We start from the raw sequence: 107,882 nt of genomic DNA, 5'->3' as shown, positions 1-107,882 counted from the left end.
AATCATAATCCAAAACAAAACTACTATAGTTAATAAAGATCAATACACAAAGACTCCCATAAAAAGCGAGATCATGAAGAACAAGCTGAAGAACCTGCTGACCGGTTACAAGACCGAAACCGTTTACGGTGCGGACGACAAACTGGACGACGTGATCCTGGATCGTAAAGAAGCCACCCTGTCCTTCATCAGCGGTGACACCTACACGTTCATGGACACCACTGACTACACCATGTACGAACTGAACGCCGAAGACATCGAAAGCGTTCTGCCTTTCGTTGAAGAAGGCATGACCGACGTTTGCGAAGCCGTGTTCTTCGAAGAGCGTCTGGTTTCCGTAGAGCTGCCGACCACCATCGTGCGCGTAGTTGACTACACCGAAGGTTCGGCTCGCGGCGACACTTCCGGCAAAGTCATGAAGCCAGCCAAGCTGAGCAACGGTACCGAGCTGCAAGTTGCCGACTTCATCGAAATCGGTGACAAGATCGAGATCGACACCCGCGAAGGCGGTTCCTACAAAGGCCGTGCTAAATAAGCACTGCTTTTTGCGGAAAGAAAAAGCCCGACCATTGAGTCGGGCTTTTTTGTGCCTGTAATTTCACCTTTAACACCTATCCCCTGTGGGAGCGAGCCTGCTCGCGAATGCGGTGTGACATTCAATAAAGCGTTGGCTGACAGAACGCCTTCGCGAGCAGGCTCGCTCCCACTGGGTTTTGCATTTATCTCAAACGGTGGTGTGCAGGCGCACGTCAACATTGCCACGGGTGGCGTTGGAGTACGGGCAAACCTGGTGCGCCGCTTCAACCAGGCTCTGTGCATCGGCCTGTTCCAGACCCGGCAGGCTGATGTGCAGGTCGATGTCGAGACCGAAGCCGCCAGGGATTTGGCCGATACCGACGTGTGCGGTGATCGAAGCGTCGTCCGGGATTTTACGTTTGGTCTGACTGGCAACGAATTTCAGTGCGCCAATGAAGCAGGCCGAGTAGCCAGCCGCGAACAGTTGCTCAGGGTTGGTCGCGGCGCCGCCAGCACCGCCGAGTTCTTTCGGGGTGGCCAGTTTGACGTCGAGAATATTGTCGCTGGAGATCGCACGACCGTCACGGCCGCCAGTGGAGGTTGCGATTGCGGTGTAGAGAGTTTGCATGGTGTGGGCCTCGTCGAGCGTGATGTGTTGCGCTAATTGTTTGCGCGCTAAGTAAGTGCGAAATAAATGTAGCTCGCCAATATATTGTGCGCAAGATAAATTTTGGAAGAAAGTGCAAATGCATGACGCGGCGTGGTGCATTACTGCATCGGAAGTATTGATCTAGAGCGTTGGATGGAAAGGAAGCTGACTACAAAAAAATTCAGTCGGACAAGCATTCATCAGCAGATGAGGACTCTGTGGGAGCCGGGCTTGCCCGCGATGACGGTGTGTCAGTCGAAATTATGACGGCTGACAGGACGCCATCGCGGGCAAGCCCGGCTCCCACAGGTTTTTGTAGTGCAATATGAATTGAGGGCTCAGACCAGGCTGTCTTGCAGATGGCTGCGCAGGGCCTGCAGTTCTGATTGCAGATGTTGCAGGCGCTCGATCGTGAAGCCGCTGGCGCCGAGAATGCATTGCGGGATGCTTTGGGCTTTATCTCGCAAGGAGCGGCCCTGTTCAGTCAATTCAACAATCACCACCCGCTCATCCTCGCGGCTACGGGTGCGGCTGAGCAAACCTTCACCTTCCAGGCGCTTGAGCAGTGGCGTCAGCGAGCCCGGATCCGTCAGCAGTCGCGTGCTGATTTCTCCTACCGTCAAACCATCTTTCTCCCACAGCACCATCATCGCCAAATACTGCGGATAGGTTAGACCGATGGCTTGTAGCATCGGTTTGTAGACTTTGGTCATCATCAGCGAAGTGGAATGCAGGGCGAAGCAGGCCTGGTTGTCCAGGAGCAAGTCATCGCAGGTGTCGCGTTCGGAAGTCATGTCAAAGCCTTGATCGGTGATGGGCATGAATCTAGCGCCCGAATGTTTAATGCGCCAGATAATTATCAACCGGCTAGTGCCGGCCAAAGTCCCGTTGTAATGCCAGATCCCATGGCGGAACCGGGCTGAAGCGGGTTTTCAGATATTCCAGCAGCAAGCGACTGCGCGAATTTGTCTGCTGTTCCATCCTCAGCGCATAGATTCCGGTGGTCTCTGGTTTCGGCAGACCGTTCTCGCAAAACAGCGGCAGCAGTTCGCCACGCAGCAGATATTCGCTGGCCAGCCACGTCGGCAGATGCGCAATCCCCAGCCCCGCCAGCGCGCCGCAGACCAGAGCCTCGGCATTATTGGCGCTCATGCGGATGCGGGCCGGACGATGCAGTTGCATTTGACCATCCAGTTCGAAACGCCAGGCGAAGGGCGGGGCGATGCCGTCCCAGTCCAGACCGTCGTGCTCACTCAATTGCGCGGGATGACCGGGTATTCCGCGCTGTTTGAGATAGTCGGGACTCGCGCAGGCGATGCGCACCATGCTCGCCAGTGGCGTCGCAACCAGACGGGTGTCGGCCAATTGACCGGCGCGCAGCACCAGGTCGACTTTGCCCAGATTCGAGCCGTGCATGTCGACAAAGCTGTCGATCAGATGCAACTGCACGTCCAGTCCCGGATACAACAGCAGAAAGTCGGCAATCACCGGGGCCAGGTGCCTGCGTCCGAACGCTGCCGGGGCATCGATGCGAATCAAACCCTCCGGCGCATTGCTCAGGGAAACCGCTTCGGCGCGGGCCAGTTGTAACTCGGCGACAATCCGCCGTGCCCGCTCTGCAAACGCCAGGCCCGCAGGTGTGGCAAGTACCACGTGCGTACTGCGGATGAACAACTGGCTGCCGACGGCGTTTTCCAGGCTGTCGATGCGCCGCGCGACCGCCGAAGGCGTCAGCGGATGACGCCGGGACGCCGCGGAAAAACTGCCACTTTCCAGCACATCAAGAAACAGCCCGAGTTGTTCGGTCAATTGATTGGGATTCATATCGGTTCAACGCTTGTGCGAAATCGGCAAAGCCATTGTGCGTTGCTGTGCGTTTCCCCGCCAGCCTCTACTGCGTAGGATGAATCGCCTGACGTAAGAGGAATTCGGCTGTGATGGAGTTTTTGTTGTACCTGCTGTTCGGCGCCGCTCTGGGCACACTGGGTGGCATCTTCGGCATCGGTGGCGGCTTGATCGCCATTCCACTGCTCGGCGTGTGGTTCGGGCTCGATCAGCAGATTGCCCAAGGCACGGCGCTGGTGATGGTGGTGCCGAACGTGATGCTGGCGCTGTGGCGCTATCACCAACGCAATCGCATTGAGTTGCGTCATGCGTTGCCGTTGGCGGTGATGGGCTTCTGTTTCGCCTGGCTCGGTTCGATCTGGGCGGTGGGCATCGATGCGCAAACCATGCGCATCGGCTTTGTCGCGTTTCTGGTGGCGCTCTCGGCGTACAACCTGCTGAAGATGTTCGGCAAACGCCCGGCGGCAACCTCCGAGATGCGTTATTCGTGGCCGTGGCTGGGTGTTCTCGGTGCGGCCTCGGGAACCATGGGCGGCCTTTTTGGTGTCGGTGGGGCTGTGGTGGCGACGCCAGTCTTGACCAGCCTGTTTGGCACCACGCAAGTGGTCGCCCAAGGCTTGTCGCTGGCACTGGCACTGCCGAGTACCGGCGTCACCTTGGTGACGTACGCGGTGCATCAGGAAGTGGACTGGATGATCGGCTTGCCGCTGGCCATTGGCGGGCTGGCCAGCATCAGTTGGGGCGTGAAAGTCGCCCACGCGCTGCCGGAAAAATTCCTGCGTGGGCTGTTCTGCGGTTTTCTGGTGCTGTGTGCGGTGATGCTCGCGTTTAAAGTTTGAAACCTTCGACGATGTGTTCGGCCAGGCATTCGGTGATCGGCGACGGATTGTTCAGGTTGCGGATCAACATGATGCTGGCCTCGGGCAGCAGCGGCAGATCCTCTTCGGCGCCGAGAATGCGCATGTCCGGGGTGATCAGACTTTCCAGTTGCGCGGTGATCGCCAGGCCCGCGCTCACCACCGCCATCAGTGCCGACAGGCTGGTGCTGTTGTAGGCGATTCGATAATCGCGGCCCATGGCGTCCAGCGCATTGCAGGCCCACAAACGGCAGAAGCAGTCACTGTTGAACATCGCCAAGGGCAACGGCGTCTGCTCGTGGGCGCTGAAATTTTGCGCCTCGGCCCAGACAAACCGCTCTTTGCGCAGCAACTGGCCGATTTCGTTGCCCGGTTCACGGGTGACAATCGACAGGTCCAGATCGGTGCGTTGCAGCAGCTGTTTGGTCGACTCGCAATGCACTTCGATCTGGATCAGCGGATAAAACTGCGCGAATCGCGAGAGGATCCCCGGCAGAAAGCGCATCACGTAATCATCCGGCGTGCCGATTTTCACGGTGCCGACCATGTGTGGCTCGCGCAGGGTGTTGAACACTTCGCTGTGCAGCTTGAGGATGCGTCGCGCATATCCCAGCAGCACCTGGCCTTCAGCGGTCAGGCGCACCTGACGCCCGTCACGTTCAAACAACTGGCGTTGCAACACGTCTTCTTCCAGACGCTTCATCTGCATGCTGACCGCCGATTGCGTGCGGTTGACCATTTCACCGGCGCGGGTGAAACCACCCTGATCGGCAATCGCCACAAAGGTACGCAGGACATCGGTATCGATACTGGGGTAGGCCGACAATTGATGAATCTCCGTGATGAATGCCATCAGAAACATTCGTTGGATTGATCTTAGCGCTGGCGCGAGACTTGATCCATCCAAAACGGAGGGCAACACGATGAAAGGTCAAAGAGAGTATGTAGACGAAGAAAAATTTTCCGGCCATGGCCATATGGTCTCCGACCTGCTGCACAAGTTTAGCCGCTGGTACGAACTTCATCGTGAACGCGAGTTGCTCGCCAGTTTGAGCGACGAAGCGTTGAAGGACATCGGGGTCAGTCGTGCCGACGTCGAACACGAGTCGATCCGGCCATTCTGGGATGATCCGATGCATAAATGATGAGGCCATCGCTACACAAAACCTTCTGGACTGAGGTAGGTTGCGAGCAGACAAGGAGATGCTCATGCCCGCGACACTGTCCTTTTCCCTCAAACAGGCTCGACGTCTGGCACTGGCTGCCCAAGGGTTCAACGGGCGCCAGCCGCCGACCGTCAAGGCAACGCACGTCAACCGGCTGATCGAACGGCTGGGCCTGCTGCAAATCGACTCCGTCAACGCCGTGGTGCGCTCGCACTACCTGCCGCTGTTTTCCCGTCTGGGTGCCTATTCTTCCGACTTGCTCGACCAGGCTGCCTGGAGTTCGGGGCGTCGTCGCACGTTGTTTGAATACTGGGGGCACGAAGCATCGCTGTTGCCGCTGTCGATGTATCCGTTGCTTGGCTGGCGCATGCAGCGGGCCCGACATGGCAGAGACATTTATCAGCAACTGGCGAAGTTTGGTCTGGAGCAGAAGGAGGTCATTCGCCGGGTTTTGACTGCGGTCGAAGAGCGGGGCGCGTTGGGGGCGGGCAGTTTGTCGACTCGCGAAGACAAGCCCGGTCAGTGGTGGGACTGGAGCGCAGAAAAGCATGCGCTGGAGTGGTTGTTTGCCGCCGGTGAAGTGACCGTCGCCGGGCGACGGGGTTTCGAGCGTTTGTATGATTTGCCGGAGCGGGTGATTCCCTCCGCAATCCTGCAACAGGCAGTGCCTGATGAGGCCGAGGCGCAGCGTGGACTGTTATTGCATGCGGCTGAGGCGTTGGGGGTTGGCACGGAAAAGGATCTGCGCGATTACTTTCGTTTGAATCCGACTGACGCGCGTCCGCGTCTGGCCGAGTTGGTAGAGGCTGGACAGTTACTGATGTGCGAGGTCGCCGACTGGCGACAAATCGCCTATTGCCTGCCGGAGCCGAAGGTCCCGCGCAAGGTGACGGCCAGTGCGCTGCTGTCGCCGTTCGACTCGCTGATCTGGGAGCGTAGCCGCACCGAGCGGCTGTTTGATTTTCGCTATCGGCTGGAAATCTACACGCCGCAGGACAAGCGGGTTTACGGCTATTACGTGTTGCCATTTCTGCACAATGAGCGGATTGCGGCGCGGGTCGACTTGCGCGCCGAACGGGCGTCTGGGCGGTTGGCGGTGCATGCGGTGCACGAGGAGGAGTCGGGGCTGGATGATCAGGGGATGTTGGCGTTGGCCATGAATTTGCGGCAGATGGCAGATTGGTTGGGGCTTGAGCGAGTGCAGCTGAATTGTCAGCGCGAGAGTGCGGGGCGGTTGCGGGTGGCATTGGCACAGATCGGCTGTGATTGATCTGACGCCATCGCTGGCAAGCCAGGCTCCCACAATGATCGAGTCGGTCACAAAATCTGTGTACGACGCAAATCCTGTGGAAGCCTGGCTTGCCAGCGATGGCGCCAGTTCAGACGATAAACATATCCAGCCTTAGCGGCGGACTTGCTTCAGCGTCTCGGCAATCAAAAATGCCAGTTCCAGCGACTGATCGGCATTCATTCGCGGATCGCAGTGGGTGTGATAGCGATCCGACAAACCATCTTCAGTAATCGGCCGCGCCCCACCAATGCATTCGGTGACATTCTGCCCGGTCATTTCGATGTGGATCCCGCCGGCATAACTGCCTTCGGCCTCGTGCACCTGGAAGAACTGCTTCACCTCGCCGAGGATCTGCGCAAAGTCGCGAGTCTTGTAGCCGCTGCTGGCCTTGATGGTGTTGCCGTGCATCGGGTCCGAACTCCACAGCACTTGCTTGCCTTCACGCTGCACGGCGCGAATCAGTGCTGGCAAGTGATCGCCAACCTTGTTCGCGCCCATCCGAGCGATCAGGTTCAGGCGGCCTGGATCGTTGCTCGGGTTGAGGACGTCGATCAGGCGGATCAGGTCGTCGGGGTTCATGCTCGGGCCGACTTTGACGCCGATCGGGTTGTTGACCCCGCGCAGGAATTCGACGTGAGCGCCGTCGAGCTGACGGGTGCGGTCGCCGATCCACAGCATGTGCGCCGAGCAATCGTAATAATCGTTGGTCAGGCTGTCGCGGCGCACGAAGGCTTCTTCGTAGTTCAGCAGCAGCGCTTCGTGGGCGGTGAAGAAACTGGTTTCGCGCAGTTGCGGCGAGCTGTCCATGCCACAGGCGCGCATGAATGCCAGGGTTTCATCGATGCGGTCAGCAAGGTGGCTGTACTTCTCGGCCAGCGCCGAGTTGGCGATGAAATCGAGGTTCCACTTGTGCACTTGATGCAGGTCGGCAAAGCCACCCTGGGCAAAGGCGCGCAGCAGGTTCAGCGTCGCGGTGGACTGGTGATAGGACTGCAGCAGGCGCTCGGGATCCGGCACGCGGCTCTTTTCGTCGAAGCCGATGCCGTTGACGATGTCACCACGGTAGGCGGGCAGGGTCACGCCGTTGATGGTCTCGTCATTGGCGGAACGTGGTTTGGCGAACTGACCGGCCATGCGGCCGACCTTGACCACCGGGCAACCGGCAGCGAAGGTCATGACGATCGCCATTTGCAGCAACACTTTAAAGGTGTCGCGAATCTTTGCCGCGGAGAATTCGGCGAAGCTTTCTGCGCAATCGCCGCCCTGCAACAGGAACGCCCGGCCCTGAGTCACTTCGGCAAACTGACGGCGCAGTTCACGCGCCTCGCCGGCAAACACCAGCGGCGGATAACTGGCCAGCGTCTGCTCGACCTGGCGCAGGTGCGCGACGTCGGGGTATTGGGGTTGTTGCTGGATCGGCAGGGCACGCCAGCTGTCAGGGCTCCACGGTTGGCTCATCACGTTCTCTAAGGTTCTACGCACGGAAGGCCATGGTAGCAGCAAATTAGTGCGTGACCTGTTCCTGCTCCTTCGCCGACAATCGCCGCTTTGCCACGGCCCCACAGCGGTGCCATCGCGTCACCGCGCCCGGTGACCATCAGGAGACGAAATGACTGAGGAGCGCGTCGAGCATCTGCTCGCCGAAGTACAGGATGAGTTCGGCGTGATTCGCGTGCTGGAGGTGGCCGATTATCGCTTTCTGGAGTTTGGCGATGCCATCGAGCAGAGCTGTGTGTTCACCGCCGACCCGAGCTGGCTGGAATACGATTACACCCGGGCGATGCTGATTGGTGCGTTGTGTCATGAGCAGCCGGAGAGTGCGCTGTTCCTCGGGCTGGGTGCCGGTACGCTGACTCAGGCCTGCCTCAAGTTCCTGCCGCTGGAGGATGTTGAAGCCATCGAGTTGCGCCCGGACGTACCGCGTCTGGCCATCGAATACCTTGGCCTGGATGATGATCCGCGCTTGTACATTCGCGTCGGCGATGCGCTGGAACTGTTGCCGACTGCCGAGCCTGCGGATCTGATTTTCGTCGACCTTTATACCGACGTCGGGCCGGGTGTCGGTCATTTGGCCTGGAGCTTTCTCGGCGACTGTCAGAAGCGCCTGAATCCGGGTGGCTGGCTGGTGATCAACCAATGGGCCACGGATGACGGCAAGCCGCTCGGTGCGGCGTTGTTGCGCGGGCTCTATCACCGGCATTACTGGGAGCTGCCGGTGAAGGAGGGCAATGTGATTCTGATTGTGCCGGCGGATCTCGATCAGGTGCTGGATCTGCAGGCACTGAGCGCCCGGGCCGCAGCGCTGGCGCCGCAGTTGGGTTATTCGCTGGAGTCGTTGATCAAGGCGATTCGCCCGGCCACTTGAGTCGTCAATGATGGCCTCTTCGCGAGCAGGCTCGCTCCCACTTTGGGATGCATTCCCCTGTGGGAGCGAGCCTGCTCGCGAAGAGGGCCTGATAAACAGCGAATATTTCAGATCCCTTTGAAGACTCCAGGTCGCCGCTCCACCAGCGACCGTACTCCCTCCTTGGCATCCTCACTGCCCAGCAACTTCTTCACCAGCGCCGGCAACGCCTGAGCTGCCGTCGTCTCGCCTTCATAACGCGCCTGCCGCGCCGACATCAACGTTGCCTGTACACCCAGCGGTGCCTGCCGCGCAATCCGCTCGGCCAATTCGATGGCCCGTGGCAACAGGTCTTCGCTGGCCATCACCTCCTGTACCAGGCCCAGTCGCAACGCATCGTGCGCATCGAACTCATCGCCGGTCAGCAGCCAGCGCATCGCATTGCCCCAACCCGCCACCTGATGAAAGCGCAAAGTCGCGCCACCAAAAGGAAAGATCCCACGCTGTACTTCCATTTGCGCGAAGCGAGTGTTGCTGGCGCAAAGGTTGATATCCGCGGCCAGCATCAGCTCGATGCCGATGGTCAGGCAGTAACCCTGCGCCGCGACAATCACCGGTTTGCTCACCCGTGGCCCGACGAAAACGCCCCACGGATCGCAACCGCCGGTCGGAACTTGCCAGCCTTGGGCCGGTGCGGAGCTGGCATTCACCAGATCCAGACCAGCGGTAAAGTGCTCGCCATGCCCGAACACTACGGCTACCCGCGCCTCGCTGTCGGCCTCGAACTCGCCATAGGCCAGGCTCAGGTCATTGAGCAGATCGAGGTCGAAAGCATTGCGTTTGGCCGCTCGGTCCAGGCCGATCAGATGGACATGACCACGACGTTCACGGCTGACGCGGCCGGGGCAGGGCTGACTCATGGATAAATCCTCGGGCGGGAAGGGCGGGGGCAGCAGCGGTATGCCGCACATCGGTGAATCGTTTAAGCGTCATCGCCCGCAGGGCCGGGCCTTTGAAAAATAGCCCTTTGCGTGATTATCCGCAAAACCCCGTTACACAGCGGTGACACACGCATTCAGGCAATAAAAAAAGCTCCCATTTCGGGCAAAATCCGGTATAGTGCGCGCCGGCCTTTAACCGGGCCGCGTTTAGGTAGCGCAATTCCCCGAAGTCAGCTTCGGCTGCACGTCCGCCCTGCGGGCTCTTCCTTGACGATTCTCTTTTTCATTCATACGTTTTCGCAAATCCCCGCCGACAAAGCTGCCAGGGCGACTCTTGAGTCTCAACACGGCATGCGCAGCTTTGGAGCATGGGTCTTTGCGGATGCACTTAGAGGCAGACCCATGACCCAGGAAACCGGCGGATTCGCCGCTTTTAATCTTAACCCGAATATTCTTGCAGCCGTCGCAGCGACCGGCTACGAAGAGCCTTCGGCGATTCAGCAGCAATCGATCCCGATCATCATGGCCGGCCAGGACATGATTGGCCAGGCGCAAACCGGTACTGGTAAAACCGCCGCGTTCGCTCTGCCTATTCTGCACCGCATCGATCCTGCCAAGCGCGAACCGCAAGCCCTGATCCTGGCGCCAACCCGAGAGTTGGCGCTGCAAGTAGCAACCGCTTTTGAAACCTACGCCAAGCAAATGCCGGGCGTAACTGTTGTGGCTGTCTACGGCGGCGCGCCGATGGGCCCACAATTGAAAGCGATCCGTAATGGCGCACAGATCGTTGTCGCTACTCCGGGTCGTCTGTGTGACCACCTGCGTCGCGACGAAAAAGTCCTGTCGACTGTGAACCACCTGGTTCTCGACGAAGCTGACGAAATGCTGAAGCTGGGCTTCATGGATGACCTGGAAGTCATCTTCAAGGCTCTGCCATCGACCCGTCAGACCGTTCTGTTCTCGGCGACCCTGCCGCAGTCGATCCGTGCCATTGCCGAACGCCACCTGCGCGATCCGCAGCACGTGAAGATCCAGACCAAGACCCAGACTGTTACCGCGATCGAACAGGCTCACCTGTTGGTTCACGCTGACCAGAAGACCTCTGCCGTTCTCAGCTTGCTGGAAGTGGAAGACTTCGACGCGCTGATCATGTTCGTGCGCACCAAGCAAGCGACCCTGGATCTGGCCAGTGCCCTCGACGCCAAAGGCTACAAAGCCGCTGCGCTGAACGGTGACATCGCCCAGAACCAGCGTGAGCGCGTGATCGACTCGCTGAAAGATGGCCGTCTGGACATCGTTGTGGCGACCGACGTAGCTGCTCGTGGTCTGGACGTTCCGCGTATCACTCACGTATTCAACGTGGACATGCCGTACGATCCTGAGTCCTACGTGCACCGTATCGGCCGTACTGGCCGTGCCGGTCGCGAAGGCCGTGCGCTGCTGCTGGTGACTCCGCGTGAGCGCCGCATGCTGCAAGTGATCGAGCGTGTAACCGGTCAGAAGGTTGCTGAAGTTCGCCTGCCGGACGCTCAAGCCGTTCTCGATGCGCGCATCAAGAAACTGACCAACAGCCTGTCGCCGCTGGTCGCTGATGCCGAATCGACTCACGGTGAACTGCTGGATCGTCTGACCGCTGACATCGGCTGCTCGCCGCGTGCTCTGGCTGCTGCGCTGCTGCGCAAGGCTACCAACGGTCAAGCGCTGAACCTGGCAGCGATCGAGAAGGAACGTCCACTGGTGCCGAACAACGCACCGCGTGGCGACCGTCCTGAGCGTTCCGGTGATCGTCCTGATCGTGGTGATCGCGAGCGTCGCGCGCCAATGCCTTTGGGCGAAGGCCGTGCTCGTTGCCGTACCGCGCTGGGTGCGCGTGACGGTATCGCCGCGAAAAACCTGCTGGGCGCCATCCTCAACGAAGGCGGTCTGGCCCGTGAAGCGATCGGTCGCATCCAGGTGCGTGACAGCTTCAGCCTCGTCGAGCTGCCGGAAGATGGTCTGGACAAACTCCTGACCAAGCTGAAGGACACTCGCGTTGCTGGCAAGCAGTTGAAGCTGCGTCGCTATCGCGAAGATTGATCCGCCCCTGGGCTGATTGATCGAACATAAAAAATCCCCGACTGGTTCGGGGATTTTTTTTGCCTGCTTTTTGGATTCACGCAAATCCCAGTGGGGGCTGGCTTGCCAGCGATGACGTCAGCCGAAGCGATAGATATCCATCCCTAAGGCACCCATCGTGAATCCCTTGTGCGCGACGCTGAACTCACCCCCGGCACCCCGCGCAAAATACAACGGCAACAAATGCTCGTCACTCGGGTGGCTGCGCACCGCGCTCGGTGCTTGCTGACGGTAATCGTGCAAGGCCGCTTCGTCATCGGCCGCGAGCTTCTCGATCACCCAGTCACGGAAGTCCCGCGCCCACGGCTCGACGCTCTCCGGACCGGCGTGCCAGTCCAGCTCGCGCAGGTTATGGGTGATGCTGCCGGAACCGATCAGCAAAATCCCTCGTTCGCGCAGGCCTGCCAACGCACGGCCAACCCGGGTTTGCAGTGCCGGGCCGCTGCGGCTCGGCAGTGAAACCTGTACCACCGGTATATCCGCCTGCGGGTACATCAGTGACAACGGCACCCACACGCCGTGATCGAACGGTCGTTGCGGATCAAGACGCGCGGGCAAGTTGCTGGCGGTCAGTAAATCGGCGACTTCAGCAGCCAGTTGTGGATCACCCGGCGCCGGGTACTGCACTTCGAACAGGGCGCGGGGAAAACCGCCGAAATCGTGCCAGGTCTCGGGTTGCGGATGGCTGCTGATCAACAGTTCGTGACTCTCCCAGTGTGCGGAGACAATCACTATGGCTTTCGGCCTCGGCAGTTCGGCAGCCAGTCGCGCCAATGCCGGGCCGCTGGCGCCGGGTTCCAGTGCAAGCATGGGTGAACCATGAGAAATAAACAGGCTGGGAAACATGATGGGTTCCTGAGCGGTAAGATGGCCCATCTTCAGTCAGATCATTGATCTAAATCTAATATAAGTTTTAACGCTTTTTGATCGATTTTTTGGGAGTGATACATGCAGCCTGAGTTTTGGCACAAGAAGTGGGAATCGAACCAGATCGGCTTTCACCAACCCGAGGTCAACGCGTATTTGCAGCGGCACTGGCCCGCTCTGGCCATTCCTGCGCAGGCTCGCGTGCTGGTGCCGTTGTGTGGGAAAAGTCTGGATTTGCTGTGGCTGGCCGGGCAGGGCCATCAGGTGCTGGGCATCGAATTGTCGGAAAAGGCTGTCGAGGATTTTTTTGGCGAGCAGCATTTGCAGCCGGAAGTCAGCAAAGAAGGCGCGTTCAAGGTCTATCGCGCGGGAGCTATCGAGGTGTGGTGCGGTGATGTCTTTGCGTTAAAGGCCGACGATGTCGCTGATTGCACCGCGCTGTACGACCGCGCCGCGTTGATCGCGCTGCCACCAGCGATGCGTGAGCAATACGCGGCGCATTTGCTGAGTATCTTGCCGAAGGGCTCGCAGGGCTTGCTGATCACACTGGATTACGATCAGGCGCAGATGCCCGGGCCACCGTTTGCCGTGCCGGATGCCGAGGTACAGCGCTTGCTTGGGAATGACTGGCAGATCGAGAAGCTGGACCAGCAGGATGTGCTGGGTGAGAGCTGGAAGTTCTTGCAGGCGGGTGTGACGCGGCTGGAGGAGCGGGTTTACCGGGTTTCTTCCAGATAAATTTAATTGTCTGTGGCGGCCTCTTCGCGAGCAGGCTCGCTCCTACATTGCTTTGTGCTGAATCGTAGATTGCGTGAGCGCCACAGAACCCTGTAGGAGTGAGCCTGCTCGCGATGAGGCCAGCAAGAACAGCCCACTCTTTAAGGCAACAAAAAAGGCCCGCGTCACTGCGGGCCTTTTTCGTTGTTACATCGGTTGAATCAACCGCGACGACGCAAGGCGTCAATACGCTCTTCCAGCGGTGGGTGGCTCATGAACATGCGGGCGAAGCCCTGTTTGATGCCACCGTTGATGCCAAACGCGTTCAGCGTGTCCGGCATGTGCACCGGCAGGCCCTGTTCGGCACGCAGACGTTGCAGAGCGCCAATCATTGCGCTGGTCCCGGCCAGTCGAGCACCGGCTTCGTCGGCGCGGAATTCGCGTTTGCGCGAGAACCACATGACGATCGCGCTGGCCAGGATGCCCAAGACCAGTTCAGCGAAGATGGTTGCCACGTAGTAGGCAATGCCCTGACCTTCTTCATTCTTGAAGATCACCTTGTCGACGAAGTTGCCGATGATCCGTGCAAAGAACATCACGAAGGTATTTACCACACCCTGGATCAGCGCCAGAGTGACCATGTCACCGTTGGCCACGTGACCGATTTCGTGGGCCAGCACGGCTTTCACTTCGTCCGGCGAGAAGCGCTCGAGCAGGCCCTGGCTGACCGCGACCAGTGCGTCGTTCTTGTTCCAGCCGGTCGCGAAGGCGTTTGCTTCGTAGGCCGGGAAAATACCGACTTCGGGCATCTTGATCCCGGCTTCGCGGGACAGTTGCTCGACAGTTTGCAGCAGCCATTGCTCATGCCGGGTACGTGGCTGGCTGATGATCTGGGTGCCGGTGCTCATCTTCGCCATCCACTTGGAGATGAACAGCGAGAACAGCGAACCGGCGAAACCAAAGACCGCACAGAAAACCAGCAGCTGACTGAGGTCGAGATCAACCCCGTTGGCCGCCATGAACCCGTTGAAGCCGAACAGGCTCAGGGTGATGCTGGCTATCAGCACGACCGCCAGGTTAGTGGCCAAAAACAGCAGGATGCGCATCATGGTTGTAGAAATCTCCTCAAGCTAAAGATGTAGCGTACTGCGGGGTATATAAGGTGCTGCACCGGGCTATTCAACCGAGTGACTATTTCAAACTGTGTCCTACAGCGGATTCCGCGGCGCACGACCCATTTCCCACGACAGACTCCGATACGGACGACGCACAGCCGCGACCCGTCGCCATTGCGTCAGACGCGGGTGACGGGTACGAATCGCAAGTGTAGAAGGCGCACGTAAGCGAGGAACGCAGAATTGTTGCTGAATCAGACAGTGCGCAACGTTCGAGCCGTTGCGCACTGATGGCCAGTTACTGGCGGTAGGACTTGAGGAAGTTGCCGATTCGACCGATAGCCATTTCCAGGTCATCGACGCGGGGCAGGGTGACGACGCGGAAGTGGTCCGGCCACGGCCAGTTGAACGCGGTGCCTTGCACTACCAGCAGCTTCTCGGAGAGCAGCAGGTCGAGGACGAATTTCTCGTCGTTGTGGATCGGGCAGACCTTGGGGTCGATTTTAGGGAACGCGTACAGCGCGCCCATTGGCTTGACGCAGCTCACGCCCGGAATGTCGTTGAGCAACTCCCAGGTGCGGTTGCGCTGTTCCAGCAGGCGGCCCTGCGGCAACACCAGATCGTTGATGCTCTGATAGCCGCCCAGTGCGGTCTGGATCGCATGCTGGCTCGGCACGTTGGCACACAGACGCATGTTGGCCAGCATGTCGATGCCTTCGATGTAGCTCTGGGCATTGTGTTTCGGTCCGGAGATGGCGATCCAGCCGGAGCGGAAACCGGCCACGCGATAGGACTTCGACAGGCCGTTGAAAGTCAGGCACAGCAGGTCCGGGGCCAGCGAAGCGGTGCAGATATGCACGGCGTCGTCGTACAGGATCTTGTCGTAGATCTCGTCGGAGAACACCACCAGATTGTGCTGGCGGGCCAGTTCCAGCATGCCCAGCAACACTTCCTTCGAATACACCGCACCGGTCGGGTTGTTCGGGTTGATGATCACCATCGCCTTGGTATTCGGGGTGATCTTGGCCTTGATGTCGGCCAGGTCAGGGAACCAGTCGGCGCCTTCGTCGCACAGGTAGTGCACGGCGTTACCACCGGCCAGGCTCACGGCAGCTGTCCACAGCGGATAGTCCGGTGCCGGCACCAGCACTTCGTCACCGTTGTTGAGCAGGGCCTGCAGCGACATCACGATCAGCTCGGACACGCCGTTGCCCAGGTAGATGTCTTCGATGCCGACACCTTCAACATTTTTTTGCTGGTAGTACTGCATCACCGCTTTACGCGCGCTGAACAGGCCTTTGGAGTCGCTGTAACCTTGCGCGGTCGGCAGGTTGCGGATCACATCCTGAAGGATTTCGTCCGGCGCTTCGAAACCAAACGGCGCGGGGTTGCCGATGTTCAGCTTGAGGATGCGCTGACCTTCCTCCTCCAGACGTTTGGCGTGCTTGAGCACCGGGCCGCGAATGTCGTAGCAGACGTTGGCGAGCTTGTTCGATTTGCTGAACTGCATGGCGATGTGATCCCGAAAATGAACGATCCAGGCGGCGGATGGACAACCGTACTGGGATTCCTGCGTCTTCACACAGGCGAAGTCTTGCGCCATGGCGCCGAGAATCCGTTTGAATGCGCCCGGTCTGGCTGCCAGACTGGCGCGTGACGAGGCGCAATCATACGTGCCGCCCGATCCGTGGAAAAGGTACAGATCGGGCTTTTTCAGCCGCTGAGGTGTGATGATGGAAAAGTTGGAAAAAACCCTGGAAGAATGGAAAGCCATGCTCGACCCCGAGCAGTACAACGTGTGCCGTCTGAGCGCCACCGAGCGACCGTTCTCCGGCAAATACAACGACACCAAGACCGACGGTGTCTATCACTGCGTCTGCTGCAACGAAGCGCTGTTCGATTCCAAGACCAAATTCGATTCCGGCTGCGGCTGGCCGAGCTTCTACGCGCCGATTGGCGAAAGTGCCATGACGGAAATCCGCGACATCAGCCACGGCATGATCCGTACCGAAGTGAAATGCGCCCGCTGCGACGCACATTTGGGACACGTGTTCCCGGATGGCCCGCCGCCGACCGGTTTGCGCTACTGCATCAACTCGGTGTGCCTGAACCTCGAACCGCGCTCGTAACGCGTTTCCATTGTAGGAGCTGCCGAAGGCTGCGATCTTTTGATCTTGAACGTCAAAAAATCGCAGCCTTCGGCAGCTCCTGCGCGGGGTTTGATCCTGATTATTAAATTGCACACAATTCAATTGCTCGCTATGTTTGCGCCTTCTTCCTGATTTCAGAGTGCCGACAATGAGCGACAACCTGCTGAATATCCCTTGCACCACCATCAAGGGCGAGCAAAAGACCCTCGCCGACTTCGCCGGTAAAGCCGTGCTGGTGGTCAATACCGCCAGCAAGTGCGGGTTCACTCCGCAATACAAAGGTCTGGAAGAGTTGTGGCAGACCTACAAGGATCAAGGCCTGGTGGTGCTCGGCTTTCCGTGCAACCAGTTCGGCAAGCAAGAGCCGGGCAACGAGGGCGCGATCAGTGAATTCTGCGAACTGAATTTCGGTGTCAGCTTCCCGCTGTTCAAGAAAATCGAAGTCAACGGTTCTGGCGCCCATCCGCTGTTCGTACAACTGAAAAAGCGCGCTCCGGGCCTGCTCGGCTCGCAAGGCATTAAATGGAATTTCACCAAGTTCCTGATCGGCAAGGATGGTCAGTTGGTCAAGCGCTTCGCCCCCGCTACCAAGCCGCAGGATCTGAGCCGCGAGATCGAAGCTCTGCTCAAATGAATAAACTGTCGGTTGATTCGCTGAAGCTCGACAGTCAGTTGTGCTTCAAGTTGTACGCCGCCTCGCGGGCGGTGATTCGTGGTTACAAGCCGATGCTCGATCAGCTCGGCCTGACGTACCCGCAATACCTGGCAATGCTGGTGTTGTGGGAATGGCAGGACAGCGCGCCTGAGCAACCGACGGTCAAGGCTTTGGGTGAGCGTCTGGCGCTGGATTCCGGCACGCTGACGCCGTTGCTCAAGCGTCTGGAGCAGTTGCAACTGGTTCAGCGTCAGCGTTCGGCCCGTGATGAGCGTGAAGTGCATCTGAGCCTGACTCCTGCTGGGCTGGCACTTCGCGAGCAGGTCGGACCGCTAAAGGCGCGATTGCTTTGCGACAGTGGGGTAGACCTGGATCAGCTCAATGCATTGCGTGACGGTCTCGATCAGTTACTCGGGCAGATCAAAGCACTCTCGTAGTCGGAATCCACTGATCCAGCAGGGCTGCCAGCTCTTCACGGCGGAACGGCTTGGCCAGATAGTCGCTCATGCCCGCCGCCCGGCAGCGTTCACGTTCTTCGGACATGGCGTTGGCGGTCAGGGCAACGATCGGCAGATTTGGCCAGCGTCCGCTCTGGCGAATCTGCCGGCTCGCTTCGTAGCCGTCCATCACCGGCATATTGCAGTCCATCAACACCAGGTCGAACTCGTGATACTCCAGTTGATCCAGGGCTTCGGCGCCATGGGCGGCGACGACGACATCACAGCCGAGTTTGCCGAGCATGCCTTTGGCCACCAGTTGATTGACCGGGTTGTCCTCGACCAGCAGCACTTTCCCGCGGCGCACCAATGGCGTGGTTTCAAGCTGCGTATCGTTGATGGTGGCGACCTCGGGATGCAGGGTCCGTCGCAGGTTCTGGTACAGCGCGTTGCGTGCCAAGGGGCGTGCCTGCTGCTGCAAAGGGGCGAGGGCCGCCGCTTCTTCGCTGGGCAGGAAACTGCCATAGGCGGTCACCAGCAGAATGGGCGCGGTGAGGGACGGACGCAGCCCGAACAGGCATTCCGGACAGTCTGTGATCAGCACATCAGGCGTCAGCCCCAGCAGCGAGTCGTCGATCGTGCGTTGTTCGTATTCAAGTCCCCAGACCGGCAGCAAGCTGCGGAGCAACTCTGCCAGACCGCTGCTGGCTGCGGTGATGGCGAGAACTTTGCCACGTAGCGGCGCTAGCGGCAGAGCGCGGGTATGACAGGGCAGTGGCAGTTCGGCGCAGAACTGGCTGCCGAAACCGGTCTCGGAGCTGATGCTCAGGCGCCCCTGCATCGCTTCGCAAAGGTTGTAGGTCAGCGCCAGTCCCAGCCCGGTCCCGCCGTACTGGCGAGTGATGCCGGCGCCTGCCTGGGTGAACGGCTGGAAGATTTTCACCTGTGCGTCCTGCGCGATGCCGATACCGGTGTCGCAGACTTCGATTCGCACGCCATCCTTGTAGGTCGACAAGCGCACATCCACCCGGCCGAAGCGGGTGAATTTCAGTGCGTTGGACAGCAGGTTGCTGACGATCTGCCGAACCCGGGTCGGATCGCCCAGCACCAGTGCCGGAAAATGCGGATCGATCAGGCAAGTCAACTCGACGCTGGGCGCCGCGTTCTGCGACAGCAGGTTGGCGGTGTCTTCAATCAATGAGCCGAGATCGAATGGAATGTGTTCAAGCTCCAGTTGCCCGGCATCGAACTTCGACAGATCGAGAATATCGTTGAGCAACTCCACCAGCACTTTGCCTGAGTCGTGGGCGATCGACAGTTGTTGCTGCTGTTCGGCATTCAACGGTCCGTCGAGCGACAGCGCGATCATCCCCAGCAGACCGTTGAGTGGCGTGCGGATCTCGTGGCTCATGTTGGCGAGAAATGCCGAGCGGGCTTCAGCCATCTCCAGCGCGGTGCTGCGGGCGACTTCGAGTTCCTGATTGGATTGGCTGAGCCGGGCGTTGATCGCCTTGAGTTCAGCGGTTCGCGCCGAAACGATATTTTCCAGTTGGCCGAGGTAGTCGGTCAGACGGTTTTCGGCATTGCGTCGCTGCTGGATCTCGGTGGCGATGTTTTCGAATTGCTGATTGGCGACTTTGACCAGTACGCCGATTTCATCATTGGCGTGGCCGGTCGGGCATTCCAGTGTGGTCGGTTCGGCGCTGCGCGGATCGCGCCCGCTGAGTTCGCGGATCACCCGTACCAGCGGTTTGGTCAGCATTACGTAGAACAGCGCCAACAGGATGCCGGTCAGGATCAAGCTGCGGGCGAAGCCGTTGAGCAGGGTGACTTCGGCCCGACGCAGGAAACGGCTGCCGAACGCATAGGTGTCAACCTCAAGGCTCAGGACCCCCAAGGATTCATTGGGCAGATGGTCCAGATACAGGCGATCTTCGAATTGGCGCTTGGCGCCGAACAAAAAGTCGCTGATCAACCGATAGCCGCTTTGCAGCTCGGGGCGTTTGACGCTGGCCAGCACGGTATTGTTGTTGTCGGTCAGTTGCGCAGAAATGATCGCCGGAGAGCGTAACAGGCCCAATGTCAGTTCCTGAGCCAGTTCGGCATCGATGTTGTAGGCAATGCGTGACGCCGGGTTATGGCTTATTTCCAGCAAAGACAGGATTTCACGGTTGATGGAGGCGTCTTCACTGGCATAATCGATGCCGATTTGCAGCAGGCTGAGCAGCGTGCCCAGAATGAACCCGACCAGCACAGTAAGCCTGGCTTGCTTGTACGACAGCCGGTGGGTGAATTTGATATCCATGGGGTGTTGAACCACTTCCGTTTCCCTTCGCTGCTCAAGCATAGTCGATCATGTGTCGATACCGAGGTTCCCGAATCGCCTTGTAACAAGGCACAGAGCGGGAATTTTTATCTGCGTGTCGTCGCTGGATCGTCATCATTACTGTGAACGTGCCCGAGGAGAAGACGTGGATTCCCGATTGAATGCTTTTCTTGAGCGCGCCGAGTCGGTTCTGGCGCGAATCGAACCGCTGTTGCCGGCACTGCGCCCGGTGATTGACTGGGGCACTTGTCTGGCCGCGCGCTGGCAGCGTGACGGCCGCAGCGGCTACCTGCTGCCACTGGAAGTCAGTCTCGACATGCGCTTGTCCGACCTGATCGGCGTTGATCGGCAACTGGAGCAACTGGGCCGCAACACCCAGCAGTTTCTCGACGGTATGCCGGCCAACCACGCATTGCTCTGGGGTTCACGCGGTACCGGCAAATCCTCGCTGGTACGCGCGTTGCTCGCGGAACATGCCGGCGCAGGCCTGCGCCTGATCGAGATCGAGCGCGATCACCTGGCCGACTTGCCGCGAGTGGTCGAGCAGATCGCCAAGCTGCCGCAACGTTTTGTACTGTTTTGCGATGATCTGTCGTTCGAATCCGGTGAAGGCGATTACCGCGTGCTCAAAAGCGTGCTCGACGGCTCGCTGGAACAGGCCCCGGACAACGTTTTGCTGTACGCCACTTCCAACCGCCGCCATCTGGTGCCGGAAAAGGAAAGCGACAACGAAAACTGGAAGCGCGTCGACGGCGAACTGCACCCCAGCGAAGCGGTGGAAGACAAGATTGCGTTGTCGGACCGGTTTGGTCTGTGGCTGTCGTTTTACCCGTTTACTCAAGAGCATTTCCTGAATGTCGTCGAGCACTGGATCGGCCAGTTGGCCGCCAAGGCAGGCCTGAGCTGGCAGCGTGACGAAGCACTGGACATCCTCGCCGTGCGTTGGGCCACCGGCCGCGGTAATCGCAACGGACGTTGCGCGTACCAATTCGCCCGTTACTGGGTGGGACTGAAATTGTTGGAGCACAAGGCATGATTGATTTGCAACAAAGCGGCCAGGGCCTCGAAGGCTATGGCATGTTGGCCGCGCAACTGGAATCGCTGTTGGCGGACGAGCGCGATTTTATCGCCAACGCCGCGCAGTTTTCGGCATTCCTGTTCAACCAGCTCGATGATCTGAACTGGGCCGGTTTTTACCTCAACCGCAACGAAGAGCTGGTACTGGGTCCGTTCCAGGGCCAGATCGCTTGTGTGCGCATTCCGTTCGGTCGCGGTGTCTGTGGCGCTGCTGCGGCCAGCCTGCAGACGCAACGGGTTGAAGACGTGCATGCGTTTCCCGGTCATATCGCTTGCGACAGTGCCTCGAACAGCGAACTGGTGGTGCCGTTGGTCAAGGAAGGTCGTCTGATCGGCGTGCTCGATCTCGACAGCCCGAAGCTCGCCCGTTTCGGCGCGGACGATCAGGCCGGTATCGAGCAACTGGCGGCGATTTTCCTGCGTCTGACCGATTGCTGATCACGCGACAAGGCCAGCCTTGTGCAACAGGCTGGCCGGGTCTACGGCATCGATTTGCCGGGGATCAAGAAAACGCACCGCGTACTGCATGTACACGCCGTCGTTGATGAACAGTCCGAACAGTTGCGCGTCGATGTGCGCTTCGCGGCACATGGTCGCCATGATCCCCAGCGCTTCGCTCAATGACTTGGCTTTCTTGTAAGGGCGATCGGCCGCGGTCAGTGCCTCGAAAATATCGGCAATCGCCATCATTCGCGCCGGCAGGCTCATTTCTTCGCGCTTGAGGCGCTTCGGGTAACCGGTGCCGTCCATTTTTTCATGATGACCACCGGCGATCTCGGCAATGCTGTCGAGGTGGCCGGGGAAGGGCAGGTGGCTGAGCATCATGATCGTCTGCACCATATGGTGGTTGATGATGTAGCGCTCTTCGCGGGTCAGCGTGCCGCGGGCGATGCTCAGGTTGTACAGCTCGCCGCGGTTGTATTTGTAACGCGGCACGTCCAGCTTGAAACCCCACGGATTGTCTTCCGGGATCAACTCGTTTTCGTCGCGTTCGAGCAGATGCTCGGGCTTGTCCGCGAGCAGCTTTTCGCTGACCGGTAAGGTCGGTGCCGGCGTGCGAGCCTGGCGCCTGTTTTCTTCCCACGACACGCCCAGACGGTCATCCAGCGTGCGCATCCAGGTGCGTCGGGACAGATCGCTCAGGCGTTGCAGATCGGCCTCGGCCATCGCCTCACTGCCCAGGTTGCAGCGGGCGACAAAGGCAAAGTCGTCGTCCAGTGCCGACAAGGTCGTCTCGCGCAGTGCGGCCAATGAGGTTTCGTCTCCACCCAGCGCCAGTGCCTGCCAGTAACTGATCCAGGCATCGCGCTTGAGCACTTCGAAACGGGTGCGGATCTCGTGGATGCGGTCGTTGATGGTTTCCAGTTTGGTGGCCTTGTCGACCACATACTCCGGCGTCGTGACCTTGCCGCAATCGTGCAGCCACGCGGCAATGTGCAGGGCCTCCCACTCGTCTTCGGTGGGCTGATAGGCACTGAAGGCGGGCGCCTGACTCGCTGCGGCAGCCTGGGCGAGCATCAAGGTCAGTTCCGGCACGCGCTGGCAATGTCCGCCGGTATACGGGCTCTTGGCGTCGATGGCGCCGGCGAGCAATTGAATGAAGGCATCGAGCAGTTGCTTTTGTCTGGCTTGCAGGCGCTGGCTCTCGATGCTCACTGCGGCGGCGCCGGATACTGCTTGAAGGAAGGCGATGCGGTCGGGTCGCAATTTTTCCAGGTCGGTCGCGGTACCGCTGTCGTTGATCAGCAGGATGAGCAGGCCGATGGTTTCGTCATGGCGGTTGTGCAGACGAATGCCGATCAGATGTACGCGGGGTGAGGTCATCGCGAACAAGACTTTCTGCAGGTCACCGGCCTGATCAACGCCAAGATTGCTCACCACATTGTTGCTGCCGACCAACTGCTCGAACCATGCCGGGCCTTTGCTGCTTTGCAGATCGTGGCCGTGAATCTCGAACGCCTCCAGTGCCTGCGGTATGCCATCGATCACCAGACCGTAAGGTTCCATGCGCGTGCCGTCGTTTTCTCGCAGATAAATCAGTCCGGCCTGAGCCTGGGCGATTTGCACCGTTTCGAACAGCACCCGTTGCAGTAACGGGGCAAATCGGGTTTCGGCACCGAGGGTGTCCGTGATGCGGAAAAAACTCGCCAGGGTGTCTTTCATGCGCGCCATCGACACGCTCAATTGATCGACTTCCAGCACCGGTGAGCGGCGAGTCAGCGGAAAATTGAAGTCGAAACTGCGGATGGCGTCGGCTTCCTTGACCAGCGCGTGCAGTGGCTTGACCAGAATTCGCGAGATTACCCAGCCCAGTGGCAGGCACAGCAGTAAAGTGGCCAAGGTGATCAGCGCGCCTTGCCAGCGCATGCGATACGCATCGACCAGCAGTTCGTCCTCCGGCACCAGCAACGCCAGTTGCAGACCTTTCGGACCGCCTTCGGCAATGCTGCTGTGAGCCACAATCCACTGCCGGCCATCCGCTTCAAGGCGATTGCCCGTGCGTGCACCGGACAGCAGCGCATGCAGGCTCGGGCTCAAGTCGGCGGCCTTGGCCAGATGTGCGGTGCTGTCATCGACGATCAGACGGCGACTGTCGGGGTAGGCCACGGCATTGCCGTCGGCATCGAACAGGACGATTTCGGTGGACGGCGTCACCACATGTTTGCTCAAGGTGGCAGACAGGGCGGCCAGCGTCAGGTCGGCGCCGATCACCGCATTCTCGCCACTGCGCCGCGCCAGGGTTGTGCCGACATTGTGGGTGGAGAAAAAGACGTAGGGTTCGGTGGTGATCTGTTCGGTGTGCTGACGGGCATTGACGAACCAGGCGCGGCTGCGCGGATCGTAGGGCTCCTCGGGATTATCCTGACGGCTGATCAGCGTCAGTGCCTGGTCGAAGAACAGCGATTGCGAGCGCAGGTTGCCTTGCGGGCCATGCTCGATGCTCCAGACCTGATACACCGCCGCCTCCGGAGCGTTGAGCAGTGTCTTCAAGGCGGCGCTGCGCAATGGGCGGACCATGAAGAAATCGCCGTTGGCATAACCCAGATACAGCGAAGCGAGGTTCGGATTGTCCGTGAGCGACTGGCTGAACGGTCTGAGCAAGGGCAGGCGTTGTTCAAGGTACGCAGCCTGAGTAGCGGGGTTGTCCGCGAGCAGGCTGAGCAGGTGCCGGATCGGTTGATAGGTCGCGGACATATCCAGGCGCACGTCCTGTTCGATCCGGTCGAACAGCTTCTCGCTGCTCGACAGGATGATTTGCGTTGTCTGGTGGTAATTGAACAACCCCAGTACCACGCCCGTGAGCAGCAGGAGAAAAGTGAACATGACGCTGATGTGCACGTGCAGCGGGAATCGGCGTTGTTCCGGGCGCAGTGGGCTGGGCATTTCCGCTTCTCCATGATGGTTTAACTCACTGCTCAGCGCCCAAGCATAGTTAAGGCAAGCTCATTGCGCCTTGATCAGACAAGGCCAATTGTTGCTGCAGGGCTTGCTCCAGTTCGACCATCGCCCGGTTGCTCGCCTCGCAACGGCGAGTAATCTCATCGGTGTCCATTGCCTGTGCACAGGCTTGCTCAAGGGCATCGCAGCATTCGATCACGCGCACTGCCTGAGCGATACGCGCCGCCCCCTTGATCTTGTGGGCGACCACCGCCAACGCGCCGCGATCCTGTTGCGGTGACAGTGCGAGCAGTTCCTGGCGGTCGAGACGGCTACTTTTGAGCAGTTCCTGCAAAAGCCTTTTGGCCTGCGCAGGGCTACCGCCGGTCAACATGTTCAGACTTTGCAGGTTGAAAACAGGGGGACGAGATGCCGGGGTGATGCCATCGACCCACTGGCTGAGCAGGCTCAGGCTCAAGGGTTTGAACAGGCAGTCGTTCATGCCGGCCTGTTTGCAGCGCTGGATCTCCTCGGGTTGTGCATTGGCCGTGAAACCCAGCACGATGCAGGGGGGGCAGCGGTTCTGCAGCTCCTGCTGGCGGATAGCACGAGTCAGTTCATAGCCATTCATCAAGGGCATGTTGCAGTCGACAATCACCAGATCGAAACCACCGTCCTGCCACAGTTTCAGCCCGATACAACCGTTCTCGGCGATGCTGAAGTGATGGCCGAGGAACTCCAGTTGCTGGCACATCAACAAACGATTGGCCGGATGATCGTCCACCACCAGCACGCGCAGGGGCGTCAGGGAAGTCTTGATCGTGGGCTCGTCTCTGGCGGTGCTTGCCTGTGCAGGCAAGGTTTCCAGCGGCAGCGAAACACAGACTTGCGTGCCGATGCCGGGCTGGCTGCTCAACTGCAACTGGCCACCCATCATTTCGCACAGGTTGCGACTGATGACCAGCCCCAGCCCTGCGCCGCTGCGGGCCTGCTGATGGCTGTTTTCCGCCTGAGCGAAAGGTGCGAACAAGCGCTGCTGATCCTCGGCGCCGATACCGATACCGCTGTCCTGAACGCTCAGTTGCATCAGCGCGCGTCCAGGCATGTCCGTGGTCATGAGATCCACCGCAATCCTGATGTGGCCCTGTTCGGTGAATTTGATGGCATTGCTCACCAGGTTCGACAGCACTTGTTTGAAACGCAACGGATCAAAATGTACATCGACCGCCATATCCGGCGGATTGAAGAAGACTTGCAGGGAGAGATTCTTCTGCCGGGCGAGGCCGTCGAAGATCCTCGCGACGGACGTCACCGTGTCGACCAGGTTGACCCGTTCCGGGCAAAGGCTCAGGCGACCGGACTCGATCCGTGCGATGTCGAGAATATCGCCGATCAGGCCGAGCAGATCCTTGGCCGAATGGTAGGCGGTGTCGATCGAGGAGCGATCCGGATGCTGTGGATCAATGCGTCTGAGTGTCAGTTCGAGCATGCCGATCACGGCATTCATCGGGGTACGGATTTCATGGCTCATGGTGGCCAGGAACGTGCTTTTTGCCCGATTGGCCTCGTCTGCCTGCTCCTTGGCCGTGCGCAACTCTTCGAATAGCTGACGGCGTTCGCTGATGTCGATCCAGCCACCAATGATGCCTTGCACATCGCCGCTGGAATCGCGATATGGAAGTATCCAGTGATAGATCGTCAAGCGTCGGTTGCCGATGTGCAGCGGTCGGTCGAGTAGCAGCGGCGTGCCTTCGGCGACGACTCGCTGGTAATCGGCGTGGAAGGCCTGGGCTTCGAAGGCGTTACTCAAAGTGCCCTGAATGACGCTTTTGCCAATGACGTCCTCGCGCTTGGCATTGAACACTTCGAGGTAGCTGTCATTGCAGCTTTGCAGCAGACCCTGGCGGTCGCGGACGTAGATCGGATGCGGCGTCCCGTTGACCAGCGAACGCATGAACTCGAACTGGTCGTTCAAGGCCCGCTCAGCCGCCTTGCGTTGCTTGATCTGGTGCCGCATGTAGGCATTCCAGGCCAGCAGGACCAGCAGGAGCAGGCAAGCGCCGATGATCACTTGATAGAACTGGCGCTGGTAATTGCGCCAGATGTTTTGTGATGCGGTGGAGTAACCGCGCCAGCGCCCATTGATCACGCCCAGTTCTTCCGGAGAAATGCTCAGTAACGCTTTGTTGATGATCGAGCCCAGTTCCGTGTTGTCCCGTGCGGTGACCAGAGAAAATGCAGCCTGGCCGGTGCCGATGGTGGTGGTGATTTGTAGCGCTCGCTCGAAGATCCGCGAAGAAATGAAGTAGTTGGCGATCACCAGTGAATTCACCGCGCCGTCGACATGACCTTCGGCAAGCAGCGAGACGGCGCTGAAGGTGTCTGCGGTTTCGATCAACTGGATCCGTGGAAACTCGCGTTGCAGGTATTCGACCATCGGGTTGCCTTGGGCGATCGCCAGTTTTTTGCCTTTGAGCTGGCCCAGGTTCGTCGGGCTGTCGGCGCTCTTGCGCGTCAGCAGGACATAGGAGTTTTCCAGATAGGGTCGACTGAAATCGAGGGTTTTTTCCCGCTCGCTCGTGGGTAGCAAAGCGGCGATGAGATCGGCCTGATGGCTGTCTATCTGTTTGATCATCTCGGCGTCGTTGCGACTGCGATGGATCTCGAAGCGCAGGCCGGTGCGCAGGCGAACCAGTTCAAGCAGGTCGGCGCTGATCCCGCGAAAATTGCCGCCACTGTCGAAGAACGTCAGCGGCGCATAAGCCTCGTTCACTACCACTTTCACCACGGGGTGCTGTTTGAGCCATGTTTCTTCGCGTTCGGTCAGTTGCAGTTTCTGGTCGGTGAGCAACAGATCGCTGCCGGCGCTCCAGCGTTTGGCGATGTTCTCGCGTTCGCTGCGCGGCACGGCGTTGAGCACGGTGTCGACGATATCCAGCAACTGCGGATTGGTGCGACGTACGGCGAAACTGAATCCGTGAGCTTCCTGCTTGCCGAAATTGGCCATGCGCACGTTATTGAGGTAGCCCTTGTTGATCATGTAGTGGGTGGAAAGGGTGTCGCCGAGAAAGACATCGGCCTGGTCGAATGCTACGGCGTTGATTGCATTCTGGTAGGAGGGGTAGCAGGTAATCAGCGCCTTGGGATACAGCGCCTTGACCTCGTGCAGCGGCAGATAGTGATACACCATGCTCAACCGCAATCCCGCGAGGCCGTCGGTCAGTGATCGGCTATCGTCCTCGCGGGTAACGAGCACGGGCTGATCATTGGCGTAGGGGGCGGATAGCGCGAGGTTGGCGTTACTGGCTTCATAGCCGTTCGCCGTACCGAGCAGGTCAACCTGACCGTCGACCAACGCGCGAATCGCGGCATCCCGCGAGGGAAAGCGTTTAATCCGGATCGGTAAGCCGGTGCTTTGACTGAGCAAGCCGACATAGTCGGCGGTCAGGCCCTCATAATCGTGCCCGCTGACAGTCATGTCGAAGGGCGGATAATCCGGCGCGGAGGTGCCCAGTATCAGTTCGCTACGGGTTTGCAGCCACTGTCGTTGAGACTGTTCGAACGCGACCGGCATTGACTCGCTTGCCGACCGGCTAAGCAAGGCGTAGCCCGGTGTAGCGATGGGCATGGCGAGCGCATTGGCGCTCAGGCACACGCCTGCGCTCAGTGTAATTAAATAGTCCTTAAAACGACTGGGCATGCGGGGTCTCACACGAGTGCGTTGCGTTTGGCCATCTCGATAAGTTCTACAAGGGATTTGGCTTTGAGTTTTTGCATCAGGCGTTTTTTATAGGTGCTGACGGTTTTATTGCTGAGAAACATGCCCTTGGCGATTTCCTTGTTGGTGCGGCCTTGAGCGAACAATTGCAAGACCATCAACTCGCGATCATTAACGGATTTGAAGAGTTCCAGCTCGGTATAACGAATGTCATCGCTGCGAACCGGATTCAATGCCTGGCTCGGGAAATAGTTGTAACCGGAAAGTACCGCTTTTATCGCACTGACCAGTTCGCTCAAGTCTTCCTGTTTACAGACATAACCGGAGGCGCCGGATTGCATGCAGCGAATACCGAACAAGGTCGGGCATTGGGCTGTCAGTACGAGGGTTTTCAGTGGCGAACTCATTGCATTGAAGCGAGCCAGCACTTCCAGACCGTCGAGTTTGGGGATGCTGATATCGAGAATGATCAGGTCTGGCATGCATTCGCGCACCATCTGCATGGCATCGACCCCATTATCGGTTTCACCGACGACCTTGTAACCTTCATGTTCGAGCAACATGCGAACGGCGAGACGGATGACGGGGTGATCGTCGACAATAAAAACGGAGTTCATAATCAAATCCCATACAAGCACGAATAAAGCGCGCACCTTAGCTCAGATGAATGAGTGCTCGCATGAACTGACATCGCTCCAGTCGTGCTATCGGATTATTCCTACAATTAATGAGGAAAGGGACTACGTCTGAACTAGGTTCGACGTAAGGAAGTGCGGGATTTGCAATGGCTTATAGTTAGCTTTGAATGTTTTGCAAATGCTGGCTATAACTGGCTTTTTTGTAGATGTTTAAAAATTGTGGCTGCTGGAAAGTTTGTTGTTTGTATCATGTGGTTACATTGCGTCGCCAAATTGCTGAAAACGCGTGCATCGTCTCCGATATCGGACAGCGCAAGTGATTGTCATGTATTCAACTGGCCGACTTTTCCGGCCAGTTGAACATTACGTGATCAGTGACTGGAGCGACCGGTCATTTCCAGTGCCATGTCGCTGGCGTAGCTGTCGGTCATGCCGGCAATGAAATCGATCATGCGCAAAAACGACGTGTGCAGTGAACCCTGCGGATCCGGTGCGTTATTGCCGAGCAAATCGAGGATACGCCGGCTCTTGAACGATGGGGTGCGCCCGTTGTGTTGTTCCAGAGCAGCGCCGCAGAACGAATTGAGCAGGATCTCCAGCGTCGTGTAGGCGCCGATTTCGTGCAGGGTTTTGCGTTTGTCCTGAAAGATCTTCTTGCGGGCGATGTCCTTGGCGTTGAGCACGCAACGTTTGGCCGGGCCATGCATATGCTCGACCAGGTCCCCTTGCAACGTGCCGGCGAGCAATGCGTCCTGTTGCTCGACGAAGGCCCGCGCCGCGGCATTGGTCAGATGCTCGATGGCCTTGCCGCGCAGGATCGCCAGTTTTCGCCGCCGCGAATCCTGCGGGCCAAGTTGGCGATAGGTTTCCGGCAAGTCATCGCCGACCAGTCCGAGCAGCAGCGATTCGACTTCGGCGTACTCCAGCAACTCCATCTCAAGGCCATCTTCGAGGTCGATCAGCGCATAGCAGATATCGTCGGCGGCCTCCATCAGGTACACCAACGGGTGGCGCGCCCAGCGTTGGTCCTCCAGTTGTGGCAGACCCAGCTTGTGGGCGATCTGCTCAAGTAACGGCAATTCGCTCTGATAGCAGCCGAACTTGTGCTTCTTGTAGCCAAGAGAGTCGGCGTGACGGGCCGTCCACGGGTATTTCAGGTAAGTGCCGAGGGTGGCGTAGGTCAGGCGGGTGCCGCCGTCGAACTGGTGGTACTCAAGCTGAGTGAGCACCCGGAAACCCTGGGCATTGCCTTCGAAATTGAGGAAGTCACCACGCTCGGCTTCGCTCATGCCGTCCAGCCAGCCGCGCCCGGCGGCCTGTTGAAACCAGTGGCGAATGGCGTCTTCACCGGAATGGCCGAACGGTGGGTTGCCGATGTCGTGGGCCAGACAGGCCGATTGCACGACCATGCCCAAATCGCTGGGGTCGCACCATTCCGGCAGGGCGCTACGCAGGGTTTCACCGACGCGCATGCCCAGTGAACGGCCGACACAACTGACTTCCAGCGAATGGGTCAGGCGCGTGTGGATGTGATCGTTGCTGCTGACCGGGTGGACTTGCGTCTTGCGTCCCAGGCGACGGAAAGCGCCGGAGAAAATGATGCGGTCATGGTCTTTGTGAAAAGGGCTGCGGCCGAGTTCTTGCGGGCTGTGCAGCGGCTTTCCGAGGCGTTCGCGGTTGAGCAGGGTCTGCCAATCCAAGGCTGATTCTCTCCGTCTGGTGACTGAATTGCCCTAGCTTCCGGGTTCGGCCTCGCACCTGCAAGCGGAACTACAGTCCCGCCGCATCAATGTCGATCAGCAGCAGGCGTTCGCCATTGTCGAAAAACTGCCCGGCCGTCAGGCAATATTGGTTGCTGGTGGCATCACGGTAGGTGTTGGACAGGGTCAGGCGGCGCTCCTCCCAGCCCTCGGCGAGCAAATGGTAGAAGTACGGCCGCCATGACCAGTTGTGCCCCATATAACGACTATCGGCGACCCAGCCGTTGTGGCGCCATTCCAGGTTAGGCGTCAGTTGCGTGCCGTGGCGGTCGCACTGATAAAACCGCAGCAGCCATGGGAAGGCCTCCAAATGTGGCAATGCGCTGAGCGGCGCACGAGCCTGAGCCCAACTCTGCAGAATCGCCATCAATTCGCTGAGTTGTTGGCGCATTTTCATCAAGCGCCCGCGTTCTGCCAGTTTCTGCTGGACATAGCGTTGGCGCAGCTCAGCAAAGCGTTGCACGAACGCGTCGGTGGGATAAAACGCCTCTTGGGCCCGGGCGAACAGAAAGCCCTGCACGTAACGCGATCCGCATTCCAGAGCGAAATTCAGTTGGGCCTCTGTCTCGACCCCTTCGGCAATGATCCAGCAGCCGGTCTTCTCGGCCATCTGCGCCAGAGCCTTGACCACGTCGCTGCTCGGTCCGCCGAGAGCGGCGGCCTGAAACAGGCGCATGTCGAGCTTGAGGATGTCCGGTTGCAGCGCCAGCACTCGATCCAGTTGCGAATAACCGGCACCAAAGTCATCAATGGCGATTCGCGCGCCGGCCTCGCGATAACGCGCCACCACTTCGGCCAGACGTTGGCTGTTGCCGCCCAGTTCAGTGATTTCGAAGACGATGCGTTGCGGGTCGACACCGTGCCGCGCTATCTGCTTGAGGCTGGGCAGGGCTTGGTCAGAACGCAGGCGACTGATCCAGCGCGGCGACATGTTCAGGCTGAGAAACCAGTCCACGGGGGCTTCATGCAGACGGCTCAGGGCGTTGTCACGGATCTGCCGGTCGAGGCGGCGCAAAGCGATGGCTGGCGTGCGCGGGTCGGCGAACAGTGGTCCGACCGAAGTCAGTTGCCCATCGGCCTGGCGCAGGCGGCCCAATGCTTCGACGCCGGCAATGCGTCCGGTGGCGGTATCGATGAAAGGTTGAAAGCAGGCGAGCGGTTGCCCGTCGATCACGGGGCCTCCTTAGTCGTTCTTGTTCTGATTGAACCCCGTCGACCGGGTAGGCGCACGGGATTGAACCTCCGGATAAAGAGGTTCATCCCGCCGTCATTGCAAGAATGTAGCCAGATGCGTCAGGTCAGCGTTTGCCCGAACTCTGCATGACCAACCGGATCAGCGGCCCGAGGCTGGTGCCGAGACGAACCAGCCTGGTCAGGCTACCGACGCCGCCACTTTTCGCACCCTTGCCGGTGATAAAACCCAGCAGCGTGACCGCGGCCACACCCCACAGCGGAGCATGTTTGATGCCGAAACCACCTTGCAGGTTTTGCGTCATGCCGCGCATGCGCTGCAGGGGTTGCAGAACTTGCCCGGCTTCATGACGGATTTCCTGCCGGTGCATTTCCATGCGCAGGCGAATCAGTGCCTTGCGCATTTCCCGGCGGGAGCTGTTGTGGGGAAGTTCAGGCAGGCTCATGGCAGCAGGCGCTCCCGATCATTGGCCAATTCTTCCAGGGTGCCATGGAAGGGCGAGGATTCATCGAAAACCGCAGCTTTCAAACGCAAACCGCAGAATGCCGCTGCCAGGGTATAGAACACGCACAGGCCGATGATCGCGGGCAGGCGATAGGTGTCCCAGAACACGATGAGTACCAAAGTCGACAAGCCGACCAGCAGCAACAGGGCAAACACCAGGGCCAGACCTGCAAACAGCAATAGGCTGACAGTGCGTGCTTTCTGCTCCTGCAACTCGATGCCGAACAACTCGACATGACTGTGCAGCAAGCCAAGAACGGCGGCGCCCAGACGCCGCGTGGAGGATGCGGTGCCCGCAGTCGGGCCGGATTCACCGATCGACATAATCAGCGCCGAGTAGCCAGCAGGCCAATAAGGAAGCCGACACCGGCCGCGATGCCGACGGACTGCCAAGGGTTGGCCGATACGTAATCTTCGGTTGCGGTGACCGCAGCCTGACCGCGGTCGCGCAGGGTGTCTTCAGTCAGTTTCAGGGTTTCCCGTGCACGCAACAGGCTTTCGTGGATCTGCTCGCGCAGTTCATCCGCTTGATCACCGGCCAGAGTGGCGGTGTGTTCGAGCAACCGTTCGGTGTCGGCGACCAATGTCTGGAAATCATTCATCAGAATGTCTTGAGCAGTCTTTGCCTTGATGCTGGCCATGGGTGGATCTCCGTAAGTGGCGTCTGAAGCGTTCGAGTATGAGCCTTGCGCGAAGGTTCAGTACAAATGACTGGTACAGCTTTTGCTATGTCGTGGTGCGTTGCCCGGTAGCCGTGCGCTGTTGCCGGGCGTGCAAGCCGCAAAACCTTAACTCAAATAATCCCGGTTCGTGTCAGGACATCGACCTCGTGCGCCAAAGCGGTTCATCGGACCTGCGGATCCGTGACCGATCAGTCGCAACTTGGTGCATGAAATGCCCGCATGAACTGTTTTGGTGCTTTTTTACCTTTCAGGTCTGCCTCTTTATGGAAAATCTGCAAAGCGCTGTGGAGACTCTGGTTCACAGCTCCAATACGTTGTTCATTCTGATCGGCGCGGTGATGGTGCTGGCGATGCACGCCGGTTTTGCCTTCCTCGAAGTCGGCACGGTTCGCCAGAAAAATCAGGTCAACGCGTTGTCGAAAATCCTCAGCGATTTTGCCGTCTCGACCTTGGCCTATTTCTTTATAGGCTACTGGATCTCCTACGGCGTGACCTTCATGCAGCCGGCGGCCGTCCTGAGCGCCGATCACGGCTATGGGCTGGTGAAGTTTTTCTTCCTGCTGACTTTTGCCGCAGCGATTCCGGCGATCATTTCCGGCGGCATTGCCGAACGCGCGCGCTTCGTTCCGCAGTTGTGCGCGACGGCACTGATCGTGGCGTTCATCTATCCGTTTTTCGAGGGGATGATCTGGAACGGCAACTACGGCCTGCAAGCCTGGCTGACGGCACAGTTCGGTGCGGCGTTCCATGATTTCGCCGGTTCCGTGGTGGTACACGCCATGGGCGGCTGGCTGGCGCTGGCGGCGGTGTTGTTGCTCGGCCCGCGCAATGGACGTTATCGCGATGGCCGGTTGGTGGCCTTCGCGCCGTCGAGTATTCCTTTTCTGGCGCTGGGCTCGTGGATTCTGATTGTCGGCTGGTTCGGCTTCAACGTGATGAGTGCGCAGACCTTGCAAGGTGTCAGCGGCCTGGTGGCGGTCAATTCGTTGATGGCGATGGTGGGCGGCACGATGGCGGCGTTGATCGTCGGGCGCAACGACCCGGGCTTTCTGCACAACGGCCCCTTGGCCGGGCTGGTGGCGATCTGCGCCGGTTCCGATCTGATGCATCCTGTCGGCGCTCTGGTGACCGGGGGCATCGCCGGTGCTCTGTTTGTCTGGTGTTTTACAGCGGCGCAGGTCAAATGGCGTATCGACGATGTGCTGGGGGTGTGGCCGTTGCACGGTTTGTGCGGCGTGTGGGGCGGGATCGCTTGCGGTATCTTCGGCAAGACCGCACTCGGCGGTCTTGGCGGCGTGAGCCTGATCAGCCAGTTGATCGGCACCGCACTCGGCGTCGCGGTGGCGCTGATCGGTGGTTTTGCGGTTTATGGTGCGATCAAGGCACTGCATGGGCTGCGCCTGAGTCAGGAACAAGAGTATTACGGCGCTGACCTGTCGCTGCACAAGATCGGCGCAGTGAGTCAGGATTAGGTTTCCTCATCGTCGGCCCCGGGATAAAAACCGTGTAGCAGGCGATAGCGATCAATGCGTACCTGATCGACTTTCTCCTGCACTTGATGCGCTGGCAAACCGAGCATGATCAACGCGTGCGACGCGAGCATCAGGCTCGACTCCAACAACTCCGGCACCACTTCGGTGGCGCCGGCGGCTTTCAGTTCGGCCCATTGGCTGTCGTCGCGGGTACGCACCAGAATCGGCACATGCGAATTGAGGCGGCGGGCTTCCTTGAGGATGTGCAAGGCGATATCGCTCTGATCCACGGCGATCACCAGCAAACGCGCGCGCATCAGGCCAACGGCGGTGAGCAGATCGGCGCGTGAAGAATCGCCGTAATGCACATCACTTTCCCCGGCGGCGGCCTCCTGTACGCGCACCGGATCGTTGTCCAGAGCGATGTAAGGCTGCTTCGCGTTGCGCATGAAGCGGCCGATGGATTGACCAACGCGCCCGTATCCGCAAATCACCACGTGTTTGTCGAGGTCGGCGTTGAGCGCGCTGATCTCCTCGATCTGTGCTTCCTGATTGGGCTTGCGGTGCAGGGCCAGAGCAATACGTGGCGCCGCACGCAGCAACAAGGGTGTCAGCAGCATCGAGCAGAACGTCGCCGCGAGCAACATCGCGCCCAACTCTGCAGGCATCAGATTGTTCTGTTGCATCTGCGCCATCAGCGCGAAACAGAATTCGCCGCCCTGAGCCAGGGCCAGACCGCTGCGCCACGCCGTTTCACTGTCACTGCCGCGCCACTTCACCAGCAGCGCCACCACGACGCCTTTGATCACCATCAAACCGAGGGTCAGGCCGAGGATCAAGAGGCTGTGACTGACGAACAACTGCAGGTCGATCAGCATGCCGATGCTGACAAAAAACACCCCGAGCAGAATGTCGCGGAAGGGCCGGATATCGGCTTCGATCTGATGCCGGTAATGGCTTTCGCCCAGCAGCATGCCGGCGAGAAATGCGCCAAGTGCAGGGGACAGGCCGAGCAGATGGGTGAGCCATGCGGTCAGCAGCACAATCACCAGAGCCAACAGCACAAACAGTTCTGCCGAGCGCGAGGCGGCGACTTCATGGAACAGTCGAGGCAACAACCAGCGACTGGCGAGCAGCAGGCCGACAAACAGCACCACGGTTTTCGCCAGGGTCAGTGGCAATGCCCAGTACCAGGCCTGATCGCTGCTCCCGGCGAACACCGGAACCAGGGTCAGCAGCAGTACCGCAACCACGTCCTGAAACAGCAAAACGCCGACAGCATTCTGGCCGTGACTGCTGAACACCTCGCCGAGGCTGCCCAGTTCCTTGGTAACGATCGCCGTGGAGGACAACGACAGTCCGGCACCGAGTAAAAGGGCGGGCGTCATCGGCATTCCCAGCAACATCAACAGCAGACCCAGCAGTGCCGCAGTGATCAGCACTTGCTGGCTGCCCAGGCGAAACACCACCTGGCGCAGCGCAATCATTTTTGACAGGGAAAACTCCAGGCCCAGCGAAAACAGCAGGAACACCACGCCCAGTTCAGCTACGTCGGGCAGATGTTCGCTCTCGTTGACCCAATCGAATGCACTCGGCCCGACCAGCAATCCCACGCACAGGTAACCCAATACCGGTGGCAGTCGCAGGCGACGGAACAGGGCAATCACCACGAGGGACGAGGCGAGGATGATCAACAGGTTGGCAAACACTAGACACTCCGATGTCAGGCTCTGGCTTTTCAAGCGTAGAGGCAAAAAGTCGCGGAGCATCGCGTAATTGGTTTTTCAGCGGACTGATTTGCGTCAGGGTTTTGCCAGTCAAACACAGTCGATTCGCTGAAACCTTTGGGCGGCGCTGGCTCGACGGGTTTTCGGCAGCGGCCTAGAATAGGCGCACTATTTTTGGGTCGAGCAATCATGCCTCCTGAATGTCAGCTGTTCGGCACCTTGGGGTGTCACTTGTGTGAAGTCGCGGAAGCTGAACTGATGCCGTTTGTCGAGCACGGGCTGCTTGTCGAACTGGTGGATATTGCTGATGACGAGTCCTGGTTTGAGGCTTACAGCCTGCGGATTCCCGTGCTGCGCCGAGTCGATACCGGGGCGGAACTGGGTTGGCCGTTCAGTGCCGATGAGGTCGTGGCATTTCTTCGTTGACCCGATTTCCGCGTCATTCCGCTGGTCGCCACCGACAATCCTTCCGTTGGCACTTTTCGGTTTATTCGGTTACTGTATGTCCGTACAGTAATTGGGTCAGAGGGATGAACCGTGGTCAATGTCGAACAGTTGAAGAACAGCGTGAACCGGATGTCGGTTGACGTGGTGCGCGAGGCCGTTCTCGAACTGCGCCTGGACGGGCTGGTCACGGAAGGCAAGACGCCATTCAATAAACTGCATTTCAACACCTGTTTTGCCGAAATCGAAGCCTTGTTTCAGCGCGCCGGGTATCACCGGCAACTGGATGTGGTCGGTTATCAGGGGCTGCTTTACGCCTTGTATGACCCGGGCCGCTGGGAGGCTGTCGACGTGTTGCGCTGGCTCAAGGAGTTCACGGAAGCGGCGGCGCTCAAATCGATTCCTGCCTGAAGACTAGGTTCGTTCCCTGCAGTGTTGGATAATGCCGGCCTGCCTTGAGGGTTCGAATTTCCGTATGTCCACATCAACGTTTTCTGCTGCACAGAATCAGGCCAGTACACTTTATCTGCCGCCGGGGCCGTGGCTGACCGTACTCGACTGTCTGTGCGAGCATTTCAGTGCCATTGGCCGCGAGCAATGGCTGGATCGAATCGCTCGGGGCCGGGTACTGGATGGACAGGGGCAGCCGATTGCGCTGGACCTGGCCTACAAGGAAGGCCTGCGGATTCACTACTTTCGTGAAGTGCCGGATGAAAAATCGATTCCGGTGGTCGAATCGATCCTCTATGCCGATGAGCATCTGGTGGTGGCGGACAAACCGCATTTCCTGCCGGTGACGCCGGCCGGCGAATATGTCGAGCAGACCCTGCTGCGCAGGCTGATCCGCCGCCTGGACAATCCTCATCTGGTGCCCTTGCACCGAATTGACCGGCATACGGCGGGGCTGGTGATTTTCTCGGCCAATCCGCAAACCCGTTCCGCGTATCAGTCGCTGTTTCCGACGCGGCAGATCGACAAGCGCTATGAAGCCATTGCTCCGGCATTGCCTGGACTGGAATTCCCTCTGGTGCACAAAAGTCGTCTGGTCGATGGCGAGCCGTTTTTCCGCATGCAGGAAGGCCCGGGGGTCAGCAACACCGAAACGGCGGTAGAGGTTCGAGAGAAAAACGGCGATCTCTGGCGTTATGGCCTGTATCCGGTGACCGGCAAGAAACATCAGTTGCGTGTGCACATGACCGCGCTGGGGGCGAGTATCTGCAACGACCCGTTTTATCCGGATGTGTTGAAAGACGTCGAGGATGATTACGCCAATCCGCTGAAACTGCTCGCGCAAGGGTTGCGTTTCATCGACCCGGTGACTGGCGAGGAGCGCGAATTCGAAAGCCGCATCACTCTGCAGTGGTGACTTCGCAGCCTTTTCCAGCGCCCATGAAAAAGCCCGCATGAATGCGGGCTTTTCTGTATCCGGTGTCGACCCAGAGCTTAAAGCTCTTTAACGGTACGAACCTGATCCTTGTTGATGCGAGTTTCTTTGCCGTCCAGCTGTTTGAACTCGTAGAAACCCGAATCGTCATCGTATTTCGGGGTGTCGACGGCCTGGATTTCGCGACCGTCATTCAAGGTGATCACTGTCGGCGAGGAGCAACCGGCGAGGGTAGCCAGGCCCAGTGCGAGCATGAAAGTGGCGAGGGTCCGTTGAGTCATGAGTGTGTCTCCGAATGGGAATTCTTTTGGTTACTGAGCTTGAGACGTATACAAGGCGTGAGAGTTCCTTGAATGCTGTCAGTCTGACACAGTGTTGTGCGAACTTAACAGTTCGGGGGTATTGAGGTTGGCCAGCCGCGGGTCATTGTCGGGACATTGCAATGCCGTGGCGCCAAGACTGCGCATGACCCGTCCGGGGCTGCGTTCACCGGCGTTCCAGGCGTCTTCGAATGCGGCAAGCAGGGCGACCGGAATCACGCACAACAAAGGTTCCCAATGCTCGTCATGTCGCAACATTAAAGGTTTTTCAGGATTCTGTTGGGCGGCTTCACGCATGTCCTGCAGTAAAGCACTGTCGATCCGCGGAACGTCGCAGGGCAATACCAGCAGGTGCGTGTGGCGCGCGGCTTTCAGGCCAGCACGAATGCCGGCCAGCGGCCCGGGAAAATCGTCCTCGTCGTCCCCCACCAACTGATCGGCATACGGCGCGTAACGTTCTCGATTGCGGTTGCAGGAGATGATCAAGTCATCGGTCAGTGGACGTGCCTTGCGCTGCAAATGCGCAATCAACGGCTCGCCTTGCCATTCCACCAGGCCTTTGTCCTGACCGCCCATGCGTTGGCCGCGTCCGCCTGCCAGGAGCAGGATGGAGCAGGGCGGCAATTGCGTGTTCGAGGTCATGGCAGCTCTCCACAGGGGCGGCGAAAAAATGGGGCGCTGTGATATAACACCGGGCTGTTTCTCCTACAACTGGACGAGCCTATGAAAGCCAAGGCTGATGTACCTTTCGTGCCGCTCAATATTGCGGTACTGACTGTTAGCGATACCCGAACCCTGGAAACCGATACCTCAGGTCAGGTCTTTGTCGACCGTCTGGCGGCGGCCGGCCACCATCTGGCGGCGCGGGTACTGCTCAAAGATGACCTCTACAAAATTCGTGCGCAAGTCGCCAACTGGATCGCTGACGATGTCGTGCAGGTTGTGCTGATCACTGGTGGCACCGGGTTTACCGGTCGCGACAGCACGCCGGAAGCGGTGGCCTGTCTGCTCGACAAACAAGTGGATGGATTTGGCGAGTTGTTCCGGCAGATTTCGGTCGCCGATATCGGTACCTCGACCGTGCAATCCCGTGCGCTGGCCGGTTTGGCCAATGGCACGCTGGTTTGCTGTTTGCCGGGCTCGACCAACGCCGTGCGCACCGGTTGGGACGGCATTCTTGGCGAGCAACTGGACGCGCGTCACCGTCCGTGCAATTTCGTGCCGCATCTGAAACAGGCGGCGCCTTGTGAATCCCGTGGGTAAGCCGGGCAAGACCGGCTCGCTGATGCCGGTCGAAGTTGCGCTCGCACGTCTGCTGGAAATGGCCGAAGCCTCGCCCATTGTCGAGCGTGAGTATTTGCCACTGGCTCAGGTCGAGGGCCGAGTGCTGGCAGAAGATCTGATTTCGACGCTGGATCTGCCGCCCTGGCCCAATAGCGCCATGGATGGATATGCACTGAATCTGTCTGACTGGACGGGTGCGCCCCTGCCAGTCAGTCAAAAGGTGTTCGCCGGGCAATCGCCCGAGCCACTGCAACCGGGTACGTGTGCGCGGATCTTCACGGGGGCGCCGGTACCGCCGGGCGCCGATTGCGTGGAGATGCAGGAAAACGCTGACGTTCAGGCTGATGGTTGCGTGCGCTTCATCGAACCGATGACGATCGGTCAGAACATTCGCCCGCAAGGTCAGGAAACCAAGGTCGGCGAGTTGATTCTGCCGGCCGGCACCCGACTCGGGCCGATTGAGCAAGGCTTGTCCGCATCGCTGGGCTGCGCCGGACTGAACGTTGTACGCAAGGTTCGAGTGGCAGTGATTTCCACCGGCGACGAATTGGTCGAGCCAGGTCAGGCATTGGGCCCGGGGCAGATTTACAACAGTAATCGGGTGGTGTTGTGCAGTTGGTTGCAGCGTCTGGGCTGTGAAGTGATCGATGCCGGTATTCTTCCGGATGATCTGGCCACCACTCGCGCTCGTCTGGGTGAGTTGCAGGATGTTGACCTGATTCTTTCCACCGGTGGCGTATCGGTGGGCGAGGCGGATTTCCTCGGTATCGCCCTGCGCGAAGAGGGTGAACTGGCGCTGTGGAAACTGGCGATCAAGCCAGGAAAACCGCTGACATTCGGCCATTTCCGCAATGTGCCGGTCATCGGTTTGCCGGGGAATCCCGCTTCGACGCTGGTGACCTTTGCCTTGCTGACCCGGCCTTACCTGTTGCGCCGTCAGGGGGTGCAGGACGTCGAGCCTCTGAGGTTTACGCTGCCGGCGGGTTTCACCTGGCCTGTTGCCGGGAATCGGCGTGAATACCTGCGTGGACGTATCGAGCAAGGGCGGGCAACGATTTACCGCAACCAGAGCTCGGGGGTGCTGCGCAGTGCTGCGTGGGCTGACGGCCTGGTGGAAGTGCCGGAGGGCACGACGCTGCTAGAAGGGGACACGGTGGTTTTCATCCCTCTGAGTGATCTTCTGGGCTGAGCCCTGTCTTGCAAACGCAGGCGTCGGCTGACCCGGTCGATGCCTGCGTCGTTTCATTCGATCAGTTGCTGATCAGTGTTACCAGCTGGTCGAATCGGCTATTGGCTACCCAACCCAGCAAAACCAGCACTACCGCTGTTGCACCCGCCGAATAGGCGAGGCGGTGTTTGATCGTCTTGACGTCACCTCGAACTTCATCCATGTCTCTTCGAATGTATTTGAGGTGAGCCTCCAATTCGATGACACGAGGTTCCATATCAACTTCTCCAGTGGTCTTGGCGCTGTTCTTGAATTCGGATTTGTGATTCGCACGATTATCGGCGAGAGGGGCAACCGGACTCACTGGCATTCTGGCTTCATGGCTTTGCATGGAAGTACCCACCGGCATTTTCCGAAATTCGTTGGCGACCTGTTCCATCTTTTGAACTTTTAAAAGCCTTCGGGGTGTATCCACTCATTACTTGCACGTCCTTGTGGTGTTCGGTTGATGTTTGATATCGCCAGCGCACGGTGACCCAATGGTCGAGCGAGGTCAATTGAGCCGATTCCGCATGTTTTGTAAGAAAAAATACCGGCGTGTAGGACGCCTCGATTGGAAGCTTGAATTAATTGTCATTTTTTGCGGCTTTTTTGCGTGCTGCAGTGGTCAAGATGACTCAACCGATTCAATTCAGGGAGTGACGCTATGAATGAGCGCCGGGCGCTATTGATTCTGCATGGCAAGCAGGCCGCGAACGAGGCGGTTCGCACTGCGGTCGAGGACAAACGCAAGCAAGGCTGGGAGCTGGCGGTGCGCCTGACCTGGGAGGCGGGAGATGCTCAGCGTTGGGTTGAGCAAGCGCTGAAGGAGGGCTACACGAAGATTATTGCCGGCGGCGGCGACGGTACTTTGCGCGATATCGCCGAAGCCCTCGCGGCGCATCCGGGGAAAGCCAGTCTGGTGCTTTTGCCGTTGGGAACCGCCAACGATTTTTCCCGCGCGGCGGGAGTACCACTGGAACCGGCAGCAGCGCTCGAGCTTTTGGACGTACCTGCGTGTGACATTGATTTGGGGGAGGTGGGCGGGCAGATTTTCCTCAACATGGCCACCGGCGGTTTCGGCAGTCAGGTCACGGCCAATACGTCAGAGGATCTGAAAAAAGTATTGGGCGGTGCGGCCTATCTGTTTACCGGTCTGTCCCGATTCAGCGAGCTGCATGCCGCTTATGGCGAGTTGCAAGGGCCCGATTTCCACTGGAGCGGTGAACTGCTGGCGTTGGGGATCGGTAATGGCCGTCAGGCCGGCGGCGGGCATGTTTTGTGTCCGCAGGCACTGGCTGATGACGGCTTGCTGGATATCAGTATCTTGCCGGCGCCTCAGGAGCTGGTCGGCACATTGAAGAATCTGCTGAGTGATGGTTTTGGCATCGACAACATGTTTGTCCGGACCCGTTTGCCTTGGGTCGAAATCAAAGTCGCCGAGGGCCTTTATATCAACCTTGATGGTGAACCGCTGGAAGGCGACAGCATGCGGTTCGAGGCGAGGCCGGCGGCGTTGCAGATCCACTTGCCGCAGGACTCGCCATTATTGAGCGTCAAATCGGCTGTCAATCGTCCAGGCTGATGATCTGTTCACGCACGGCGAACAGCACCAGGCCCGCCACATCGTAGATCTGTAGACGTTTCATGATCTGCGAGCGGTGGGTCTCGACGGTCTTGATGCTCAAGCCCAGGCCGTTGGCGATTTCCCGGGTGGATTTCCCGCGCACGATCAAGCGCAGGATTTCCAGCTGGCGGGCGGTCAGATTGTGCGAGTCGGCGATTTCCGGCTGCTGCTTCTGATTACGCGTCAATGCCTGGTTGATCACCGTATGGGCGATGGCAGGGCTCAGGTAGCGCTCGTTGTTACGCAGGGCTTCCAGCGCGTGTTCGAGTTCGGTGGCCGTGGTGTCCTTGAGCAGATACCCGTGAGCGCCGGACTCCAGCGCCTGCATGATCAACGCCGGGTCCGTGTGCATCGACAGGATCAGCACCTTGCTCTGCGGACGCACTCGCTTGAGCCGTTGCAGGGCTTCGAGGCCGCCGGTTTCTTTCATGGAAATATCCAGCAGCACGATGTCGGGGTTCAGTTGCTCGACCATTTCGAGCAGCTGCGAGCCGTCACTGGCCTCGCCAATCACCGCGTAACCGGGAATATCCAGCACCAGAGCGCGCACGCCGGCCCTGATCAGCGAGTGGTCATCCACCAGAAGTAAGTTACAAGTCAACGCAGAACCTTATTCGTACTGGCCCGCTCGAGTGCACGGGGCGCCCAGGGGAAAAGTGCTTCGATTTGTGTGCCTTTGCCCGGCTCGCTGATGACGCTCAGGGTGCCGCCCAATTGTTCGATTCGTTCGGCCATCCCGGCCATGCCCCGTTGTCCTTCGCGACCCGGATTGGCGGCCGGGGCAAATCCCTGCCCGTCATCGCTGATGAGCAATGTCAGGCCCTTCGGCAGGCGTTGCACGCGTATCAACAGATTCTTCGCCTGCGCGTGACGCAGGATATTGGTAACGGCCTCCTGGGTAATACGAAAGGCGGCGACCGCCATTTCTTCCGGGAGGCCGTTGAGGCGCTGCTGGCAATCGAGGCTCCAGTGCACGCTGGTATTGGTCAATGTCTTGAGCAGATGCGCACGCAGGCTGGCTTCAAGACCCAGGCTGGTCAGCTGGCGTGGATTGAGAATGGCGGAAACGTCGCGCACCTTGTTGAGCGTTTCTTCAAGGATGTCGCACAGCGCCGTGCAGTGTTCCTGCAGATCTTCCGGCATGCGCCGCTTGAGCCAGTCGCTCTGCAGTTTGGCGGCTGTAAGCAATTGGCCGATATCGTCGTGTAACTCGCGGCTGAGCCGATGGCGCTCGTTTTCCTGGACTTCCAGCAAACGGTCAGCGAGTTCCTGTGGCTGAAACTTGATCGATTTGCGTGACAACCGATATTGCACCCAGACGCAGGCGGTGGCCGCGATGTTCAGCAGTAGCAATCCCAGGCAAAGTTGCGTGGAAAAACCATAGGTCAGCAGGCTGCCGAGCGTTGCCGCGACACACAGTATGAGTGTGAACCGGCGTGCGTTTTCCCGGGAGGGTGGCCATGTAGTGATTGACTTGAGGCTGGCGTACATAACGGATGGAGCCAATGGATGTTCGCTGCGGGTAGACCGGCCGGTGGCAGGCGAGTCTCTGTCTGAAAATGCTGTCAATTATGTTATTGGTTTCAACGTGGTTCAGTGAATGTATTCGACCGCCAACTTCAACGGATGCTTATCTCTGAAATCACTGTGCCATTAAGTTGAGAGCAATTAGTGGGCGGCATAATACCACTTAAGATACCGTTGGTCGCGTTTGCTATATATGTCCAATGGGTCAGGAATTACGCCATATTGGACGTGAGTTCCATAATGGAAAAAAGTCGATTTATTGTGTTCGACAGATATCGAGATCGCCTGAAGTTGTAATCTTTGGACACAGGCAAACCCTGAGCCCGGCTGGAAAATTCCGTTGCTGTCAGGTGTGATTATTTAATTCGACTTGTCGCTGGCAGGTATGAATTATTCAATTGCGACAGGCAGTGCTGATGTTTCGCGACCCTCGATACGTGCCGGCTCAGGCCTGCCGTTCCGAGGGATAAGACAGCAGTGGCAAACGTTTGATTGTAAGGGCCGGCTGAAACTGAGGCTGACCGACCTGAAAGGCGAATGCTTCGATCAGTGAGGTTTGTTCGCTATCGTCCAGGCTCAGTTGTCCGGTGCTCTGATCAACCAGTTCAAGTTGCCAGGCCATCAGTGTGAAGCAGTCCTTCAAGGCATCCAGGGCCTGCTCGTGCAGGTCGACGTGGTCTTGTGCCAGGTTGAGCAAGCCATAAATGTGCAGGGAGAACTCGGAAATCGCCTCCAGCGCCAGGGCTTCAGCGCGGCTTGCAAGCTTGAGGAGGGTGCTGAGCATGCAGTCGATGGCGTCCCTGTCGTTACTGATCAACTGCAGATGGCTGAGGCATTCTTCGGACTTCGCCAGGAGCGTTTCAGCCTCGACAAGAAATTCGGGGAAGCGTTGCGCCCACTCTTTACGGTCGATTGGCATGCTTATCTCCACAACGTCATGTCTGATGAGGGAATGCCGTGTGTGGCGACGATCATGGATCGACGGAAGATCGCGCCCAGACGTGCAAGTGCACAGGCTGAGGGGGTGCAGTGGGTTTGGTTCCGCTGAACTGCGATCGCACACAATAGCCTGACTCCGTTCATGCAATGAGAATGGCGTCACATTAATGGCTATTGGATATTGCGAATATCAGGTTGGGCCTGATTGTTACTAGGGGAATCCCTTAGACGCGGGAACCTACAGTGCAAACCGAGGTCGCGCCGCAAAGACTGTAGCAGATGAAAATCACGGGGCCAGTAAAGCATGATGTTAATGTGACATCAATGCCCGGATATGGCATTTTGATCTCGAACTTTGCGGGGATCAAGATTCGCTACGCGCAGCCGATAACCCTTTCTAGTGAATTCATCAGAACAAGCCCAGGAGTCATTGATGGCCGGCATTCTCGACACGGTAGACCAACGCACGCAACTGGTGGGTGAGAATCGCCTGGAAATTCTCATGTTCCGCCTGGCCGGACGCCAATTGTTCGCGATCAACGTGTTCAAGGTTCAGGAAGTGCTGCAACTGCCGAAGTTGACCCTGATGCCTCAGCGTCACCCATTTGTCTGCGGTGTGGTCAACTTGCGCGGGCAGACCTTGCCGGTGATCGATCTGTCCCAGGCGATCGGCATGCGTCCGCTGGTGCCGGGTCCGAACAGCACCATCATCGTCACTGAATACAACCGTTCGGTGCAGGCATTCCTCGTCGGCGGCGTAGACCGCATTGTCAACATGAACTGGGAAGCCATTCTGCCGCCGCCGACCAGCGCGGGCCGCCAGCACTATCTGACGGCCATCAGCAAAGTCGACGATCAATTGGTGGAAATCATCGACGTCGAGAAAGTCCTCGCCGAAATCGTCCCGTACAACGCCAAGGTCTCGCGCGACAAGCTGGATGACCCGGTGCTGGAGCGCGCCCGTGGCCGCGAAGTGCTGTTGGTGGATGACTCCAATGTGGCGCTGTCGCAATTGCGTGACACCCTCGGCCAGCTCGGCGTGAAAATGCACATCGCCAGCGATGGCCTGAAGGCACTGAACATGCTCAAGGCCTGGGCTGACACTGGCGTGAACATGACCGACAAACTGCTGATGGTGTTCACCGACGCGGAAATGCCGGAAATGGACGGCTACCGCTTGACCACCGAAATCCGTAACGACCCGCGTCTGCGTGGTCTGTACGTGGTGTTGCACACTTCGTTGTCCGGCAGCTTCAACGACTCGATGGTGAAAAAGGTCGGTTGCGACAACTTCCTCTCCAAATTCCAGCCGGACAAACTGGTCGACGTGGTGCGTCAGCGCCTGATGCTCGACGAAGTGCCGGCCTGATACCTGCTGCAAATGACCCTGTGGTGAGGGGATTTATCGCCGATGCGCTACGGAATGTCCCTTTCTTGAAATCGAAAGAGGGGCTGCTCCGCAACCCATCGGGGATAAATCCCCTCGCCACAGGGCTCATTTTCTAATGGATTCATTCAGCCTTTGATTCGCCGATAAAGCTCGTATAGGGTGGCGTTTTTGTCCGTCAGGGAGCTGGCCATGCTGCGTCTGAGCGCGCTTTATCGTTACCCGTTGAAATCCGGCAAAGGCGAGATTCTGCAAGGGATCGGCCTGGACAAGCTGGGGCTTGAGGGCGATCGACGCTGGATGCTGGTGGATGAGGCCAGTGGCCGCTTTTTGACCCAGCGTGCCGAAGCGAAAATGAGCCAGTTATCGGCGCTATGGAATGCTCAGGGCGGTTTGACCCTGAGTGCGCCCGAGCAGGCCTCGATTGAAATCGCCTTGCCGGGCGACGACGCCGATCTGCGTGGTGTGACGATTTGGCGTGACACCTTGCGTGTCCCTGATGCCGGCGATGAAGCGGCCCGTTGGGTCAGCGACTTCATCGGTAAACCGACCCGTCTGGTGCAAGTGCCGCTGGATCGTGCGCGGACCACTCAGGCTGGCTACGGCAAGGATGACGACCAGGTGGCATTTGCCGACGGTTTTCCTTTGCTGCTGATCGGCGAGGCGTCGCTGCAGGACCTTTCGCAAAAGGTCGGCCGTCCGCTGGAGATGCTGCGCTTCCGGCCGAATCTGGTCATCGAGGGCAGCGAGGCCTACGCCGAGGATGGCTGGAAGCGCATCCGCATTGGCGATGTCGAGTTCCGCGTGGTCAAGTCGTGCTCACGCTGCATTCTCACCACCATCGATCCGCAAACCGGTGAGCGCAGTGTGGATCGCGAACCGCTGGCGACGTTGCAGAAAACGCGCGCCCAGGCTGACGGGGCGATGTTTGGGCAGAATCTGGTGAATGACCGCAACGGTCGTCTTGAGGTCGGCATGCCCGTGGAAATTCTCGAGTAGCCGTCACTCAAACAAAAAATGCCAGTGTCGTTGGACACGGGCATTTTTTTGCTGCGATAAAATCCGTGGGTTTAGCCGCGGTACTCGCACAGGTAAGCGGTGTCGACGGCGACTTTCAACTGAAACTTGCTGTTGGCCGGCACGTTGAACTGGCTGCCGGCGGCGAAGGTTTCCCAATCGCTGCTGTCCGGCAGTTTGACGGTCAGGGCGCCGGAGACCACGTGCATGATTTCACGCTGGCTGGTGCCGAATTCGTATTCGCCCGGGGCCATGACGCCGATGGTCGCCGGACCTTCAGGCGTGCCAAAGGCGATCGACTTGACGGTGCCGTCGAAGTACTCGTTGACTTTAAACATGGGCGATTCCTCGAAAAGGGCTAAAAAGTGAGGCGGCCAGTATGCACAAGGCTTTTGGCGCCGTCACGCCCCTAAAGCGGCAGAACCAGCGGCAGCAACCGCGCGGTATTGCGCGCATCCTCCAGCGCTCGATGTTGTTGACCGCTGAACTGCATGCCCGCCAGTTGCAGCGCGCCGTTGAGCCCCAGCGGCCGCTCCAGGCGCCGGGCCTTGGCGAAACGTTGCTTGAGGTTCATGTGTGGCACTCGACTCAGTGCGCTGTCGAGTTGCAGCCGCTGCCATTCCTGAAGCAACTGCTTGCGGTCATAGTCGCCCCAACTGGCCCAGCCTTCGAGGCGTGTCTGATGCTGGGCGAGCCAGCGCTCGAATGCCGGCCAGACCTCGGTCAAGGGCTGCGCCGTATCGATATTGGCCTGGGTAATGTGGGTCAAATCACGGCAGAAAGGCGTCAGCAACGGTCGCCGTGTCGGTTTGACGAAGCGTTGAAAGTGATCCTGCTCGCGACCTGCACGATCGACCAGCGTGGCGCCGATCTCGATAATTTCCATTTCCGTGACCGGCCAGCCACCCTCGTCGGTAGTGGCTTCCAGATCAATGACCAGCCAGTGTGGCATCGCAGGGTTCCTGATTTCCGCGTCCTGATTATTCAGAGCGTAGTCAAACCCTGCGTTTGCGCCTGGATGACTACTCGACCTGCAACAGAACCTGACGATTTTTTACCTGATCGCCGACCTTGACCTGCACCCGCTTGAGTACGCCGTCGATGCCGGCCTTGAGCGGGTGCTCCATTTTCATTGCCTCCAGCACCACCAGCAACTGACCTTTGCTGACCGGACTGCCTTCGCTGACCAGTACGTCGACGATGGCGCCGTCCATCGGCGCCTTCAAGGTGCCGGAGCTGACGCTGGTCTGACTGCCGATCACGGCATGAGTTCGATCCTCCAGGCGCACGCTGCCGGGATGGGTAAACAGCCAGAGGTGTCCGGCATTGAGGCGATAGGCGTGACGTTGGCGCAGGTTGTCAATTTCCAGCGTTACCGAAGTGGCGCTGTGATCGACGAGCTTCAACTGGAGCGTGCGCTCGGCGATTTGTACCTGAATTACATCGCCCGGGCATTTGAGCAGTTGCACACTCCAGTTTTGCTCATCAAGGCCAAGCCGATAGTGCAGCGGCATGCTGGCGTTGTTGCGCCAATGGCTTAACGGTGCGCGATGTTGTTGCGCGGAGGCCAGATAAAACAGCGTCGCGGCGATCGCCAGTTCTTCGACGCTCGGCGTGTAGCTGTGCAGGCACGGGTGATCGCTGAAATGCTGCGCGATGAACCCGGTGCTGAATTCGCCGCTGACGAACTGCGGGTGTTGCAGCAGTCTGTCGAGGAGTCGCTGATTGCTTTGCACACCGAGCAATACCGTGTCTTGCACCGCACGCAGCAGTTTGCGCCGCGCCTCTTCACGGGTGGCGCCATGGGCGATCAGTTTGCCGAGCATCGGGTCATAAAACGGGCTGATCGATTGGCCTTCGCACAGGCCATGATCGATGCGTGCACCGTGCCCGAACGCCGGTTCCCAAGCCTCGATACGGCCGGTCTGTGGCAGAAAGCCCTGTGCCGGATCTTCAGCATAGAGTCGCACCTCCATGGCATGACCATTGAGCTGGACTTGCTCCTGGGTCAGCGGCAAAGGCCGGCCCTCGGCAACCGACAATTGCCACGCGACCAGATCGAGCCCGGTGATCAACTCGGTTACCGGATGCTCCACTTGCAGGCGGGTATTCATCTCCAGAAAGTAGAACTGCCCGCGCGCATCAAGCAGAAATTCCACGGTACCGGCGCCGACGTAATTCACCGCACGCCCGGCCTTGAGCGCGGCATCACCCATGGTTTGACGCAACTCGGCAGTCATCACCGGGCAGGGCGCTTCTTCGATGACTTTCTGATGGCGGCGCTGGATCGAGCAGTCACGTTCGCCGAGGTAGATCAGGTTGCCGTGGTGGTCGCCAAACAGCTGCACCTCGACATGGCGCGGGTCAATCAGTGCCTGTTCAAGGATCAGTTCGTCGCTGCCAAATCCATTCAGTGCTTCAGAACGTGCGGTGCGCAACTGCGCTGGCAGTTCAGCCGTGCTGTGCACCAGACGCATGCCGCGACCGCCGCCCCCGGCGCTGGCCTTGATCATCAGCGGATAACCGATGCGTTCGGCTTCGCGCAGCAACGTTGCGTCGTCCTGTGCTGCGCCTTGGTAGCCCGCGATGCAGGGCACACCGGCGTCGAGCATGGCGATTTTCGACAGGCGTTTGCTGCCCATCAGTTCGATGGCGGCGGGGCTCGGGCCGATGAAGGTCAGGCCGGCCTGTTCGCAGGCACGAGCGAATTCGGCGTTTTCCGAAAGAAAGCCGTAGCCGGGGTGGATCGCATCGGCGCCGCTGCGGCGGGCGGCGTCAAGGATATTCGGGATGCTCAGGTAGGACTGCTGCACGGGCGCGGCGCCGATGTGCACGGCTTGATCGGCCATTTGTACGTGCAGCGCATCGGCATCGGCGTCGCTGAAAACAGCGACGGTGCGGTAGCCCAAAGCCTGGGCGGTGCGCTGGATGCGGCAGGCGATTTCACCGCGGTTGGCGATCAGGATTTTGTGGATGGCGGGCATGGTCTTGTTCCTGAAATTGTGGCGGTGAATGTGTTGGCCTCATCGCGAGCAGGCTCACTCCTACAGGTTTTGTAAATGACGCAAATCCCCTTGTAGGAGTGAGCCTGCTCGCGATGCCTTTAAAGGGCCCACCCGGGTTTACGTTTTTGCATGAACGCCAGGGTTCCCTCGACTCCCTCGGTGCCGGTCACTGCTTCGCTGAACAATTGCGCCGCCTCATCGAGCAACTCACTCGACGGCTGCCCGGCACTGGCGAGCAACAATTGCTTGGTCAGCGCATTCGCCTCCGGCGCGCAGCACAAGACATGTTGCAGCACTTCATCCAGCCGCTCGGCCAACGCCTGCGCATCCTGCTCGACAAAATGCACCAGCCCCAGCCGCCGCGCCTGATGGCCGTCGAAACGTGCGGCGGTCAACGCCAGTCGGCGCGCCTCGGTCAGGCCGATACGCTGCACAACAAACGGCGCGATCTGCGCCGGCAACAGGCCGAGACTGGTTTCCGGCAGACCGAATTGCGCCTTGTGATCGGCAATCGCGATATCGCTGACGCAGGCCAGACCAAAGCCGCCGCCCATCACCGCTCCCTGCAACAGGCAGATCAGCACTTGCGGCGCGTGCTGTGCCTCTTCCAGAAGCGCGCCGAACGAGCGGTTCAAATCGCGATAAGCCTCGGCACCCTGGGCGCGGGCGCTGGCCATGTCCTTGATGTCGCCACCGGCGCAGAAATGCCCGCCACTGCCGCTGAGCACCAATGCGCGCACGGCGCGGTCATCGTGAACGGCGGCCAGTACGGCGCGCAATTCAGCGACCATCTGCAGGCTCATCGCATTGCGGCTTTCTGGGCGATTGAGGGTGATATGCAGCACGCCGCCATGCCGTTCGAGCAACAGCGTCTGGCATTCCGGCAGGTCGCTCATTTCTTTTTCCCCGGCAGGATGCCCATCAGTTTGCAGATGATCCCCAGCATGATTTCGTCGGCGCCGCCGCCAATCGACACCAGCCGCACATCACGATAGGCGCGGGCCACCGGGTTGTCCCACATGAAGCCCATCCCGCCCCAATACTGCAGGCAACTGTCGCTGACCTCACGGCCCAGACGCCCGGCCTTGAGCTTGGCCATCGACGCCAGGCGGGTGACGTCCTGACCTTTCACATACTGCTCGGTGGCCTGATAGACCAGTGCCCGCAGGCATTCGATTTCGGTCTGCAATTCGGCGAGGCGAAAGTGGATCACCTGATTGTCGATCAGTGCGTTGCCGAAGGTTTTGCGCTCCTTGCAGTACTCGATGGTGCTGTCGACGCAGTATTCCAGGCCCTTGATCATGTTCGCCGCGCCGAACAGGCGTTCTTCCTGGAACTGCAGCATCTGCATCATGAAACCCGCGCCTTCATGGCCGATGCGATTGCGCTGCGGCACGCGCACGTTGTCGAAAAACACCTGAGCGGTTTCCGAACTGCGCATGCCGAGTTTGTCCAGATGCGAGCTGAGGCTGATGCCGGGCGTGTTCATCGGCACCATGATCAGCGACTTGTTGATGTGTGGCTTGTCGTCGGAAGTGTTGGCCAGCAGGCAGATGAAGTCCGCGCTTGGCGAGTTGGTGATCCACATCTTGCTGCCGTTGATCACGTAGTCGTCGCCGTCCTTGCGTGCGGTGGTTTTCAGCCCGGCGACGTCCGAGCCTGCGCCGACTTCGGAGACGCCGATACAGCCAACCTGCTCGCCGGTGATCGCCGGACGGAGGAATTCTTCGCGCAGCTCATCGGAGCCGAAACGCGCCAGCGCCGGGGTGCACATGTCGGTCTGCACGCCAATCGACATCGGAATCCCGCCGCAGTGGATGGTGCCGAATTCTTCGGCGGCGACGATCGAGTAGCTGTAGTCGAGGCCCATGCCGCCGAATTTTTCCGGTTTGGAAATCCCCAGCAGACCCAGCTCGCCAGCCTTGCGGAAAATCTCGTGGATCGGAAAGCGTCCGGCCTTTTCCCATTCCTCAACGTGTGGGTTGATCTCGTGTTCGACGAATTGGCGGACGGTGCGGCGCAGTGCTTCGTGTTCCGGGGTGAAGATCATTTTTATTGTTCTCCGTAAGGTCCGTGGCGGTCAGAACCGGCTGACGCCGAAGCTGTTGGGTTGCAATGCACGAATGTCGGCTTCGTGGCAGATATCCAGCAGATAGCCGAGCAGGGTGCGCGTGTCGCGCGGATCAATCAGCCCGTCGTCCCATAGATTGGCGCTGCCGTAGAGCGCGGTGGACTGACTGTCGAGTTTCTGTGCGGTGACCTGCTCGAGCATGTCGAGCATTTTCGGGTCAGGCACGAGGCCGTCCTTGAGCTGCTTGGCTTCGGTGACGATGCGCAGCACTTTGCCGGCCTGCGCCCCACCCATCACGGCAGTGCGGCTGTTGGGCCAGGCGAAGATGAAGCGTGGATCGAGACCGCGCCCGCACATGGCGTAGTTGCCGGCACCATAGGAACCACCGACGACGATGGTCAGCTTGGGCACTCGCGCATTGGCCACCGCTTGAATCAGTTTCGAGCCGTGTTTGATCACCCCTTGCTGCTCCGATTCGGTGCCAACCATGAAGCCCGTGGTGTTGTGGAAGAACAGCAGCGGCGTCTGGCTCTGGTCACACAGTTGAATGAACTGCGCAGCCTTGCTCGCGCCATTGGGCGTGATCGGTCCGTTGTTGCCGATGAAGCCGCAGGCGCGACCCTGAATCTTCAATTGACCGCAAATGGTCTGCTGATCGAACTCGCCCTTGAATTCGAGAAACTCCGATTCATCGGCAATACGCGCAATGATTTCGCGCACGTCGTAGGGCTTTTTCGGATCGTCCGGGATGAGCCCCAGCAGTTCCTCGATAGGGTAGAGCGGCTCTTTGTATTGCGGTTCCGGCAGCCACGGCAGTTGTTCATTCCACGGCAGCATGTGCAGGATCTCGCGCACCGTGCGCACGCCGTCGGCGTCATTCTCGGCAAGGTATTCGGCGGTTCCGGCAACCTGTGCGTGCATCTCGGCGCCGCCCAATTCCTCATCGGTGGCGACTTCGCCCGTCGCGGCTTTGAGCAACGGCGGGCCGGCGAGAAACAGCTTGGCCTTGCCGCGCACCACCACCACGTAATCGGAAAGCCCCGGCTGATAGGCACCGCCTGCCGTAGCCGAGCCATGCACCACGGTGATCTGCGGCAAACCCATCGCCGACATCCGCGCCTGATTGGCAAAGCTGCGCGCACCTTCAACGAAAATCTCCGCTGCATAGTTGAGGTTGGCGCCGCCGCTTTCGGCGAGGGTGATGACCGGCAATTTGTTCTCTTGGGCGATCTGTTGCAGGCGCAGGGATTTTTTCAGACCGCTGGGCGAAATCGTGCCGCCCTTGATCGCACTGTTGTTGGCCACGACCATGGCGCGTACGCCGGACACGTAACCGATGCCGGCAATCAATCCGCCACCGGCCGCGCTGCCATCCTTGTCATCGTGGAGTTTGTAACCGGCGAGGCTGGCCAGTTCGAGAAACGGCGCGCCGGGGTCGAGCAACAGGTTCAGGCGTTCACGCGGCAGCAGCTGCCCGCGCTGGTCGAATTTCGCTTTGGCTTCGGCAGCCTTGTTCAGCAGGTTCTGTTCGAGTTGCTGCACATGCTCGATGGCCGTGAGCATCGCCGCACGGTTGCGAGCGAACGCCTCGCTGTGCGGATCGAGTTGGGACTGGATCTGCGCCATGACTTACTCCTTATCCTTCAATACTTCGGGAAGGTAGGCGCGGTGAAAGCCGTTGAAGGATTCGCTGTGGGTCGCCTTGTGCAACGGCCACGCACGGCTGCCGAGGCTGGCCGCGCCGTCGATTTTCAAGGTGCTGCCACTGATGAACGCCGCCGCCGGACTGAGCAGAAAGACAATCGCCGCGCTGACTTCCGATTCGGTGCCGATGCGCTTGAGGGGCACATGCTCGCGCAGAGTCGGGATCACCGCTTTGAACGCGCCCTCGTAAGTGTCCATGCCACTGGAAGCGATCCAGCCTGGCGCCACGGCGTTGACTCGCACCCCGGCATAACCCCACTCGAACGCTGCCGTTTTGGTGAAGTTGTCCATGCCCGAGCGCGCCGCGCCCGAGTGGCCCATGCCGGGCATGCCGCCCCACATGTCGGCGAGCATGTTGACGATATTGCCGCCATGCTTGCTCATCGACTGGTTGAACACTTCCCGCGCCATCAGGAAACCGCCCACCAGATTGGTGCGCAGCACGGTTTCGAAACCTTTCTGATTGATCGACGCCAATGGCGATGGGTACTGACCGCCGGCATTGTTGACCAGTCCGTGAATCGGCCCGTGTTCGCCGATCAATTCGCTGACCAGTTGCTTCACCGCTTCTTCATCGCGGATATCGCAAGCTTTCCAGTGCGCACGTCCACCGTCCTCGGCGATCTCGGCGGCGACCGCTTGCAACTTTTCCGGTTTGCGCCCGACCAGCAGCACATTGGCGCCGAGTGCGGCGAGTTCATGGGCGGTGCAGCGCCCGATGCCACTGCCGCCCCCGGTGACAATGATGGTCTGACCGCTGAACAGATCAGCTTTGAATATCGACGCGTAAGCCATGCAAACAATCCTCTAATCGAGCTGCTCGGCGATGCTCTGCGGCACCGGGATCTGGATTTCCAACAGTTGCTGTGCGAAGGCCTTGCCTTGCGGGTCGATGCGCAGACTGGCGACACCGCCGCCGCCGAGGGCGTTTTCCAGAAGGAAATTCAGGCTGTGGGTACCGGGCAGATACCAGCGTTCGACCCGGCCGTGAATCGGGTCGAGGACGTGGCTCATCCAGTCGACGATCACCGCCGGGGTCAGCGCTTCGGCGATCCATGGCAGGTATTCGGGCTGGCGCGACAGCACGCCGATGTTGCTGTGATTACCTTTGTCTCCGGAGCGCGCCACCGCCAGTTTTACCAACGCCACGCTGGCGTCGGCACGGCCCTGGGGCTTGGGCGGCTGATCGGCGACCGGCAGGTCGTGGCTGTCGAGCGCGGTCAACGAGGGCAGGGGGCATGGATGATGTTCACCGGCCATGTCGATGTGCAACGTGCAGGCACTTTTATCGATCAGGAACGAAAACAGGCGGATCAGCGGGTAGACCGTCGGCCGACCGCCGACGATGCCGGTCAGCCCCGGGGCCATGCCGGTCGCGGCCTGGGCGATTTCCCGGGAGAACAGGACCAGTGCCTTTTTGTCCGGATGGCGGACGGCGAGTTTGATCACCACTTCACGGCTGTCGCGACGCTGGCCGTGGGGGCCGTAAGTCGCTTCGCTGCCGAGCAGTTCGATATGGGTTTCGCTGTAGGGCGCCCAGCCGCGCTGGCTGAACATCTCTGCTGTCTTGTCGATGATCGCCTGGCTCACACGGTGGGCCTTTTCTACCGCGTCGATGCCGGCGATCAGGCAACTGGCAGTGCAGCGAAAGCCGTCCGGATACGTCGCGCTGACCTTGTATTTGTCGCTGGGCGGCAGGCCTTTTGCGCCTTGCACGTGCACCGCGTTCTGGCCTTGTTGGCGGAGTTTGACCTGGCTGAAATCGCAGATCACATCGGGTAGCAGATACGCCTGCGGATCACCGATTTCGTAGAGCAACTGTTCACCAACGGTCAACGGTGTGACCAGTCCGCCGGAGCCTTCGGGCTTGCTGACGATGAAGTGGCTGTCGGCGCTGACTTCAACGATGGGAAAGCCGATGTGCTGGTAATCCGGTACGTCGCGCCAGTCGGTGAAGTTGCCGCCGGTGCATTGCGCGCCGCATTCGATGATGTGCCCGGCCAGCGCGGCCTGGGCGAGTTTGTCGTAGTCGTGCCACGACCAGCCGAATTCGTGCACCAGCGCCGCGCTGACCACCGCACTGTCGACCACTCGACCGGTGATGACGATGTCGGCGCCCAGTCGCAGCGCTTCGACAATGCCCGGCGCACCAAGGTAGGCGTTGGTCGAAACGCACATCGGTGGCAGCGGGGCGCCGCTGAACATTTCGCGGATGCCGGTGAGTTGTTTGAGTTGCGGTTGCAGATCATCGCCCAGCAACACGGCGATTTTCAGCGCTACACCTGCCTTGTCGCATGCCGCTTGCAGCGCGGCGGCACATGCCTGGGGATTGACCCCGCCGGCGTTGCTGATGACGCGGATATTCTGCTCGGCCAGTTGTGGCAGCAATGGGCTGAGCACGTCGATGAAGTCACTGGCGAACCCGGCCTGCGGGTCCATAAGGCGTGCGCCGGCCATGATCGACATGGTGATCTCGGCGAGGTAATCGAATACCAGATAATCCAGGCGTCCGCCGTGCACCAGCTGCGCGGCGGCGGTCGACGTGTCACCCCAGAAAGCACTGGCGCATCCGATGCGGACGGTGGTTGGCATTTTTATCTCCGACTCAGGAACCTGCGACAGAAGTGTCTGGAGGCTACCAAGCAAGCGCTTGGTTTGTAAACAGCTGAAATATCTTCTGCCCAAGCGCTTGCTTGGTCGCCGTCGGCGGCTTAAATTGCGCGCAACCCTGCGGTTTCAGGGGGCAACAGACTGATCGACTGTAGGAGAGAACGGGTGGACGAGCAAAAAGCCCTGAGGGTCATGCGCGAATTGGTCGACGACGGCCAGTTGACCGACCCGGACAGCGCCCGCGGCAAACTGCTGCAAGTGGCGGCTCACCTGTTCCGCAATAAAGGCTATGAGCGCACCACCGTGCGTGATCTGGCCGGTGCGGTGGGCATTCAGTCGGGGAGCATTTTTCATCACTTCAAGAGCAAGGACGAAATCCTCCGTGCCGTGATGGAAGAAACCATCCGTTACAACACTGCGTTGATGCGCGCAGCACTGGCCGATGCCGGCAATGTGCGTGAGCGTGTGCTGGCGCTGATTCGCTGCGAATTGCAGTCGATCATGGGCGGTAGCGGTGAGGCGATGGCGGTGTTGGTCTACGAATGGCGTTCGTTGTCCGAAGAGGGCCAGGCCAAAGTCCTCGCCCTGCGTGACGTCTATGAAGACATCTGGCTACAGGTGCTCGGTGAAGCCAAGGACGCCGGATTTATCCGCGGCGATGTATTTATTACTCGACGTTTCCTCACCGGCGCCCTGTCCTGGACGACCACCTGGTTCCGTGCCGGCGGCAGTTTGAGCCTCGATCAATTGGCCGACGAAGCGTTGATTCTGGTCCTTGAAGAGCGTTGAAGCGCTTTCTATCGAGTCGGGAAACTGGCTAACTGGGCGAAACCGCCTAGCTTGAATGCATTGATCGGTATTTTTTCGGGGAGTGGGTTGTTTTGAAGTCTTCGCCAATTCGGACGGCCGCGGGGTTGTTGCTCGCAGCGCTGGCTGCAATATGGGTATTGCCCGCTCAGGCAGCGCAACTGGTTCGAGTGGGCGCGGCGCATTTTCCGCCCTACACCGTTCGCCCGGAAAACGGTGCCGACACGGGGCTGTTGCCGCAGTTGGTCGAGGCGTTGAACCGCCTGCAAAGCGACTATCAATTTGTGCTGGTGCCGACCTCGATTCCTCGCCGGTTCGGCGATTTCAAACAGGGACGGATCGACATGGCGATCTTCGAGAACCCTGAGTGGGGCTGGAAGGAAATTCCCCACACCGATGTCGATATGGGCCTGGAAGACGCTGAAATTTTCGTCGCGCAACGTGAGGACGGCCGTCAGCAAAATTACTTTGCCGACCTTACCGGCAAGCGTCTGGCGCTGTTCAGCGGTTATCACTACGAATTCGCCAACTTCAATGCCGATCCAAAATTCCTTGCGCAGAACTTCAATGCCACGCTGACCTATTCCCATGACAGCAACCTGTTGATGGTACTGCGCGGGCGCGCTGATATTGCCCTGGTGACCCGTTCGTACCTGAGTGATTATCTGCTGCGCAACGAAAAGGTGCGTGATGAGTTGCTGGTGTCGCAGCGCATTGATCAGATCTATCACCACTACGCCATTTTGCGTCCGACCGCGCCGATCAGCGGTGAAGCGTTCGGCAAGCTGCTGCAAGGTCTGCGCGACAACGGCGAGATGCTGAAGATTTTCGATCCGTACCGGATAGCCGTGGTGCCGATGCCTCACCACTGAGGCACTGATTTGCCGCTGAGGCTAAATTTCCCCGCTCGGCTCACGTCCCATCGTAGAACTGTCGACGATTATCGTGAGCCCGACCCATGTCCAATCTGAATGACCTGACTGCCCTGGCCTTGCCTTCGGGCAGCCAATTGGTAGCCGATGCAACCGAAAGCCGTCTGAGCCTGAGCCTGGACGGGCAACCGCTGATTCGCCTGCGCCTTGATCGCGAGGCCCAAGGGCCGATCCAGATCGATGAGCGATTTGCCCTGCCGCCGGCCCAGGCGCTGTGGGCGGCCTGTTATTGGCTGTTCGCGCGCGATCCCGATTGCCAGCAATTGACTTGGCAACTGGACCAGCCGCCGACCGAAGCCTTGCTCAGCGGTTTGTTGGTGAACACTGAAGTGGCCGGTGAATACCGCTGTGAGCGCGGGTTGTTCTGGCAATTGCCGCAACCGTGGCTCGGCACGTCGCTGACCGGTAGCTATCCGCAGCAAATGGTCATCAGCAGTGGCAAGCGTCATCCGCTGCGACCGGTGAAGCCGCGCGGTGAAGTCTATCGGCGTTTTGATGCGCGACTGGGGGCGTGGATTTCTCTGCGTACGGTCGAAATCGAAGCAGACCTGCCGTGTTTCAATCGCTGGCAGAACAGCCCGCGAGTGGCCAGTTTCTGGCAGGAAGAGGGCAGCCTCGAAAAGCATCGCGAGTACCTGAGCAAACTCGACGCCGACCCGCACACGCTGACCTTGATCGGCTGTTTCGATGATCAGCCGTTTGCCTATTTCGAAGCCTATTGGGCCAAGGAGGATCGCATCGCGCCGTTCTACGACGCGGACAATTACGACCGCGGCATTCACATGTTGGTGGGGGAGGAGGATCACCGCGGTCCGCACAAAGTGGCGAGCTGGTTGTCGGCGCTGGTGCATTACCTGTTTCTGGATGATCCGCGCACGCAACGGGTGGTTGCCGAACCGCGTGCCGACAACGCGAAGATGATCGGCCACATGCACAACCAGTGCTTCCATTGCGAGAAAGAGTTCGACTTCCCGCACAAGCGTGCGGCGTTGATGATTCTGGGGCGCGAGCGGTTTTTTGATCGCTGCAAACTGGCGTGATGATCAAGCCTCAGGATCTCTGTGATCCTGAGGCCGCCTTCGCGAGCAGGCTCGCCCCCACATGCGACTGCATTTCTCCTGAAAGAACGCGGTTAAATGTGGGAGCGAGCCTGCTCGCGAATGGGGGCGCCAAAACTTCTTTGATTAACGACGACCCATAGCCACTGCATCACGACGGCTGCCCGACACCTTGCGGCAGTGCACCAGCGCATCGCGGATCATGAAGTTGACCAGCGTCGGCGAAACCCCCAGTTCCTTGGCGATGTCCTTCTGCGGCACGCCATGCAAACGGTACATCTCGAACGCGTAGCGAGTGCGGCTGGGCAGCTCGGTCAGGGCGTCGGCGATGTTTTCCAGGGTCGAGAAGTTGATGTGCGAGGTTTCTGGCGAAGCACCCTGAATGACCACGTTCAGCCCTTCCTCTTCAGGGCCGGAATACTTCTGCTCCAGCGCCTGCTTGCGGTAGTGATCGATGGCGAGGTTGCGCACGATCTGGAACAGATAACTCAATTGAGCCTTGATCGACGACGTGATCGGTGGCGCCGATTGCAGTCGGAAAAACGCATCCTGCACCACATCTTCGGCGCGCGACCGGCAGCCGGTAATGCGGGCTGCAATCTTGACCAGAATCAGTCGATTGTCGACGAATGCCTGAAGTAGCGGTGAATCGCACCTGCTTGTGGATACTTGTTCCGTCATGGAAATCACCTTGCTGCCAATAGGTTAGTGGGACGCCTGGGGACGGGGCCGTCCTACACATCGAGCGACAAATTATGTTGAATGATAATGATTGTCAATTGAGAAAGAGAAGTAATGCTTCAAATCAGTGCGATGTGATAACTGCGACACGCCGCCACACCCCGGCCCCATTGGCGATCCAGCCTGCCGACTAATTATTTCAAGACGTCATCCGTTCTCATTGGTGAATGGTTCCGGGTGCCGAGCCCCGGCCAGACAGCATTCCCATGCCTTGCGCGGTCGACGCAGACCGCGCCCTGCATGCGCTCCATGCCCCCGGATGGGTGTGACGCAGCAAACCGATTCCACTAGCAAGCCGAATTCAGGCAGGAAACCAAATGACCGACGCGTTCGAACTCCCCAGCACCCTGGTCCAAGCCCTCCAGCGCCGCGCGGCCCTGACGCCGGATCGGCTGGCCCTGCGTTTTCTTGCCGAAAACGAAGAGCAGGCTGTGGTACTCAGCTATCGCGAACTGGATCAGCGGGCGCGGACCATCGCCGCCGCGTTGCAGGCCGAGGCTGAATTCGGTGATCGCGCGGTTTTACTGTTCCCCAGCGGTCCGGACTACGTCGCGGCATTCTTCGGGTGCCTGTACGCGGGCGTGATTGCGGTGCCGGCTTATCCGCCGGAATCGGCACGCCGTCATCATCAGGAGCGTCTGCTGTCGATCATCGCCGACGCCGAGCCGCGCTTGCTGCTGACCAGCGCCGACCTGCGCGAGGCCTTGCAGCAGATCGACGGCGCGCCGCCGCTGTTGTGCGTCGACACCCTCGACAACGCACTGGCCGAACGCTGGGTTGAACCGAGCCTGCCGGCAGACCACATCGCCTTCCTGCAATACACCTCCGGCTCCACTGCGTTGCCCAAAGGCGTGCAGGTCAGCCACGGCAATCTGGTGGCCAACGAACTGCTGATCCGCCACGGCTTCGGTATCGATGTAAACCCGGATGACGTGATCGTCAGCTGGTTGCCGCTGTACCACGACATGGGCTTGATCGGCGGCCTGCTGCAACCGATTTTCAGCGGCGTGCCGTGCATCCTCATGTCGCCGGCGTACTTCCTTGGCCGGCCGTTGCGCTGGCTCGAGGCGATCAGCCAATACGGCGGCACCATCAGTGGCGGGCCGGATTTCGCCTATCGCTTGTGCAGCGAACGGGTCAGCGAGTCAGCCATGGAGCGTCTCGACCTGAGCCGCTGGCGTGTGGCGTATTCCGGCTCCGAGCCGATTCGTCCGGATACCAATCAGCGTTTCGCCGAGAAGTTCGCCGCGTGTGGTTTCAGCGAAGACAGTTTCATGGCGTCTTACGGTTTGGCGGAAGCGACGTTGTTCGTCGCCGGCACACCGCGTGGCAAGGGCATTCCGGCGCTGCGCGTGGACGATCAAGCCCTGGCGCAGAACCGTGCCGAGCCTGGTGACGGCAGCCCGATCATGAGTTGCGGCATCAGCCAGCCAGAGCACGCGGTGCTGATCGTCGAACCCACGAATCTTGCCGAGCTCGCCGACAACGCGGTCGGCGAAGTCTGGGCCGCCGGACCGAGTATCGCCCTCGGCTACTGGCGCAATCCCGAAGCCAGCGCGAAAACCTTCGTCCAGCATGCCGGTCGTACCTGGTTGCGCACCGGTGATCTGGGTTTTATCCGCGAGGGCGAACTGTTCATCACCGGTCGCCTGAAAGACATGCTTATCGTGCGCGGCCACAACCTGTATCCGCAGGACATCGAGAAGACTGTCGAGAACGAAGTGGAAGTGGTGCGCAAAGGCCGGGTCGCCGCGTTCGCGGTCACTCAGAACGGCGAAGAGGGCATCGGTATCGCTGCGGAAATCAGCCGCAGCGTGCAGAAAATCCTTGCGCCCGAGGCGTTGATCAAAGCCATCCGTCAGGCAGTCGCCGAGGCTTATCAGGAAGCGCCGAGCGTCGTGGTGTTGCTGAATCCGGGTGCGTTGCCGAAGACGTCCAGCGGCAAACTGCAACGTTCGGCCTGCCGCAATCGGCTGGTCGACGGCAGCCTCGACAGCTACGCGGTGTTTCCGTCGACCGCAGCCGACACCCAAGAGTCGACCACCAGCACCTCTGAACTCGAAGCGCTGATCGCGGGGATCTGGGCCGAGCAACTCAACGTCAAGCAGGTCAATAGCGACGACCACTTCTTCCTGCTCGGCGGCAACTCGATTGCCGCCACGCAAGTGATTGCCCGGGTACGCGAGCAACTCGGTCTGGAGCTGAGCCTGCGCTTGTTGTTCGAGGCACCGACGCTGTCCGCGTTCGCCGCTGCGGTGGCGCAACAGCAACAGGATGGCGGCAGTGCCCAAGGCGAGATCAACGCGTTGTCGCGCACGGAAGCGCTGCCGCAATCGCTGGCGCAAAACCGCTTGTGGATCACCTGGCAACTCGACCCGCAGAGCAGCGCCTACAATATTCCCGGTGGCCTGCGTCTGCGTGGCGAACTGGATAAAGACGCCTTGCGCGCCAGCTTCCAGCAATTGATCGAACGTCACGAATCCCTGCGCACGCGCTTCGTCGAGCGCGACGGCGTGGCCCTGCAACAGGTCGACGCGGCGGCTGAATTCAACCTGCAATTGATCGATATCAGCGACCTGTCGGCGCCTGAGCGTGAAGCTCGCGCCCAGCAGATTCGCGAGGACGAAGCACGCACCCAGTTCGATCTGGAAAAAGGCCCGTTGCTCTGGGTAACGCTGATTCGCCTCGACGATGAAGATCACCAGTTGCTGGTGACAATGCACCACATCATCGCTGACGGCTGGTCGCTGAACGTATTGATCGACGAGTTTTCGCGTCTCTACGCTGCTGCCTCCCAAGGCCAGCGCGCCGAACTCGCGCCGTTGCCAACCCAGTACGCCGATTACGGTAGCTGGCAGCGCCAATGGCTGGCGCAAGGCGAGGGCGAGCGACAACTGGCGTACTGGAAAGCACAGTTGGGCGAGGAGCATCCGACGCTGGAGCTGGCCACCGATCATCCGCGTGCTGCCCAGCAAAATCACAGCGCCGCGCGCCACAGCGTACGTCTGAGCGTCAGCCTCAGCGAAGCGATCCGCAATACCGCGCAAGCACATCAAGCCACGCCATTCATGTTGTTGCTCTCGGCGTTGCAGAGCCTGTTGCACCGCTACAGCGGTCAGCGCGATATCCGCATCGGCGTACCGAATGCCAACCGTCCGCGCCTGGAAACCCAAGGCCTGATCGGCTTCTTCATCAACACCCAGGTGCTGCGTGCCGACGTCGATGCACGCCTGCCATTTGTCGAGCTGCTTGCGCAGACACGCGAAGCCACACTCGGCGCTCAGGCGAATCAGGACCTGCCGTTCGAACAACTGCTCGAAGCCTTCCCGCAGGCTCGCGAGCAGGGGCTGTTCCAGGTCATGTTCAACCACCAGCAACGTGACCTGAGTGCGCTCAAACGCCTGCCGGGTCTGCTCGCCGAAGAACTGCCGTGGCACAGCCGCGAGGCCAAGTTCGACCTGCAATTGCACAGCGAGGAAGATCGCAACGGTCGGCTGACGCTGTCGTTCGACTACGCCGATGAATTGTTCGAAGCGGCGAGCATCGAACGTCTGGCCGAACACTTCAGCAACCTGCTGCGCGCCGTCTGCGAGCAACCGCAACAGGCGATTGGCGACTTGCAGCTGCTGACCCCGTGCGAGCACGAACAGCAGCAGGCATGGAGCGTCGCGCCGTGCACCCCGGCACAACAATGGCTGCCGGAGCTGCTCAACGAACAAGTCCGCCAGACTCCGCAGCGCACCGCGCTGATGTGGGAGGGTGGCAGTCTCGATTTCGCCGAACTGCACACGCAAGCCAACCGTCTGGCGCATTACCTGCGCGACAAAGGCGTTGGTCCGGACGTGTGCGTGGCCATCGCCGCCGAGCGTTCACCGCAGTTGCTGATCGGTCTGCTGGCGATCATCAAGGCCGGCGGCGCCTACGTGCCGCTCGACCCGGATTACCCGGCTGATCGCCTGGCCTACATGCTCAGCGACAGCGGCGTCGAACTGCTGTTGACCCAAACCGAATTGCTTGATCGTTTGCCGGTTTGCGAGGGCGTCAGCGTCATCGCCATGGATGCCTTGCACCTGGAAAACTGGCCAGGCCAGGCACCGGGCCTGCATCTGCACGGCGATAACCTCGCCTACGTGATTTACACCTCCGGCTCCACCGGCCAACCGAAAGGCGTCGGCAACACTCACGCGGCCCTCGCCGAACGTTTGCAGTGGATGCAGAACAGCTATCGCCTGAACGACAGCGACGTGCTGATGCAGAAAGCGCCGATCAGTTTCGATGTGTCGGTGTGGGAATGCTTCTGGCCGCTGATCACTGGCGCACGCCTGCTGATTGCCGGCCCGGGCGAACACCGTGATCCGCATCGCATTGCCCAACTGGTTCAGCAATATGACGTGACCACGCTGCACTTCGTGCCGCCCTTGCTCTCGCTGTTCATCGACGAACCACTGAGTGCCGAATGCACCAGCCTGCGCCGGGTGTTCTCCGGCGGCGAAGCCTTGCCGGCCGAACTGCGCAACCGCGTGTTGGCGCAACTGCCGGCGGTGCAACTGCACAACCGCTACGGCCCGACCGAAACCGCGATCAACGTTACCCACTGGCACTGCACTACAGCCGATGGCGAGCGTTCGCCGATTGGCCGGCCGCTGGGCAACGTGGTTTGCCGCGTGCTCGACGCCGATCTCAATCCTGTCCCGGCCGGTGTGCCGGGTGAACTGTGCATCAGCGGCATCGGCCTCGCTCGTGGCTACCTCGGTCGCCCGGCGCTGACCGCCGAACGTTTCGTCGTCGATCCACTGGGCGAGCAGGGCGCTCGTCTGTACCGCACGGGAGACCGTGCGCGCTGGACATCCGACGGCGTGATCGAATACCTCGGCCGTCTCGATCAGCAGGTCAAACTGCGTGGCTTCCGCGTTGAACCGGAAGAAATCGAAGCGCGCCTGCTCGCTCAGGATGGCGTCGCTCAAGCCGTGGTGCTGGTGCGCGAAACCGCCGCAGGGGCACAACTGATCGGTTACTTCACCGCGACAGACGCCAGCGAAGATGATGACGCGCAAAGCGCTCGGCTGAAAACCGCATTGGCCGCCGAGCTGCCTGAATACATGGTCCCGGCGCAACTGATGCGCCTCGACGCGATGCCCCTCAGCCCGAGCGGCAAGCTCGACCGTCGCGCCTTGCCCGAGCCGCAATGGCAAGTGCGTGAGCACGTCGAACCGGTTAGCGAACTGGAACAACAGATCGCCGCGATCTGGCGCGAAGTGCTGGGCCTGGCGCAGGTCGGTCTGCGCGACGACTTCTTCGCCCTTGGCGGCCACTCGCTGCTGGCCACGCAAATCATCTCGCGCACCCGTCAGGCCTGCGACGTCGAGCTGCCGCTGCGTGCATTGTTCGAACACAGCGAACTCGGTGATTTCGCCGAACAGATCCGTCTGATTCAGGCCAGCGGCAAAACCAACAAGCAGCCACCGATTGAAAAAGTCGACCGCAGCCAACCGGTGCCGTTGTCCTACTCGCAGCAACGCATGTGGTTCCTCTGGCAGATGGAACCGGACAGCCCGGCGTACAACGTCGGCGGCATGGCGCGCTTGCGTGGCGTCTTGCATGTCGAGCGTTTCGAGGCTGCGCTGCAAGCGCTGATCCTGCGCCACGAAACCCTGCGCACCACGTTCCCGAGCGTCGACGGCGTCGCCCGTCAGCAGGTGCATGCCGAGACCGGTGTGCGCATGGACTGGAAGGATTTCTCGAAACTGCCGGCTGATCTGCGTGAGCACAACGTTCAGCAACTGGCCGACGCCGAAGCGCACTTGCCATTCGATCTGGAAACCGGCCCTCTGCTGCGCGCCTGTCTGGTCAAGACGGCCGAGCAAGAACACTACTTTGTCCTGACCCTGCACCACATCGTCACCGAAGGCTGGGCGATGGACATTTTCGCCCGCGAACTCAGCGCGCTCTATGAAGCCTTTGTCGACGACCGCGATTCGCCGCTGGAACCGTTGCCGGTGCAGTACCTCGACTACAGCGTCTGGCAGCGCCACTGGCTGGAGTCCGGCGAGCGTCAGCGTCAGCTCGATTACTGGACCGCGCAACTCGGTCGTGAACATCCATTGCTGGAGTTGCCGGGCGACCGTCCGCGTCCGCCGGTGCAAAGTCATCAAGGCGAACTGTTCCGTTTCGACCTCAGCGATGATCTCGCTGCCCGCGTCCGTGCGTTCAATGCGCAAAACGGTCTGACCCTGTTCATGACCATGACCGCCGCGCTCGCCACGCTTTTGTACCGTTACAGCGGCCAGACCGATCTGCGCATCGGCGCGCCGGTGGCCAACCGTATCCGCCCGGAAAGCGAAGGGCTGATCGGTGCGTTCCTCAACACCCAGGTGCTGCGTTGCCAGCTCGACGGGATGATGTCGGTTGGCGAATTGTTCGAGCAGGTTCGTCACACGGTCATCGAAGGCCAGTCCCACCAGGACCTGCCGTTCGATCATCTGGTTGAAGCCTTGCAACCACCGCGCAGCGCCGCGTACAACCCGCTGTTCCAGGTGATGTGCAACGTGCAGCGCTGGGAATTCCAGCAGAGCCGCATGCTCGCCGGCATGACCGTCGAATACCTGGCCAACGATGCGCGGGCGACCAAGTTCGACCTCAATCTTGAAGTCACCGACCTCGACCATCGCCTCGGTTGCTGCCTGACGTACAGCACCGATCTGTTCGACGAACCAACCATCGCCCGCATGGCCAGACATTGGCGCAATCTGCTGGAAGCGTTGATCGCCGATCCGCAACAGCGCCTCAGCGAGTTGCCGCTGCTCGATGCGCCAGAACAGCAGCACCTACTCGATAGCCTCGGTGTCGAACCGGGCGAGCATCGTCTCGACCAGTGCATTCATCACCTGTTCGCCGAACAGGCGCTGGCACGCAAAGACGCACCTGCGCTGACCTTCGCCGGGCAGACGCTGAGCTACGCCGAACTTGATGCCCGCGCCAATCGTCTGGCCTGGGCCTTGCGTGAGCGTGGCGTCGGCCCGCAAGTGCGGGTTGGTCTGGCGCTGGAGCGTTCCCTGGAAATGGTCATCGGCCTGCTGGCGATTCTCAAGGCCGGTGGCGCCTATGTGCCGCTGGACCCGGGATACCCGCTGGACCGCTTGCACTACATGATCGAAGACAGCCGCATCGGTCTACTGCTCAGTGATCGCGCAATGTTCAACGCGCTTGGCGATTTGCCGGCAAGCGTGGCGCGCTGGTGCCTGGAGGATGACAGCGCGGCACTCGCCGATTATCCGGCCAGCGAGCTACCGTTTATCAGCCTGCCGCAGCATCAGGCCTACCTGATTTACACCTCGGGTTCGACCGGCAAACCGAAAGGCGTGGTGGTCTCCCACGGTGAAATCGCCATGCATTGCCAAGCCGTGATCGAGCGTTTCGGCATGCGCCCGGACGACTGTGAACTGCACTTCTATTCGATCAACTTCGACGCCGCGACAGAACGTCTGCTGGTACCGCTGCTCAGTGGCGCGCAGGTTGTGCTGCGTGCGCAAGGGCAGTGGGATGCGGAAGAAATCTGCGGATTGATCCGCAACCATCAAATCAACATCCTCGGCTTCACCCCGAGCTACGGCAGCCAGTTGGCGCAGTTCCTTGCGACACAAAACGAAATTCTGCCGGTGCGAATGATCATCACCGGCGGCGAAGCGCTGACCGGCGAACACCTGCAACGGATTCGTGCAGCCTTCAAACCAAGCCTGTTCTTCAACGCCTACGGTCCGACCGAAACCGTGGTCATGCCGCTGGCCGGTCTGGCGCCGGAGGTGTTGGAAGAGGGCGCCGGCAGCGTGCCGATCGGCAGCGTGATCGGCGACCGCGTCGCGTACATTCTCGACGCCGACCTGGCACTGGTGCCGCAAGGTGCGACCGGTGAATTGTTCGTCGGTGGCGCCGGACTGGCGCAGGCCTATCACGACCGTCCGGGCATTACGGCCGAACGGTTTGTCGCTGACCCGTTCGCCATTGATGGCGGGCGCATGTACCGCACTGGTGACTTGGTGCGCCAGCGTGCCGATGGCTTGGTGGAATATCTGGGGCGGATCGACCATCAGGTGAAAATCCGTGGTTTCCGTATCGAGCTGGGCGAAATCGAAACCCGCCTGCTCGATCACGCTTCGATCCGCGAGGCCGTGGTGCTGGCGCTGGATGCGCCGAGCGGCAAACAACTGGTCGGCTATCTGGTGACTGAGGTTGCCGAGCAGAATGAAGCCAAGCAGGCTGAATTGCGCGAAGCGCTGAAGTCGCACCTCAAGAGCCAACTGCCGGATTACATGGTGCCGACGCACCTGATCCTGCTGGCGAGTATGCCGCTGACCGCCAACGGCAAACTTGATCGCCGCGCCTTGCCGGCGCCGGATCCGGAGCTGAACCGTCAGGATTACGTGGCACCGAGCAACGAGCTGGAGCAAACCCTGGCGCAGATCTGGTGCGAAGTGCTCAACGTTGAACAGGTCGGCCTCAACGATAACTTCTTCGAACTGGGTGGCGACTCGATTCTGTCGATTCAGGTGGTCAGCCGGGCGCGGCAGCAGGGCATTCATTTCAGCCCGCGTGATCTGTTCCAGCATCAGACGGTGCAGACCCTGGCGGCGGTCGCGAGCCGTAGCGAACAAGTGACAGCCGAGCAAGGACTGGTCACCGGTGAGTCGCGTCTGACGCCAATCCAGCACTGGTTCTTCGACACTGAAATCCCTGAGCGTCAGCACTGGAACCAGGCGTTGTTGCTGGAGCCGACCGTGGCGCTGGAGCCGCATCGTCTGGAGCAGGCGCTGCTGGCGGTGATCGAACAGCACGACGCCTTGCGCCTGCGTTTCAGCGCGGTCGGCGGGGCATGGCAAGCGACGCATCAACCGGTGTCCGATGCGCCAGTGTTGTGGCAAGTGCGCGTGACTTCGATGGACAAGTGCGAGGCGCTGTTTGCCGATGCCCAGCGTAGCCTCGATCTGGAAACCGGCCCGCTGCTGCGTGCCTTGCTGGTCGATGGGCCAGAAGGTCAGCAACGCCTGTTCATCGCTATCCATCACTTGGTGGTCGATGGTGTGTCGTGGCGCGTCTTGCTCGATGATCTGCAAACCGTGTATCGCCAATTCGACGCCGAACAATCGGTGAAGCTGCCGGCGAAAACCAGTGCCTTCAAGGATTGGGCGGCGCGTTTGCAGGCTTACGCCGGCAGCGAATCCCTGCGTGAAGAACTGAGCTGGTGGCAAGCGCAACTGGCCGGGCCACGCGCTGATCTGCCTTGCGAAAACCCGCAGGGTGGCCAGCAGAACCGTCACGCGCAAACCGTCAGCGTGCGCCTCGATGCCGAGCGCACCCGCCAACTGCTGCAACAGGCGCCGAGCGCTTATCGCACCCAGGTCAACGATCTGCTGCTGACGGCATTGGCCCGCGTGTTGTGCCGCTGGAACGGCCAGTCGTCGGCGCTGATTCAACTGGAAGGTCACGGTCGCGAAACCCTGTTCGACGAGATCGACCTGACCCGCACCGTCGGCTGGTTCACCAGCGCGTATCCACTGCGCCTGACCCCGCACAACATCGAAGAAGCCGCCGGGCAGGGCGCTTCGATCAAGGCGATCAAGGAGCAACTGCGTGCGGTGCCGCACAAAGGTCTGGGCTACGGCGTGCTGCGTTATCTGGCCGATGACCTCAGCCGACAAAGCATGGCGGCGCTGCCGCAGGCGCCGATCACCTTCAACTACCTCGGCCAGTTCGACCAGAGCTTCGGCATCGATGCGCTGTTCCGTCCGCTGGACGAGCCGGTCGGTGCGGCCCACGATCCACAGGCGCCATTGCCCAACGAATTGAGCGTCGACAGTCAGGTCTACGGCGGTGAACTGCTGCTGCGCTGGACCTTCAGCGCCGAGCGTTATGACACGCAGACCATCAACGACCTGGCCAACGCCTACCTCGGCGAATTGCAGAGCCTGATCGCCCATTGCCTGCAAGACACGGCCGGAGGCCTGACGCCGTCGGACTTCCCGCTGGCGAAACTGACCCAGGCGCAACTCGATGCCTTGCCGGTACCCGCCGCGCACATCGAAGACGTCTATCCGCTGACGCCGATGCAGGAAGGCATGTTGCTGCACACCTTGCTCGAACCGGGCACTGGCTTGTACTACATGCAGGATCGTTATCGCATCAACAGCGAACTCGACCCCGAGCGTTTCGCCCAGGCCTGGCAAGCGGTGGTTGCCCGTCATGAAGCACTGCGTGCGTCTTTTTGCTGGAACGTCGGCGAAGACATGCTGCAAGTGATTCACACGCCGGGTCGCACGCCAATCGAGTATCTCGACTGGAGCAACGTTAGCGAAGACGAGCAGGAGCCGAAACTGCAAGCGTTGCTGAAAAGCGAACGTGAGGCCGGTTTCGATCTGCTCAATCAGGCACCGTTCCACCTGCGCCTGATCAAGGTCGGCGCGGCGCGCTACTGGTTCATGATGAGCAACCACCACATCCTCATCGATGCCTGGTGCCGTTCATTGCTGATGAACGATTTCTTTGAGATCTACACCGCGCTCGGCGAAGGTCGCGAGGCACAGTTGAGCGTACCGCCGCGTTACCGCGATTACATCGGCTGGCTGCAACGCCAAAGCCTGGCCGAAGCGCGTCAGTGGTGGCAGCAGAACCTGCAAGGTTTCGAACGCACCACGCCGATCCCGAGCGACCGTCCGTTTTTGCGTGAACACGCCGGTGAAAGCGGCGGCATGGTCGTCGGCGACCGTTACACCCGATTGAATGTCGAAGATGGCGCCCGTCTGCGTGAGCTGGCCCAGGCCCATCAACTGACCATCAACACCTTCGCCCAAGCGGCGTGGGCCTTGGTGCTGCGACGCCTGAGCGGTGATCGCGACGTGCTCTTCGGCGTGACCGTGGCCGGGCGTCCGGTGGAAATGCCCGAGATGCAACGCACTGTCGGCCTGTTCATCAACAGCATCGCGCTGCGGGTGCAGATCCCGGCAGACGATCAGCGCGCCAGTGTGCGTCAGTGGCTGAGCGGTTTGCTCGACAGCAACATGCAGCTGCGCGAGTACGAATACCTGCCGCTGGTGAACATTCAGGAACAGAGCGAATTGCCGAAAGGTCAGCCGCTGTTCGACAGCCTGTTTGTATTCGAAAACGCTCCGGTGGAAGTCTCGGTGCTGGACCGTGCGCAAAGCCTCAACGCCACCTCGGATTCGGGTCGCACGCACACCAACTTCCCGTTGACGGCGGTGTGCTACCCGGGCGATGACCTCGGCTTGCATCTGTCTTACGACCAGCGTTACTTCGACGAATCGACCATCGAGCGCATTCTCGGCGAGTTCAAGCGCCTGTTGCTGGCACTGGTCGACGGCTTCCATGGCGATATGGCCGACCTGCCGTTGCTGGGCACCGAGGAGCAGGACTTCCTGCTGCACGGCTGCAATCAGAGCGCCCATGATTACCCGTTGGAACAGAGCTACGTTGCGCTGTTCGAGACGCAGGTTGCGGCGCATCCGCAACGCATCGCGGCCAGTTGCCTCGATCAGCGATTGAGCTATGCCGAACTCAACCAGAATGCCAACCGTCTCGGCCACGCGCTGGTCGCGGCCGGGGTGCAAATGGATCAACCGGTGGCGTTGCTGGCCGAGCGAAACCTCGATCTGCTGGGCATGATCATCGGCAGCTTCAAGGCCGGTGCCGGTTACTTACCGCTGGATCCGGGCCTGCCGAGCCAGCGTCTGCAACGCATCATCGAGCTGAGTCGCACGCCGGTCCTGGTGTGCAGCGAAGCGTGCCGCGCGCAGGCGCAGGCGTTGCTCGATGAATTCAGCTGTGCCAACCGCCCACGCTTGCTGGTGTGGGAAGAGGTGCAGGCGCAGGCGACATCGACGCAAAACCCGGGCATTCATAGTGGGCCGGACAACCTCGCTTACGTGATTTACACCTCGGGGTCGACCGGCCTGCCGAAAGGCGTGATGGTCGAGCAGCGCGGCATGCTCAATAACCAGTTGAGCAAGGTGCCGTACCTGAACTTGACGGACGCCGATGTGATCGCGCAGACCGCGTCGCAAAGCTTTGATATTTCGGTCTGGCAGTTCCTCGCCGCGCCGCTGTTCGGCGCGCGGGTCGACATCGTGCCGAACACCATCGCCCACGATCCGCAGGGTCTGCTGGTGCATGTGCAGACCCAGGGCATTACGGTGCTGGAAAGCGTGCCGTCGCTGATTCAGGGCATGCTCGCTTCGGATCGCCTGAGCCTCGACGGTCTGCGCTGGATGCTGCCGACCGGTGAAGCGATGCCGCCGGAACTGGCTCACCAATGGCTGCTGCGTTACCCGGACATCGGTCTGGTCAACGCTTACGGCCCGGCGGAATGCTCGGACGACGTAGCGTTTTACCGCGTCGACATGGCCTCGACTCGCGGCAGTTATTTGCCGATCGGTACGCCGACCGACAACAACTTGTTGTACCTGCTCGATGGCGCGCTGGAACTGGTGCCGTTGGGAGCGGTGGGTGAGTTGTGCGTGGCGGGTACCGGTGTCGGTCGCGGTTATGTCAGCGATCCGTTGCGCACTGCGCCGGTGTTTGTGCCGAACCCGTTCGGTGCGCCGGGCGAGCGCCTGTATCGCACCGGTGACCTGGCACGGCGGCGCAGCGATGGTGTGCTGGAATACGTCGGTCGGGTCGACCATCAAGTGAAGATCCGTGGTTACCGGATCGAGCTGGGTGAAATCGAAGCGCGCCTGCACGAACAGCCGGAAATCCGTGATGCGGCGGTCGGTGTCCAGGAGGGCGCCAACGGCAAGCACCTGGTGGGTTATCTGGTCGCCGCTGATTCTGCATTGAATCCAAGTGAACGCCTGGAGCGGATCAAGCAGCGTCTGCGCAGCGAACTGCCGGAATACATGGTGCCGCTGCACTGGCTGTGGCTGGAGCAGCTGCCGCATAACGCCAACGGCAAACTCGATCGCAAGGCCTTGCCAGCGCTGGAAATCGGCCAGTTGCAAAGCCAGGATTACCTGGCGCCGCGCAACGAACTGGAGCAGACCCTGGCGGATATTTGGGCCGAGGTGCTGAAGGTCGAGAAGGTTGGCGTACGTGACAACTTCTTCGAACTGGGCGGGCATTCGCTGCTGGCCACGCAGATTGCCTCGCGGGTGCAGAAAACCCTGCAACGCGATGTGCCGCTGCGGGCAATGTTCGAGTGCAGCACGGTGGAAGAACTGGCCGAGTACATCAATGGCCTGGCGGCCAGTGATATCACCGAGGAGAAGGTGGATCGCTTGAATGATCTGATGGCGGAGCTGGAGGGCCTCTAGTTCTTTCGCGTCCGTAGCGGCCCTTTCGCGAGCAGGCTCGCTCCCACACTGGATTTGTGGTGTTCACAAAATCCCTTGTGGGAGCGAGCCTGCTCGCGAATGGCGAAGGCACATTTTCAGACATTTCATTGGTTGACGATCCCGAACCGGCAGCTCAGTCTGCCGGTTCTCTTTTTTGTCGCGGGGGTGGTCGATGCCTTTCTTTACGGTGGACGGACAAGCGCTGCATTACATTGATCAAGGCACAGGCCCGGCCGTGCTGCTGGCCGGTAGTTATCTGTGGGACCAGGCGATGTGGGCGCCGCAGATTGCCGCGCTGTCGCCGCACTACCGGGTGATTGCGCTGGACCTCTGGGGCCATGGTGAATCGGGGCGCTTACCGGATGGCACGACATCGCTGGATGACATTGCCCGTCAAGCGCAGGCGTTGCTCGATCATCTGGATATCGACCAGGTCACTCTGGTCGGCCTGTCGGTCGGCGGCATGTGGGGCGTGCGTCTGGCACTGTCGGCACCACAGCGCCTCAACGGCCTGGTGCTGATGGACACCTACGTCGGCGTAGAGCCCGAACCCACACGTCAGTATTACTTCTCGCTGTTCAAGCAAATCGAAGAAAGCGGTGAGATCAGCGAGCCGTTGCTCGACATCGTCGTGCCGATTTTCTTCCGCCCGGGCATCGATCCACAGTCGGCGCTGTATCAGGACTTCCGCGCAAAACTGGCGGGTTATTCCGCTGATCGCCTGCGTCAAAGCATCGTGCCGATGGGGCGCATCACGTTTGGCCGTGATGACCTGTTGCCGCGTCTGGGCGAATTGAATGCCGCAACTACGCTGGTAATGTGTGGCGATCAGGACAAACCACGGCCACCGTCGGAAGCACAGGAAATGGCCGAGCTGATCGGTTGCCCGTGGGTGCTGGTGCCGGACGCGGGGCATATCTCCAATCTGGAGAATCCCGAATTTGTCACGGAGGTGTTGTTTACCTTTCTCAGCGAGCGCAACCGACACACCGAGTAATCGGTCATCATCGGAACGCGCCTGAAGACAAGTCCGCTCCCACAGTGACCGAAGTGATCAAAAAATTCTGTGGGAGCGGGCTTGCCCGCGAAGAGGCCGGATCAGGCAATAAAGAGCCCGGCGTTACTTAGGCCCGAGAATCTTCGCCAACTTGTCCGGCGAAGGCGCGCCTTGTTGCTGTTGCAACTCGCCCTTGTCATCCATGTAGAAAATCGCCGGAGTCGCCTGCAATTCCAGGTCTTCCATCAACTGCATGTTCGCTGCCAGTTTGCTCTGCACCGCTGCTGGAATGTCTTTCAAAGCCTTGAGCGAGCTGCCCTTGCCAGCCTTTTCGTGATCTTCCAGAGCCTTGGCCGGATCCTTGGCTGCCAGCAGCGCGGCGGATTTGCCCGGGCTGTCTTCGCGGATGATGCCAACCATGATGTGCCGCAACTGCACCTTGCCGGACTTGACCCAAGGTCGGGCCTGCTCCCAGAACATGTTGCAGTAAGGACAGTTCGGATCGCTGAACAGGTACACGGTGCGTGGCGCATCCTTGTTGCCGTCCTGAATCCAGTTGCTCGCCTCGAACTTGGCCCAGACTTCCTTGGCCAGCGGTGCGTAGACCAGTTTTTGCAAGGGTTCGCTGCTCAAGTCTTTGCCGTCGGCGTCGTACAGATTGCCCAGCAGCACGTGTTTACCGTCCGGCGTCAGGTACAGCGCCATGCCACGGTTCTGGTATTGCGCGGCATAACCGCGCAAACCGTCCGGGGCGTCAAACTGACCGACGATTTTCGCGCCTTTGGATTCGATCTGCTTGATCGCCGCAGGCAGTTCTTCGGCGGCCTGAACCGACGGCAGTTGCAGCAGGGCAGTGCCCAGGGTCAGCGTCAGCAGGTGGCGGAGGCGGGGCATGGCAGTTTCCTTGCAGAAGTGGCGGGTGTGGCAGTCGTATGGGGGTTCGGGGTGTCGAAGTTTTCCAGGGCGCGGGCCAGGCTCGCGTTGGATAACTCGCCCAGGTGGCTGGCCAACAGGCGACCATCAGGGCTATAGAACAGGGTAGTCGGTAATGCCATGGAGCCCACGGCCTGACCCAATCGGCCGCTGCGGTCGAACAGTACGTTGGTCAGACTCAGGCCCTGGGTTTCGAGAAACGTCGCCACGCTTTGCATGCTTTCGGCTTGATTGACGAACAGGAAGGTCAAGTCCGGACGTTGCTGTTGGGCGTTTTCCAATACCGGCATTTCGCGTCGGCAGGGTGGGCACCAGGTCGCCCACAGGTTGATCACCAGTGGACCGCCCTGATAGTCGCTGAGCTGGATCGTCTCTCCGGCAGCGTTGCGCAGAGAAATATCCGGTAGCCGAGTGCCTTGTTCGTAGATGTTCAACGACAGCGTCGCGAGCAACCAGAACACCACACCGCTGGCCACGCCAAACCCGAGTGGTCGACGCAGACCCGGGCGGCGCCAGCCGCGATACAGTGCGGCGAGCAGCAAGACGATCACCCCCGGCCAGGCGAGGAAACCGCCATCGCGCAGGTCAACGATCTGCCAGGGATCGTTGCGATAGTGCGACCAGTACACCGCCACGAAAGCGATGCGCGCCGCCAGCATGCCCAGCAGAAACAGGCCGAACAGCGCCGACTCGGGATTATCGCCACCGCGTTTCGCCACCCGCCAGCCGACGAAGGTCGCCAGTGCCAGTGCACTGATCAGCAGCAGGTGGTTAAGCGCGATGGCAAAGGTGCCGAGGGTGAAAGTCAGCATTAGTTGGCGTCTCGGGTGGTGGTCCAGCGTTGCAGAAACGTCTCGGCATCGACTTCACCGGTGATGCGCTGGCTGCGGCGTTCTTCGCCGTCGGCACCGATCCACACGAAGCTCGGCGGCCCCGGCACTTTGTAGCGGCCGAGCAGTTCACGGCTGGCGGCATTGTCGGCGGTGACATCCAGGCGCAGCAGGCGTACGTCGCTCAGTGCCTGCATGACCTTGTCCTTGCCGAATACCTGTTTCTCCATGACTTTGCACGACACGCACCAGTCGGCGTAGTAATCGAGCAGTACCCATTGGCCTTGAGCCTTGGCGGTATCAAGTTCGCGTTGCAGCGCTGCCGGGTCCTTGATCGTGATGAACGCGTCATGACCACTGGCTGCCGCACTGGCAACACGGCCGCCGCTGTAAACCTGCAACGGCTGATACGGATCGTCGCTACCGCCCGCCGCACCGATCACCAGCAAACTGCCCCACAACCCGAGCAGCAATCCCGTAGCGCCGAACAATTGGGCGACACGGCCAAAGCCTTCGGACTGTTTCCAGGCGCAATAAGCCGCGATCAACAGCAGGGCGCCGCACAGGCCGAGCCACAACGATGCGTCCAGTACCGGGCGCAACATCAGCAGTGCCGTGGCAAGGAACAGGAAACCGAACACGCCTTTGAGCAGGTTCATCCACTCGCCGGGTTTTGGCAGGAAGCGATTACCAACGGTCACCAGCAGCAACAGCGGCACACCGATGCCGATCCCCAGCGAGAACAGAATCAACCCGCCGTGCAGCGCATTGCCGCTTTGCGCGATGTACAGCAACGCACCGGCCAGCGGCGCCGTCATGCATGGCCCGACCAACAGGCCCGACAGCGCGCCGAGCACACCGGCGCCAATCAGGCTGCCGCCGCTACGACTGCGCGAGGCGTGCTCCAGCCGATCACGCAGCGCCACCGGCAATTGCAATTCAAAGAAGCCGAACATCGGCAGCGCCAGCACCACGAATACGGCCGCGAAGGCGCCCAGCAGCCACGGATTTTGCAACCACGCCTGCAAGTTCGCCCCGAGCAGCGCGGCGATCACGCCCATCGCCGCGTAGACCAGCGCCATGCACACCACATAACTGCCAGCCAAGGCGAAACCCCGGCGCGGCGTCGCGCCACTGCCGACAATCATCCCGGCAAGAATCGGCAGCATCGGCAACGTACAGGGAGTGAACGCCAACAGCAGGCCGAGGCCGAAAAACACCAGCAGGCTCCAGCCCAGCGCCCGTTGTTGCAGGCTGCTGGCGAGGGCTTGATCCGGAGCTTCGGCACCAGCCGCCGGGGCCGCTTTGCCGCCCAGGTCAATCACCCGGGTTTGTGGCGGATAACACAGGCCAGCATCGGCACAGCCTTGATAACTGACTTTGATCTGACCGGTGGCCGCCGCCGGGATCTTCACTTCCAGGCCTTGGCGATAGACCGGTTGTTCACCGAAAAACTCGTCGCTGTGGGATTCGCCTTCGGGCAAGACTGGCTGCTGATCAGCGGCCAGACCGTCGAATTTCAGGCGTTTCTGATACAGGTAATAGCCATCGGCAATCTGCCAGAACAGCTGGTTCTCACCCGATTCCAGACGTTCGGAGGTGAGGACGAACGCCTTGTCGACCGGCAAGAATTCCGGTTTTGTCTCGAAAGGATTATTTCCCGCCTTGGCCAGGCCCGAGATCAGCAGTGCAAACAAAAGAAAAAAATGACGCATGGAGGAGCCTTGTCCCTGTGCAAGTGAGGAGCACAATGGGCGGTGGCGATTAACCGATGATTAACCGCCACGCCCTTGTCGCAGTGGCGTTGGGGGCCATAATGTCAGCTTAATCGGCCAACGGCCTAATCTGCGTTTTTCTACGGGACTCACCATGCACGTACTGGTTTGCGAAGACGATGAGCTGATCGCCAGCGGCATCGTTGCCGGTCTCACGGCCCAGGGGCTGACCGTCGAACACGTCAATACCGCGTCCAAGGCGCGGGCGATGCTCAAGGTGGCCGAGTTTGATGTCATGGTGCTGGATCTCGGCCTGCCCGACGAAGATGGCCTCAAATTACTGCAGCAACTGCGCCAGAGCGGTCTGGAAATTCCGGTGCTGATTCTGACAGCGCGCGATTCGGTCACCGATCGGGTCGATGGCTTGCAGGCCGGCGCGGATGATTACCTGCTTAAACCGTTCGATCTGCGTGAACTGTTCGCACGTCTGCAAACCTTGTTGCGGCGAGTGGCCGGACGTAGTGTCAACCTGATCGAACACGGCGCGCTGACCTACAATCCGAGCAGCCGCGAAACCACCCTGGCCGGACAACCCGTGGATTTGTCGCGACGCGAACAATCACTGTTACAGGCGTTGTTGCACAATCGCGGCCGGGTGCTGTCGACCGAGCAGTTGAAGGATAGCGTCTACGGTTTCAACGACGAGTTGGAAAGCAACGCGCTGAATGTGCATATCCATCACCTGCGCAGCAAACTCGGTAAAGGCATCGTCGAAACCGTACGCGGTCTGGGTTATCGCCTGGGCCCGGCCGATGGTGGAGATCAAGGCAAGTGATGAGCCTGCGACTGCGCCTGAGCCTGACCCTCGGCGCTGCGTTCGCGCTGATCTGGGCGCTGGCGGCAGCCTGGATGCTCAGTGATCTGCGCAACCAGATGATGTTTTCCCTCGACCAGCGTCTGGTGGCATCGGCGCGCATGGTTGCCGGGTTGCTGGAACAATTGCCGGCGTTGCCGAGCAAGGGCGAGGGCACTCATTTCAGTGCCGAGCAACTGAACATTCCCGGCGGCATGGCGTGTCAGGTCAGTTCGCTGCGCGGGGAAATTCTTGCCCGCAGTCACAACCATCCCGAACAAGCGCTGGAGGCCGAGAAAATGGGCTTCCACGACCAGATCATCGACGGAGGACCATGGCGCAGTTTTACCCTGGCTCGGGGCGATGTGCGGATTACCACAGCGGATCGGCAAATCGAACGCGAAGCCCTGAACATGTCGATCCTGCTGGCGGCTTCGGTGCCGGTGGGTGTGGCGCTGCTCGGCTGTCTGTGCCTGCTGTGGCTGGGCATCGGCCAGGGTCTGGCACCGCTCAACCGTTTGCGCGAAGCCTTGATGCGGCGTAATGCCGACTCGCTTGAGCCTTTGCAATTGCAGTCGTTTCCCAGCGAATTGAAGCCGTTGCTCGACACCCAGAATCAACTGTTCCAACGCATTGGCAAGACGCTTGAGCGTGAGCGTCGACTGACCGGTGACGCCGCTCACGAACTGCGCAGCCCGCTGACGGCGATCAAGACGCACCTGCAAGTGGCGCGCATGACCGACGGCACTGCCCGCGATCAGTCGCTGGCGCGGGCCGAGGAGGGCGCCGACCGTTTGCATCGCACGCTTGAGCAACTGCTGTTGCTGGCACGGGTGGAGGGCAGCCTGTCGTTCGACGATGGTTCGCAATGCAGCGCCGAGCAAGTGGCCAGGCTGGCAATTGCGGACGCCACAGGCGGCGAGCGTCTGCGGATCAAATTGCAACTGCCGTCCGAGCTTTCCACTGCGCCGTTGCACATGCCCGCGGTGCTGTCGATTGCTGCGCTGCGCAATCTGCTCGATAACGCTCTGCGTCATACCCCTGAGGACTGTGCGGTGGAGTTGCGTCTGGAAACCATCGGCAACCGTGTGCGTTACGTCGTGCGTGACCATGGCCCGGGTATTGCGCAGGATGATCTGCAGCATCTGACCCAGCGCTTCTGGCGCAACGGCCAAAGCACCGGCTGCGGCCTCGGCCTGGCGATTGTCCAGGCGATCGTTCAGCGTTGCGACTGCGCCCTGCATTTCGACAGCCGCCCGGATGGTCTGCGGGTCGAGTTGACCATGCCGTTGCAAGCGATCTGAATTCGCCACTATCCCTTGTAGGAGTGAGCCTGCTCGCGATAGCAATCGTTCAGTCCCATGAGTGTGGAATGAACCGACGCTATCGCGAGCAGGCTCACTCCTACAGGGGGGGCGCACATCAAATGTAACCTCTCTCCATTAGTCATTCCGTGGCGGTGCCGTTAAGGTCGACGCAGCTTTGACTCAATGGATTGAGGGGACAGCGCCATGGAAGCACCCATCTGCATGCGTCCAGCCATTCTGGCTGACGTCGGTATCATCAGCCGTATCATCGAACGCTCGATACGCTTCGGTTGTGCACTCGATCACCGCAATGAGCCCCACCTTGTCAGCGACTGGATCGGTCAGCAATCCGCCGATTTCATCAGTGCCCGGCTTGCCGATCCGCGCTTCTACCTGAGTCTCGCCTTGCTGGCGGACAAACCGGTCGGCGTCGGCATGGCCCAGGCCAGTGGCGACATTGTGCTTTGCCACGTTCAACCGGAATCCTTTCGCCGGGGTGCAGGGCGGGCGCTGATGAACGATCTGCAAGGCTGGCTGCAGGTGCGTGGCGTGCTCCATGCGCACCTCAACAGCACGCGCACCGGCGAAGCGTTTTATCGCCATCTCGGCTACCGCGAAGCTGCCCCACGCCTCTTGCACAAAGGCTTGCAGATCCTGCCCATGTCCAAGCCGCTGGCAATGTCCGGATGATCCGTCGATCAAGGGGCTAAATCCTCACCTCGCTTAAGCGTTTCCAGAACAGGAAAACCTGCAAGTGCGCCCCGCGACCGGAATGCGCACCTGTCCGGTGTGCTGTTTTGGTCACTATCCATAGCGAATTGAGGGGTCGAGAGATGTCAGTCGCCACCAGCCTTATCGAAGAGTCGTCGGCCCGGGTCAGCTCGGCGCCAGCGGAAACGTTGTATCAGTTCAATGAGTCGCCACTGCTGGCCCGTCAGGCCCGGCAGGAATCCAATGCCCGCAGCTATCCGCGCCGCATCCCGCTGGCACTCAAACGCGCCAAGGGCCTGTATGTCGAAGACGTCGAAGGGCGCATCTTCATCGACTGCCTGGCCGGCGCTGGCACGCTGGCACTCGGACATAACCATCCGGTGGTGATCGAGGCGATCCAGCAGGTGTTGGCCGATGAACTGCCACTGCACACACTGGACCTGACCACGCCGGTCAAGGATCAGTTTGTCCAGGATCTGTTCGGTTTGCTGCCGCCGGCACTGGCGTCGCAGGCGAAAATCCAGTTCTGCGGCCCGACCGGCACCGATGCCGTGGAAGCCGCACTGAAACTGGTGCGCACCGCCACCGGGCGCAGCACCGTGCTGTCGTTCTCCGGCGGTTATCACGGCATGAGCCAAGGGGCTTTGAGCCTGATGGGCAGTCTGGGACCGAAAAAACCGCTGGGTGCCTTGCTCAGCAGCGGCGTGCAATTCATGCCGTTCCCGTATGACTACCGTTGCCCGTTCGGACTCGGCGGCGAGGCGGGTGTGAAGGCTAACCTGAGCTATCTGGACAACCTGCTCAACGATCCGGAGGCCGGCGTGCAATTGCCGGCGGCGGTGATCGTCGAGGCGGTGCAGGGCGAGGGCGGGGTGATTCCGGCCGACATCGAATGGCTGCGCGGCTTGCGCCGCATCACTGAAAAGGCTGGCGTAGCCTTGATTGTCGATGAGATCCAGAGTGGTTTTGCCCGCACCGGCAAGATGTTCGCCTTTGAGCACGCCGGTATTGTTCCGGACGTGGTGGTGCTGTCCAAAGCCATTGGTGGCAGTCTTCCGCTGGCGGTGGTGGTTTATCGCGACTGGCTCGACACCTGGCAACCGGGTGCCCACGCCGGCACGTTCCGTGGTAACCAGATGGCGATGGCCGCAGGTTCCGCCGTGATGCGTTATCTGCTCGAACACAAGGTCTGCGAGCACGCCGCTGCCATGGGCGAGCGCCTGAGCGAACACCTGCACATCCTGCAGCGCGACTTCCCGCAACTGGGGGATATTCGCGGCCGAGGCTTGATGCTCGGCGTAGAGCTGGTCGATCCAGCGGGCACGCCGGATGCGCTCGGCCATCCACCCGCGTTTGCGCGTCTGGCGCCACTGGTGCAGCGCGAATGCCTCAAGCGCGGCCTGATTCTGGAGCTGGGCGGTCGTCATGGTGCCGTGGTGCGATTCCTGCCTCCGCTGGTGATCACCGCAGCCGAAATCGACCGCGTCGCCGAGATTTTCGGCCGTGCATTGGCTGCCGCCACCGCCGCTGTGTAAATTTTTCGCCGCGCCGAACGTTCTTTCTACATACCCGGCTGTACCCGACGTGCAGCCCACCCTTACAACGATGGAGAACCAGCATGACGTCAGTATTCGACCGCGAGGACATCCTCTTTCAGGTCGTGGTCAACCACGAAGAGCAGTACTCGATCTGGCCCGACTACAAAGCCGTGCCGGAGGGCTGGCGAACCGTGGGCAAGAGCGGCCTGAAAAAGGAATGCCTGGCCTACATCGAAGAAGTCTGGACCGACATGCGCCCGCTGAGCCTGCGTCAGAAGATGGAAGGGCAGGCCGCCGCTCAATAAGCTGACCGGCAAAAAGAAACCCGCTGGACTGGTGACAGTCAGCGGGTTTTTTCATGGCTGGAATTTGTGCTGCCTTATAGGGCCCTATCGCTGGCAAGCCAGCTCCCACAATGATTTGAGGCGGGAACGGCATCTGTGGAACACCGCAAACCCCTGTGGGAGCTGGCTTGCCAGCGATGAACGATAACTAGGTGCAACTGAAGTTATGCGCCGCTCAAACCCTTGAGCAGCAGATCCACATTCCCTTCCAGCTCGGCCACCGGATCCGCCGCATCGGTACTCAGCACCACCAGATGACTGCCGGACTCGGCAATCGCCGCTTTGACCGCGTCCGAAGGCTGCCGGTGATGCAACACCACCGCCACATCATTGTCCTTGAGCGTCGCCGTCAATTGCTTAAGATCCTCCGGCGTCCACTCGCTATCAGGACGTGGATCCTGCCCGGTCAGTTCCAGGTTCAGGCTGCCGATCAGATAACCGAAGTGATCGCTCAGACTCATCACGCTCAGGTTGTCGGCACTGGCCAGACGCGCCTCACTGTCAGCGCTGAGTTTCAGCAGGCGCTGTTTCAACGCTGCCAGATTCGCTTCGATCTGCGGTTTGGCAGCCGGTGCCAGACGCACCAGATCCGCCGCCATCACGTCGGCCATGCGCCCCATATTGTTGCTCGCCAGCCACGGCTGACTGTTCAAACCATCGACCTTCGAGCCTGGTTGTACAGCGATGCCGGGCAGGGCACCGTCGACCGGGCGTGCGGCATCGACCTCAACGATACGGATGTTGCTGCGCCGGGCGATCGGATACAGCGGATCATCAGCCCACAGTGAGCGCACGCCGATCACCGCGTCGGCACCCGTGGCCAGTTTGTTCAGCGCCGGGGCGCCGCGACCGGTGAAGTAGGCGGTCTGTCGACTGCCCGGCAAATTTGCCGGCGCGGCGCGTTCCAGATTGACGTCAGTACCCTTGAGCAGCACTTCGCCCAGGCCGTAGGTGATCGGTAGCGAGGCCAGAACCCGCAAGGGCTTGCTGCTTTCGGCGGCCATCAACGGTGTGCAGACCACGCCGCACAGGGCCATGGCCAGGGTCAGGTTGCGCAATGAAAAAGTCATTTATCCAAGATTCCCTTTCAGACTCGGGACAACCCCGCGCGCGATGGCGGCGAGGGCGAAAGCAATGCCGGCGACCAGAATGATCGCGGCGCCGGACGGGATCGGCAGATCGAATACGATGGGGGCGAGAATCCCGCACAACGTGCTGACGGTGGCGATCAGCACCGAACACCAGAAAAAGCCCTTGAGCGACTGGCTGAGCAAGCGTGCCGCCGCTGCCGGAATCACCAGCAGGGCGCCGACCAGAATCGCGCCGATGACTTTCACCGCCGCCACGGTGATCAGCGTGACCAGAATCACGAACAGGTAATCCAGGGTCTTCACCGCCACGCCGCGCACGGCCGCCAACTGCGGGTTGAAACTGGCCAGCATGATGCGGTTGTACAGCGGCAGGGCCAAAGCCATGACCAGTGAGCCGACGATTGCCAGTACCGCCAGATCATTGCCATTGACGGTCAGGACCGAACCGAACAGTACGTTTTCCAGAATGTGCACGTTGATCTTGCCCGCGAGAATCAGCAGCAGACTCGCGCCCAGCGCCAGCGATACCGACAGGAACACGCCGATCAAGGTGTCCGGCGCCAGGCCGGTGCGGTTGCGCAGGTAATTGAGCAGGATGCCGAACAGCAGGCAGTAGCCGAACAGGCTGCCATACGGCCCGGTGTAGGGTTCGCCGAGCAGAATGCCGATGGCCACCCCGGTCAGCGCCGCGTGGCCGACCGCTTCGGAGAAAAACGCAAAGCGTTTTACCACCACCAGTGTGCCGAGGCCTCCAAGCACCGGGCCGATCAACAGACCGGCGAGCAGCGCGTTGACCACAAAACCATAGGCCAGCGCTTCCGGCAGGTAACCGGAGGACGCCCAGCCCTGAACCATCAAGCGAAAAGCTTCATAACTCATCAGATAGCGCTCCGTGGATGGGTGGAAAACAGGCTCAGCAGACGTTCCGGGGTCAGCGCCTGTTGCGGTGTGGCATCGAACAGCACGCGGCGGTTGAGGCCGGTGACGCGATTGGCCAGACGCCCGACCGCCTCCAGATCATGTTCGATCCACAGCACGGTGATGCCCGCCGCGCGCCAGTCGCCGAGCAGGCGTTCGAACACCTGGATCCCGGCCTCATCGAGGGCCGACATCGGCTCATCCAGAACCAGCAATTGCGGGGCAGGGATCAGGCCTTGGGCGAGCAGCACGCGTTGCCGTTCGCCGCCGGACAGTGCGCCCATGCGCCGTTTGCGTTTGTCCTGCATGCCGACCCGTTCCAGCGCCTCGCCGATGGCGCCGGCGTAGTGCTTGCTCAAGCCGAGAAACGCCGGGCGACGCTGGCACATCGCGGCCATGAAATCGTCGACGGTCATCGGCAAGCCGCGATCAAACTCCAGCGCCTGCGGCACGTAGCCGATGGTGCCGGGCTCGCCGGGCCATTGCAGGCTGAGCTGGCCCTGATGCGGCATCTGCCCGAGCAAGGTCTTGATCAGCGAACTCTTGCCGCCACCGTTGGGACCGACCAGCGCATGCACACTGCCGGGCTGAACCTGGAAGGTGACCTTGTCCAGAATCGTGGTGCGACCCAACGTCAGACAAATGTCCGCAAAATCCAGCGTCGGCCCGGATACCTGTGGGAGTGAGCCTGCTCGCGAAGACGGAGTTTCATTCAATAAAGATGTTGGCTGATCGGGCGCCATCGCGAGCAGGCTCGCTCCCACAGGGGATTTGGCGGTGTCGGAAAGTGTTTCTTTTGCAGTCATGCGCCCGACTCCTGAATCGCCCGCACCACGGTGTTGAGGTTGCCGGTCATTTCCTTTTCGTATTTGTCGGCGGTGTATTCGCCGTAGGAAATGTGCGACAGCGGGTACAGCTTCACTCCCGACTCACGCTGAATGGTTTCGACGTAAGTGGACGGGAAATCCATTTCCGAGAAAATCACCTTCACGTCCAGTTCGCGCAGTTGGTCGATGGTTTTCTTCAACTGGCTGGGGCTCGGCTCGATACCGTGTGCGGGTTCGACCACGGCCGTCACCTCCAGGCCGAATTCGCGCAGCAGATAGTCGTAAGCCGCGTGGACGGTGGCGACACGCAGTTCGGCGTTCGGTGCCTGGGTCAGTTTGGCCAGCGCATCGGCACGCATCTGTCGCAGACGTTTGCCGTAGGCGCGGGCGTTCTGGGTGTAGGTCTTGGCGTTTTCCGGGTCGAGTTTGCCCAACTCCCGGGCGATGTTGTTGACCTGTGCGATGGAGGCGCTGATCGACAGGAACGTATGCGGGTTGACCACTTTGCCGGCGCCACGTGCGGCAACTCCGGTGGCGGCCAGCAGCGGCACGTTTTCGTTGGCCTCGATGGTTTTGATGTTCGGTGTTTCGCTGGCGGCGATCATGCGGTCGGCGAAATCGTCATGGCCAACGCCGTTGAGCACGATCACGTCGAGACCGCTGATGCGCTTGATGTCTTCGGCGCGAGGCTCGTAGGCGTGCGGATTGAAACCGGCCGGGATCAACGGGACGACATCGGCCTTGTCGCCGACGATGTTCGCCACATAGCTGTAATAAGGATGCAGGGTAATGCCGATGCGCAGGCGTTTGGCCTCATCGGCACTGGCCAACGGGCTCAGCAGACAGGCGCAAAGGCCAACCAGGAACAGACGCAATAAAGGACGACGAGGCGATGAAATGGACATGGGCAAACGGTCTTCTCTCGGTGGAGGGCGAGGAATCAGTGGCGATGTTCGCGGGTAACCCCGGCATCGTATTGCGTGACGATCTGTTTCCAGCCAGCGGCAGACAGTGCGGCGTCGGTCAGATCCTGAGGCGCCGTGAGAGCGGCGTCACGGTTGAGCCAGATATCCGGCGCAGCCTTGTCGTCGCTGCCGACGCGCATCAGAAACGAGCCGGCACTGGCAGGCGTCTGGCTGTGACCGAAGTAAGCGGTGTCTGCCAGCATTTGCCAGGCATGACCGCCACGGCTTACGGAGCTCGCGTCCTGCGCAAACGGCGCAAAGCCTTCGTCGGCAAGAGTCTGTGGCGTCGGCAGGGTTTTCTGCTCTTCGCGCAGCAAGCGGATTTCGTCCAGCGTCACCCGCAGATCGGCGTAAATACCTTGTTCGGCGGCACTGAGGTCGCGACGGGCATCGAGTTGATTGCCGGCGACCGGCTCCGGCTCATGGGACACCCCGCGCCACGCCACCACGGAACCGGCCAACGCGAGGATCAGCAGGCACAGCAGCAGGACGTTGAGGGTTTCATGACCGGCGCCGGCCGGGCGCACGATTTGTGTGGTGGGCGTGCTCATGGGGCTTCGATATCCGCTTGGTCGATTTCGACGACATGGCCGGGACCCGCGTCGAACAGCACATAAAATTCGGCGCCGGGCTTCTTGAACGTCAGGGTCGAATCACTGCCGAGCTTGCCCGGCACCAGAATGGTTTCGTCATAGCCGATCACGTCGAGGGTCACCCCGGGTGCGCCACTGCCGTCAGAAAAACCACCGGTGCATTTGATCTGTTCGTCATCGACGGCTTTGCATTCGCACATCGGGTTATGCGCCAGCGCGCCGGTACTGAAACCGGCGCACAGCACCAGCAGCACGGCGCTCAGTCGCAGACGGGAAGGATGTTTGGCGTGGCTCATGGTTTGGCTCCTTGTTTGTTCAGCCAGGCGATGGTGGCGGGGGAGGCCTGTCTCAGAGGGATCGAGGCCTGATGCATGCTGCCGTCCCAGCCTTCCATGGTGATCCACAGTTCGGCGTCGGTTTTGGTCTTTTCCGGCACCAGCAACTGAGTGCCCATGCGGTACGGCGTACCGAAGAAGATCACGCCGGCGGCGCGCAGGCTGCGCGGTTTGCCGATGCGCAGGTAAGTCGCCTTGACCTGTTCGACACAGTCGTTGCACAGGGCCGCACTGAAATCTTTCATATAGCCGGCGGGGCCGTTGAGCGGTGCTTCGTTGCGCAGTTCAGCCAGGCGCAGGCTCCACGGGCCGACCTGAATGTCACCGATCTCGCGTTCGCCCAGGCCACTGTCACCGCGAAACAGGGCGACATCGGCAAAGTACTTGGGCATGAAGCCCAGCGGGATCAGGAGCAGCAGGACATTGATGTGGAAGCGCCATTTGTGCCAGAACTGGCGCAGCCGTGACGGTTGAGAGGCAGTCATGGTTTTGCTCACAGGTCGACCTCCGACAGTTCACGGTGCATGGCCGGTTGTGCCTTGACTCGCTGTTTTTTGTTTTCACGCTTGAGCGCATTGGCGGTCGCCAGTGCGGTACGTTTGGTCCAGATCAACAGGCCGCTGAGGACCATCATGCTCAGCAGCAAACCGAAGAAGAACCAGATCAGTTTGATCCACAGGCCACCGAAGTCCCCGGTGTGCAAGGGACGCATCGACTCGGTGACGAACTCCAGCGAAGTACGATCGGACAGCAAGCGCGTGGCGGCGAGTTCACCGTTGTAAGGGTTGAGCGTTGCAGTCTGGAACATCAGCGGATACCAGCCGCGGCCACCCAGGCTCAAGTGACTGTAGGCATTGCCTGGCAGGCTGACGAAACTGACTTCGAGGCCGGGAATCTGCTGCTCGGTGATTTCGATGGCACGGTCGAGGCTGATTTTTGCCGGTGGCGTGGCGTCAGCCGAGATCGGTACGCTTTCGCGCGACAGTGCCGGGATGATCGGTTCGCTGGACCAGGAAATATGGTTGTCCGAGAGCAGCGCCTGAATCATGAACCAGGTGCCGGTCACGGAAATGACCGCGATGAACCAGATCGACCAGATTCCGCTGAGGCGATGGAAGTCACCCCAGAAGATCCGCGCACCGTGGCGAATGCGCAGGGTCGGGCGCAGGAAACCTTTCCAGAAACGCTTGTACACCACCAGACCGGTGACCAGCGAGGCAAGCATCGGCAAGCCGAGGAACGACACCAGATACCAGCCCCAGCTGTAACCGTTGGTGAAGGGTACGAGCCACCAACCGTGCAGGGCCCGCGTGAATGCCTGGAAGTTGAAGTCGGGAGCGGGGCCTTGAATCACGCCGGTATACGGGTTGACGTAAACGGTCTGCGAGCGTCCGTCCGGATAGCTGATGCTGACATCCAGGGCAAAGTGCGATTCGTCCGGTCGGCTGATGCTTTCGACGATCGTCTGCGGCTCGGCTTTCTTGATCTCGGCCAGAATCTGATCGTAGCTGAGCAGCGGGGCATCATCCGCCGGCTGGCTGGCGCGCATTTGCGGGTTGGCCAGCCAGACGATTTCCTGACTGACCACCGCCAGCGTCCCGGTCACGCAGACGATCAGGACAAAAAACCAGATCGGTAACGCCAGCCAGCTATGCACCAGGAACCATAGTTTGGAACGGGATTTCTTCGACATGATTACGCGTCTTGTTTTCGGTGGAAGGGAGCGTGACTGCGGGCTTCGCAGCACGGGAACCCCCGAAAGGCGCTCGTGGCTTTTGCCTACGCGAACGGCCTGCATCTCTATAGGACGAACAAGCGAGGCAAATCCCGAAAAACGATATGAAAGTAAATGTTTCGCACTTCGCCCAATCCCCATGCCCCCTGTAGGAGCTGTCGAGTGAAACGAGGCTGCGATCTTTTGATCTTGAAATTCAGGATCAAAAGATCGCAGCGTGCCGCAGCTCCTACAGATCAAACACGATTCATGGACGACGCCATCACTGTCTGCCGATTGATGGCTGCTCCCTGCTGCCTATGATGGAACTCACCCGGATTGCCTGAGTGAGCGCCCTGATGAGCCCCAGAACCCTTTACGACAAACACATCGATTCGCACACGGTGTGTCGCCTCGACGATCAGGGCCACGTCCTGTTGTACATAGATCGTCAGGTAATCAACGAGTACACCAGTCCGCAGGCCTTCAGCGGTTTGCGCGAAGCCGGGCGTGATGTCTGGCGCCCGGGGACGGCGCTGGCGGTGGTCGACCATGTCAACCCGACCGCACCGCAGCGTGTCGCGGCAATGCCTGATGCCGGTGGCGCGCGGCAAGTCTCGTATCTGGCGGAAAACTGTCGGGATTTTGGCATCGAGTTGCTCGACATCCTCGACAAGCGCCAGGGCATCGAACATGTGATCGCCCCGGAGCAGGGTTTTATTCTGCCGGGCATGGTGATCGCCGCCGGCGACAGCCACACCACCACCTATGGCGCGCTCGGCGCTTTCGGTTTCGGTATCGGCACCTCGGAAATCGAGCACCTGCTGGCCTCGCAGACGCTGGTCTACAAACGCTTGAAGAGCCTGCGCGTGACAGTCGATGGCGAACTGGCGCCGGGCCTGACCTCCAAGGACGTGATCATGGCGCTGATCGCCCGGATCGGTGCGTCCGGGGCCACCGGCTACGCCATCGAACTCTGCGGTTCGACCATTGATGCCCTGAGCGTCGAAGCGCGCATGACTATCTGCAACATGGCGGTCGAGGCCGGTGCACGCGGTGCGTTCATGGCGCCGGACGACAAGGTATTCGCCTATCTCAAAGGAAAACCGCGTGCGCCTGAAGGTGATCTGTGGGAGCGCGGACTGGCAGCGTGGCGTCAGTTGCGCAGTGATCCGGGGGCGCGGTTTGAGCGAGAAATTCACCTCGATGCGAGCCAGCTGGAACCAATGGTCACCTGGGGCACCAGCCCGGATCAGGCCGCAGCCATCGGCGCGCGAGTGCCGGACCCACAGGACATCAACGACCCGATCCTGCGTCAGGACATGCGTCGTGCGCTTAAGTACATGGGCCTTGAGGCGGGAATGGCACTTGGCGATATCGTCATCAGCCATGCTTTTATCGGTTCATGCACCAACGCCCGGATCGAAGATTTGCGTGACGCCGCCAGCGTCGTGCGCGGGCGGCAGGTGGCGGCCCATGTGCGGGCGATGATCGTGCCGGGCTCCAGCGAAGTCCGCGCCCAGGCTGAAGCCGAAGGGTTGGCGCAAATCTTTATCGACGCCGGTTTCGAATGGCGCCAGTCCGGCTGCTCGATGTGCCTGGCGATGAACGACGATGTTCTGGCTCCCGGCGACCGCTGTGCCTCCAGCACCAACCGCAATTTCGAGGGCCGTCAGGGCGCCGGTGCGCGCACGCATCTGATGAGCCCGGCAATGGTCGCTGCCGCTGCGATCAGCGGTCGACTCACCGACATCCGTCACTTTGGAGAACGCCCATGAGCCTGCAACCCTTCACTCAGGTCAGCGGCCAGGCCGCAGCGCTGCTGGCGGCCAACGTCGACACTGACGTGATCATGCCCAAGCAGTTTCTCAAAGGCATCGATCGCCAGGGGCTGGATCGTGGCGTGTTTTTCGATTTGCGTTTTCTCGCGGATGGCAGGCCCAATCCTGCGTTCGTGTTGAACCAGTCGGCGTGGCAGGGCGCGAGTTTTCTGCTGGTCGGGCCGAATTTCGGCTGCGGCTCCAGCCGTGAACATGCGGTGTGGGGCTTGCAGCAGATGGGTATTCGCGCGTTGATCGGCAGCAGTTTTGCCGGGATTTTTTATGACAACTGCCAACGCAACGGGGTGTTGCTGATTTCCCTGGAAGAGGCGCAGGTCCAGCAGATCGCGCACCAGATCAATCAGCCGGACACTGCGCGGATCAGTATCGACCTGGAGGTACAGCAAATCAGTCTGGCCGATGGCGCGGTGATCGATTTCCAGATTGATACGCTGCGCAAGACTGCGTTGTTGCTGGGCCTGGATGCCATCGGCAGCACCTTGCAACGCCGCGAGCAAATCAAAGCCTTCGAGCGTGAGCATCTGGCCGCCAATCCCTGGCTGAATTGAACACATGACCTGTGGGAGCTGGCTTGCCAGCGATGAGGCCGGTACATCCAGCATTTGCATTGACTGAACCGACGCCATCGCTGGCAAGCCAGCTCCCACAGGATTTTGTGGCGTTTGGGTTACAGGGACAGATCCCGGAAATGCTCCTGCAAAAACTCCACGCACGCCCTCAATTTCCCCGAATGCGCCAGTCGCGTCGGGTACACCGCCCAGACGTTGGCACTCTGACTGTAATCCTTGAGCACTTGAACCAGGCGCCCGTCAGCCAGCAGCGGCTGCACATCCCACAACGAGCGCAGCAGCATTCCCCGACCATCCAGCGCCCATTGCAGGACAATCTCGCCGTTGTTCGAGGATAACGGCCCGCTGACCCGCACGCTTTCCTGCGTGCCGTCGTGATCCAGATCCCAGATGCCGAACGCGTTGTCACGTTCCTTGATCACCAGGCAATCGTGTTGCTGCAACTCTTCGAGCGTCTGCGGCGTGCCGCGTCGTTGCAGATAACTCGGTGCGGCGCACAGCACTCGCCGGTTGCTGACCAGGCGCCGACCGATGTGCTGACCGGGAATATCGTCGCCGACACGGATCTCCAGATCGAACCCTTCATTGATGATGTCCACCACCCGGTCAAACAGGTCCAGGCGAATCTCCAATGCCGGGTAACGTTCGGCGAGCAATGAAATGGCAGGCGCCACGTGGTTGCGGCCAAAACCGAAACTGCTGCAGATGTGCAGGCGCCCGCGCGGGCTGTCGTGGGCGTCGGCAAGTTCGTCGTGCAGTTGCTGGAAATCATCGAGAATACGCAACGCCCAGCGCTGCACGCGCTCGCCGTCTTCGGTCAGTGAGACGCGGCGACTGGTGCGGTGCAACAGGCGCGTGCCGAGGGTGCTTTCAAGAATCTGGATGCGCTTGCTGACGTAGGCCGGGGACAGCCCCAACTCATCGGCGGCGGCAGCGAAACCGTTCTTGCGGATCACGGTGAGCAGCACGCGCAGGTCTTCAGGCAGGGGCACGGCGTCTTTCTTCTGAGTCATGTCAAAACGAGCACTGGCGGCAGAGGCCGCCAGCATAGCATCGGTGTCGGATTGCTCGGCTCAGCGCAGAAATTTCAGAGCTTCGCTGAGCAACAACTCGGGCACTTCTTCGGCGAGGTAGTGGCCGCCAGGCAAAGCTTGGCCAGTGACATTTGTGGCCACCTGTTGCCATTCCTTGAGCGGATCGAAGCAGCGTCCGACGGTGCCTTCAGCACCCCATAGCACCCGCAGTGGCAGATTCAACTGCTGCCCCGCCACAATGTCGGCGCGATCATGCTCCAGATCGATGCTGGCGCTGGCGCGGTAGTCTTCGCAGATCCCCCGAGCGCTGCCCGGTTGTTGCAGGCAACGCAGGTATTCGCCGAATGCCTGCTCGGTGAACGGCTTGAGCCCGGCGCTGCGACTGCCCATCACGCTGCGCAAGTAGGCTTCAGGATCAGCCTCGATCAAGATTTCCGGCAGTGGCGCCGGGCGGATCAGGAAGAACCAGTGCCAGTAGGCGCGGGCGAAGGCTTCGTTGGTTTGTGCGTACATCGCCAGGGTCGGGGCAATGTCCAGCAGCATCATGCGTTGCACGGCGGCGGGGTGGTCGAGGGCCAGACGGTGGGCGACCCGCGCGCCACGGTCGTGCGCGAGGATCGAGAATTGCTCGAAACCCAACACCTTCATCAGTTCGACGTTGTCGCGGGCCATTTCGCGTTTTGAATAATTGAGATGCAGCGCATCGGCAGCAGGTCGACTGCTGTCGCCGTAACCACGCAGGTCGGCGGCGACCACGGTGAAATGTTCGGCCAGTTGCTCGGCGATTTTGTGCCAGATCACATGAGTCTGCGGATGGCCGTGCAGCAGCAACAGGCCCGGCCCGCTACCGCCGAGACGGTAGGCAATGTCGACGCCGTTGACGTGGCGCTGGTCTTTGAGAAATCCGGCAAACATCGGGCTGATCCTTTTTCAGGGTGCTTGTGGAATGCATCCTGAAATTGTCCGGCGTTCGGGGCAAGGGGTTAAGTGTGGTGTGGCGGTTCATGAAGTGTGTTTATGGGTTTCTTTGGTGCCGGTACTGGCCCTTCGCGAGCAGGCTCGCTCCCACATTGGAATGCATTGCAAATGTGGGAGCGAGCCTGCTCGCGAAGGGACCAGTGATCACGCCGCAAATCTCAACCCTGCTGAAACATCTCTATCGCCCGCTGCCTGATTTGCTCTTGCGTCAGATCTTCCTTGCGTGAGGCGAGAAACCACAGGTGCCCGAACGGGTCCTTCAATGTCCCGCTGCGATCACCGTAGAACTGATCCTTGACCTCGGACACCGTCGTCGCCCCGGCATCCAGTGCTCGTTGAAAAGATTTGTCGACATCGGTCACATACAAATGCAAACCGACCGAAACCGCTGTGTCCGGGCCGCTCAACGGGCCCTGATCGCACGGCGTACCGAGCATGATCGCGCTGTCACCGATGCGCAGTTCGGCGTGGCCGACGCGGCCATCCGGCATGTCCAGGCGCATGACTTCGTTGGCGCCAAAGGCTTTCTTGTAAAAGTCGATGGCTTCGGCGGCTTTTTCGATGCCGAGATACGGGGTAATGCTGTGATACCCCTCGGGAATGGGTTTTACGCTCATGACGTTCTCCCTGTTTCTTGTTTTACGAAATACGGCTTCACCGCATCGGCGGAAGAATCACTATAGAACTGTCTTCACGGCCAGGAATTTCGCCCGACGAGCAGTCACTTCACTTTGAACCGTTATATAACTGTGGCGAGGGGATTTATCCCCGATGGGCTGTGAAGCAGCCCTGAAATCTGCCGATTCATTCTTTCTGGATTACTGCGCTGGGAGGCTTAGGGGCTGCTTCGCAACCCATCGGGGATAAATCCCCTCGCCACAAGTTTGTATCTACACAAGGATATTCATCAGGAATATTCAGGTTGGAAAGTGTGCCCCCGGTCCTTGTTCGCCTAGCACATCGCCCTGATTGCGCAGCGGACACGCCTCCATCGACAGACACCCGCAACCGATGCAGCCATTGAGTCGGTCGCGCAGCAAGGTCAGTTGATTGATCCGCTCATCCAGTTCGCGCCGCCATTGCTCCGAGAGGATCTTCCAGTCTGCCGCCGTCGGTGCGCGATCGTCCGGGAGGGTTTTCAGCGCCTCGCCAATCTCTGCCAGCGGAATCCCCAGCCGTTGTGCGACTTTGATCAACGCCACCCGGCGCAACACGGCTCGCGCATAGCGCCGCTGATTGCCAGCATTGCGCTGGCTCTTGATCAAACCCTTGGACTCATAAAAGTGCAGGGCTGTGACCGCGACACCGCTGCGCGCCGCGACTTCGCCGACAGTGAGCGGCTTATGCAGATTTTCCTTGCTGATCATGCTGAAAAAGCTCTTGACCTTGACTTAACTAGAGGTTTTACCCTGCAGGCCTTCGAGTCGCAAGACTCGTCTTACGATGAGTGGGGTCTTTTCATGCAAACGTCAGCGCAAAACCGCAGCTTTACCCAATTGATCGAATTCGAAATCGAGCCCCGCCAGCAACCGGCGCTGGTCTCGGCGTTGTCCGTGCAGACCGAACGCCTGGCGCAACGCTACGACGGTTTTGTCAGTGCGAGCGTGCAGGCCAGCGACGATGGCCGGCGGGTATTGAGCTTTCTGCAATGGCAGACACGCGAGGCCGGAGAGGCCGCGTTTCGCAGCTTCGAAAGTGGCGAGCAGGATTTCTGGCAGTTGATCCGCGCCCATCAGGCGAAGACCGTCACCTTCAACTCGTTTCAGGTGCTGAGCAGCATCGCCCGCAGTCACGACGATGCGCTGCACTGCACCCTGGTCGGTTAGATCGATAGCTGGATCAGTCGCTCGCCTTGCAAATTTTCCGTCATACGCCGCTTGTTCACCGCCAGTTCGCCGATCTTGATCAGCCGGGTGCGGGTGACATTGCGGCTCAGACCGAGCAACGCTGCGGTGTGCACCTGGTTGTAATGGCAAAAACGATAAGCGGCGCGCAGCAAGGCGTCCTCGACCTTTTCATGCAGCGCCCCGGCCTGTTGCGCGAAGAGTTTTTGAAAGGCCTGTTCCAGCAATGCTTCCGGTGAATCGTCGGTGTTGGCGTGATGATCGTCCGGGCGCTCGATGCGCAGGTTCGACAGGCGCAAATCATCGCGTTCAATCACGCCATTGCGGCAGATCAGCAGCGTGTGGTGGATGACGTTTTCCAGTTCGCGAATATTGCCCGGCCAACTGTAGCTGCGAAGCTTGTTTTCCGCGCCGGGGCTGATGCTGACCCGGCCGTAGCCCAGGCGCTGACTATAGGCCTCAATAAAATGCCGGGTCAGCGGCAGGATATCGCCGGGCCGCTCGCGCAACGGGCTCAGCTCGAGGTTGACCACGTTGAGCCGGTAATACAGGTCTTCGCGGAAATTGCCGGCGTTGATCGCTTTTTCCAGTTGCACGTTGGTCGCCGCCAGCACCCGTACATCGATGGCAATGCTTTTGCGCGAGCCTAGCCGCACCACTTCGCGTTCCTGCAACACTCGCAGCAACTTCACCTGAATCGCCATCGGCAAATCGCCGATCTCATCGAGAAACAGCGTGCCGCCATCCGCTTCCTCAAACCACCCGGCCTTGGCACTCAGCGCACCGGTAAACGCGCCTTTTTCGTGACCGAACAATTCGGCTTCCACCAGCGATTCGGAAAACGCCCCGCAATTGACCGCAATGAATGGCCGATGACGGCGGTTGCTCAGGTTATGAATGTGTCGCGCGACCAACTCCTTGCCGGTGCCGGTCTCGCCGATGATCAGCACGCTGGCTTCGCTCGGCGCGACCTGTTGCAAATGCGCGAGCAGGGCCTGGGACTTGGGGTCTTCGAACACCTGCGCAGTGGCGCGGATCGACGTGGCCAGGGCCGGTGAGGGCGGTAAAGTCAGCAGTTGCATGGGCTCGTCCTTCTTTTTAGTTCAAATGCAGGCAGGTCAGGAATAGAAGGTCGGCACCGGCAGCGCCTGATTCAGCGCCCAGTCGCCCAGTTCATGGAGCTTGTAATCCAGCGGGTCGTGCAGGGTTTGTGTGCGCAGGTTGCGCCAGTGGCGGTCGAGACGCAGCGAGGCGTGGGTCGAGCGTGCGCCGGTGACCTCGAACAATCGGCTACAGATGTCCAGACCCTGACGGCTGGTGGCAACTTTGGCGGTGGCAATCGCGGTGGCCAGATGTCCGCGTTCTTCGGCGCTGAGGTTCGGCCCCTTGGCCCACGCTTGATCAAGCAATGCTGCTGCACGCTCGACCAGCAGACGAATACCTTCCAGCGCAACCCAGAACTCACCGTAATGCGCGAGCACATAAGGATCTTCACGCACCTCCCGTGCGGTGGATTTGTGCCAGAGGCGGGTTTCGCTCAGCGTGTAATTTCGCGCTTCTTCGAAAGCACCTTCGGCAATCCCGAGAAACATATGCGTGAACGTCAGTTGCGCGATCAACGGGCGCAGGCACGCGAACGGCGTGCTTAACGGGCCGGGATCAAGGAGCAATTCCGACTCTTCGACCCTTACCCGTTCGAAGGTGGCGCTGCCGCTGTCGGTCTGGCGCTGGCCGATGTTGTTCCAGTCCTCATGTAACGTGATGCCACTGCGGCCCGTGGGGATTGCGGCGATGAGCAATTTGCCGCCAGCACTTTCATCCACTGCCGAAGCGATCAGCATTTGCGAGTCGGTGGCGCCGGAGCAAAAGCTTTTCTTGCCGGAAAACTCGCGCCAGCCACCGAAGTCCTTGACCACCGTGCGGGTGTCCAGCGGATTCAGGGCGTTGCCCCAGAACCAGTTCTGGCGGGCAGTCTGTTCGAACCACGGCTGCCATTGCTCGGTGCGCGAAAACAGGCGCACGGTGGCGAGCATCAGGTGATGAAAACCGAAGACGTGGGCGATGGAACTGTCGACCTTGGCGAACTCGCGCACGATCTGCAGGGTTTCACTCCAGCTCGCGCCGAGACCGCCGTAGCGGGTGGGAATGCTCAGGGCCAGCAGGCCGCTGTCACGCAGGGCATCGCGCTGGGCTTTCGGGGTGCCACCGCGCTCATCGCGTTCGACGGCGGTCAGGGCAAATTCGGCGGCCAGTTGACGGGCAGTCTGCAAGGGAGACAGCAAGGTACTTTGCGGTTTGGCGGTCACACGGTGTTCCTCATGAAATCGATTCCAATCCCCTGGAAAAACTTGTGGCGAGGGAGCTTGCTCCCGCTGGATTGCGCAGCAAGCCCATGCGTCTGCTTCGCAGCCGAGCGGGAGCAAGCTCCCTCGCCACAAATTTCCACAGGTTCCAGGTGAGCGGTGGCTCAGGTCGTGGTTTTGGCGGGAAGTACGTCGTTGGCAATCATTTCGCCAAACGGCCCGGTGAGGTTGGTCACGCCGCGTCCGGCCAGGCTCGCGTACGGTTCCGGCAGAAGTGGAAACACCAGTTCGGCAAATCGGTAAGCCTCTTCCAGATGCGGATAACCAGAGAAGATGAAGCTCTCGATGCCGAGGTCCGCGTACTCCTTGATCCGCGCCGCAACTTGCTGCGGATCGCCGACCAGCGCGGTGCCGGCGCCACCACGCACCAGGCCGACGCCGGCCCACAGGTTCGGGGCGATTTCCAGGTTGTCGCGGCGGCCATCGTGCAATGCCGCCATGCGGCGCTGGCCTTCGGAGTCGAAGCGCGAGAAGGATTTCTGCGCCGCGGCAATGGTTTCATCGCTGATGTGCTCGATCAGTTTGTCCGCCGCTTTCCACGCCTCTTCGGCCGTCTCGCGGACGATCACATGCAAACGAATACCGAACTTGACCTTGCGTCCATGGCGCGCCGCACGTTCACGCACATCGGCAAGTTTTTCGGCGACGGCGGCGGGCGGTTCACCCCATGTCAGGTAAACGTCGACCTGCTCGGCTGCCAGGTCATGCGCTGCATCGGACGAACCGCCGAAGTACAGCGGTGGATAAGGCTTCTGCACCGGCGGGTACAGCGCCTTGGCGTTCTGCACCTTCAGATGTTTGCCGTCGAAATCCACGGCCTCGCCTTGCAGCACCCGACGCCAGATCTTGAGGAATTCGTCGGTGACTTCGTAGCGCTCGCTGTGGCTGAGGAAGCTGCCGTCGCCACGGTTCTCGTCCGGATCGCCACCGGTCACCACGTTGATCAGCAAGCGCCCGTTGGACAGTCGATCCAGGGTTGCCGCCATGCGCGCCGAGACCGTCGGCGAGATGATCCCCGGACGAATCGCCACCAGATAACGCAGGCGTTCAGTCAACGGCACCAGCGCCGAGGCGATCACCCATGAATCCTCGCAGGAGCGCCCGGTGGGAATCAGCACGCCGTGGTAACCGAGGCTGTCCGCGGCTTGCGCGACTTGTTTCAAGTAGTTGAGCGTGACCGGGCGCGCGCCTTGAGTGGTGCCCAGATAGTGGCCGTCGCCGTGGGTCGGCAGGAACCAGAAAACATCCATGAACAGCTCCTTAAGCGATCTTCAGCAACGGTTTGATTTGTGTCGCGAACAGCGGCGCGGCGCGTTCGGCGGCCAAGCGGATGCGCGCCTTCAGCGATTCGCTGGTGATCTGGTAATTGGCGAAATCGGCTTCGGTGGCGTACACGCCGATCGGCAGCGTCACGGCCTGGAAGAAACTCAACAGCGGGCGCAACTGGTGATCGAGCACCAGCGCATGGCGTTCGCTGCCGCCAGTGGCCGCCAGCAACACCGGGGTATCGATCAGCGCATTGAGGTCGATCAGATCGAACAAATGCTTGAGCAGGCCCGGATAGGAACCGCGATAAACCGGCGCGGCGACGATCAGCAGGTCGGCCTGTTCAATCGCTTGCAACTCGGCTTCGACTTCCGCGTTCAGTTCCTGACGCGAAAGAGCACCTCCGAGGGGGCGGGCGATGTCGCCGAGTTCGATCAGATGGCTTTCGATTGGCAAGTGTTCGGCCAATTCGCTCAGCAGGGCCTGGGTCAGCACCAGGGTGCGCGATGGACGCCAGGTGCCGCCGGACAGGGCGACGACTTTCAGGGGACGCGACATGATCAATTCCTTGTTTTCAACAGTTGCTCAGCGAGCAGTGAGTGAGTCACCTGGCTTGAGCAAGCGCTGTACCAATTCCTGCAAGGCCCGTATTACCGGGCGTTGAGCGTTCTGGTGAGACTCGACTGTGTGATTTTCAGCGTGTTTTGTTGAACGGCTGTTGCCTGGGCAACAGTTGCTGAGGCAACAGTAGCGAGCGCATGGAGGGATTTATAAAGGTTGATTGTTATTCCGTAAAAGAACGTTAATCGATATTTATAGTTCATTAGGAGATATGTGGGGCGCGGTGCTGATTCACTGATAGCCACTATTGAAAGCGTTGATTTCTGCGCGAGCGTGGCCGGGCGTAGCCTTTGTCCATCGACCCACATTGCTCGCCAGGACGCTCCCCATGAATCGCTTACTGACTGTTTCCCTGATGCTCGCTGTTTCCGTACTCGCCGGTTGTGCCAGCCATGTCTCTCCGGAATTGCGGCCCTATACCGCAGAAGAATCCCGTGAATTGGCAATGGAAGCGCTGAACCGCAGCGGTTTGTCGTTTGACGAATACCACGCGAAAAAAGCCCAATTGCTCGGCCAGTCGCAATTCGACAAGCGAGCTGAAATGAGCGCGGAACGTGCCGTACAGCTGCACGGTCGTCCTAGCTAAAACAAACTGTACTGCTGGAAGTTTTACCCAACTGTCCGTGGGTTTGCCGGATCGCGTGGGGTAGGGTCAACACCTGAATGACCCTGATGGACTACCCACCATGACCCTCTCGCTTGATCTGTTGTTGGGCTTTGCCCTGTTTGCCCTTGTCACCTCGATTACGCCGGGGCCGAACAACACCATGTTGTTGGCATCGGGGGTCAACTTCGGTTTCAATCGCACCATTCCGCACATGCTTGGCATCACCTGTGGCTTCTTCGTACTGGTGGTGGCCGTGGGCTTCGGCTTGGGCGCAGTGTTTCAAACCTATCCGATCCTCTACACGGTTCTGCGCTATGTCGGCGCGGCGTACCTGTTGTATCTGGCGTGGAAAATTGCTCACTCGGGGCCCGTCGGTGACAACGTCGCAGGCGGAGCCAAACCGATCAGCTACCTTGGCGCTGCGGCGTTCCAATGGGTCAATCCGAAGGCGTGGATCATGGCCATTGGTGCTATCAGCACCTATACGCCGATGCAGGGCTATTTCACCAACGTCGTCGTGATTGCTGCGGTGTTCGCCATCATCAACCTGCCGAGCGTCGGCATCTGGGCGGCGTGCGGCACGCTATTGCGCAATGTGTTGAAAGATCCGCGCTGGCTGCGCGTATTCAACTGGGGCATGGCGGCGTTGCTGGTGATTTCGTTGTACCCGTTACTTCTCGAAAGCTTCAGCTGACACACTGCTTCAACCGCCGGCCCGATGCCTGTTAAGCTCGGCTTCAGGAGCGTTCCTACGCACTTTTAAATGAAGTTGTTCTTCTTTAACGGCATCCGATCAGGTATTGATGACGCTCTCGAACCGACGCGCAGCTCACAAGGCTGCGCAGTGCCGTTTGCAGACACGAGCCTCCTGATCCCGGAACACGCTCTGCGAGTCTTTTATGAATATACGTCCGTTGTATTTCGATTACGCCGCCACCACCCCGGTGGACGAGCGGGTCATCCAGGTGATGATCGAATGTCTGGGTTTTCACGGTAATTTCGGCAACCCGGCCTCCAGCTCCCACGCGTTCGGCCAGCAAGCCCGGCAAACGGTCGAGCAGGCCCGCCGGCAAGTCGCCGAACTGGTCGGCGCACAAGCCGAACAGATCGTCTGGACCTCCGGTGCCACCGAGTCCAACAACCTCGCCCTCAAAGGCGTCGCTCAGGCGCGCGGTGTGCCCGGCGGCCACATCATTACCAGCCAGATCGAACATAAAGCCATTCTCGATACCGCCCGCCAGTTGCAGGACAGCGGCATTGCCGTGACCTATCTGGTGCCGGACGCCGATGGCTTGATCACCCCGCAAGCGGTCAGCGAAGCCATGCGTGACGACACCTTTCTGGTCTCGCTGATGCTGGTCAACAACGAACTCGGCACCGTCAACGATATCCCGGCCATCGGTGCAATCGTCCGCGCACGCGAGGCGTTGTTTCATGTCGACGCGGCGCAGGGCGCCGGCAAAGTCGCGATTGATCTGGCGCAGTGGCCGGTCGATCTGATGTCGTTCTCGGCGCACAAACTCTACGGCCCCAAAGGTATCGGCGCGCTATACGTTGGCCCACGGGCACAGCAACGCGTGCAAGCGCAGATTCACGGCGGCGGGCACGAAAGCGGTTTGCGCTCGGGTACCCTGGCGACCCACCAGATCGCTGCGATGGGCGCCGCATTTGCCGTGGCCGCTGCGTCATTTGATGACGAGAAAAAAACCATTGTCGCGTTGCGCGAGCGCTTGCTCGAACAACTGCTGAGCCTGCCGGGCGTGCGCATCAACGGCAGTGCCACTCAGCGTATTCCGCATACCTTGAGCCTGACCTTCAGCGAAGGCGAATTCAACAGCGCGGCGCTCAGCCATTCGATCGCATTTTCGGCGACCTCGGCGTGCAACTCCGCGAGCAACACACCGTCGCACGTGCTGTTGGCTCTGGGGCATGATGCGCATCTAGCCGGGCGCACCATTCGCTTGAGCCTCGGCCGCTTCACCAGCGCCGAAGATATCGACAAGGCCGCACAACTGATCAAGACCGCCTGCGCCAGTGCCCCGGCATTCTGGGCGACAGGGCTTTAACGCGCCGGTTGTTCCGGTGACGAACAATAACGATGAAGTGATTGGCAGGAGACATGATGAGTACCCAGACTTTGACCGAAGGATCGGTTCCCCAGCGCCTGGCGCACACCCGTGAACTGATGCGCCGCGAAGGCATTCATGCGCTGTTGGTGCCGTCCGCCGACCCGCATTTGTCGGAATACCTGCCGGGTTACTGGCAAGGCCGGCAGTGGCTCTCGGGTTTCCATGGCTCGGTCGGGACTTTGATTGTTACTGGCGATTTCGCCGGTGTCTGGGCTGACAGTCGTTATTGGGAACAGGCGACCAAGGAACTCAAGGGCAGCGGGATCGAGTTGGTCAAACTGCAACCGGGTCAGCCGAGCCCGCTGGACTGGCTGGCTGAACAAACACCTGAGGGTGGCGTGGTTGCGGTCGATGGCGCGGTGATGGCGGTGGCTTCCGCCCGCACACTGGGCAGCAAGCTCGAAGCGCGCGGCGCACGTCTGCGTACCGATATCGATCTGCTCAAGGAAGTCTGGAGCGATCGCCCAAGCCTGCCGAATGCGCCGATCTATCAGCATCTGCCGCCGCAAGCGACTGTCAGTCGTGGCGAGAAGCTCGCCAAACTGCGCGAGACATTGCAGGAGCGCGGTGCCGATTGGCACTTCATCGCCACCCTCGACGACATCGCGTGGTTGTTCAATCTGCGTGGCGGTGACGTGTCGTTCAACCCGGTATTTGTTTCCTTCGCGTTGATCAATCAACAGCAAGCCACGCTGTTCGTGGCGTTGAGCAAGGTTGATGCTGAATTGCGGGCAGTGTTGGAGAAAGACGGCGTAACGTTGCGTGATTACAGCGAAGTGTCAGACGCTCTGCACGCCGTGCCGAGCGGTGCAAGCCTGCTGGTGGATCCGGCGCGGGTAACCAGTGGTCTGCTGGAAAACCTCGACAGCGGGGTGAAACTGATCGAAGGCCTGAATCCGACCACACTGGCCAAATCGCAAAAAAGTGAAGCTGACGCCCAGCACATCCGTAAAGCCATGGAGCAGGACGGTGCGGCGCTCTGCGAATTTTTCGCCTGGCTGGAGTCAGCCTGGGGCCGCGAACGCATTACCGAGCTGACCATCGACGAAAAACTCACCGCTGCCCGCGAGCGTCGTCCGGATTATGTTTCGCTGAGTTTCAACACCATTGCTGCGTTCAACGCCAATGGCGCGATGCCGCACTATCACGCGACCGAAGAAGAGCATGCGCTGATCGAAGGGGATGGCCTGCTGCTGATCGACTCCGGTGGTCAGTACCTGGGTGGCACTACCGATATCACGCGAATGGTGCCAGTCGGCACGCCGACTGAAGAGCAGAAGCGTGACTGCACACGCGTATTGAAAGGCGTGATTGCACTGTCGCGGGCACAGTTCCCGAAAGGCATTCTGTCGCCGTTGCTCGACGCTATCGCGCGCGCGCCAATCTGGGCAGAAAGCGTCGATTACGGTCACGGCACCGGTCACGGCGTGGGTTATTTCCTCAACGTACACGAAGGCCCGCAGGTGATTGCCTACCAGGCCGCGGCGGCACCGCAAACCGCGATGCAACCGGGGATGATCACGTCCATCGAACCGGGTACTTATCGTCCGGGTCGTTGGGGCGTACGCATCGAGAACCTGGCGATGAACCAAGTGGCAGGTAGCAGCGAGTTTGGCGAATTCCTCAAATTCGAAACCTTGACCCTGTGCCCGATCGATACACGATGCCTGGTGCCGTCGTTGCTGACTCAGGAAGAGAAACAGTGGTTCAACGCATACCACGCTGAAGTGCGCGAGCGCTTGAGCCCATTGCTCGAGGGTGCGGCGCTGGAATGGTTGAACACGCGTACTGCGGCGATTTGATCATCCTGAACTCGGGCGCTGAAATCAGCGCCTGAGTGTGTTTATCGATCTAACCCAGACGCAATGCTTCCTCGACGAAGTCGAGACGATCCTGGCCAAAGAACATCTGATTGCCGATAAACATGGTCGGGGCACCGAACACGCCACGTTTAACGGCTGTCTCGGTATTGTCTTTCAGTGCAGCCTTGACGGTTTCGTCGTTGCTCAGCGCCAGGACTTCATCGGGATCAAAGCCGTGTTCGCTCAACACGGCGGCGACCGTAGCCGGTTCATCCAGGCTTCGGCCTTCTACCCACAATGCGCTGAACAAACCGTCGATAAACGCTTGAAAGCGTTCCGGCTGGCGTAACTGTATGCCGGTGACGGCACGCATCAGTATCAGCGTGTTGATCGGGAAGTGCGGATTGAACTTAAGGGGCACGCCATAGCGTTTGGCATAGCGATCGAGATCCTCAAACATATATCGACCTTTTGCCGGGATCATTGCCGGTGAAGCGTTGCCGGTTGCCTTGAATACTCCACCTAGCAACATCGGAATGTAGATCAGCTTGCTGCCGGTGTCGGTGCAGATTTTCGGCAGTTGGGTGTAGGCCAGGTAAGTGGCAGGGCTTCCGAGGTCGAAGTAGAACTCCACGGTTTTGGTCATCGTCGCTGCTCGCTATTTTATTGTTATGGGGCGGTGGGCTTACCAGCGTTCGTTCCAGGGGCGCAGATCGAGTTCGAACGTCCATGCGTCCCGTGGCTGGCTGTGCAGGTACCAGTAATTTTCGGCGATGTGCTCGGGGTTGAGAATACCGTCCTGATCCTTGGTGGCGTACTTTTCAGGGAAAGTGGTGCGGATGAAGTCGGTATCGATAGCACCATCGACCACGACATGGGCAACGTGAATGTTCATCGGCCCCAACTCACGCGCCATGCTTTGCGCCAAGGCCCGGATGCCGTGCTTGGCTCCGGCGAACGCCGCGAAACCCGACGCACCACGCAATCCGGCAGTGGCTCCGGTGAAAAGGATTGTGCCGCGTTTGCGAGTGACCATGCGTTTGGCCACCTCACGGGCATTGAGGAAGCCCGAGAAGCAAGCCATTTCCCAGATCTTGAAATACTTGCGAGCGGTTTCTTCGAGGATGCTGCAGGGCACATTGGCGCCGATATTGAAGACAAACGCTTCAATCGGGCCGAGGCGGGTTTCGATGTCTTCGATCAGGGCAATGACGTCTTCTTCCTTACGCGCATCGCAGGCAAAACCGTGGGCTTCGCCGCCCTCTGCCTGAATCGCCTCCACCAACGGCTGCAATTTATCGGCACTGCGCCGGGTGATGCAGGCGACGAATCCTTCTTTGGCAAAGCGCTTGGCAATCGCTCCTCCCGTTGCATCGCCCGCGCCAACCACCAATACGACCTTCTTCTTATTCATGGGTGTACCCCTTTAGTAAACGATCGTTAAGTGAACGAACGTTATGCTAGGATCCGATCAACGTCAAGGCGGCCAATTCGAGGATCAACACATGCGTTATTCCGCCAGTCACAAACTGGAAACCCGTGAGAAGTTACTACAGAGCAGCGCGCTGTCGGCCAAGCGAAACGGGTTTGCCACGGTCGGTGTCGATGGTTTGATGAAAGCCATTGGTCTGAGCGGAGCGGCGTTTTACAGCCACTTTTCGTCGAAAGATGCGCTGTTCACCGCCATCGTCGAGCGAGAGTTGGGGCAAAGCCTGACGCGATTGGGCGGGCAGGGTGAACAGGATCGCGAGCGGCTGGAACGCTGTCTCAAGCACTATTTGAGCATGGCTCACGTTGAACAGCCTGAATCCGGTTGTGCCTTGCCGGCGTTAGGCGCGGAAATCGCCCGTTCGGATATTCAGGTTCGTGAGCAGGCCGAGCTGTGGATCTGTCGGCTTCAGGAGAGTTGGGCGCGAATACTGGAGAGCGACAGCCTGGCGTGGTCGGTTCTGTCGCAGTGCGTTGGAGCACTGGTGGTGGCGCGGATGCTGGCCACGCCGGACATTCAGCGAACGGTGCTGAAGTCCAGTCATGACGAGATTGGTCGCCAGATCGCCAGTTTGCCGTGATCTATTTGCAGATGACGATCATGCTGCGGCTGGTGTAACCGGCGGGATTGAGACCGAAGGGATAATCGCCAGGCTCCTCCACGGAGTCCCCCGACTTGGCGATGACCTTATAGCCTTTCGGAGCGCAGGAATTGGCTGCGCTGGTGTAGCACTTGTCCCAAGAGGACGAGAGTCCCGAACAGTTGATGTGCAGACCTTTTTTGCCGTGCTTTACCTGGGTTTTCGAGGTCGCCGCGCAGCCCGCGATTGCGAGTACGGCGATCAGTATCAAAATTCGTTTCATTACCGTCCTTATAGCCGCCGCGAGTCTGACGCTCGGGTCTGCCTGTATTCGCCTGCGCTCTAAGCGTTTTGAAATCCCTGTCCGAAAAAATCCATGTCTGGCATTGGGTTACGGATCTAAACATGGCCTATATGAGCGCCAATTGCCAGACCTTCGTCAAATCCTGTTTCAATCTGCCGCAATGGCAGGCTTGGCGGCGCTGCCCATGGTCATGGTCGCACCGACGGAAGCCAGAATAATGCACAGGATCGCCATCCATTGTGACAGCGTGAGGTATTCCTGCAGAAACAGCAGACCTGAAAGGGCTCCAAACGCGGGTTCGATGCTCATCAACGTGCCGAAGGTGCGCGCGGGAATGCGCGTGAGCGCGACCATTTCCAGAGTGTAGGGAAGGGCGGTGGAGAGGATGGCGACGCCAATGGCCACCGGGATCAGCGAGGGCGTCAGTAGAGCGGCTCCAGCATGGACGATGCCAATGGGTGCGACGAACAACGCCGCGATCATCACACCCAGAGCTGCGGTCGTAACGCCGTTATCAGCACCGGCCTTTTGCCCGAACAGAATATATAGCGCCCAACAGACGCCGGCCCCCAAAGCGTAACCGGCGCCGACCAAATCGATTCCGGCGGTTGTCGCTCCAGTCGGTATCAATAGCAGTAGTCCGGTTGCAGCGAGACCGATCCATATAAAGTCGATGGCGCGACGAGATGCATAGATGGCTACGGCCAATGGTCCGGTGAATTCGAGGGCAACGGCGATACCCAATGGCACGGTGCGCAGTGACATATAGAAGAGGAAGTTCATTCCGCCCAGCGCCATGCCGTAGACGATCACTGTGCGCAATGACTTGGCTGTCAGCTTTGCTCGCCACGGGCGCAGCAATAACAGCATGATCACACTGGCGAAGATCAAGCGCAGGGTGGTTGTCCCTTGAGCGCCGACAACCGGGAACATGCTTTTGGCCAGCGACGCGCCGGACTGGATCGATGCCATGGCTATTAATAGCAGGCCAACCGGAAACAGCATTGAGGCGAGGGAGCGGGGTTGGTCATTCATTGCAGGGCATCGTCCGAAGTAAGAGCTGGGTATTGTTATAGGCGTTGGGCAATATACTGCGCATTCATGGCGGGCGCGTCTATATGTAAGCAGGCTTTTCCAGCGTTTCGACAAAAAGCGAAATTAACGGTTGACGACAGATTCTGGAGGCCTATAATTCGCCCCACTTCCGGCGCAGTCGAAACGGAAAACTCCTTGAGATTCAATG

96 protein-coding genes are annotated in these 107,882 nt (G+C 60.0%); 39 read left to right on the top strand and 57 right to left on the bottom strand.

The genetic code is table 11. The features are described 5' to 3' along the window. Nucleotides 1–25: 25 nt before the first annotated feature. Nucleotides 26–535, top strand: a complete 510-nt coding sequence (locus ACIOWE_RS10240; RefSeq protein ID WP_401390556.1) for an elongation factor P — start codon at nt 26–28, stop codon at nt 533–535. 189 nt (nt 536–724) lie between these two features. On the opposite strand, the gene ACIOWE_RS10235 is transcribed toward ACIOWE_RS10240, so the two are convergent. From ACIOWE_RS10235 to ACIOWE_RS10225, 3 genes are all read right to left on the bottom strand, one after another. Beyond that, on the bottom strand, nt 725–1,144 hold the full coding sequence (locus ACIOWE_RS10235; protein WP_007964807.1) for an organic hydroperoxide resistance protein: 420 nt from the start codon (nt 1,142–1,144) through the stop codon (nt 725–727). Nucleotides 1,145–1,503: 359 nt separating this feature from the next. Next, the gene (locus ACIOWE_RS10230) at nt 1,504–1,959 is read right to left on the bottom strand and encodes a MarR family winged helix-turn-helix transcriptional regulator (protein WP_401390553.1); all 456 of its coding nucleotides are present in this window, start codon (nt 1,957–1,959) and stop codon (nt 1,504–1,506) included. A gap of 73 nt (nt 1,960–2,032) precedes the next feature. Continuing rightward, the gene (locus ACIOWE_RS10225) at nt 2,033–2,989 is read right to left on the bottom strand and encodes a LysR family transcriptional regulator (protein ID WP_401390520.1); all 957 of its coding nucleotides are present in this window, start codon (nt 2,987–2,989) and stop codon (nt 2,033–2,035) included. Nucleotides 2,990–3,099: 110 nt separating this feature from the next. On the opposite strand from ACIOWE_RS10225, the gene ACIOWE_RS10220 reads away from it, so the two are divergent. Next, a complete protein-coding gene (locus tag ACIOWE_RS10220) occupies nt 3,100–3,849 on the top strand; it encodes a sulfite exporter TauE/SafE family protein (protein ID WP_401390517.1) in 750 nt (249 codons plus the stop codon). On the opposite strand, the gene ACIOWE_RS10215 is transcribed toward ACIOWE_RS10220, so the two are convergent. Next, complete coding sequence (locus tag ACIOWE_RS10215) at nt 3,839–4,693, bottom strand: LysR substrate-binding domain-containing protein (protein ID WP_401390550.1); 855 nt, start codon at nt 4,691–4,693, stop codon at nt 3,839–3,841. The genes ACIOWE_RS10220 and ACIOWE_RS10215 overlap by 11 nt on opposite strands. A gap of 97 nt (nt 4,694–4,790) precedes the next feature. Between ACIOWE_RS10215 and ACIOWE_RS10210 the strand changes: the two genes are divergently transcribed. Beyond that, a complete protein-coding gene (locus tag ACIOWE_RS10210; RefSeq protein WP_401390514.1) occupies nt 4,791–5,012 on the top strand; it encodes a DUF1127 domain-containing protein in 222 nt (73 codons plus the stop codon). A 64-nt stretch (nt 5,013–5,076) separates the two neighbouring features. Then, nucleotides 5,077–6,303, top strand: a complete 1,227-nt coding sequence (locus ACIOWE_RS10205; protein WP_401390511.1) for a winged helix-turn-helix domain-containing protein — start codon at nt 5,077–5,079, stop codon at nt 6,301–6,303. Nucleotides 6,304–6,435: 132 nt separating this feature from the next. Here ACIOWE_RS10205 and ACIOWE_RS10200 read toward each other — a convergent pair whose 3' ends face one another. Next, a complete protein-coding gene (locus ACIOWE_RS10200) occupies nt 6,436–7,782 on the bottom strand; it encodes a class II 3-deoxy-7-phosphoheptulonate synthase (protein ID WP_401390508.1) in 1,347 nt (448 codons plus the stop codon). 151 nt (nt 7,783–7,933) lie between these two features. On the opposite strand from ACIOWE_RS10200, the gene ACIOWE_RS10195 reads away from it, so the two are divergent. Continuing rightward, nucleotides 7,934–8,689 carry a spermidine synthase gene (locus ACIOWE_RS10195; RefSeq protein ID WP_401390505.1) on the top strand — a complete coding sequence of 252 codons (756 nt, stop codon included), beginning with the start codon at nt 7,934–7,936 and terminating at the stop codon, nt 8,687–8,689. Nucleotides 8,690–8,796: 107 nt separating this feature from the next. On the opposite strand, the gene ACIOWE_RS10190 is transcribed toward ACIOWE_RS10195, so the two are convergent. Next, nucleotides 8,797–9,588 carry a crotonase/enoyl-CoA hydratase family protein gene (locus tag ACIOWE_RS10190; protein WP_401390502.1) on the bottom strand — a complete coding sequence of 264 codons (792 nt, stop codon included), beginning with the start codon at nt 9,586–9,588 and terminating at the stop codon, nt 8,797–8,799. 423 nt (nt 9,589–10,011) lie between these two features. On the opposite strand from ACIOWE_RS10190, the gene ACIOWE_RS10185 reads away from it, so the two are divergent. Then, on the top strand, nt 10,012–11,685 hold the full coding sequence (locus ACIOWE_RS10185) for a DEAD/DEAH box helicase (protein WP_201237358.1): 1,674 nt from the start codon (nt 10,012–10,014) through the stop codon (nt 11,683–11,685). A 117-nt stretch (nt 11,686–11,802) separates the two neighbouring features. Here ACIOWE_RS10185 and ACIOWE_RS10180 read toward each other — a convergent pair whose 3' ends face one another. Continuing rightward, nucleotides 11,803–12,570, bottom strand: a complete 768-nt coding sequence (locus ACIOWE_RS10180) for a DODA-type extradiol aromatic ring-opening family dioxygenase (protein ID WP_401390499.1) — start codon at nt 12,568–12,570, stop codon at nt 11,803–11,805. 102 nt (nt 12,571–12,672) lie between these two features. Between ACIOWE_RS10180 and ACIOWE_RS10175 the strand changes: the two genes are divergently transcribed. Continuing rightward, nucleotides 12,673–13,329 carry a thiopurine S-methyltransferase gene (locus tag ACIOWE_RS10175; RefSeq protein ID WP_401390496.1) on the top strand — a complete coding sequence of 219 codons (657 nt, stop codon included), beginning with the start codon at nt 12,673–12,675 and terminating at the stop codon, nt 13,327–13,329. 200 nt (nt 13,330–13,529) lie between these two features. Here the strand turns inward: ACIOWE_RS10175 and htpX are convergent, their stop codons facing one another. Beyond that, nucleotides 13,530–14,417: a protease HtpX gene (htpX, locus tag ACIOWE_RS10170; RefSeq protein ID WP_007908619.1), complete on the bottom strand. Its 888-nt coding sequence runs from the start codon at nt 14,415–14,417 to the stop codon at nt 13,530–13,532. Between the two features lie 304 nt (nt 14,418–14,721). Further along, nucleotides 14,722–15,933, bottom strand: a complete 1,212-nt coding sequence (locus ACIOWE_RS10165) for a pyridoxal phosphate-dependent aminotransferase (protein WP_103304753.1) — start codon at nt 15,931–15,933, stop codon at nt 14,722–14,724. Nucleotides 15,934–16,156: 223 nt separating this feature from the next. Between ACIOWE_RS10165 and msrB the strand changes: the two genes are divergently transcribed. From msrB to ACIOWE_RS10150, 3 genes are all read left to right on the top strand, one after another. Continuing rightward, nucleotides 16,157–16,552 (top strand): peptide-methionine (R)-S-oxide reductase MsrB, encoded by a 396-nt coding sequence (msrB, locus tag ACIOWE_RS10160; RefSeq protein WP_201237362.1) that lies wholly within the window; start codon nt 16,157–16,159, stop codon nt 16,550–16,552. A 169-nt stretch (nt 16,553–16,721) separates the two neighbouring features. After that, nucleotides 16,722–17,207 carry a glutathione peroxidase gene (locus ACIOWE_RS10155; protein WP_201237363.1) on the top strand — a complete coding sequence of 162 codons (486 nt, stop codon included), beginning with the start codon at nt 16,722–16,724 and terminating at the stop codon, nt 17,205–17,207. Beyond that, a complete protein-coding gene (locus ACIOWE_RS10150; protein ID WP_103304755.1) occupies nt 17,204–17,665 on the top strand; it encodes a MarR family winged helix-turn-helix transcriptional regulator in 462 nt (153 codons plus the stop codon). The genes ACIOWE_RS10155 and ACIOWE_RS10150 overlap by 4 nt, the downstream gene beginning before the upstream one ends. Here ACIOWE_RS10150 and ACIOWE_RS10145 read toward each other — a convergent pair. Further along, nucleotides 17,649–19,970 carry a response regulator gene (locus ACIOWE_RS10145; RefSeq protein ID WP_401390491.1) on the bottom strand — a complete coding sequence of 774 codons (2,322 nt, stop codon included), beginning with the start codon at nt 19,968–19,970 and terminating at the stop codon, nt 17,649–17,651. The two genes, ACIOWE_RS10150 and ACIOWE_RS10145, sit on opposite strands and share 17 nt — an antisense overlap. Before the next feature lie 166 nt (nt 19,971–20,136). On the opposite strand from ACIOWE_RS10145, the gene ACIOWE_RS10140 reads away from it, so the two are divergent. Together ACIOWE_RS10140 and ACIOWE_RS10135 are read left to right on the top strand one after the other, a co-directional pair. Then, entirely contained in the window at nt 20,137–21,027 is an 891-nt protein-coding gene (locus ACIOWE_RS10140; protein WP_401390488.1) for an ATP-binding protein, read from the top strand. Beyond that, complete coding sequence (locus ACIOWE_RS10135) at nt 21,024–21,506, top strand: GAF domain-containing protein (protein WP_103304758.1); 483 nt, start codon at nt 21,024–21,026, stop codon at nt 21,504–21,506. The genes ACIOWE_RS10140 and ACIOWE_RS10135 overlap by 4 nt, the downstream gene beginning before the upstream one ends. Here ACIOWE_RS10135 and ACIOWE_RS10130 read toward each other — a convergent pair whose 3' ends face one another. The 8 genes from ACIOWE_RS10130 to ACIOWE_RS10095 form a co-directional block, all read right to left on the bottom strand. Further along, complete coding sequence (locus ACIOWE_RS10130) at nt 21,507–24,452, bottom strand: HD domain-containing phosphohydrolase (RefSeq protein WP_401390484.1); 2,946 nt, start codon at nt 24,450–24,452, stop codon at nt 21,507–21,509. It abuts the gene before it with no gap. 49 nt (nt 24,453–24,501) lie between these two features. Continuing rightward, on the bottom strand, nt 24,502–28,146 hold the full coding sequence (locus ACIOWE_RS10125) for a transporter substrate-binding domain-containing protein (protein ID WP_401390481.1): 3,645 nt from the start codon (nt 28,144–28,146) through the stop codon (nt 24,502–24,504). A gap of 8 nt (nt 28,147–28,154) precedes the next feature. Then, nucleotides 28,155–28,781, bottom strand: coding sequence for a response regulator transcription factor (locus tag ACIOWE_RS10120; protein ID WP_103304761.1), 627 nt, complete (start codon nt 28,779–28,781; stop codon nt 28,155–28,157). Between the two features lie 392 nt (nt 28,782–29,173). Next, entirely contained in the window at nt 29,174–30,502 is a 1,329-nt protein-coding gene (locus tag ACIOWE_RS10115) for a deoxyguanosinetriphosphate triphosphohydrolase (RefSeq protein WP_401390478.1), read from the bottom strand. 70 nt (nt 30,503–30,572) lie between these two features. Then, nucleotides 30,573–31,736: an EAL domain-containing protein gene (locus tag ACIOWE_RS10110; RefSeq protein ID WP_401390475.1), complete on the bottom strand. Its 1,164-nt coding sequence runs from the start codon at nt 31,734–31,736 to the stop codon at nt 30,573–30,575. A 124-nt stretch (nt 31,737–31,860) separates the two neighbouring features. Further along, entirely contained in the window at nt 31,861–32,199 is a 339-nt protein-coding gene (locus ACIOWE_RS10105) for a hypothetical protein (protein WP_201237370.1), read from the bottom strand. After that, a complete protein-coding gene (locus ACIOWE_RS10100; protein WP_103304765.1) occupies nt 32,196–32,582 on the bottom strand; it encodes a phage holin family protein in 387 nt (128 codons plus the stop codon). The genes ACIOWE_RS10105 and ACIOWE_RS10100 overlap by 4 nt, the downstream gene beginning before the upstream one ends. A gap of 2 nt (nt 32,583–32,584) precedes the next feature. Then, a complete protein-coding gene (locus ACIOWE_RS10095) occupies nt 32,585–32,899 on the bottom strand; it encodes a YqjD family protein (RefSeq protein ID WP_201237371.1) in 315 nt (104 codons plus the stop codon). Nucleotides 32,900–33,204: 305 nt separating this feature from the next. Between ACIOWE_RS10095 and ACIOWE_RS10090 the strand changes: the two genes are divergently transcribed. Further along, nucleotides 33,205–34,413: an ammonium transporter gene (locus tag ACIOWE_RS10090; RefSeq protein WP_201237372.1), complete on the top strand. Its 1,209-nt coding sequence runs from the start codon at nt 33,205–33,207 to the stop codon at nt 34,411–34,413. On the opposite strand, the gene ACIOWE_RS10085 is transcribed toward ACIOWE_RS10090, so the two are convergent. Beyond that, nucleotides 34,410–36,122, bottom strand: a complete 1,713-nt coding sequence (locus ACIOWE_RS10085) for a cation:proton antiporter (protein WP_401390471.1) — start codon at nt 36,120–36,122, stop codon at nt 34,410–34,412. The two genes, ACIOWE_RS10090 and ACIOWE_RS10085, sit on opposite strands and share 4 nt — an antisense overlap. A gap of 207 nt (nt 36,123–36,329) precedes the next feature. Here ACIOWE_RS10085 and ACIOWE_RS10080 point away from each other — a divergent pair, with 207 nt between their 5' ends. The 3 genes from ACIOWE_RS10080 (at nt 36,330) to ACIOWE_RS10070 (ending at nt 37,950) form a co-directional block, all read left to right on the top strand. Then, nucleotides 36,330–36,566, top strand: coding sequence for a glutaredoxin family protein (locus ACIOWE_RS10080; protein WP_401390468.1), 237 nt, complete (start codon nt 36,330–36,332; stop codon nt 36,564–36,566). A gap of 111 nt (nt 36,567–36,677) precedes the next feature. After that, on the top strand, nt 36,678–36,995 hold the full coding sequence (locus tag ACIOWE_RS10075) for a transcriptional regulator (protein WP_095189592.1): 318 nt from the start codon (nt 36,678–36,680) through the stop codon (nt 36,993–36,995). A 64-nt stretch (nt 36,996–37,059) separates the two neighbouring features. Further along, on the top strand, nt 37,060–37,950 hold the full coding sequence (locus ACIOWE_RS10070; protein ID WP_401390465.1) for a pseudouridine synthase: 891 nt from the start codon (nt 37,060–37,062) through the stop codon (nt 37,948–37,950). A 77-nt stretch (nt 37,951–38,027) separates the two neighbouring features. Here the strand turns inward: ACIOWE_RS10070 and ACIOWE_RS10065 are convergent, their stop codons facing one another. Both ACIOWE_RS10065 and mobA read right to left on the bottom strand, forming a co-directional pair. Next, nucleotides 38,028–38,249 carry a YgdI/YgdR family lipoprotein gene (locus ACIOWE_RS10065; protein ID WP_007908660.1) on the bottom strand — a complete coding sequence of 74 codons (222 nt, stop codon included), beginning with the start codon at nt 38,247–38,249 and terminating at the stop codon, nt 38,028–38,030. 78 nt (nt 38,250–38,327) lie between these two features. Further along, the gene (mobA, locus tag ACIOWE_RS10060; RefSeq protein WP_401390462.1) at nt 38,328–38,930 is read right to left on the bottom strand and encodes a molybdenum cofactor guanylyltransferase MobA; all 603 of its coding nucleotides are present in this window, start codon (nt 38,928–38,930) and stop codon (nt 38,328–38,330) included. Between the two features lie 81 nt (nt 38,931–39,011). Here mobA and moaB point away from each other — a divergent pair, with 81 nt between their 5' ends. Both moaB and glp read left to right on the top strand, forming a co-directional pair. Then, nucleotides 39,012–39,551 (top strand): molybdenum cofactor biosynthesis protein B, encoded by a 540-nt coding sequence (moaB, locus tag ACIOWE_RS10055; RefSeq protein WP_315445886.1) that lies wholly within the window; start codon nt 39,012–39,014, stop codon nt 39,549–39,551. Continuing rightward, a complete protein-coding gene (gene glp, locus ACIOWE_RS10050) occupies nt 39,535–40,761 on the top strand; it encodes a gephyrin-like molybdotransferase Glp (RefSeq protein WP_401390459.1) in 1,227 nt (408 codons plus the stop codon). Before moaB ends, glp begins: the two co-directional genes overlap by 17 nt. Nucleotides 40,762–40,822: 61 nt before the next feature. Here the strand turns inward: glp and ACIOWE_RS10045 are convergent, their stop codons facing one another. Further along, nucleotides 40,823–41,131 (bottom strand): hypothetical protein, encoded by a 309-nt coding sequence (locus ACIOWE_RS10045; RefSeq protein WP_401390547.1) that lies wholly within the window; start codon nt 41,129–41,131, stop codon nt 40,823–40,825. Nucleotides 41,132–41,446: 315 nt separating this feature from the next. On the opposite strand from ACIOWE_RS10045, the gene yegS reads away from it, so the two are divergent. Beyond that, nucleotides 41,447–42,364, top strand: a complete 918-nt coding sequence (gene yegS, locus ACIOWE_RS10040; RefSeq protein ID WP_401390456.1) for a lipid kinase YegS — start codon at nt 41,447–41,449, stop codon at nt 42,362–42,364. On the opposite strand, the gene ACIOWE_RS10035 is transcribed toward yegS, so the two are convergent. From ACIOWE_RS10035 to ACIOWE_RS10025, 3 genes are all read right to left on the bottom strand, one after another. Then, nucleotides 42,348–43,007, bottom strand: coding sequence for a response regulator (locus ACIOWE_RS10035; RefSeq protein ID WP_401390453.1), 660 nt, complete (start codon nt 43,005–43,007; stop codon nt 42,348–42,350). The genes yegS and ACIOWE_RS10035 overlap by 17 nt on opposite strands. Continuing rightward, complete coding sequence (locus tag ACIOWE_RS10030) at nt 43,004–43,897, bottom strand: sensor histidine kinase (protein WP_401390544.1); 894 nt, start codon at nt 43,895–43,897, stop codon at nt 43,004–43,006. Before ACIOWE_RS10030 ends, ACIOWE_RS10035 begins: the two co-directional genes overlap by 4 nt. A 481-nt stretch (nt 43,898–44,378) precedes the next feature. Further along, nucleotides 44,379–44,852 (bottom strand): hypothetical protein, encoded by a 474-nt coding sequence (locus tag ACIOWE_RS10025; RefSeq protein WP_201237381.1) that lies wholly within the window; start codon nt 44,850–44,852, stop codon nt 44,379–44,381. Between the two features lie 453 nt (nt 44,853–45,305). Between ACIOWE_RS10025 and ACIOWE_RS10020 the strand changes: the two genes are divergently transcribed. Both ACIOWE_RS10020 and ACIOWE_RS10015 read left to right on the top strand, forming a co-directional pair. Then, nucleotides 45,306–46,241: a chemotaxis protein CheV gene (locus ACIOWE_RS10020; RefSeq protein WP_003226705.1), complete on the top strand. Its 936-nt coding sequence runs from the start codon at nt 45,306–45,308 to the stop codon at nt 46,239–46,241. Between the two features lie 210 nt (nt 46,242–46,451). Further along, nucleotides 46,452–47,258, top strand: coding sequence for an MOSC domain-containing protein (locus tag ACIOWE_RS10015; protein ID WP_401390450.1), 807 nt, complete (start codon nt 46,452–46,454; stop codon nt 47,256–47,258). 71 nt (nt 47,259–47,329) lie between these two features. Here ACIOWE_RS10015 and ACIOWE_RS10010 read toward each other — a convergent pair whose 3' ends face one another. The 8 genes from ACIOWE_RS10010 to ACIOWE_RS09975 all read right to left on the bottom strand — a co-directional run bounded on the left by ACIOWE_RS10010 (nt 47,330) and on the right by ACIOWE_RS09975 (nt 56,648). Beyond that, nucleotides 47,330–47,614 (bottom strand): pyrimidine/purine nucleoside phosphorylase, encoded by a 285-nt coding sequence (locus tag ACIOWE_RS10010; protein ID WP_201237383.1) that lies wholly within the window; start codon nt 47,612–47,614, stop codon nt 47,330–47,332. 71 nt (nt 47,615–47,685) lie between these two features. Beyond that, nucleotides 47,686–48,228: an exonuclease domain-containing protein gene (locus tag ACIOWE_RS10005; protein ID WP_201237384.1), complete on the bottom strand. Its 543-nt coding sequence runs from the start codon at nt 48,226–48,228 to the stop codon at nt 47,686–47,688. A gap of 70 nt (nt 48,229–48,298) precedes the next feature. Continuing rightward, entirely contained in the window at nt 48,299–50,260 is a 1,962-nt protein-coding gene (locus ACIOWE_RS10000) for an acetyl-CoA carboxylase biotin carboxylase subunit (protein ID WP_401390447.1), read from the bottom strand. A 119-nt stretch (nt 50,261–50,379) separates the two neighbouring features. After that, nucleotides 50,380–51,177: an enoyl-CoA hydratase/isomerase family protein gene (locus tag ACIOWE_RS09995; protein WP_401390444.1), complete on the bottom strand. Its 798-nt coding sequence runs from the start codon at nt 51,175–51,177 to the stop codon at nt 50,380–50,382. Then, a complete protein-coding gene (gene atuD, locus ACIOWE_RS09990; RefSeq protein ID WP_201237387.1) occupies nt 51,174–52,331 on the bottom strand; it encodes a citronellyl-CoA dehydrogenase in 1,158 nt (385 codons plus the stop codon). Before atuD ends, ACIOWE_RS09995 begins: the two co-directional genes overlap by 4 nt. Before the next feature lie 30 nt (nt 52,332–52,361). Further along, entirely contained in the window at nt 52,362–53,978 is a 1,617-nt protein-coding gene (gene atuC, locus ACIOWE_RS09985; protein ID WP_401390441.1) for a geranyl-CoA carboxylase subunit beta, read from the bottom strand. Nucleotides 53,979–53,981: 3 nt separating this feature from the next. Then, nucleotides 53,982–54,851, bottom strand: coding sequence for an SDR family oxidoreductase (locus ACIOWE_RS09980; RefSeq protein ID WP_401390438.1), 870 nt, complete (start codon nt 54,849–54,851; stop codon nt 53,982–53,984). Between the two features lie 12 nt (nt 54,852–54,863). Then, nucleotides 54,864–56,648 carry an acyclic terpene utilization AtuA family protein gene (locus ACIOWE_RS09975; protein ID WP_401390435.1) on the bottom strand — a complete coding sequence of 595 codons (1,785 nt, stop codon included), beginning with the start codon at nt 56,646–56,648 and terminating at the stop codon, nt 54,864–54,866. Between the two features lie 183 nt (nt 56,649–56,831). Between ACIOWE_RS09975 and ACIOWE_RS09970 the strand changes: the two genes are divergently transcribed. The 3 genes from ACIOWE_RS09970 (at nt 56,832) to ACIOWE_RS09960 (ending at nt 59,445) form a co-directional block, all read left to right on the top strand. Continuing rightward, a complete protein-coding gene (locus ACIOWE_RS09970; RefSeq protein ID WP_201237391.1) occupies nt 56,832–57,455 on the top strand; it encodes a TetR family transcriptional regulator in 624 nt (207 codons plus the stop codon). A gap of 92 nt (nt 57,456–57,547) precedes the next feature. Then, nucleotides 57,548–58,345, top strand: coding sequence for an ABC transporter substrate-binding protein (locus ACIOWE_RS09965; protein WP_201237392.1), 798 nt, complete (start codon nt 57,548–57,550; stop codon nt 58,343–58,345). Between the two features lie 86 nt (nt 58,346–58,431). Then, entirely contained in the window at nt 58,432–59,445 is a 1,014-nt protein-coding gene (locus ACIOWE_RS09960) for a GNAT family N-acetyltransferase (protein WP_401390431.1), read from the top strand. Nucleotides 59,446–59,589: 144 nt separating this feature from the next. Here the strand turns inward: ACIOWE_RS09960 and ACIOWE_RS09955 are convergent, their stop codons facing one another. Continuing rightward, on the bottom strand, nt 59,590–60,144 hold the full coding sequence (locus ACIOWE_RS09955) for an RNA polymerase factor sigma-70 (RefSeq protein ID WP_401390428.1): 555 nt from the start codon (nt 60,142–60,144) through the stop codon (nt 59,590–59,592). 377 nt (nt 60,145–60,521) lie between these two features. Here ACIOWE_RS09955 and ACIOWE_RS09950 point away from each other — a divergent pair, with 377 nt between their 5' ends. Together ACIOWE_RS09950 and ACIOWE_RS09945 are read left to right on the top strand one after the other, a co-directional pair. Then, on the top strand, nt 60,522–73,520 hold the full coding sequence (locus ACIOWE_RS09950) for a non-ribosomal peptide synthetase (RefSeq protein ID WP_401390425.1): 12,999 nt from the start codon (nt 60,522–60,524) through the stop codon (nt 73,518–73,520). A gap of 193 nt (nt 73,521–73,713) precedes the next feature. Then, a complete protein-coding gene (locus ACIOWE_RS09945; protein ID WP_401390423.1) occupies nt 73,714–74,538 on the top strand; it encodes an alpha/beta fold hydrolase in 825 nt (274 codons plus the stop codon). A gap of 123 nt (nt 74,539–74,661) precedes the next feature. Here the strand turns inward: ACIOWE_RS09945 and dsbG are convergent, their stop codons facing one another. The 3 genes from dsbG to dsbD are packed head-to-tail and all read right to left on the bottom strand — an operon-like array spanning nt 74,662 to nt 78,016. Then, a complete protein-coding gene (dsbG, locus tag ACIOWE_RS09940) occupies nt 74,662–75,432 on the bottom strand; it encodes a thiol:disulfide interchange protein DsbG (RefSeq protein WP_401390421.1) in 771 nt (256 codons plus the stop codon). Next, on the bottom strand, nt 75,408–76,283 hold the full coding sequence (locus ACIOWE_RS09935; RefSeq protein WP_201237398.1) for a TlpA disulfide reductase family protein: 876 nt from the start codon (nt 76,281–76,283) through the stop codon (nt 75,408–75,410). Before ACIOWE_RS09935 ends, dsbG begins: the two co-directional genes overlap by 25 nt. Beyond that, nucleotides 76,283–78,016 (bottom strand): protein-disulfide reductase DsbD, encoded by a 1,734-nt coding sequence (gene dsbD, locus ACIOWE_RS09930; protein ID WP_401390417.1) that lies wholly within the window; start codon nt 78,014–78,016, stop codon nt 76,283–76,285. Before dsbD ends, ACIOWE_RS09935 begins: the two co-directional genes overlap by 1 nt. A 154-nt stretch (nt 78,017–78,170) precedes the next feature. Here dsbD and ACIOWE_RS09925 point away from each other — a divergent pair, with 154 nt between their 5' ends. The 5 genes from ACIOWE_RS09925 (at nt 78,171) to ACIOWE_RS09905 (ending at nt 82,730) form a co-directional block, all read left to right on the top strand. Then, nucleotides 78,171–78,851, top strand: coding sequence for a response regulator (locus ACIOWE_RS09925; RefSeq protein ID WP_201237400.1), 681 nt, complete (start codon nt 78,171–78,173; stop codon nt 78,849–78,851). Beyond that, complete coding sequence (locus ACIOWE_RS09920; RefSeq protein ID WP_401390414.1) at nt 78,851–80,173, top strand: ATP-binding protein; 1,323 nt, start codon at nt 78,851–78,853, stop codon at nt 80,171–80,173. Before ACIOWE_RS09925 ends, ACIOWE_RS09920 begins: the two co-directional genes overlap by 1 nt. Before the next feature lie 207 nt (nt 80,174–80,380). Continuing rightward, on the top strand, nt 80,381–80,866 hold the full coding sequence (locus tag ACIOWE_RS09915) for a GNAT family N-acetyltransferase (RefSeq protein ID WP_401390411.1): 486 nt from the start codon (nt 80,381–80,383) through the stop codon (nt 80,864–80,866). Between the two features lie 143 nt (nt 80,867–81,009). Further along, entirely contained in the window at nt 81,010–82,422 is a 1,413-nt protein-coding gene (locus ACIOWE_RS09910; protein WP_401390408.1) for an aspartate aminotransferase family protein, read from the top strand. An 83-nt stretch (nt 82,423–82,505) separates the two neighbouring features. Next, entirely contained in the window at nt 82,506–82,730 is a 225-nt protein-coding gene (locus tag ACIOWE_RS09905) for an MbtH family protein (RefSeq protein WP_003226665.1), read from the top strand. A 203-nt stretch (nt 82,731–82,933) separates the two neighbouring features. Here the strand turns inward: ACIOWE_RS09905 and ACIOWE_RS09900 are convergent, their stop codons facing one another. From ACIOWE_RS09900 to ACIOWE_RS09865, 8 genes are read right to left on the bottom strand one after another with little or no spacing between them, the layout of a single operon-like run. Continuing rightward, nucleotides 82,934–83,839 (bottom strand): metal ABC transporter substrate-binding protein, encoded by a 906-nt coding sequence (locus ACIOWE_RS09900; protein ID WP_401390405.1) that lies wholly within the window; start codon nt 83,837–83,839, stop codon nt 82,934–82,936. Continuing rightward, nucleotides 83,840–84,739 (bottom strand): metal ABC transporter permease, encoded by a 900-nt coding sequence (locus ACIOWE_RS09895; RefSeq protein WP_007917717.1) that lies wholly within the window; start codon nt 84,737–84,739, stop codon nt 83,840–83,842. It lies immediately after the preceding gene. Beyond that, nucleotides 84,739–85,584: a metal ABC transporter ATP-binding protein gene (locus ACIOWE_RS09890; protein WP_401390403.1), complete on the bottom strand. Its 846-nt coding sequence runs from the start codon at nt 85,582–85,584 to the stop codon at nt 84,739–84,741. The genes ACIOWE_RS09895 and ACIOWE_RS09890 overlap by 1 nt, the downstream gene beginning before the upstream one ends. Next, nucleotides 85,581–86,510, bottom strand: coding sequence for a metal ABC transporter substrate-binding protein (locus tag ACIOWE_RS09885; protein WP_401390400.1), 930 nt, complete (start codon nt 86,508–86,510; stop codon nt 85,581–85,583). The genes ACIOWE_RS09890 and ACIOWE_RS09885 overlap by 4 nt, the downstream gene beginning before the upstream one ends. Before the next feature lie 35 nt (nt 86,511–86,545). Continuing rightward, the gene (locus ACIOWE_RS09880) at nt 86,546–87,121 is read right to left on the bottom strand and encodes a DUF6162 family protein (protein WP_401390397.1); all 576 of its coding nucleotides are present in this window, start codon (nt 87,119–87,121) and stop codon (nt 86,546–86,548) included. Continuing rightward, the gene (locus ACIOWE_RS09875; protein ID WP_401390394.1) at nt 87,118–87,459 is read right to left on the bottom strand and encodes a hypothetical protein; all 342 of its coding nucleotides are present in this window, start codon (nt 87,457–87,459) and stop codon (nt 87,118–87,120) included. The genes ACIOWE_RS09880 and ACIOWE_RS09875 overlap by 4 nt, the downstream gene beginning before the upstream one ends. Continuing rightward, the gene (locus ACIOWE_RS09870; protein WP_401390391.1) at nt 87,456–87,983 is read right to left on the bottom strand and encodes a thiamine pyrophosphate-binding protein; all 528 of its coding nucleotides are present in this window, start codon (nt 87,981–87,983) and stop codon (nt 87,456–87,458) included. The genes ACIOWE_RS09875 and ACIOWE_RS09870 overlap by 4 nt, the downstream gene beginning before the upstream one ends. Before the next feature lie 8 nt (nt 87,984–87,991). Next, nucleotides 87,992–89,191, bottom strand: coding sequence for a PepSY-associated TM helix domain-containing protein (locus ACIOWE_RS09865; protein ID WP_401390388.1), 1,200 nt, complete (start codon nt 89,189–89,191; stop codon nt 87,992–87,994). A 380-nt stretch (nt 89,192–89,571) separates the two neighbouring features. Here ACIOWE_RS09865 and leuC point away from each other — a divergent pair, with 380 nt between their 5' ends. Both leuC and leuD read left to right on the top strand, forming a co-directional pair. Then, nucleotides 89,572–90,990, top strand: a complete 1,419-nt coding sequence (leuC, locus tag ACIOWE_RS09860; RefSeq protein WP_401390385.1) for a 3-isopropylmalate dehydratase large subunit — start codon at nt 89,572–89,574, stop codon at nt 90,988–90,990. Further along, a complete protein-coding gene (gene leuD / locus ACIOWE_RS09855; protein WP_401390382.1) occupies nt 90,987–91,601 on the top strand; it encodes a 3-isopropylmalate dehydratase small subunit in 615 nt (204 codons plus the stop codon). Before leuC ends, leuD begins: the two co-directional genes overlap by 4 nt. Before the next feature lie 119 nt (nt 91,602–91,720). Here leuD and ACIOWE_RS09850 read toward each other — a convergent pair whose 3' ends face one another. From ACIOWE_RS09850 to soxR, 4 genes are all read right to left on the bottom strand, one after another. Continuing rightward, nucleotides 91,721–92,671 (bottom strand): LysR substrate-binding domain-containing protein, encoded by a 951-nt coding sequence (locus ACIOWE_RS09850; protein WP_401390379.1) that lies wholly within the window; start codon nt 92,669–92,671, stop codon nt 91,721–91,723. A 24-nt stretch (nt 92,672–92,695) separates the two neighbouring features. After that, nucleotides 92,696–93,571 carry an alpha/beta fold hydrolase gene (locus tag ACIOWE_RS09845; RefSeq protein ID WP_401390377.1) on the bottom strand — a complete coding sequence of 292 codons (876 nt, stop codon included), beginning with the start codon at nt 93,569–93,571 and terminating at the stop codon, nt 92,696–92,698. A 221-nt stretch (nt 93,572–93,792) separates the two neighbouring features. Continuing rightward, entirely contained in the window at nt 93,793–94,251 is a 459-nt protein-coding gene (locus tag ACIOWE_RS09840; protein WP_401390374.1) for a VOC family protein, read from the bottom strand. A 300-nt stretch (nt 94,252–94,551) separates the two neighbouring features. Then, nucleotides 94,552–95,001 (bottom strand): redox-sensitive transcriptional activator SoxR, encoded by a 450-nt coding sequence (gene soxR, locus ACIOWE_RS09835; protein WP_401390371.1) that lies wholly within the window; start codon nt 94,999–95,001, stop codon nt 94,552–94,554. 93 nt (nt 95,002–95,094) lie between these two features. On the opposite strand from soxR, the gene ACIOWE_RS09830 reads away from it, so the two are divergent. Then, nucleotides 95,095–95,460 carry an antibiotic biosynthesis monooxygenase gene (locus ACIOWE_RS09830; RefSeq protein WP_201237415.1) on the top strand — a complete coding sequence of 122 codons (366 nt, stop codon included), beginning with the start codon at nt 95,095–95,097 and terminating at the stop codon, nt 95,458–95,460. Here the strand turns inward: ACIOWE_RS09830 and ACIOWE_RS09825 are convergent. The 4 genes from ACIOWE_RS09825 to msuE all read right to left on the bottom strand — a co-directional run bounded on the left by ACIOWE_RS09825 (nt 95,457) and on the right by msuE (nt 99,665). Next, nucleotides 95,457–96,560 (bottom strand): sigma-54 interaction domain-containing protein, encoded by a 1,104-nt coding sequence (locus tag ACIOWE_RS09825; RefSeq protein ID WP_401390368.1) that lies wholly within the window; start codon nt 96,558–96,560, stop codon nt 95,457–95,459. The genes ACIOWE_RS09830 and ACIOWE_RS09825 overlap by 4 nt on opposite strands. Before the next feature lie 36 nt (nt 96,561–96,596). Continuing rightward, nucleotides 96,597–97,784, bottom strand: coding sequence for an acyl-CoA dehydrogenase family protein (locus tag ACIOWE_RS09820; RefSeq protein WP_401390365.1), 1,188 nt, complete (start codon nt 97,782–97,784; stop codon nt 96,597–96,599). Between the two features lie 161 nt (nt 97,785–97,945). Further along, nucleotides 97,946–99,091, bottom strand: a complete 1,146-nt coding sequence (gene ssuD / locus ACIOWE_RS09815; RefSeq protein WP_401390362.1) for an FMNH2-dependent alkanesulfonate monooxygenase — start codon at nt 99,089–99,091, stop codon at nt 97,946–97,948. Between the two features lie 10 nt (nt 99,092–99,101). Next, nucleotides 99,102–99,665 carry an FMN reductase gene (gene msuE, locus ACIOWE_RS09810; protein ID WP_401390359.1) on the bottom strand — a complete coding sequence of 188 codons (564 nt, stop codon included), beginning with the start codon at nt 99,663–99,665 and terminating at the stop codon, nt 99,102–99,104. A gap of 391 nt (nt 99,666–100,056) precedes the next feature. Between msuE and ACIOWE_RS09805 the strand changes: the two genes are divergently transcribed. From ACIOWE_RS09805 to ACIOWE_RS09790, 4 genes are all read left to right on the top strand, one after another. Next, nucleotides 100,057–100,314 (top strand): hypothetical protein, encoded by a 258-nt coding sequence (locus tag ACIOWE_RS09805; protein WP_201237420.1) that lies wholly within the window; start codon nt 100,057–100,059, stop codon nt 100,312–100,314. Nucleotides 100,315–100,414: 100 nt separating this feature from the next. Continuing rightward, nucleotides 100,415–101,029, top strand: coding sequence for a LysE family translocator (locus tag ACIOWE_RS09800; RefSeq protein ID WP_401390357.1), 615 nt, complete (start codon nt 100,415–100,417; stop codon nt 101,027–101,029). Nucleotides 101,030–101,234: 205 nt separating this feature from the next. After that, the gene (locus ACIOWE_RS09795; protein WP_401390354.1) at nt 101,235–102,401 is read left to right on the top strand and encodes an aminotransferase class V-fold PLP-dependent enzyme; all 1,167 of its coding nucleotides are present in this window, start codon (nt 101,235–101,237) and stop codon (nt 102,399–102,401) included. A gap of 56 nt (nt 102,402–102,457) precedes the next feature. Beyond that, nucleotides 102,458–104,266: an aminopeptidase P family protein gene (locus ACIOWE_RS09790; RefSeq protein ID WP_401390351.1), complete on the top strand. Its 1,809-nt coding sequence runs from the start codon at nt 102,458–102,460 to the stop codon at nt 104,264–104,266. Nucleotides 104,267–104,315: 49 nt separating this feature from the next. Here the strand turns inward: ACIOWE_RS09790 and ACIOWE_RS09785 are convergent, their stop codons facing one another. Further along, a complete protein-coding gene (locus ACIOWE_RS09785; protein WP_401390348.1) occupies nt 104,316–104,912 on the bottom strand; it encodes a 2-hydroxychromene-2-carboxylate isomerase in 597 nt (198 codons plus the stop codon). Nucleotides 104,913–104,951: 39 nt separating this feature from the next. After that, a complete protein-coding gene (locus tag ACIOWE_RS09780) occupies nt 104,952–105,680 on the bottom strand; it encodes an SDR family oxidoreductase (RefSeq protein ID WP_401390345.1) in 729 nt (242 codons plus the stop codon). 91 nt (nt 105,681–105,771) lie between these two features. Here ACIOWE_RS09780 and ACIOWE_RS09775 point away from each other — a divergent pair, with 91 nt between their 5' ends. Next, nucleotides 105,772–106,335 (top strand): TetR/AcrR family transcriptional regulator, encoded by a 564-nt coding sequence (locus ACIOWE_RS09775; protein ID WP_401390342.1) that lies wholly within the window; start codon nt 105,772–105,774, stop codon nt 106,333–106,335. A gap of 1 nt (nt 106,336) precedes the next feature. Here the strand turns inward: ACIOWE_RS09775 and ACIOWE_RS09770 are convergent, their stop codons facing one another. Together ACIOWE_RS09770 and rhtA are read right to left on the bottom strand one after the other, a co-directional pair. Further along, on the bottom strand, nt 106,337–106,618 hold the full coding sequence (locus tag ACIOWE_RS09770; RefSeq protein WP_103304826.1) for a hypothetical protein: 282 nt from the start codon (nt 106,616–106,618) through the stop codon (nt 106,337–106,339). A gap of 168 nt (nt 106,619–106,786) precedes the next feature. Continuing rightward, nucleotides 106,787–107,674 carry a threonine/homoserine exporter RhtA gene (gene rhtA, locus ACIOWE_RS09765; protein ID WP_401390339.1) on the bottom strand — a complete coding sequence of 296 codons (888 nt, stop codon included), beginning with the start codon at nt 107,672–107,674 and terminating at the stop codon, nt 106,787–106,789. Nucleotides 107,675–107,882: the final 208 nt, after the last annotated feature.

Origin of the sequence: Pseudomonas sp. NPDC087598, from assembly GCF_044743525.1 — a bacterium.
GTDB lineage: Bacteria > Pseudomonadota > Gammaproteobacteria > Pseudomonadales > Pseudomonadaceae > Aquipseudomonas.
The sequence above is the reverse complement of the archived record's forward strand: the minus strand, read 5'-3'. Positions and strand labels throughout refer to the sequence as shown.

Excerpts from the sequence above, each read along its gene's own strand:
- ACIOWE_RS10235 (WP_007964807.1), bottom strand. The coding sequence starts at position 1,144 with ATGCAAACTCTCTACACCGCAATCGCAACCTCCACTGGCGGCCGTGAC.
- ACIOWE_RS10230 (WP_401390553.1), bottom strand. The coding sequence starts at position 1,959 with ATGACTTCCGAACGCGACACCTGCGATGACTTGCTCCTGGACAACCAG.
- ACIOWE_RS10225 (WP_401390520.1), bottom strand. The coding sequence starts at position 2,989 with ATGAATCCCAATCAATTGACCGAACAACTCGGGCTGTTTCTTGATGTG.
- ACIOWE_RS10210 (WP_401390514.1), top strand. The coding sequence starts at position 4,791 with ATGAAAGGTCAAAGAGAGTATGTAGACGAAGAAAAATTTTCCGGCCAT.
- ACIOWE_RS10205 (WP_401390511.1), top strand. The coding sequence starts at position 5,077 with ATGCCCGCGACACTGTCCTTTTCCCTCAAACAGGCTCGACGTCTGGCA.
- ACIOWE_RS10200 (WP_401390508.1), bottom strand. The coding sequence starts at position 7,782 with ATGAGCCAACCGTGGAGCCCTGACAGCTGGCGTGCCCTGCCGATCCAG.
- ACIOWE_RS10195 (WP_401390505.1), top strand. The coding sequence starts at position 7,934 with ATGACTGAGGAGCGCGTCGAGCATCTGCTCGCCGAAGTACAGGATGAG.
- ACIOWE_RS10190 (WP_401390502.1), bottom strand. The coding sequence starts at position 9,588 with ATGAGTCAGCCCTGCCCCGGCCGCGTCAGCCGTGAACGTCGTGGTCAT.
- ACIOWE_RS10185 (WP_201237358.1), top strand. The coding sequence starts at position 10,012 with ATGACCCAGGAAACCGGCGGATTCGCCGCTTTTAATCTTAACCCGAAT.
- ACIOWE_RS10180 (WP_401390499.1), bottom strand. The coding sequence starts at position 12,570 with ATGTTTCCCAGCCTGTTTATTTCTCATGGTTCACCCATGCTTGCACTG.
- ACIOWE_RS10175 (WP_401390496.1), top strand. The coding sequence starts at position 12,673 with ATGCAGCCTGAGTTTTGGCACAAGAAGTGGGAATCGAACCAGATCGGC.
- htpX (WP_007908619.1), bottom strand. The coding sequence starts at position 14,417 with ATGATGCGCATCCTGCTGTTTTTGGCCACTAACCTGGCGGTCGTGCTG.
- ACIOWE_RS10165 (WP_103304753.1), bottom strand. The coding sequence starts at position 15,933 with ATGCAGTTCAGCAAATCGAACAAGCTCGCCAACGTCTGCTACGACATT.
- msrB (WP_201237362.1), top strand. The coding sequence starts at position 16,157 with ATGGAAAAGTTGGAAAAAACCCTGGAAGAATGGAAAGCCATGCTCGAC.
- ACIOWE_RS10155 (WP_201237363.1), top strand. The coding sequence starts at position 16,722 with ATGAGCGACAACCTGCTGAATATCCCTTGCACCACCATCAAGGGCGAG.
- ACIOWE_RS10150 (WP_103304755.1), top strand. The coding sequence starts at position 17,204 with ATGAATAAACTGTCGGTTGATTCGCTGAAGCTCGACAGTCAGTTGTGC.
- ACIOWE_RS10145 (WP_401390491.1), bottom strand. The coding sequence starts at position 19,970 with ATGGATATCAAATTCACCCACCGGCTGTCGTACAAGCAAGCCAGGCTT.
- ACIOWE_RS10135 (WP_103304758.1), top strand. The coding sequence starts at position 21,024 with ATGATTGATTTGCAACAAAGCGGCCAGGGCCTCGAAGGCTATGGCATG.
- ACIOWE_RS10130 (WP_401390484.1), bottom strand. The coding sequence starts at position 24,452 with ATGCCCAGCCCACTGCGCCCGGAACAACGCCGATTCCCGCTGCACGTG.
- ACIOWE_RS10125 (WP_401390481.1), bottom strand. The coding sequence starts at position 28,146 with ATGCCCAGTCGTTTTAAGGACTATTTAATTACACTGAGCGCAGGCGTG.
- ACIOWE_RS10120 (WP_103304761.1), bottom strand. The coding sequence starts at position 28,781 with ATGAACTCCGTTTTTATTGTCGACGATCACCCCGTCATCCGTCTCGCC.
- ACIOWE_RS10105 (WP_201237370.1), bottom strand. The coding sequence starts at position 32,199 with ATGAGCCTGCCTGAACTTCCCCACAACAGCTCCCGCCGGGAAATGCGC.
- ACIOWE_RS10100 (WP_103304765.1), bottom strand. The coding sequence starts at position 32,582 with ATGTCGATCGGTGAATCCGGCCCGACTGCGGGCACCGCATCCTCCACG.
- ACIOWE_RS10095 (WP_201237371.1), bottom strand. The coding sequence starts at position 32,899 with ATGGCCAGCATCAAGGCAAAGACTGCTCAAGACATTCTGATGAATGAT.
- ACIOWE_RS10090 (WP_201237372.1), top strand. The coding sequence starts at position 33,205 with ATGGAAAATCTGCAAAGCGCTGTGGAGACTCTGGTTCACAGCTCCAAT.
- ACIOWE_RS10080 (WP_401390468.1), top strand. The coding sequence starts at position 36,330 with ATGCCTCCTGAATGTCAGCTGTTCGGCACCTTGGGGTGTCACTTGTGT.
- ACIOWE_RS10070 (WP_401390465.1), top strand. The coding sequence starts at position 37,060 with ATGTCCACATCAACGTTTTCTGCTGCACAGAATCAGGCCAGTACACTT.
- ACIOWE_RS10065 (WP_007908660.1), bottom strand. The coding sequence starts at position 38,249 with ATGACTCAACGGACCCTCGCCACTTTCATGCTCGCACTGGGCCTGGCT.
- mobA (WP_401390462.1), bottom strand. The coding sequence starts at position 38,930 with ATGACCTCGAACACGCAATTGCCGCCCTGCTCCATCCTGCTCCTGGCA.
- moaB (WP_315445886.1), top strand. The coding sequence starts at position 39,012 with ATGAAAGCCAAGGCTGATGTACCTTTCGTGCCGCTCAATATTGCGGTA.
- ACIOWE_RS10045 (WP_401390547.1), bottom strand. The coding sequence starts at position 41,131 with ATGCAAAGCCATGAAGCCAGAATGCCAGTGAGTCCGGTTGCCCCTCTC.
- yegS (WP_401390456.1), top strand. The coding sequence starts at position 41,447 with ATGAATGAGCGCCGGGCGCTATTGATTCTGCATGGCAAGCAGGCCGCG.
- ACIOWE_RS10030 (WP_401390544.1), bottom strand. The coding sequence starts at position 43,897 with ATGTACGCCAGCCTCAAGTCAATCACTACATGGCCACCCTCCCGGGAA.
- ACIOWE_RS10025 (WP_201237381.1), bottom strand. The coding sequence starts at position 44,852 with ATGCCAATCGACCGTAAAGAGTGGGCGCAACGCTTCCCCGAATTTCTT.
- ACIOWE_RS10020 (WP_003226705.1), top strand. The coding sequence starts at position 45,306 with ATGGCCGGCATTCTCGACACGGTAGACCAACGCACGCAACTGGTGGGT.
- ACIOWE_RS10015 (WP_401390450.1), top strand. The coding sequence starts at position 46,452 with ATGCTGCGTCTGAGCGCGCTTTATCGTTACCCGTTGAAATCCGGCAAA.
- ACIOWE_RS10010 (WP_201237383.1), bottom strand. The coding sequence starts at position 47,614 with ATGTTTAAAGTCAACGAGTACTTCGACGGCACCGTCAAGTCGATCGCC.
- ACIOWE_RS10005 (WP_201237384.1), bottom strand. The coding sequence starts at position 48,228 with ATGCCACACTGGCTGGTCATTGATCTGGAAGCCACTACCGACGAGGGT.
- ACIOWE_RS10000 (WP_401390447.1), bottom strand. The coding sequence starts at position 50,260 with ATGCCCGCCATCCACAAAATCCTGATCGCCAACCGCGGTGAAATCGCC.
- ACIOWE_RS09995 (WP_401390444.1), bottom strand. The coding sequence starts at position 51,177 with ATGAGCGACCTGCCGGAATGCCAGACGCTGTTGCTCGAACGGCATGGC.
- atuD (WP_201237387.1), bottom strand. The coding sequence starts at position 52,331 with ATGATCTTCACCCCGGAACACGAAGCACTGCGCCGCACCGTCCGCCAA.
- atuC (WP_401390441.1), bottom strand. The coding sequence starts at position 53,978 with ATGGCGCAGATCCAGTCCCAACTCGATCCGCACAGCGAGGCGTTCGCT.
- ACIOWE_RS09980 (WP_401390438.1), bottom strand. The coding sequence starts at position 54,851 with ATGGCTTACGCGTCGATATTCAAAGCTGATCTGTTCAGCGGTCAGACC.
- ACIOWE_RS09975 (WP_401390435.1), bottom strand. The coding sequence starts at position 56,648 with ATGCCAACCACCGTCCGCATCGGATGCGCCAGTGCTTTCTGGGGTGAC.
- ACIOWE_RS09960 (WP_401390431.1), top strand. The coding sequence starts at position 58,432 with ATGTCCAATCTGAATGACCTGACTGCCCTGGCCTTGCCTTCGGGCAGC.
- ACIOWE_RS09955 (WP_401390428.1), bottom strand. The coding sequence starts at position 60,144 with ATGACGGAACAAGTATCCACAAGCAGGTGCGATTCACCGCTACTTCAG.
- ACIOWE_RS09950 (WP_401390425.1), top strand. The coding sequence starts at position 60,522 with ATGACCGACGCGTTCGAACTCCCCAGCACCCTGGTCCAAGCCCTCCAG.
- ACIOWE_RS09945 (WP_401390423.1), top strand. The coding sequence starts at position 73,714 with ATGCCTTTCTTTACGGTGGACGGACAAGCGCTGCATTACATTGATCAA.
- dsbG (WP_401390421.1), bottom strand. The coding sequence starts at position 75,432 with ATGCCCCGCCTCCGCCACCTGCTGACGCTGACCCTGGGCACTGCCCTG.
- ACIOWE_RS09935 (WP_201237398.1), bottom strand. The coding sequence starts at position 76,283 with ATGCTGACTTTCACCCTCGGCACCTTTGCCATCGCGCTTAACCACCTG.
- dsbD (WP_401390417.1), bottom strand. The coding sequence starts at position 78,016 with ATGCGTCATTTTTTTCTTTTGTTTGCACTGCTGATCTCGGGCCTGGCC.
- ACIOWE_RS09925 (WP_201237400.1), top strand. The coding sequence starts at position 78,171 with ATGCACGTACTGGTTTGCGAAGACGATGAGCTGATCGCCAGCGGCATC.
- ACIOWE_RS09920 (WP_401390414.1), top strand. The coding sequence starts at position 78,851 with ATGAGCCTGCGACTGCGCCTGAGCCTGACCCTCGGCGCTGCGTTCGCG.
- ACIOWE_RS09915 (WP_401390411.1), top strand. The coding sequence starts at position 80,381 with ATGGAAGCACCCATCTGCATGCGTCCAGCCATTCTGGCTGACGTCGGT.
- ACIOWE_RS09910 (WP_401390408.1), top strand. The coding sequence starts at position 81,010 with ATGTCAGTCGCCACCAGCCTTATCGAAGAGTCGTCGGCCCGGGTCAGC.
- ACIOWE_RS09905 (WP_003226665.1), top strand. The coding sequence starts at position 82,506 with ATGACGTCAGTATTCGACCGCGAGGACATCCTCTTTCAGGTCGTGGTC.
- ACIOWE_RS09900 (WP_401390405.1), bottom strand. The coding sequence starts at position 83,839 with ATGACTTTTTCATTGCGCAACCTGACCCTGGCCATGGCCCTGTGCGGC.
- ACIOWE_RS09895 (WP_007917717.1), bottom strand. The coding sequence starts at position 84,739 with ATGAGTTATGAAGCTTTTCGCTTGATGGTTCAGGGCTGGGCGTCCTCC.
- ACIOWE_RS09890 (WP_401390403.1), bottom strand. The coding sequence starts at position 85,584 with ATGACTGCAAAAGAAACACTTTCCGACACCGCCAAATCCCCTGTGGGA.
- ACIOWE_RS09885 (WP_401390400.1), bottom strand. The coding sequence starts at position 86,510 with ATGTCCATTTCATCGCCTCGTCGTCCTTTATTGCGTCTGTTCCTGGTT.
- ACIOWE_RS09880 (WP_401390397.1), bottom strand. The coding sequence starts at position 87,121 with ATGAGCACGCCCACCACACAAATCGTGCGCCCGGCCGGCGCCGGTCAT.
- ACIOWE_RS09875 (WP_401390394.1), bottom strand. The coding sequence starts at position 87,459 with ATGAGCCACGCCAAACATCCTTCCCGTCTGCGACTGAGCGCCGTGCTG.
- ACIOWE_RS09870 (WP_401390391.1), bottom strand. The coding sequence starts at position 87,983 with ATGACTGCCTCTCAACCGTCACGGCTGCGCCAGTTCTGGCACAAATGG.
- ACIOWE_RS09865 (WP_401390388.1), bottom strand. The coding sequence starts at position 89,191 with ATGTCGAAGAAATCCCGTTCCAAACTATGGTTCCTGGTGCATAGCTGG.
- leuC (WP_401390385.1), top strand. The coding sequence starts at position 89,572 with ATGAGCCCCAGAACCCTTTACGACAAACACATCGATTCGCACACGGTG.
- leuD (WP_401390382.1), top strand. The coding sequence starts at position 90,987 with ATGAGCCTGCAACCCTTCACTCAGGTCAGCGGCCAGGCCGCAGCGCTG.
- ACIOWE_RS09850 (WP_401390379.1), bottom strand. The coding sequence starts at position 92,671 with ATGCTGGCGGCCTCTGCCGCCAGTGCTCGTTTTGACATGACTCAGAAG.
- ACIOWE_RS09845 (WP_401390377.1), bottom strand. The coding sequence starts at position 93,571 with ATGTTTGCCGGATTTCTCAAAGACCAGCGCCACGTCAACGGCGTCGAC.
- ACIOWE_RS09840 (WP_401390374.1), bottom strand. The coding sequence starts at position 94,251 with ATGAGCGTAAAACCCATTCCCGAGGGGTATCACAGCATTACCCCGTAT.
- soxR (WP_401390371.1), bottom strand. The coding sequence starts at position 95,001 with ATGATCAGCAAGGAAAATCTGCATAAGCCGCTCACTGTCGGCGAAGTC.
- ACIOWE_RS09830 (WP_201237415.1), top strand. The coding sequence starts at position 95,095 with ATGCAAACGTCAGCGCAAAACCGCAGCTTTACCCAATTGATCGAATTC.
- ACIOWE_RS09825 (WP_401390368.1), bottom strand. The coding sequence starts at position 96,560 with ATGCAACTGCTGACTTTACCGCCCTCACCGGCCCTGGCCACGTCGATC.
- ssuD (WP_401390362.1), bottom strand. The coding sequence starts at position 99,091 with ATGGATGTTTTCTGGTTCCTGCCGACCCACGGCGACGGCCACTATCTG.
- msuE (WP_401390359.1), bottom strand. The coding sequence starts at position 99,665 with ATGTCGCGTCCCCTGAAAGTCGTCGCCCTGTCCGGCGGCACCTGGCGT.
- ACIOWE_RS09805 (WP_201237420.1), top strand. The coding sequence starts at position 100,057 with ATGAATCGCTTACTGACTGTTTCCCTGATGCTCGCTGTTTCCGTACTC.
- ACIOWE_RS09800 (WP_401390357.1), top strand. The coding sequence starts at position 100,415 with ATGACCCTCTCGCTTGATCTGTTGTTGGGCTTTGCCCTGTTTGCCCTT.
- ACIOWE_RS09795 (WP_401390354.1), top strand. The coding sequence starts at position 101,235 with ATGAATATACGTCCGTTGTATTTCGATTACGCCGCCACCACCCCGGTG.
- ACIOWE_RS09790 (WP_401390351.1), top strand. The coding sequence starts at position 102,458 with ATGAGTACCCAGACTTTGACCGAAGGATCGGTTCCCCAGCGCCTGGCG.
- ACIOWE_RS09785 (WP_401390348.1), bottom strand. The coding sequence starts at position 104,912 with ATGACCAAAACCGTGGAGTTCTACTTCGACCTCGGAAGCCCTGCCACT.
- ACIOWE_RS09780 (WP_401390345.1), bottom strand. The coding sequence starts at position 105,680 with ATGAATAAGAAGAAGGTCGTATTGGTGGTTGGCGCGGGCGATGCAACG.
- ACIOWE_RS09775 (WP_401390342.1), top strand. The coding sequence starts at position 105,772 with ATGCGTTATTCCGCCAGTCACAAACTGGAAACCCGTGAGAAGTTACTA.
- ACIOWE_RS09770 (WP_103304826.1), bottom strand. The coding sequence starts at position 106,618 with ATGAAACGAATTTTGATACTGATCGCCGTACTCGCAATCGCGGGCTGC.
- rhtA (WP_401390339.1), bottom strand. The coding sequence starts at position 107,674 with ATGAATGACCAACCCCGCTCCCTCGCCTCAATGCTGTTTCCGGTTGGC.